We start from the raw sequence: 112,892 nt of genomic DNA on the forward strand, positions 1-112,892 counted from the left end.
CGGTTTTGGTCCACGGCATGGTGTCCTCCCTCGAATCTTTGCAAATCCGAAGGAATCACAAGCCGGCCAAAACCGCTCACCCTTTTTCGGTCAGGCTCTCAGGATGAGGCCACGTTGGCGCTCGTTGAAACTTTTGCCGCACACTCCGCCCTCATCCTGAGGGCCCGCCGAAGGCGGGCGTCTCGAAGGATGGCCGCAGGGGAGGAGTGTTGCGATCGCCCTGCCATCGCAAACAGAGCCTCGAAAAACGACGGCGAGGGGCTAGCGCTCGTGGTTCAATGGATCTCACCTCGCCAAATGCCGCGTGAAGATCCGCACCACGTGCCCCTTCACCCGTGGCGCTTCGTCGTAGAGGTCTGACGCGATCCGCTCGATGGTCTCGCGCAGCGACAGGAATTGCGCCTGGCGCGCGCTGCTTTCGGTGCCCTGCATGCCCGCGAGCTCGTCCATCGCGGCGTCGCTGATCTGGCACTGCACCACATCGCCATCGTTCAGCATGGTGAAGCGAAAGGCCAGCCGTTCGAGATCATGGCCAATGATCTTGTCGCGCATGAGTGGCATCAAGTCGTCCCGGTCGAACCCCCGCGCCGGACAATGCTGAAAATTTCTTTGCTTGTCACCATGTCTAGGGGTGGGTTAGCCCAAGGCGTAACCCACCTATTGTCGCGATAGTGGATTACGCCGAGCGGACTGCGCTTCGTACAGCGGCGGGCCTGACCCGCCTGCGTTCTCAGTAAACGAGGGCCGCGCCTGTGGGTTTCTCCAGCGCAGTCGCCAGGGACTTGTACTCCTCGCAATCACGCCCGCAGATCGCAGCGATGCGGTCCAGGTGAAACATTGCCTGCTCGCGGTTGCCCTGCTCGAGCTGCCAAAGCCCAAAATACTGCCAGGTCAGCACGTGATTCGGATCGGCCTTCAGCGCGCGCTCGTACCAAATCTGCGACTGCTTGTAGTCGCCGAGCTTGCGATATGAGTAACCGATGAGATTGGCGACGGTCGGATGATCGTCGTGGCCGAGCGCCTTCAATTGCTCGATCGCGACCGCATAATCGTTGCGCTCGTAGATCGTGTCATAGGCCGCGCGGTAGCTGGCCGCGAATGCGGGATCCCCGATGCTGGACTGGTTGTTCGGCTTCTTGCCTTTCTGGGTTGCCCTTGGCTTGGAGCGTTTCGGGTAGGTGGGCTGCGCTTTCTGATCCGAATAGGCGCCCGCATAGGGGTCCATGGAGCTGATGCCACCACCTCCACCGCCTCCTCCGCCGCCCGCGGCCAATACCGGCGAAGCGAACAGCGCCGCTGCGACCGTTCCCAGCACGACGATTCTGATCATCGCTGTGATCATTCCTGTCTCCTGCTTCTGCGGCCCCGGATGACGTGATAACCCTGTCATGGCGGCGATATTCCGGGATGATTGCGCTCTCACTGAGACGCCAGCGTCGGGCGTGCGACAGTCTTGCTGCCAGATCCTGCCGGCAAGCGGGAGGGACGCGCTACTGAAACGCGACCTCGGCGAAACTCCTCAGCTTTCGCGAATGCAGCCGCTCCGATTCCTGCTGCTTGAGCCGCTCCAGGGCCTTCAGGCCGATCTCGAGATGCTGGCCGACGCGACGGCGATAGAACTCGCTGGCCATGCCCGCTAGCTTGATCTCGCCGTGCAGCGGCTTGTCGGAGACGCAGAGCAGTGTGCCGTAGGGGACGCGGAAGCGGTAGCCGTTGGCGGCGATCGCGGCCGATTCCATGTCGAGCGCGACCGCACGTGATTGCGACAGGCGGCGGATCACCGCCGGCCCGGAAATCTCCCAGTTGCGGTTGTCGACGCTCGCGACGGTGCCGGTGCGCATCAGCCGCTTGAGCTCGAAGCCTTCCAGCCCGGTGACGTCCTCGACCGCCTCCTCGAGCGCAACCTGCATCTCGGCCAGCGCCGGGATCGGCACCCACAGCGGTAGCTCACGATCGAGCACATGATCCTCGCGCACATAACCATGCGCGAGCACGTAGTCGCCAAGCCGCTGCGTGTTGCGCAGGCCTGCGCAATGGCCGAGCATTAGCCAGGCATGCGGGCGCAACACGGCGACATGATCGGTGACATTGCGCGCATTGGATGGTCCCGTGCCGATATTGATCAGGCTGATGCCGCGATAGCCGGGCGCGACCAGATGGAAGGCCGGCATCTGCGGCACGCGCAATGGCGGCGTGCCGCTGATCGAGCCAGCATTGCGCGTGATGACGTTGCCCGGCGCGACAAAGGCTTCGAGGCCGGCCTCGCCGGACTGAAGCCGCTGCTGGCAGAGCTGCGCGAAGGCATCGACATAGAATTGGTAATTGGTGAAGATGACGAAGTTCTGGAAGTATTCGGGATCCGTGCCGGTGTAGTGATAGAGCCGTCGCAGCGAGTAATCGACGCGCGCAGCGCGGAACAGGGATAGCGGCTCGGGCGCGCCGGGCTGGAGCTCGAAGGTACCGTCGGCGATCGAATCGTCCATCGTGGCAAGATCAGGCACGTCGAACGCATCGCGCAGCGATCGCGTGATGGCCGAGTTCTCGCCGGTGGTGATGGCGGCTTCGATGTTGATGTCGCGGCGATAGGCGAAGTGGATCGGGATCGGCTCGGCGGATTCCCCGATCTCGACGGGAACACCGTGGTTCTGGACCAGCAGTCCGATCTGCTCGGTGAGATAGGCACGGAACAGATCCGGCCGCGTCACGCTGGTCTCGTGCACGCCGGGGCCGGCGACGAAACCGTAGGACAGGCGCGAATCCAGCCGCGCATGCGTCGCGGTGGTGACGCGGACGAAGGGATAATAGGCCCGGACCCGCGTCGTGACCGCTTCGCCGCCAACATAGGCCTCGAACCGGTCGCGCAGGAATTTCGTGTTGCGCTCGTAGATCTCTTCGAGACGGGCGACGGCAAGGTCAGCGTCAGAGAAGGATTCGGTGGCGATGGGGGGTGGAGATTGCATGGTCGACCGCTGGGTTGCTGTTTGCAATCGCAGTATAACAAAGTGACAGCCAAGTCGTGGAGATGACGCGCTTTCGGGCGTCACTTCTCCCGGAACGCCCGCATCAGCTGGTCGTGCAGCGGCTTCATCAGATATGACAGCATGGTGCGGTCGCCGGTCTGGACGAAGGCTTCCACGGGCATGCCCGGGATCATCTTGACGTCGCCGAGACGGGCGATCTCTTGCGCCGGCATCGAGACGCGGATGGTGTAATAGCTCTGGCCGGTGCGCTGGTCGCTGGTGACGTCGGGTGATACGCGGCTAACGACGCCATTGAGCTCAGGCGTGGTGCGCTGGTTGAAGGCGGACAGGCGCAACAGCGTCTTCTGGCCGATCTGGAGCTTGTCGATGTCGACCGGGTTGACCTTGGCCTCGACCTGGAGGTCGTCGGCTTGCGGCACGATCAGCATCAGGGCATCGCCGGCGGTGACGACGCCGCCGACGGTGTGCACCGTCGATTGCAGCACCATGCCGTCCTGCGGCGCGCGGATGTCGATGCGGCGGAGCTGGTCTTCGGCGGCGACCTTGCGCTCGATCAGCTCGCCGATCTTGTCGTTGGTCTCGCGCAGGTCCTTGGAGACCTCGCTGACCACGTCCTTGTCGATCTGGATGATCTGGAGCTCGGTCTCCGTGATCTTGCCCTTGGCCTGGGCGCGCGAAGCGATGTACTGCGCGCGCTCGCCGTTGAGGCGCGCCGAGTCGCGTTCGAGCTGGGTCAGGCGCGAGATCTGCACCAGGCGCTTGTCATAGAGCTCGCGCACGCCGGTGAGTTCGTTCTGCACCAGCGCGATCTCCTGGTCCTTGGCCTTCTCCTGCGCACTGAGGCCGGAAATTTCCTCGTTGAGCTGCGTGATGCGTTCGCGCAGCTGGGCCTTCTGCCCGGTGCGGCCGTTGACACGGACGTCGAACAGCTTGGTTTCGGCGGAGAGCAGCACCCTGACGTCGGGATCGTTGGCGCGCTCGAGGAGGGCTTGCGGGAATTCGATCTTGTCGAGACCGCGCTGCTCGGCCTGCAGTCGCGCCGCGCGCGCTTGCGCCGCATCGAGATTTTTGGTGACGATGGCGAGGTTGGCCTTGGTGACGGTGTCGTCGAGCCGCACCACGATATCGCCGGCCTTGACCACGTCGCCATCGCGGGCGCGCACCTCGCCGACCACGCCACCGGTCGGATGCTGCACCTTTTTGACATTGGACTCGACTACGATCTGCCCTGGCGCGATCAGCGCGCCCGAGATCAGCACTGTTGAAGCCCAACCGCCGAGGCCGACGACGAGGACCATCACGATGGCGAGGCCGAGCATCAGGTGGAACTTGATCGAATCGCGCACGGTCTTTTTCGCGGCAGGCTTCGTGCCGCCGATCGCCAACGTGCTCATGACTTTGGCACTCCACCTTCGCTGACGATCTTGATCGGCGCCGGCGGCGATACGCGCGGCTGCAGCACCTGGGCCAGGACCTGCTCCTTCGGGCCGAAGGCCTGCATGCGGCCGTCGCGCAGCACCAGGATCTGGTCGACCGCCTCGACGCCGATCGGGCGGTGCGCCACCACGACGACAATGGCGCCGCGCTCGCGCGCCGAGCGGATGGCGCGGGTCAGCGCCTCGTCGCCTTCGGTGTCCAAGTTTGAGTTGGGCTCGTCGAGCACGACCAGGAACGGATTGCTGTAGAGCGCGCGCGCCAGCGCCACACGCTGCGCCTGACCTGCGGACAGCGCGGCGCCCTGCTCGCCGACCTGCGTGTTGTAGCCCTCGCGCATCTTGATGATCATCTCGTGCACGCCGGCCTCCTTGGCCGCGGCGATGATCGCGTCGGAGGTGGCCTCGGGATCGAACCGGCTGATGTTCTGCGCGATGGTGCCGCCGAACAATTCGACGTCCTGCGGCAAATAGCCGATGTGGCGACCGAGCGTGTCGGAGGACCATTGGTCGAGCGCGGCGCCGTCGAGACGCACCTTGCCGCGCACCGGCTGCCAGACGCCGACCAGCGCGCGGATCAGCGACGACTTGCCGGAGCCGCTTGGCCCGATCACGCCGAGGCCGTTGCCGGCGGCGAGCGCGAAGGTGACGTCCTGCACGATGAGGCGCTGGTCGCCGGGAGCCACCATGGCGACGCCTTCGACCGAGAGCCGGCTGGTGGGCGCCTGCAATTGGGTCGGCATCGCCTGCGCCGGCATCTGTTCGAGGAGCCGCGTGAGACGCTGCCAGCTCTGGCGGGCCGCGACGAAGGATTTCCAGTGCGCAATCGCAAGATCGACCGGCGCCAGCGCGCGGGCGGAGAGGATCGAGCCGGCGATGATGATGCCGGCCGTCGCCTCCTGATGGATCACGAGATAGGCGCCGACCGCGAGCACGGCCGATTGCAGCATCATGCGCAGCACCTTTGCGACCGCGCCGAGGCCGCCGGCGACGTCGCTCGCCCGCTGATTGCCGGCGAGATATTTTTCGTTGGCCTCGCTCCAGCGCTGGTTCATCCGGCCGGCCATGCCCATCGACACCATGACTTCGGCATTGCGGCGGCTGGCCTGGGCGAGATCGTTGCGCTGGGCGGCAAGCCCCATCGCTTCGCGCGCCGGCTGGCGGGACATGAACTCGGTGACGAGCGTCAGTCCCACCAAGATGATGGCACCGGCAAGCGCGGTGACGCCGATCAGGACGTGGAAGGCGAAGCAGATGGCGAGATAGAGCGGCAGCCAGGGCAGGTCGAAAAATGCGCTTGGCCCCATGCCGCCGAGGAAGGAGCGGACGTTATCGAGGTCGCGCAGCGGCTGCAGGCCCTCGTTGCGGCTGCCGACGATGAGCGGCAGGCGCACGATGGTGTCGAACACGCGCTTGTTGAGGGCCTCGTCCAGCGCGGTTCCGATCCGCCCCAAGATCCGGTTGCGGATCATGTCGAGCACGCCCTGCGCCATGTAGAGGAAGCTGGCGAGGATGATGAGGCCGACCAGGGTCGGAATGCTGCGGCTCGGCAGCACCCGGTCGTAGACCTCCAGCATGAAGATCGATCCGGTCAGATAGAGCAGGTTGATCATGCAGCTCATCAAGCCGACGCCGACGAACGCCGAGCGACAAGCTCGCAAGGCGTCACCGAGCTCTGAACGGCGGACGCCAGGGATGGCTGCCATCAGTCTGATCTCTTTCGGGTGAGGGGCAAAGCCCCCTGATTTCAAAGGCGAATTGAGGGTACTTGACCCGGATTAACAACGCGTTTTCCGCGCGTCCAACGCAGTCGACCTAATCCGGGCCCGATGAGCCACATCTACCCCTGGCAGCCTTCCGCGCAAGTCCGGAATTTCACAGGCTTGCGGCTTTTTCTTGCAGGCTTTCAGGCTCTTCCCGGAAAAGGCTGAAAGTTCCAATCGGCGAACGCCGGGCTAAAACCGGCCCCCGCCGCGCACCAGTCGCACCACGAGAAGCAGAATGACCGCGCCGATGGCGGAATAGACGATCTCGGACACGAGCCCGGTGCCGAGACGAATACCGAGCTTTGGAAACAGGAAGCTTGCGATCAGGGCGCCGGCGATGCCGACCACGATGTCGCCGATAATGCCGAATCCGGTCCCGCGCACCACCTTGCCGGCAAGCCAGCCAGCAACCAGGCCGACGAACAGGATGACGAGCAGCCCTTCGTTGGAAATGTGCATCGGTTACGTCCCTCTCCGTGAATGGCCTATGGAACCGAAGCCGGATGAATGGCGTCTGAATGGGTGTTCGCCGCGCCCGACGGTAGACGCTGCGAGATGAATGCTACCGCCTACGACGCGACCACCGGCTCCGCCAGCACGCATCTGGCCGCCCGGCCCGGCGCGACCTCCACATTCGCAGGCAACTGCTCCAGGCAGCGCGGCTCGGCTAGCTTGCAGCGCGAGGCGAAGGAGCAATTGTGGGGTTTTTCCGCCAGCGACGGCGGCGTGCCGGGGATGGTTTCGAGCCGCTGCCCGCGCTTGGCGCCGTGGATGGTGGAGGCGAGCAGGCCCTTGGCGTAGGGATGCACCGGCGAGCGGACGATGTCACGCAGGCTCCCCTGCTCCACGATCTGGCCGGCATACATCACCGCGACGCGATCGCAGATCTCGATGGCCACGCCGATGTCGTGGGTGACGAAGATGACGGACATGCCGAACTCGCGCTGCAGCTCGCGCAGCAGCAAGAGTATCTGGATCTGCACGGTGGCATCGAGCGCAGTGGTCGGCTCGTCCGCGAGCAGAATCTTCGGCCGGCAGGCGAGCGCCAGCGCGATCATCGCGCGCTGGCGCATGCCGCCGGACATCTCATGCGGATAGGCATCCAGCCGCCGCTTGGCCGAGGGGATGCGCACGACCTCGAGCATTTCGAGCGCTCGCGCCCGCCCTTCCGCAAAGCTCTTGCCTTCATGGCGCACGACGCTTTCGGCGATCTGCGCGCCAATGGTGTAGACCGGATCGAGCGCGAGCGCGGGCTCCTGGAAGATCATCGAGACGGTCTGGCCGCGGAAGGACGAAAGCTCTTCGTCGTTCATGGCGAGCACGTCGCGGCCCATCACGTTGACCGTGCCCGCAATCTGCGTGCGCTTCTTCGGCAACAGCCGCATCAGCGCACGCAATGTCACGCTCTTGCCCGAGCCGGATTCGCCGAGCAGGCCCAGCACCTCACTGTTTCCGAGCGAGAGGCTGAGATCGTTCACGGCATAGACCGTGCGCTCCCCGGTGAAGCGGATGTTGAGGCGTGAGATCTCGACGAGTTTTGTCATGACGGAAGTTTCGGCAATCGATCGTGATAGTCGGTGACGCGCTGGAACGCGGCGCCGATGGTGAGCAAGGTGGCCTCATCGAACGAGCGGCCGATCAGCTGCATGCCGATCGGCAGGCCGCTTTTGCTGAAGCCGGACGGCACCGTGAGCGACGGCAGGCCGAGGAAGTTCACCGGGCGGGTGAACAACGTCAGCCGCTGCAACAGCGCCGGCGCGTTCGGGCCGCCGCCGACGTCGCTCTCCTCGATTGTCGGCGCCGGCACAGGGGATGCCGGCGCGATCACCGCGTCGACGGCCGCGGTGGCCGCGTTGTGGGCAGCAAGTGCTGGGCCGCGCCAGCGCATCGCCTCGAGATAAGTGATGGCGGGAACCGCGAGCCCGTTCTGAAGCCGCATCAGGACCTGCGCGCCGTAATCTTGCGGACGCTCGATCATCCAGCGCTTGTGGAACGCGGCGGCTTCGGCCGCAAGCACGAGCTGGCTCGCCGAGGACAGTTGCCGCTGGTCCGGCAGCTCGACCGTGACGATGTCGGCGCCCTCGCGTTTGAGCACGGCAATAGTCTCGTCCAGCACGCGCGCGACCTCGCTGTCGAGATCGTCGACATAGAAGGACGCGGGTACCCCTAATTTCAGACCCTTCAGAGAGCCCTTGGTCGCAGCCACGTAATCCGACAACGGCTCGTGGCTACAGGTCGAATCCAAGGGGTCCGCACCGGCGAGCAGGGCCAGCAGCAGCGCGCAATCCTCGGCGGTGCGGGCGAGCGGACCGACCGTGTCGAGCGATTGCGACAGCGGCATCGCACCGGCACGGCTGACGCGCCCGACGGTGGTCTTGAGGCCTGTGACGCCGCAGAAATGCGCGGGCATGCGGATCGAGCCGCCGGTGTCCGAGCCGAGCGCCGCATAAGTCAAACGCGCAGCAACCGCCGAACCGGAACCGGATGAGGACCCGCCGGTGATGTGGGCCACGTTCCAGGGATTGCGCACCGGGCCGTAATGGGCGTTGTGCCCGGTCGGGCCGTAGGCGAATTCGGCGAGGTGCAGCGTGCCCAGCCGGACCTGGCCCGCATCCTTCAGCCGCTGCAAGGCGGTGGAGGTCACGGTCGGAACGAAGTCGCGGCGGATCAGCGAGCCGCAGGTCGAAACCTTGCCGGCGTCGTAATACATGTCCTTGTGCGCGAGCGGCACGCCGTGCAGCGGACCACGAACGTTATTCTTGGCGAGCTCGGCGTCGGCGGCCTCGGCCGCCTTCAGCGCGGCTTCCGCCTCGATGGACATGAAGGCATTGAGATGCGGCTGCCACTGCGCGATGCGTTGCAGCAACGCGCGTGTGACCTCATGCGAGGAGACCTGCTTCATCGCGATCGCACGCGCGACCTCGGTGAGCGTCATCAAGGCAGGATCGGTGCTCATTTCGACACCTTCTGCGTCTGCGCGAGCACATGCCCGGCGGGCTCGAGATCGAACGGCAGTGTGCCGGCAATGGCCGCAAAGCCCTCGAAGGCAGGCCCGATGGAGTTGGAGATGCGGGTTGCGATCTCGTCATCCACGGGAACGCCGGCGATCCGTGCGATCGGCTTGATCTCTTTCGGTGTCGGTCTCGTCATGCGGTCTTCTCCCTCGGCGCGCTGCTATGGCCTGAATCTGGGATCGCCATGTAGCACGCAGCCTCGTGGCCCATATTATCGAGCGCAGTGAGCTTTGGCGTCGCATTTGCGCAGAGCGGCTCCGCAAACGGACATCGGGTGTGGAAGCGGCAGCCCGAGGGCGGGTCGATCGGATTGGGCGGATCGCCCGTGATTGGCGGCGTCTCGGTGCGGCTATCAGGGTCGGAAGACGGCATCGCCGCCAGCAGCGCGCGCGTATAGGGATGCGCCGGCTGGTCCCAGACCTGGTCGACCGGGCCGAGCTCGACGACTTCCCCGAGATACATCACCAGCACACGGTCGCTGATGTAGCGAACGACATTGAGGTCGTGGCTGATGAACAGATAGGTCAGGCCGAACTCGCGCTTGAGATCGGCCAGCAGATTGAGCACCTGCGCCTCGACGGACTTGTCGAGCGCGGAGACGGCTTCGTCCAGGATCACCAGTCGCGGCGACAGCGCCAGGGCGCGCGCGATGTTGACGCGCTGGCGTTGGCCGCCGGAGATTTCGTGCGGATAACGGCTGGCGAAGTTTTCGGGGCGCAGGCCAACCTTACCGAGCAACTCGCGCGCCAGCGTGCGCGCTGCGTTATCGGCCATGCCGTGGACCTTGGGGCCGAAGGCAATGGATTCCTCGATCGTCAGCCGCGGATTAAGTGAGGCGTAGGAATCCTGGAAAACCATCTGCATGCCGCGGCGAAGCTCGCGCAAGCTCAGCGACTGACCGACGATCATGCCATCATAGATGATGTCGCCGGTGTCGCGCGGCATCAGATGCATCAAGAGGCGCGCGGTGGTCGATTTGCCGCAGCCGGACTCCCCGACGATGCCGACGGTCTCGCCCTTAGCGACGGCGAAGGAGACGTTGTCGACGGCACGCACGGTGCGCTTGGTGGCGAACAGGCCGCCGCGCACGGGGAAGTGTTTTGTCAGGCCATTGACCTGAAGCAGCGGCTGCGCGACGCCGCCGCGGTCCTCGACCGGTTCAAGCATTTCGATTGGCTGATCCGTCGTCATTGCCGCACGCTCCCACCTCTCGCCATCGGGGAGAGGTCGCGCCGAAGGCGTAGGTGAGGGGGCGCGGCAAACTCGATAGAGCGGAGCCCCTCACCCGGATTGTGTCTGACGATACAACATAGCTGAACCTTCGCTTCGGGGTTCTTAAGAACGGCCCCAGAAGGCGGCCTATGTCTCTCCCTACGGGAGAGGTGTGGCACCATCAACGCCGCGAAAGTCTGCGTCTCTCTCATCATCGTTAGTTCCTGATGTCCATGGCGCTGCGCAGGCCGTCCGAGAGCAGATTGAAGCAAATCGAGACCGCGAAGATCATCGCGCCCGGGAGCGCTGCGACCCAGGGATTGACGTAGATCGCCGTGCGCAAGGTGTTCAACATCAGGCCCCATTCCGGCTCCGGCGGCTTGGTGCCGAGGCCGAGGAAGGACAGACCTGCCGCCAAGATCATCGAGACCGAGATCAGGCTGGTGGCATAGACGAAGATCGCGCCGAGCACATTGCCAAGGATGTGCACGCGCATGATGGTGAAGGCGCCGGCGCCGGACGCGCGTGCGGCCTCGACGAAATCCATGTTGCGCACGCCGGTGGTGACGCTTTCGGCGACGCGGGTGATCTGCGGCACGAACACGACGGTCAACGACACGATGGAATTGAGGATGCCCGCCCCCAGCGCGCCGGAGATGGCGATGGCGAGCAGCACGGAGGGGAAGGCATAGAACACGTCGACCGTGCGCATGATCGCGGTGTTGAGCCTGCCGCCGACATAGCCGGCGACGAGGCCGAGCGAGGTGCCGATGCAGAAGGCGAGGATCACGGGCAAAATGCCGATGACCAACGACAGCCGCCCGCCATAAATCAACCGCGCCAGCATGTCGCGCCCGAGCTCGTCGGTGCCGAGCGGATAGCCTGTCGTTCCGATGTGGCGGAGGCGGCGGATCATCGAGCCCTTGTAGGGATCTGCGAGACCCAGCCATGGCGCGAGGATCGCCGACAGGAAGATCAGCAGCAGCACCAGCGCGCAGGCCATGCTGACCTTGTCGCGCATGATGCGGCGTCCGACAGTCGCCCAATAGCCGCGCGCCTTGGTCACGGGTGCGGCCTGAAGTGCGGCGTCACTGGTGGCGGACAACGGAAGCTCGCTCATCCCGCTAGCCCCGCTTGATGCGTGGGTCGATCGCGGCTTGCGCGATGTCGACCAGCAGATTGAGGAACACGAAAAACAGCGCCAGGATCAGGATCGTACCTTGCAGCAGCGGCAGATCGCGCTGGAAGATCGCGGAGTTGAGCAGGAAACCGGAGCCCGGCCAGGAGAACACGGTCTCGATCAGGATCGAGCCGCCCAGCATGTAGCCGAGCTGAAGCCCCATCACCGCGAGCGCGGTCGGCGCTGCATTCTTGATGACGTGGCGGAATACGCCGGTTTCACGCAGACCTTTGGCGCGCAATGCTTCGACAAAATCCTGGCTGAGAATGTCGCCGGTGAGCGCACGCACGGTGCGGGTGACGATGCCCATCGGGATCACCGAGGTCGTGATCGCAGGCAGCACGAGATATTTCAGGTGCGCCCAATCCCAGGCCCACGAGTTGGAGCCGTTGGGCCCGGCGCCGATCGCGGGCAGCCAATTCAACTGCACCGAGAAGATGATGACGAGCAGCATGCCGAGCCAGTAATGCGGCACCGAGACACCGGCGATCGCAAAGGAGGTCGCGACTTTGTCGATCCAGCTCTCGCGAAAATAGCCGGCGATCAAGCCGAGCAGGATGCCCATGGTGAAGCCGATGATGGCCGCGGCAATCGCTAGCGTGACGGTGTTGCCGACCGCGCGCATGACCTCGGCCAGCACGGGACGCCCGGTGGCGATGGAATTGCCGAGATCGCCGTGGAGCGCACGCAGCAGCCAAAGCCCGAACTGCACCGGTAACGGTCGGTCGAAGCCATAGGCGGCGCGCAGCTGCGCTGCGAGCTCCTGCGAGGCATCGGCTGGCAGCACGGCGACCAGGGGATCGCCAGGCGTGATGTGCACGAGCAGAAAGCACACCAGCGCCACGCTGATGACGATCGGGACGACATAGACGATGCGTCTGGCGATGTAGGCGAGCACGTTGAGTTCTTTCTTTCTTCTTCCCTTGCGGGAGAAGGTGGCGCGCGCAGCGCGCCGGATGAGGGGTTTTATCCGCGAGTACAATCATTCCGAATGCAAGAGAGGCTCCCGCGGAGAGAACCCCTCACCCGTCTCGCCGCTGCGCGGCGAGACACCCTCTCCCCAGAAGGGGAGAGGGTGCACCGAGCAAGTCGCGAGCACTACTGCGCGATCGACACCGGCGAGAAGTCGATGAACCAGCTCTTCGGCTGCACGACGCCTGTCACCTTCGGGCTCATGGCGCGCGGGCCGACGTCGTGGGCGACGTAGAGGAAGGCGGCGTCGTCGACGGAGGCTGCGTGCAGCTCGGCGAGCGCGGCGTCGCGCGCGGCAGGATCGAAGGTCTGGCGTGCCTTCTTCACCAGCTCGTCGAATTTGGGGTTGTTGATGAAGCCCCAATTGTTCGACACCGGCGGCGCCATGCCCGATTGCAGGAAGCGCACCAGCGCGAAGAACGGGTCCATCGCCGCATAGGTGACGTTGGTCGCGTTCGCGCCGTTGGCGCTAGCGTCCTTGGCGCCGCGGCGCCAGTTGGTGAACAGCGTGTTCCATTCGATGACGTCGAGCTGCACGTCGAAATAGCATTCGGCCAGCGCCTGCTGGAGATATTCGTTCATCGGCAGCGGCTGCATCTGGCCCGAGCCGGAGGCTGATGTCTGGGTCTTCACCGTCAGCTTCTTGTTCGGGCCGAAGCCGGCCTCCTGCATCAGCTTTTGCGCAGCCGCCTTGTCATACTTGATCTCGAAGCTCGGTTTGCCGCGCCAGGGATGGCCGGGCTCGAAGGTGCCAGTCGCCGGCACCATCAGGCCGGCAAGCAAGCCGTCCCTGAGGCCCTCGCGATCGACGCAGAGGTTCGCGGCCTTGCGCACGCGGATGTCGTTCCAGGGCGAGCCCTCGACGCGCGAGAACTGCCAGGGCCAGACATGCGGCTGCTCGTTGGCGTAGAGCTTGAAGCCGCGCTGCTTGAGCTCGGGCAGCGCATCCGGCGCCGGAGCCTCGACCCAATCGACCTGGCCGGAGAGCAGCGCGGCGGTGCGCGCATTGGCTTCGGGCATCGGCAACAGCACCATCTTGTCGATCTTCGGCACGCGCGCCTTGTCCCAATAGTTCGCGTTCTTGACCAGCTCGAGCCGCTCGCGCGGCGTGAAGCTCGCCATCTTCCACGGGCCGGTGCCCGAGGCGTCCCTGGCAAACGCCGTCCAGGCGGCTTGCGACTTCGCCTTGGCGTCAGGGCCTTCCGCCTTGTCGTAGAAGGCCTGCCACTTCGTCGGACTCGCCATGAACAGGTTGGTGAGGTTGATCGGCAGGAAGCTGTCGGGTTCCTTGGTGGTGAGTTCGACCGTCATGTCGTCGATCTTCTTCGCCGACGCCAGCGTCGGCATGCGCGAAGCCGTAACGCCGACCTGGCTGGCGTCGAATTGCGGCGCGTCCTGCTTCAAGACCTTCTCGACGTTCCACACCACGGCGTCCGCATTGAACGGCGAGCCGTCATGGAAGGTGACGCCGGGGCGCAGCTTGAACACCCACTTGGTCTTGTCGGCATCGTCGACTTTCCACTCGATGGCAAGGCCGGGGATTACCACGCTCGCCTTGTCGGCCGAGGACAGGTCCCAGCCGGTGAGCCCGTCATACATGGTAAGGCCGGTGAAGCGATTGCCTTCAAAACCCTGGTCAGGCTGGCCCAGGGTGCGCGGAATATCGGCGGCGGTCATGCCAATGCGCAGCACGGTTTCGGCACTGGCCATGCGCGGCCATGCGGCGGCGGTCGTTAGAGCGAGCACCGCGATCAATGCCGCGCGTGTGGTCTTCTTGATAAGCATCGCCTCAATCCTTTTCCGGCTTGGATGACTATTTTTGATGCAATCGTATGCAATGGCTATGCCAGAGAGAAACTTATTCTGCCATTTGTCACTGCGACGACAAGTCCTTGTGGGTCGCGCGAGGGTGAACGCGTGGCATTGCCTATTCTGGCATCAAGATTGCAAGTTCGGCCCCGACGTCTCCTGGGAGCTTTGGGCCAATGCGTATTCGATTGTCGACCTGTCTCGCCGTGCTTGCGCTAGCGTTGTCCGCGATGGCGGCGCGCGCCGAAACGGTGGTGCGCTATGGCATCTCGATGGCGGACATTCCGCTGACGACGGGTCAGCCCGATCGCGGCGCCGGTGCTTATCAGTTCACCGCCTACACGATCTACGATCCCTTGGTGGCCTGGGAGATGGACGTCGCCGACCGCCCCGGCAGGCTGGTGCCGGGGCTCGCCACCGAATGGAAGGTCGATGATACCGACAAGACCAAATGGCGCTTTACTTTGCGCAAAGGCGTGACGTTTCACGACGGCAGCGAGTTCAATGCCGATGCAGTAATCTGGAATCTGGACAAAGTGCTCAACGACAAGGCGCCGCAATTCGACAAGCGGCAGAGCGCGCAGGTGAAGACCCGCCTTCCCTCGGTCGCGAGCTACGCCAAAATCGACGACTTCGCGGTGGAGATCACCACCAAGACGATCGACTCCTTCTTTCCCTACCAGATGCTGTGGTTCCTGGTATCGAGCCCGGCGCAATACGAAAAGCTCGGAAAGGACTGGGACAGGTTCGCAAGCCAACCCTCCGGGACCGGTCCGTTCAAATTGACAAAACTGGTGCCGCGCGAGCTCGCCGAGCTCACCAAGAACTCGGACTATTGGAACAAGAAGCGCATTCCGAAGGCCGATAAGATCGTGCTGGTGCCGATGCCGGAGGCGCTGACGCGCACCAACGCTCTGCTTGCCGGCCAAGTAGATTTGATCGAGACGCCGGCGCCAGACGCCGTGCCGCAGCTGAAAGCGGCCGGCATGAAGCTCGTCGACAACGTCACGCCGCATGTCTGGAACTATCATCTGAGCGTGCTGCCGGGCTCGCCCTGGACCGACATCCGCCTGCGCAAAGCACTGAACCTCGCGATCGATCGCGAGGGGGTGGTCGCCCTGATGAACGGCTTGGCAAAACCTGCCAAGGGTCAGGTTGATCCCTCCAGCCCGTGGTTCGGCAAGCCGAGCTTCGAGCTGAGATATGATCTCGCCGCGGCCAAGAAGCTGGTCGAAGAGGCCGGCTACTCCAAGGCGAAGCCACTGAAGACCACCTTCATCATTGCGCAGGGCGGCACCGGCCAGATGCTGTCGCTGCCGATGAATGAATTCCTGCAGCAGAGCTTCAAGGAGATCGGCATCGAGATCGACTTCAAGGTGGTCGAGCTCGAGACGTTATATACACACTGGCGCAAAGGCGCGGCCGACGAGATGAACGCCGGCATCACCGCCAACAACATCGCCTATGTCACCTCCGACCCGCTCTACGCCATCGTCCGCTTCTTCCATTCCGGGCAGATCGCGCCGGTCGGCGTCAACTGGGGTGGCTACAAGAACCCTGAGGTCGATGCACTGATCGACAAGGCCAAGCAGACGTTCGATTCCGCCAAACAGGACGCTCTGCTGGCGCAGGCGCATGCGCTGATCGTGAACGATGCCACGCTGGTCTGGGTGGTCCACGACACCAATCCGCACGCGCTCTCGCCGAAGATCAAGCAGTTCGTGCAGGCGCAGCACTGGTTCCAGGATTTGACGACGATCGGGGTGGAGTGAGGCGCGACAAGCCCCGCTGTCGTAGGGTGGACAAAGCGAGCGTGCCCACCTCTTCAAGCGGACCCAAGGAGAGGTGCTGGGCACGGCGCTTCGCGCCCTTGCCCACCCTACGGGAGCGGTGACGCGAGCTACTACTTCGTCAGCAGCGCATAAGCCCCGGTCCACCCTTCCGGTGGCGGCGTGAGCTGGAAATCCCTGATCCGCGCTTCATAGAGCCTGAACAGCTTCTCCAGCGTGTCGGCGTCTTCGCTCTTGCGCCCGCGCTCGATCGCGTCCAGTGCGCCCTGCCAGTCGCGATTGCGATAGCAGCCGAGCATTTCGATGGTGATGTTGCGCAGGCGCTGGAAAGCGCCCGAATGCATCACGTCCTCACGGCCGGCGATGGCATAGATCACCTCCGGCTCGGTCTTGCCCTTGACCATGATGAAGTCGAGCTCGAGGATCGCGAACTTGTCCTTGGCCGCGAGCGCCGTCCTTGAGCCGACGATGATCGGGAAGCCGTATGCCTTGGTCTGCCCCTCAAGGCGCGAGGCGAGGTTCACGCTGTCGCCGAGCACGGAGTAGTTCTTCTTCAGATCGGAGCCCATGTTGCCGACCACGCCGATGCCGGTGTTGAGGCCGATTCCGACATTGAGCGGAATGTAGACGTGGCCGCCGTCGGCGGCTTCCTGCTCGCGCTCCTTGTTGACCGCGTCGATCTGCTCCAGCATCTGGATCGCGGCCTCGCAGGCGTTGACCTCGTGCTCGGCATCGTCGAGCGGCGCGTTCCAGAACGCCATGATGGCGTCGCCCATGTATTTGTCGATGTAGCCCTTGCGCTCGATGATGACGTCGGTCAGCGGCGTCAGAAAACGGTTCATCAGCGCGATCAGCCCCTGCGGGTCGTGCTTGTAGCTCTCCGAGATGGTGGTGAAGCCGCGCACGTCGGAGAACATGATCGTCATCTCGCGCTCCTCGCCGCCGAGCACGAGCTTCTCCGGCGACTGTACGAGTTGCTCGACCAGAACCGGCGACATGTATTGCGCGAATTGTCCGCGGATCTGCACGCGCTGCCGCTGCTCGCGCACGAAACTGGCAAAAATCAGCGTCAGATAGATCGCCGTGGTCGACAGCAGGGGATAGGTAAAATCGATGAGGTAGCGGTACTTCGCGTAGAAGAACCAGGACACGCCGACCAGAATGGCGGCGAAGGTCGCGCCCACGAGCACCAGGCGCACCGGTCCGAGATTCGGCGCGAAGATGATGACCAGGAGGCCGATGATTAGCGCCGCTATCAGCTCAACCCCGAGCGCATAGTTCGGCTGGGAGACCACGGCGCCGCTCAGCACGCTCTCGAGCACCTGGGCATGGATCTCGACCCCCGGCATGGTCGAGGACACCGGCGTGGTCTTGATGTCGTTGAGCCCGACCGCGGAAGTGCCGACCAGCACCAGCTTGCCGGCGAGCTTGGCGGGCGGCGCGGTGTTGTCGAGCACGTCGGCCGCCGAGACGTAGATCGAGGGATCCTGCCGCGCATAATGTACCCAGAGCTGACCGTTCTTGTCGGTCGGGATCTCGAGGCCCTTGAGGCGCACGGCCCTGATGCCGGTCTTGTCGGTCCGGATCAGCAGCGTCGGCGTGCCCGTGGCGACGCGCAGAATCTCAAGGCTGAGCGAAGGCATGATGTTGCCCTGGGCGCGCATCACCATCGGCACGCGGCGGATCAGGCCGTCTCGCTCGGTCTTGATCGTGAACAGGCCGCGGCCGGCGGCGATCTTTTCGATGGCCGGCACGTTGCGCAAGAGGCCGGGGAATTCGAACAGGAAGCGCTCGGCGCCCTCTTCGCCGACCGTGGCGACGCCGGTGAAGGGCAGGGACTTGTCGAGTTCGGAGGAGATCGCCGGCTGCCCGGTCTCGCCCAGCACGACGCGGGAGCCCTTGATCGCCTCAGCGAGGATCTGGTCGTTGGTCGGCAGCTCGCGAAGCTTGGCACGGGTGGCGTCGTCGAGATAGCGCATCTGGTTCGCGACCAGATCCGGATTGAGCCGATCGGCCTCCGAGAACACCACGTCGAAGCCGATCGCCACCGCGCCATTACTGGTGAGGTTCTGGATCAAATCGGCAATTCGCGTGCGCGGCCACGGCCATTGCCCGAGCTTGGCGAGGCTCTTGTCGTCGATGTCGACGATGGTAACAGGCCGCGCCGTCTTGTGGCGCGGATCGATCAGCTGGAACATATCGAACGTGCGCAGCCGCAATTCCTCAATCGGCGGCGGATCCCAGAGACGAGCGCCGGCAAACAGGACCAGCAGCGCGAGGCACATCAGCCGCGCAAAGCCGAACTTGCGCGCAAACCACCGCCGCAGGATTTTTAGACGTTTCATGCCGGTCGGGCTTCCTGTCCCGCCTCCTGCCGTGCGCACTGATCATGAAGCGTCCGCGCGCGATTTACTATGCCCTGGCGGCCGAGGATCATGGATTTTTTGACGCGGCCAGGCCGCGAGCCGGCTGGCGGGAGCTCCCGGGCGGCGATCAGGTCATGTGGAAGATGAAATCGCCGGCCTTGAGATTTGCCGCGATCACGTTCTTCAGCAGCAGCGACTCGTTCTCCGTGACCGGCGCGCCCTCAGGCTGCGTGAACTGCTGATGCCAGTTGACCAGCGAGTCGCCGGAGCCCTGCTGCTGGACGATAGTGAGATTGCCGACGGAGTTGACGTCCGAGAACTGCCGCAGGTCGATCTTGTCCAGCCCGCTCGTGAAATCGATGATGGTGTGCGTGAAATCCGTATTGGAGTTTTCGGGGCCATAACCAATCGAACCCGGCGAGAACACGAACTGATCCTTGCCGGCCCCTCCGATCAGCGTGTCGCCGGTGTCGGTCGCGAAGATGACGTCCTTGCCGCCGGTGCCCTCCAGGGTGATGCCCTGGCTGGTATCCCCCGCCTCGTTGAAGATGAACTGGACGGTATCGAACAGGCCGGTGGTTTTGTCCTTCAGCGTCAGCGTGATCTGATCGTTGTCCGGCGGCGTTTGGCCCGGATCATCAATGACCCCATCCGCGAGGGCCAAGTTGATGTCATCGAGAGAGCCGCACGCCGCCCCCGGGGCGACACTGCTGTCCGGATCATGTGCAGTTACGGTCGTGATCTGGAACTCATCCGTCGCAGCGTCGGCATCGGTGTCGATGAACGAGAGACCGGTGATGAAGTCGGTGTTGCTCTCGTCGTCGTGCCAAACGTAGAAGCTCGTGGTGTCGATGACCGGGCCGCTGGCGTCGTCGGCGCCGGTCACGTCTACCGTGAGCGTTGCCGTGCCGGTGGCACCATGCGCGTCCGTGGTCTGGACCATGAAAATATCCGCATAGGACCCGTCCGACAGCGCGTTGATGGCCCCTGCATTGGGAACGTAGCTGTAGCTGCCGTCCGGGTTGACCGTGAGCGAACCGTACAGTCCCGCAACCGTCGTCGTGGCATGGTGATCCGCGTTCAGGACGGCAAAGGTCAGCGTCGCCGTCTCGCCGCTATCGGAGTCGGTGCCGGCCAGTTGCCCGGTGAGGTTGGAGAAGGTGTCGTCCTCGGCGGTGTCCGTGAGCGGGCCGATGTGAAGATCGGACAGCGTCGGCGCATCGTTGCTGCCGGCAATGTTGACAGTGACGATTGCGCCTGTGCCAGCGCCCTCGGCATCCGACGGAACGATCGTGTATTGCAGCGACAGCGTCTGGCCGGCGGCGAGAAAGTTGAAGGCCTGGCTGCCCGAATTAAAACACCAGGAGAACTGGGCATAGGTGGCCGTGCCATCGAGGATGTCGCCGGACGGCACGGTGAGATAGTTCAAAAGATCTGCATGCGACAGCCCGCCGACGCAGCCGGTTTGCGGCACGCCATCGAGAGAGACCTGCACCTGGCTGACCGACACCGTGACGTGGTCGCTCGCGTCGACCTCGGAGACCGTCAGCACGCCATGCGAGAGCTGGCCGGCATTGGTTTCCATCAGACCGGCAACGGCGCCGCCCGGCCCGGAGGTCCCGCTGGCCCAGTCCGCAGTACCCTCGATCGCGAGGCTGTGGGCGGAGTTGACCGTATTGGCGGCCGTGGTCCCGTTGCCGTCGCCGAGCTGATAATACGCGGCAAGATTCGCCTCGTTGCCGGTGAGGCCGGTGAAATCGATCGACTGGATCTGCGTCTGCGTGAGCGCGGTGGTCCAGACGCTGACATCGGCGATCGAGCCGGTGAAGCCCTCCCCCTTATAGCCGGGCCCCCATTCATGACTAGCCGCACCGATCATCATGTAGGACGCCGACGGATTCGACGGGCTGCCGTCGATCGGATTGAACGCCCATGACTGCGAATATTCGAGCTTTCCGTCCAGATAGAGCGTGAAGGTGCCGTTGTCGCGGGTCAGCGCGATGTTGTGCCACTGCGACGCCGTGAGCGCCACGCCGGTATCTTCGATATCGACGCCGCCTGCGAGAATCTGCAGCTCCAGGGTACCATCGGCGTTGACCGTACCGAGGAGACCGAAACCGGTGGTCGAGGTGTTACCGTTGTAGAACAGGATCTGGCCGTCGCCGGGATCGGCGGCCCCGCTCCAATTCACCCAACCGTCCAGCGTGACGTCATCAGTGGCGACCGTCGGCACGTCGCCAACCGCGATCGTCTCGCCGTCGAAATTCATGTAGTCCGACGTCACATAGGAAACGGCCGGCGCATCGTTGGTGCCGGTAATCGTGACGGTGACGTCCTGGCTGACGGTGCCGCCGTGATGATCGTCGAACGTGACGGTGTAGACCTGGGTGACGGTCTGTCCCTCCGCCAGCGACTGCAGCACGGGATCGCTGTTGTCCAAGGTGAAGTGCCAGCCCAGCGTCGCAGCGTTGCTGGCGTCGCTACCGGATTCAGCCACCGACGAATCGATCGAGAAAGTGCCGATATGCGAACCGGTCCCGAAGCCCGCCAGAGCCGAGCTGACGGACGACGATTTGAACGACCACTGTGCCGTATGGGTGTCGATCAGGTCGACGTCCTGGATTGCCAGCGTGCCGCATGCCGACAGCGACGAGCCCTCATCCTCGGTGACCGCGCCCGTTGCCGCGGCGGCATCGCTGGTGATTGTCGGTGCGTCATTGCCGCCGTTGATCGTGACGGTCACGTCCTGCGAGACTTGCGCGCCGTGATCGTCGGTGAAGGTGACGGTGTAGACCTGGGTGATGGTCTGGCCCTGCGCCAGCGACTGGAGCACCGCATCGTTGTTGTCGAGGCTGAAGTGCCAGCCCAGCGTCGCGCCATTATCGGTGTCGGTGTTGAACTCCGCGAGCGCGGAATCGATCGTGAAGGTCCCGAGTGGCGTACCGTCGTCGAAGCCCGGCAGATGAACGCTCGACGTTGACGACTTCAACACGGTCTGCGCGGTGTGAACGTCGATCAGGTCGAGATCCTGGATCGCGAGCGTGCCGTCGATCGACAGCGTCGCGCAAGTATCCTCGGTCACAGCTCCGGCGGCGTCCGCGGCACTGCTGGTCATCGTCGGCGCGTCATTGGTGCCGGTGATGGTGACCGTAACGTCCTGAGAAACCTGTGCACCGTGATCGTCGGTGAAAGTGACGGTATAGACTTGAGTGATGGTCTGCCCTTTGGCCAGCGACTGGAGCACCGGGTCGTTGTCGTTGAGCACGAAATGCCAGCCCAGCGTGGCACCGTTATCGGTGTCGCTGCTGGATTCGGCCACCGACGGATCGATCGTGAAGGTCCCGAGAGGCGTGTTGTCGTCGAAGCCTGGCAATTGCGCGCTCGACGTCGACGACCTGAACACCGCCGTCGCGGTGTGAGTGTCGATCAGATCGAGATCTTTGATCGCCAGCGTGCCGCAGGTTGACAGCGTCGTGCTGGCATCCTCGGTGACGCTCCCCCTTGCCGCGTCGGCATCGCTCGTAACGGTCGGCGCATCGTTGGTCCCGGTAATGGTCACCGTGACGTCCTGGGTGACCGTCCCGCCGTGATGATCGTCGACCGTAACGGTGTAGACCTGCTTGATGGTCTGGCCTTCGGCCAGCGACTGGAGCACCGGATCGTTATCGTGGAGCGTAAAGGTCCAGCCCACGGACCCTCGCGTGCTGACGCCGGGACTTTCGCTCACCGCCGCAAGCGCGAAAGTGCCGATATGCGAGGTGCCGTCGCTGAAGCCGGGTAAATGCGAGCTCGACGTCGTCGACTTCAGCGCGAAACTCGCGGTGTGCGTGTCCGTGAGATCGGGGTCGTTGAAGGTAATCGTGCCGCTCGCCGCGAGCGTCCCCGCCGTGTCCTCGATCACCGCGCCGGTTGGGATCGTGGAGTCTTCGACGATCGTCGGCAGGTCGTTTGTGCCCTCGACATTGACGTCCGCACCGTTGATGGACACGGTGATCGGCGTGCTGACCACACCGCCGTGCCCGTCATCGACCTGCACCACGTAGTTGAGGATCAGCTTTTCGCCTTCGGCGAGGAAATCGAAGAGATGGTCGGGAGCGCTGTAGGTCCAGGTGGCCGAACCGTTGTTACTGTTTCCCGCGCCCTGCACCACGGTCAGCGGCACCTCGACGGCGGCGATCGCGGCGCGCTGCTCCGCCGTCAGCGTCGCGCTGATATCGTTGCCTTCGGCATCGAGATATTTGAACGGCTGGGTCGACGAGAGCGCCGCGCTCACGATCGGCCGGTCCGTCAGATCGACGTCGGTGAAGCTGACCGTGCCCGTGATGGTGTCCAGAGCCTGGTTGCCGGTCCCGACCTTCTCGATGACGGTGCCACCCGATGTCGCCACGGTGGGCTTGTCGTTCGTTCCCGTGATCGTGATGGTGATCGGGATGAACTTGGACTCCGGGCTCACTGCGAAATTGGTATCGACGCGAACCATGTAGGTCAGCGTCAGCGTTTCACCGGCCGCGAGGAAGTCGAAGACGTTGTCGGGGATCGTGTAGGTCCAGACCGCCGAGCCGTTGTTGGTGTTGCCGCCATCGGCGACGACACTGATCTGGATCTGCGTCGCCGCGATGTCCTGCTTCTGGAGCGCGGTGAGCGAGCCGGTGACGTCCTGCTGGCCGGCGTTCTTGTAGACGTAGTTCGGCGCCTCGGCGAGGCTCACCGACACCGACGGCCGGTCGCCAAGGTTTTGGTCGACGAAGGTGATCCGGCCTGAGACAGTGTCGGCATGCGTTGTGTCGCCCGTGGCGTCCGCGCGCTCGGTGAGCGCGAACGCGGTCTTCACATTGCCGCTGGAATCGAGGCTTTGCACCAGCGGCTGGCCGGGAACACGGGTGGCCGTGGGCGTAGAGTTGCTAGGGGCTTCCTGTCCCTGCGGATTGAAGTTCGTGAAGACCGCGGTCACGATGTAGCCGGCCGGGGTCTTGATCAAGATCCCGTCGCTGGTCTGCGTGATCGTGTCGGTGAAGTTCGTGGTCAGCTTAGTGTTGCTGTTGTTATCGGTGAACTTCAGCGTGAACACGTCCGTGATCAGCTTCTGCACGTCCGGCGACATCAGCGCATTGGTGATCGAGATGTTGCCGCCGCTGATCTGGATCATCTGGCCGGCCTGGTTGACCGTCGCGATCGGCAGCAGCGTGATCTTGTCGAACAGAATGTACGAGCCCGTGGTGCCGTTCGGCTCGACCAGCACCTGGAAGCTCGCCTGCGGCTGCGGATCGCCGCCACCGGCAGGGACGACGAAGTTGATCTGGGTCAGCACCGCAGTGCCGCGGATGCCCATGGTGGCGACCGGCGTGTCGACCTTCATGTCACCGTGCTTAGCGGTCTCGCCGGCGACGAAGGTGATGGTGCCCGCGACCAGGCTCAGCAGCGAGGAATTGCTCGACCCGTTGGGGTCGTAGACCATCTCGTTCAGCACCATCCGCGCATTGGAGGACAGGCCGAACACGGTGCCGTCGATGAAGGTGATGCCGAGTGTCGAATCGGCGCCGGTCGAGACCACGTCGCCCTTCTCGACATTGTCGCCATTGTTCAGGATGACCGACACGCCGTTACGGATCGCGGACGCGCTGCCGGAGAGTTTTGTGACGTGACCGATGACCTGGGCCGCTGCGGTGCCGGGCGCAGCCTGCGCATATTGTACATGGCCCGTGAGGGTATTGACGATGTCGCCGGTGAGATGGGCGCCGTCCGGCGAGGCGATCGCTGCCCGCTTGTCGCCCCTGAAATAATCGTGAACGACGAACTCGCGACCCTCATGGGACAGCACGAGGTCGAGACCTGCGCGCTTGAACTCGCCGTTGAAGATCAGGCTAGGGTCAGGAACAACGAACGCGCCATCGGGCACATTGCCATGTGCCTTTGCGACAAAGGGCTTGGCAGAGAAATCGACATGGACATCGGCGGGTAAACGGGAACCCGGGCCGTCCAAAGAGATCGTGGCGTCAAATTTGCCAGCGTAATTCAACCGGGCACCGTAAAAAGGGTTAAAATCTAAGTAAGTATCGACTGCCTAAGCTTGCATAGCATTACCAAGTCCTTAGCGAAACCATCTATTGCTTGTGTGATTCGGCGTCACCGAGCCGCACAGGCCCCCGTTGAACCAAGTCTCCTGGAGGATGCGCGGCAATACCGCAAACATTTGGAAGTATAATTTTCCCATGTTGGAGCTAATTTCGTCGATCCTCACGTATTCTAAAGTATAGAGTAGGCAACGAATACTTGTGTCATCTTCTATTCCAATACCCGGCAGCACACTGGGGCAAACATGGAACCAAATCTGTGATCCAGTTAACAGAACGCGTGAAATAGCGGGTCGTTAGGCATAGGGCGTGAAATTACGAGCGCACGATCAGCACCTGCAATTAGTTCCATTCTCGCGTGGGTGGCGTCCCCCTTGCCTGCGTAAAATTTTACGCAATATGAGCAGGCGCGTTTCAGCCTGTTCCCCGGTTTTGTGACCCCTGCCGGGCGCGTTAAGCAGAACAAAACGGCCCATCTCGCACTATCTGCCCGAAAGCAACAAAGCCGGCACGTCGAGATCGAGAGGGATCTCGCGAAGCCCGGAAGGGGATGTCAGATGGAGACCGCTGGTCGCTGGCGCGCTTGGCGCGCAATCCTTGTTATGTGCGGATTGGTCCTGCTCGGATCGGCCGCCGAGCTTCGCGCCGGCACGCTGCTGTCGCCCGGCGCCGGCGTCCTTGTGCGCAAATCCGCCGAGCCCTTCGGCGTGTTCGCCTTCGCCATCTCGTCGGGCGGCCTGCAACGGAAATGGCTCGCGCTGAAGGACAAGCTCGACGACGACATGGTGCAGCTCGCGCTGTGCGATGGCGATCGGGACAATTGCGCATCGCCTGCGGCCCTGAAGCTGCTCGCCATCGTCGACCAGGCTCGTGATCGCGACGGCCGTGCGCGGCTGGGCGAGGCCAACCGCGCCGTCAACTTCGCCATCCGGGCCGTCAATGACGGCACCAATGACGTCTGGAGCTCGCCGCTTGCGACCTTCCAGCGCGGCGCCGGCGATTGCGAAGACTACGCTATTGCCAAGCTCGCCGCACTGCGGCTCGCCGGCATTGCCGCTGAAGACCTCCGCATCGTCGTGGTGCGCGACACCCGCGCCGGCGAGGCGCATGCCGTGGCCGCCGCGCGGCTCGACGGCCACTGGCTGATGCTCGACAACCGCCGCATGGCGATGGTCGAGGACGACGCTGCGCGGAGCTACCAGCCGCTGTTCGTGCTCTACCAGTCGGCCGTGATGAAATATGTCGACGAACCCGCGCGGTTCTCGATCGCAGCCACCGAGCCGCGGTGATCCACTTTGTAGCGCGCATGAAGACAACGGGCCGGCGCAAGGCGCTGCCCGACGGCTGGCGTTGCCGGGAGGACGAACTGGCCCCGGTGAATTCGGGGACGGCGGGTGGGGGATCGTAGCCGGTCGCGCTTTCTTCCTTCTCTCCTGCGGCAGAAGGTGGCGCGAAGCGCCGGGTCTGTCTGCGCTCGCAAGACTGTTCGTGAGAATAGAACCCCTCACCCGGCTTCGCATTCGCGAAGCGACCCTCTCCGACGAGGGGAGAGGGTGCACCGTTCGCGCGGCAAGAGCGAGCGCATCAAAACATCAGATTGTCCTTCACCAGCACCCAACGGCCGCCCTTGACCTGCTGTACCTGGGTGATCGTGTTGGCGAGGTGATCGGTCTTGGAGAACTTGGTCGGGGGCGAGTTGAAGATGTCGAGGAATTTCTCGCCCGACTCGAGCGCGTCCAGCATCTTCTGACCTGTGAGATCCTTGCCCGCTTTCTCCGCGTAGAACGCAAACGTCATCACCGCGTTGTAGCCGATGATCGCCTGCGTGTTGGCGTCGGTGCCAAACATCTTCTTGTAGTTCACCAGCCAGTCCTTGACCTTGCCCTTGGCGGTGTCCTCGTAGGGAATCTCGAAGCCGCTGGCGGCGTAGAGACCTTCGACGGCTTCCTTGCCGAGCATCGGCACCTCCATCACGTTGGTCGGCGTGGCACCGAGGAAGGTGACGTCCCAGCGGAGTTTCTTGGCTTCGGTCATCGCTCCTATGGTCTCGCGGAGCACGGTGCCGAGCACGACGAGGTCGCAGCCGTCGGACTTCATCTTGGCGATCTGCGCGCTGAAGTCGGAGGCGCCGCGCTTGTAGCTCGTGATCGAAGCCGGCTGAGCCTTCATCGCGGTGAGCTGCTGGTTGAAGCCGTCGAGCACGTTCTTACCGTACTCGTCATCCTGATGCATGATGCAGGGCTTCTTGAAGCCCTTCCACTCCATCATGTATTTCAGCGCGGCCCGCGTGCTCTCGACGTAAGGCAACAGGTTGTTGAACTTCAGTCGCTCCTGCGGCTTGGCCGGATCGAACTTGAAGGTGAACTCGGCCGCCGTCAGCGGGAAGAGCTGCAGTACGCCGGCGTCGAAGAGGATGTCCTGCGCGGCGAGGACCGTCGGTGATCCCATAGGTCCCACCATCGCGAAGATCTTGTCGCGCTCGATCAGTTTTTGCGACGCCAGCACGGCCTTTTTCGGATCATAGCCGCTGTCCTCGATGACCAGTCGAATCTTGCGGCCGTTGATCCCGCCGGACGCATTGATCTCCTCGGTCGCCATCTTCATGCCGTTTGCAACCGGGACGCCCCAACCCTTGATCGGTCCCGACAGGTCCTGGTGAGTGCCGATAACGATCTCGGATGCCGAGATGCCTTCGTTGGTGACCTTGGTTTGCGCCGCGGCCGGCAGACAGGTGAGCACCACGGCACTCACAGCAAGGCCGAACGCGCTGAACGATTTCGACATTGACGTCTCCTCTCCTAAAGGCCCGTGTTGGACGAAGGGCGAGGGCCATCGCTCCTCCGCTTGCTTGAATGGGCTCGCTTTTCTTTTCTGCACATGCCCCGTCGGGAAACCGACTCCCACTCTTCCGGGGGCATGTGAGTCACGCCACCGCACGCTGGCGATACATCGCCTCGATCTCGGCAGCGTAGCGCTTGTTCACGAAGCCGCGCTTCAGCTTCATGGTCGGCGTCAGTTCCTCGTCTTCCGGAGTGAGCTGGCGCTCGATCAGGTAGAACTTCTTGATGGTCTCGACGCGGGCAAAATTGCCATTGACCTGTTCGATCTCGCGCCAGATCAGGTCCTGAATCTCCGTCGCCCGGCACAGGCTGGCATAATTGGTGAACGGGATGTCGTGGTCCTGCGCGAATTTCTCGACATTCTCCTGGTCGATCATGACGAGGCAGGTGAGATAGGGCCGCTTGTCGCCGATCACCACGGCGTCCGAGATGTAGGGCGAGAATTTGAGCTGGTTCTCGATCTCGGACGGCGTGATGTTCTTGCCGCCCGAGGTGATGATGATGTCCTTCATCCGGTCGGTGATGCGGACGAAGCCTTCATTGTCGATGGTGCCGACGTCGCCGGTGTGCAGCCAGCCGCGGGAATCGATGGTTTCGGCGGTCTTCTCCGGCTGGTTCAGGTAGCCCATGAACAGGAAGTCGCCTTTGATCAGGATCTCGCCGTCGGGCGACAGCACGACCTCACCCCAGGGGACGGCCGTGCCGACCGAGCCGAGCTTGATCCGCTCCGCCGGCATCATGGTGGCAACCCCGCAATTCTCGGTCTGGCCATAGACTTCGTGCATGTCGATGCCGAGCGCGAGATACCAGCGGATCAGTTCGGGGGCGATCGGCGCGGCGCCGGTGAAGGCGATGCGGCAGCGGTCGAGCCCAATCATGCGGCGAATGTTGCGGAAAGCGACGCGATAGGCGAGACGGTTGGCGAGGCGCAGCATCAGCGGCGGCCTCCTGCCCTCGAGCCGGCAATCGACCATGCGGTAGCCGATGCCGATGGCGCGGCGATAGACCCATTGCTGGAGCGGCGTCGCATCCTTCAGCGCGATGGTGATCGCGGAATAGAATTTTTCCCAGATCCGTGGCACTGCGAGGAAAACGGTCGGCTGCACCTCGCGCAAATTATCGGGCACGGTCTCCGGGCTCTCGGCAAAGTTCATCACCGAGCCGAGCGCGACCGAGATGTAATAGCCGCCGACGCGCTCGGCAACGTGACAGAGCGGCAGAAAGATCAGCCGGTCCTCGTCCTCTTGCGCGGGAATGAAGTCGCTGGCGTGCCGCATCTGATGCGTCACGCTGCGGTTGGCATGCATCGCGCCTTTCGGCGGACCTGTCGTGCCCGACGTGTAGACGAGGATCGCGAGATCGCCGGCGCCGCGGCTGTCGATCATCTCCTGCCACAGCGCCTCGCGGCCGACCATGTGGTTGCGGCCGAGCGCGCGGAACTCGTCGAGCGACATCACCATGTCGTCGGAGAAACCGCCGAGGCCCTCCATGTCGAACACGATGATCTTCTGCAAGGTAGGACAGCGCGCCCGGCAGGCGAGGACCTTGTCGAGTTGCTCCTCGTCCTCGACGAAGATCACCTTTGTTCTGGAGTCGTTGACGAGATATTCGACCTGGGACGATGCGTCGGTGGGATAGATGCCGGAGGAGACGCCCCCGGCGCACAGGATGCCCATGTCGGCATGGACCCATTCGGGCACGGCATTGGCGATGATGGAGGCGACGTCGCCGGGCATGAAGCCGATCGCGCGAAGCGCATAGGCGACCTCTTTTGAGATATCCAGCCATTGGCGCCAGCTCGTCGGCTGCCAGATGCCGAACTTCTTCTCGCGGATCGCCGGCCTGTCGCCCCGCGTCTCGACGGCGCACAGGAAGCTCTTCGCGATCGTATCAGCGACCGTCAGCACCGCCGGTCGGGCCATGCACCTCTCCTCCTTGTCGCGATCCCCTCCGTCGCCTGCCTTGCCGGCGGTCTATGTCTTGCGGAGGGGCTCGTCCATCTAACGCCACGTTTTCTTCTTTTTCCAGCGCCGTTCGCCTCTAGCGCCCACTTCCTTGGCGCCAAGGTAAAATTCCTGGATGTCCTGGGAATGCATCAAGCGGTCGCAGGTGTCGTTCATCACGATCCGGCCGATCTCCAGGACATAGCCGTAATGCGCGGTCTCCAGCGCCACCTTGGCGTTCTGCTCGACCAGCAGGATCGACATGCGCTGCTCCTCGTTGACGCGGCGGATGATGGTGAAGATCTCCTTCACCATCAGCGGCGACAGACCGAGCGAGGGTTCGTCGAGCAGGAGCAGCGTCGGCCGGTTCATCAGGGCGCGGCCGATCGCCAACATCTGCTGCTCGCCGCCGGAGAGCTGACCGGCCGGCTGGTTGATGCGCTCCTTCAGGCGCGGGAAATAGCCGTAGACGCGCTCCAGATCTTCCGCGACGCCGTCACGGTCCCGGCGCGGATAGGCGCCCATCATCAGGTTCTCGCGCACCGAGAGGAACGGGAAGACTTCGCGCCCCTCCGGCACGTGACTGAGGCCGAGCCGCACGATCCTGTCGGCTTCCATGCGCTGGATCGGCTTGCCCATGAACTCGATCGCGCCCTTCTGCGGATCGAGGATGCCGGAGATGGTCTTGAGCACTGTGGTCTTGCCGGCGCCATTGGCGCCGAGCAGCGTGACGATGCGGCCGCGCGGTACCTCCAGCGAGATGCCGCGGATCGCCATGATCGGCCCGTAATAGCTCTCGATGTTCGAGAGTTTCAAGATGGTCTCGGGTGTCGCGGTCGCATCCATCGACTCAGGCTCCCAGATACGCGGCGACGACATCGGGGTGCTGCTGCACCTCGGCCGGAGAGCCCATCGCCAGCACCCGGCCATAGTTGAGAGCAATGACGCGGTCGGAAACGCGGTTCACCAGCGACATGTCGTGCTCGACCATAAGCACGGTGACGCCGAGTTCGTTTTTCATGTCGCGGATCCAGAACGACATGTCGTCGGTCTCCTCGACATTGAGGCCGGAGGACGGCTCATCCAGCAGGATCAGCTTCGGCTCCGAGCACAGCGCGCGCGCCAGCTCGATCACCTTGCGCACGCCATAGGGAAGGCCCGAGATCAGCTTGTCGCGATAGGGTTCGAGATCGAGGAATTCGATCACCTGCTCGACCCGGCGGCGGTGCACCTTCTCGTTGGCCCGTACGCTCGGCAGGAACAGCAGCTCCTGCCAGAGTTGGGTGGTGGAATGGCGGTGGCGTCCAACCAGCAGATTGGAGAGCACGGTCGCGTTCTCGAACAGCTCGATGTTCTGGAAGGTGCGGGCAATACCGAGCTTGGCGATGTCGTAGGGCGGCTGTTCGGTGATGTCCTGGTCCTCGAAGAAGATGCGGCCCGACGTCGGCCGGTAGATGCGCGAGATCAGGTTGAAGATCGAACTCTTGCCGGCGCCGTTGGGACCGATGATCGAGAGGATCTCGCCCTTCTCGATCGCGAACGAGACCGTATCGACGGCCTTGAGACCGCCGAAGTGCAGCGACAGGTTCTCGGCGCGGAAATAGCTCATCGGTTGCGCTCCGATTTCACGTAGATCTTCTGCCGCTTGAAGGTGGCGCGCTTGTAGAGCGGGAACAGTTGGAAGAAGAGCTTGATCTTGAGCCAGCGGCCGTAGAGGCCGAGCGGCTCGAACAGCACGAACAGCACGATGATGACGCCGTAGATCGCGCCTTTCAGGCCGTTGAGCGAGGCGAAGGCTGCGACCTTGGACTGAATGTTGCCCGCAGTCGCCGAGCTCGCACCAAATGTCGCGGCGATGCCGGCGATAATGCCGGGCATGTCGTCCTTGAGGTAAGTCAGGAACGGATCGATCATCACGATAAAGATCGCGCCCAGAACCGCGCCGTGCAGGCTGAAGGCGCCGCCGATCAGGATCACGATGATGAACTCGATCGAGAGCTGCAGCGTGAACATCTCCGGCGAGATGAACGAGAGCTTGTGCGCGAACAGCACCCCGGCAAAACCGGTGATCGCCGCCGAGATCGCAAAGGACTTCACCTTGTAGAGCGCAACATTGACGCCCATGCTGCGCGCCGCGGTCTCGGAGTCGCGGATCGCAACAAAGGCGCGGCCCGTCGGCGAGCGCAGCAGATTGAGCGTGCCGACGATGGTCAGCACCAGCACGGCAAGGCAGAGGTAATAGAAGGTCGGGCTGTCGCGCGGGACCGTGACGCCGAGCAGCGATAGCGTCTTGACCCGCATGCCTTCATTGCCGTTGGTGACGCTCTCCCAGCGCGCCAGGATCTCCTCGACGATCAAGGCAAAGGAGATGGTGGCGATGACGAGATAGATGCCTGTCAGGCGCAGGGCGGGAAAGCCGACCATCGCGCCGATGATCCCGGTCAAAACTCCGGCAGCGAGGAAGTAGACCGGGAACGGCACGTTGTATTTCTGCAAATACGCCGCTGTATAGGCCCCGATCGCGAGGAACGCTGCGTGCCCGAGCGAAGCCTGGCCGGTAAACCCGGTCAGGATCAGCAGCGCCACGCCGACGGTCGCATAGATGCAGACGAAGACGAGCTGGCTCATCAGGTAGCTGGAGAGCAGATAGGGCGCGATCAGCAGCAGTGCGAGCAGGACGCCATAGGTGGCGACGTAGCCCGAATGCGGAAACAGCTTGATGTCGTCCTCATAATCGGTCTTGAACAGGAAGCGCATGGCGTTCAGACCTTCTTGCGGACGTGGAGGCCGAACAGGCCTTCAGGTTTCAAGAGCAGCACGGCGAGCAGCACGATGTAGGGTGCGACGTCCTTCCAACCTTCGGCCAAATAAAAGCCGGCCATGCTCTCGATCACGCCGATCAGCACGCCGCCGACGACCGCGCCCGGGATCGAGCCGAAGCCGCCGAGCACGGCGGCCGGAAAGGCCTTCAGGCCGAGCACGAGGCCGACATTGGAATGGATGAAGGTGATCGGCGCCAGCAGCACGCCGGCGCAGGTGGCGACCGCCGCGCTAATGGCCCAGACGATCGACACCACGCGCTTGACCGGAATACCCATGTAATAGGCCGCCAGCATGTTCTCGGAACTGGCGCGCATCGCAGTGCCAAGCGTGGTCTTGTTGAAGAACAGCCACAGCAGCGCGCACAGGATCATTGTTGCTGCGATCACCGAGAGCTTGTCGTAGGCAAGGACCAGAGAGCCCATGCGCAGCACCCCCTGGCTGAAGGGGGTCTCGATTTTCAAATCGTCGGTGCCCCAGATCATGCCGGCGATCGAGCGCAGGAAATAGCCGAGGCCGATCGTCGCCATGATGATGGAGAATTGTGGATAGCCGAGGATCGGCCGCACCACCACGCGCTCCGCCAGCATGCCGAACAGCGCCATGGCGGCCACGGCACCGGCAAAGCCGATCCAGTAGTTCAGACCCATCATGCCGATGAAGGTGAAGGCGAAGAAGCCGCCGAGCATCATCAGATCGCCCTGGGCGAAATTGACGACCTCGGTGGCCTTGTAGACGAGCACGAAGCCGAGCGCGATCAGGCCGTAGACGCAGCCGAGCGCAACACCGCTGACCAGCTGCTGAACGAAATCCAGCATCGCCGCGCATCCTCCCGACGCAACCAACGGTTCTTCCTGACCGCCTTGTTGCATCTTGTGTCCAGTCGCTACGCAGTCGTTTCGCTGCGTCAGCGCCATTTGTCCGAGGCCAATTCAGCCTGAACCGCCAAGCGCTGTCAACAAACGGACACTTGCCTTTAGGATAACGGAATTTGTCGGCCGTAGATTCACGGTGCCGAAACATCTTAAAGTCATGGTCGCGGACGATGCAAAACCGGATGGTGTGGCCGTCATGAAGCCGGACAGCTCGGCGCTGGAAGTCCTGGGGTTAACGAAGCGTTTTGACCGTTTGGCGGTCGATGGCCTCGATCTCACCATTCATGCCGGCGAATTCTATGCCCTGGTCGGCCCTAACGGCGCCGGCAAAACCACCACCCTGCGCATGGTCGCAGGCCTGCTGCGGCCCGATGCCGGACGCGTCTCGATCTTCGGCATCGATGCGCTCCAAAATCCGGTCGCCGCCAAGCAGATGATGGCATGGGTGTCCGACGAGCCGATGATCTACGACAAGCTGACGCCGCTTGAATATCTCGAGTTCGTCGCCGGTCTCTGGGGTATCGCGCCGTCCAGCTCGGAACCGGTTGCGCAGGAGCTTCTCGGCTCGCTGGGCCTCGAGTCGCATCGGCACGAACGCTGCGAAGGCTTTTCCAAAGGCATGCGCCAGAAGGTGGCGCTGGCCGGCGCGCTGGTGCACGATCCCCGCCTCATCATCCTCGACGAGCCGCTGACGGGGCTCGATGCCGTTTCCGCCCGCCATGTGAAGGGCCTCCTCAGCGAGCGCGTCCGCGCCGGCTGCACCGTCATCATGACCACGCATATTCTCGAGGTCGCCGAGCGCATGGCCGACCGCATCGGCGTGATCGCATCGGGCCATCTGGTCGCCGAAGGCACGCTTGACGAACTGCGCCGGCAGAACGGCCATGACAATACCAGCCTGGAAGACCTTTTCATCGCGCTGGTGACGTTTCCGGACGCCGCATGAGCTCGGCGACCGCGTTCTCCTGGTTCGCTCGTCACGAGCTCCGGCTCGCCTGGCGCGAATGGTTTGCCATGATGACCGGCGGCCAGCGCAAGCGAGCGCGCGCCGCCGTCATCGGCCTGTTGTTCTTCGCAGCACTCCTGCACGTGCCGGCCTGGGCGGTGATCGGCCGCTTCGCCGATCTGCAACTGCCGCTCGATAAGGCCTCGCTGATCGTGATCTCGGCGACGATCTTTCTGGCCTGGAGCTTGATGCTGTCGCAGGCGATCGAATCGGTGACACGGGTGTTTTACGCCCGTGCCGATCTCGACCTCATCATGTCCTCGCCGGCGAGGCTGGCCAACCTGTTCTCGGTCCGCATTGCCGCGATCGCGCTGACCGTCACGGTGATGGCGCTGCTGTTCTCGACGCCCTTCATCGACGTGCTGGTGATCGGCGGCGGTGCGCGATGGCTCAGCGCGTTGGGCGTCGTGGTCGCGATGGGCCTGTCGGCGGCGGCGATCGCGATTGCCGTCACCATTCTCCTGTTTCGGCTGATCGGGCCGGCGCGGACGCGCTTGATCGCCCAGATCCTCGCCGCGGTCATCGGCGCTGGCTTCGTGATCGCGCTTCAGGTCGCCGCGATCATGTCCTACGGCACGCTGTCGCGCTTCACCATCCTGACCTCGGGTAGCCTCGCCGCCTACGCGCCTGATGTCGACAGCATCTGGTGGTGGCCGGCGCGGGCGACCATGGGCGACTGCGAGGCGCTGTTGCTGCTTCTCGCGCTCGGGCTCGTGCTGCTCGGAAGCGTCATGGCGATCTTTTCGGGCCGCTTTGCCGATACCGCCATCGATGCGGCGGCGTATGGCGCATCCGGCCGCGTGCGCGCGAAGGAGCGCCCATTCCGCGGCGGATCGCGGCAGCAGGCGCTGCGGCGCAAGGAATTTTCGCTGCTCTGGCGCGATCCCTGGCTGATCTCGCAGACCCTGATGCAGTTGCTCTATCTGGTGCCGCCGGCGCTGCTGCTCTGGCGAAATTTTGCCGACAGCTCGGCAGCGCTGACGCTGATCACGCCTGTCATCGTGATGGCGGCCGGACAGCTTGCCGGCGGGCTTGCCTGGCTGACCATCTCGGGCGAGGACGCGCCCGACCTGGTCGCGACCGCGCCGCTGACGCCATCCAGCGTCATCCGTGCCAAGATCGAGGTGGTGCTGATCGCGACCGCCGTGATCTTCTGCCCTCTGGTGGCGGCGCTGGCCTTCGCCTCGCCAATCCAGGCGGCAATTAGCGCCGGCGCAATCATTATCAGTGCGGCCTCCGCCACCGCGATCCAGCTCTGGTTCCGGGTGCAGGCCCGGCGCAGCCAATTCCGCCGCCGCCAGACCTCCTCGCGGCTTGCGACTTTTGCCGAAGCCTTCTCCTCGATCGGTTGGGCCGCGACTGCGGCGCTGCTGCTCGCTCTCCCCATCGCCGGCCTTATCAGCGGCCTGATCACGGCTAGCCTCATTGCCATCACCTGGAAGTTCAGCCCGCGGCGTGAATAAGCCACGCTAGCGAAAGGTGCGACACTGACGCGCTGTTGATCGCAGCCCATTGGCCACGCGCCGCATTGCACGCTAGACTTTCTCGTGAAGTCATCGGAGACGGATGCATGTGGCGACTGGTTTCGGCGGCTTTGGCGCTGTTCGGCGTATCCCTCGCACCTGCCCTCGCCCAACAGCCACCTCAACGCAGCGAATGCCTGGCGATGGCCAACGCGACGCCGCGCGCGCTGCCGGTCGCGTTCCGGCAGGCCGCCGGCTCAGCCGAGGTCGAGATCACCTATGCCGGCCACTCCACCTATTTCATCGATACGCCCGGGGGCCTGCGCATCGCCACCGACTATAGCGGCGCCTATCAGGTGGGACCGCTGCCCGATGTGGTCACCATGAACCGTGCGCACAGCACGCACTACACCCTATTCCCGGACAAGCGCATTCCCCATGTGCTGCACGGCTGGGGCGTGGACGGCCAGCCGGCGATCGTATCGGAGCGCATCGGCGATACCTTCATCCGCAACGTCACCACCGACATCCGCCGTTATTTCGGCGACGATACTGGCGCCGACATGATCCGCGACGGCAACTCGATCTTCATCTTCGAGGTCGCCGGCCTCTGCATCGGTCATCTGGGTCATCTTCATCACAAGCTCGACGACAGCCATTTCGCCCAGATCGGGCGGCTCGACATCGTGATGGTGCCGATCGACGGCACCTATACCATGTCGCTGGACGGCATCTCCGAGATCACGAAACGGCTGCGCGCCTCGGTGGTGCTGCCGATGCACCGCTTCGCCACCCCGCTCGACACTTTCATGCGCCGGATCGGCCAGCAGTTCGAGATCGACCAGCGCATCGAGCGGTCGTTCCGGATCTCGCGGGATGCTCTGCCGTCGAAGCCGACCGTGATCATCCTCGACGGGGTCTGACGCGCGAAGCCGGAACACATGAACGTCCTCTGACTTGGTTTGCTTCAAGATCATCCTTGGTCGGAGCAATCATGAGCAGACGATTTTCTATCCTCGGCTCATTCGCCGCGATATATTTGCTGTGGGGTTCCACCTACTTTGCCATCACATTGGGCCTAGAATCGATCCCGCCATTTTTGCTGATGGCGCTCCGCTCGTTCTGCGGCGGCATTGCGCTATTGGCGATGAGCGGTGGGCAGGTCGCAAACGTATCCTCGCAGGCGTGGGCGCGGGCGAGCCTTTGCGGACTGCTCTTCTTCGTCGGCTGCCACGGCGTGCTCGCTTATGCCCAGCAATCGATTCCTTCGGGCGCGGCAGCGATCGTTCTTGCTACCATCCCGTTCTGGATCTTGCTGATCGATGTCTTGTTCCCCGGCGATCAGCGACCAAAACCCCTCGCCCTGCTTGCGCTCGTGCCCGGCTTCTTCGGCGTTGGTCTCGTGGCGTGGCAGAACGTCGAGCAGGCGGGCATCAGCATTCTTCCCGTCGTCCTTCTCCTGGCTGCGGCCTTGTCATGGTCGGTCGGGACCGTCCTGTCCCGGAGCATGTCGCACCAGGCGTCCGCCGTCCTGCTGTCGGGCATGCAGCTTACGATCGGCGGTGCCGTGTTGTTCGCAATCAGTTGGCTGACGGGCGAGATCCCAAGCTTCAGGCCGAGCGACGTCTCGCCGACTTCGCTTGCCGCGGCGCTTTGGCTGATCATCTCAGGCAGCGTGATCGGATTCGTCGCCTACAATTGGCTACTGGAGAACGTCTCGACCTCGTTGGTATCGACCTACACTTTCGTCAACCCGGTGATCGCAGTGCTGCTCGGTACCGTCATTCTGGGCGAGCCGTTTTCACGTCTGATGCTGCTTGGCGCGGTCCTCGTCATTGTCTCCATCATCGTCATCTGGCTGGCGGAACGTTCAGCGAGCCGGCGAACGAACGATGCGACCGATCGCGGCATGAGGCATCTGTCGCCACGCAAGACCTGACGACCGCGGACGGCAATTTTCTCCAAGTCGCTAAGGCACGTTCATGCTGATCTCCTCGCAAGAGGAGATCGACATGACAGATTTTGCGAGATTGTTGCATGCGGACGGACCGAACCCAGAGCACGCGGAGGCGCTGCAGCTTTACGGTCGTTTTGTCGGCGACTGGGACGCCGAAATCACCGCCCACGGGCTCGATGGAACCAAACACACAGCGTCAGGCGAAATCCATTTCGGCTGGGTACTGGAGGGGCGCGCCGTGCAGGACGTCTGGATGATTCCTCGTCCCGCCGGCAGCCCGGCCTTTCCGATCGCCGGCAATTGGTACGGCACGACGCTGCGTATCTATGACCCAACCATTGCCGCGTGGCGGATTTCCTGGTTCGATCCAGGCCGCAGCGTGTTCCGCCAGCAGATCGGCCGTCCGCGCGGCGACGCCATCGTACAGGAAGGCACGACCGAAGCCGGCGAGCTGACGCGCTGGAGCTTTACGGAGATTACCGACAATTCCTTTCACTGGCTCGGGGAGGTCAGGCCGACCGCCGTAGCGGACTGGCGGCTGATGGTCGATGTGAAAGCAAAGCGGCGCGAGGGCTGACGACTGTGCCGCTGTGCTAGCGATGACGGGTGCGGTTGCATGACGCGCGCTGCCGCGTGACGAGATGAGGTGCTAGGCTCCCAGCACAAACACAGAGGGAGCGAACGCCGATGACCGCAAGTGGATTGCCTGCCAATACGAGCGGACTGCTTGTCGAGCCGCGCGAGGACTGGCTTGCGCAGCACCAGGAGGAGATCATCGATGCGCCCCGGCCGATCGTCGATCCTCACCACCATCTCTGGAATCGCGGGCACCGCTATCTGATCGAGGAGATGGCGGCCGACATCGCCTCTGGCCACAACATCGTCGCAACCGTCTATGTCGATTGCCGCTCGATGTATCGTGCGCATGGGCCAGAGGCGTTCCGGCCCGTCGGCGAGGTCGAGTTCGCCAACGGCGTCGCGGCGATGAGCGCGAGCGGTGGTTACGGCAAGGCGGCGATCTGTGCGGGCATCGTCAGCCACGCCAATCTGCTGCTGGGCGACGCGGCCAAGCCGGTGCTGGAAGCGGAGATCGCGGCGGGCCACGGCCGCTTCCGCGGCATCAGGCATTCCTCGGCCTGGGACGAAGACCCCGTGGTCGCCGGCATGTATGCGAACCGGCCGAAGGGCCTTTTGCAGGATCCGACCTTCCGCAAGGGATTTGCCTGCCTCGCGCCGCTGAACCTCAGCTTCGATGCCTGGCTGTTTCATCCGCAGATCGGCGAACTGACCGAGCTTGCGCGCGCCTTCCCCGACACCCGGATCGTGCTCGACCATTGCGGCGGCCCCGCCGGCGTCGGCCGCTTTGCGGGACGGCGCGAGGAGGTGTTTTCGCAGTGGCGCGCCTCGATCCGCGAGATCGCGAAATGCGAGAACGTGGTGGTTAAGCTCGGCGGGCTCGCGATGTGCCTGCTCGGCTATGACTTCCATCGGCGCGAGAAGCCGCCGTCATCCGAGGAGCTTGCCGCAGCCTGGCGGCCTTATGTCGAGACCTGCATCGAGGCATTTGGCCCAAGGCGCGCGATGTTCGAGAGCAATTTCCCGCCGGACAAGGGCCAGTGCAGCTATCAGGTGATCTTCAACGCCTTCAAGCGCATCGCGGCGGCCCTGAGCGAGGCCGAAAAGACGGCGCTGTTCTCGCAGACCGCCATCGATTTCTATCAGCTCGAACTGCCGTCGTGACGAGAAGAGGGGCCGGGATGTTGATCCCGGCCCCTCTTCCGTCGTGGCCGCTGGGAAGCGTCCTTGAAACGTTATTGTTCGGGCTCTAGCCGGCACCCATCAAGGAGGCCGGACGGCGCTCGCCGCTGGAGGTGAACATCTTCTTGAGCTTGTTGACCACACGGATCAGAAAGCCGATCATCACGGGATTGGTCTTGCGGCAGAAGGCGATCTTCTTGACGTGCCCTTCGACATGCCATTTGGCATGCGCGCCGTCGCGGAAGAAAATGACGTCGCCGGGGCCGTAGCGCTTCGGCGGCATGCCGTCGCTTTCGAGCACGATCGATCCTTCCATGATCATGATCGTCTCGTCGATATCGTAGTACCAGTTGAAGCGCCCTTCGGTGCAGGCCCAGATGATGGTTTGGGCCGTGCCGTCGGCACTGGTGGACAGGACGCGCGAGCGCGACACCGGGTTACCCTCGATGATCCAGGACGGCTCGATCGGCCGCAGCTCCAGATCCACATTGCAACTGCCGATCTCAATCATTGCGCGCGACATCTGTTTCCTCGGGGAATGAAATAAGTTTGACCGGGTCGGAGCCCGGACTGTTTCAATGATCCTCGCGACGCTAGTGATCGGCTTTTAATTCTTCCTTACGCAGGCCTCGACAATCGGCCGTAGTTGAAGCCGCGAAGCGCGTTAACGCAGTGATTTCCTGCCAATTGGACTATGTGAACCCATCTTTGCCGGGGGGTGCGACAAAATGCGCGAGGGAGTCATCGATGCTCCTCGCGCTCGAGGTTCTGACAGCCAATCGCGGTGCTCACCTCTCCTACAGGAGAGGTGAGCAGGTTACTTCGCCCACTCGCCCTTGCGGAACACCGGCACCTTGCTGCCGTCGGCGAGAATGCCGTCGATGTCGGTCTCGGCCGAGCCGATCATCCAGTCGATATGGATCAGGCTCTGGTTGCCGCCCTGCGCGGCGATCTGCTGCGGCGTGAGCTGCGCGCCGTTGACGAAGCATTTCGAGTAGCACTGGCCGAGCGCGATGTGGGACGCCGCGTTCTCGTCGAACAGCGTGTTGTAGAACAACAGTCCGCTCTGCGAGATCGGCGAGGAATGCGGCACCAGCGCCACCTCGCCGAGGCGGCGCGCGCCCTCGTCGGTGTCGAGCACCTTGTTCAGCACCTCCGCGCCGCGCGAGGCCTTTGCGTCGACGATCTTGCCGTCCTCGAAGCGCACCGAGATGTTATCGATCAGGGTGCCCTGGTAAGACAGCGGCTTCGAGCTCACGACGTGGCCGTAGACGCGGCGGCAATGCGGCGTGGTGAAGACCTCTTCGGTCGGAATGTTGGCGTTGCAGCTGATGCCGTTCTTGGAGAGCGAGGCGCCGCCTTCCCATTCATGGCCATCGGCAAGTCCGATGGTGAGGTCGGTGCCCGGCCCCGAATATTGCAGCGCGCGGAAACGCTGGCCATTGAGCCAGTTGGTGCGCTCGCGCAGGACCGCATTGTGGCTCGCCCAATTGCTAATCGCGTCCTCACGGTCGACGCGGGACGCCGCAAAGATTGCATCCGCGAGCTTGCCGATTGCGGCGTCCTCAGGGTCGTCAGGAAACACCTGCCTGGCCCAGGAAGGGCTCGGATAAGCGATGATGTTCCAGTTGGTATCGAAATTGACGATTTTTTCCAGCGCCGGTTGATAGGCCATGGAATTGGCCTTGCTGGCGCGCGCCACCTTGGAGGGATCCTCGCCCGACAGCAGCATCGGATTGTCGCCGACGATGGCGAGCCGTGCGGTGTTGTCCGAGAATGCCTTGGCCATGCCCTCATACAGCCAGCCGGCAGCACGATCGAAACTATCGTCGTGGCCGTGGCGGTAGCGCGCCAGCGTCATCTCCTCATCCGACAGGATCGGCGTTACGATGCCGGCGCCGGCCTTGTAGGCGTGCACGGCGATCCGCCGCACCAGCGGCAGTGCGACCGCAGGCGCCGTCAGAAGAAGATCCTGCCCCGGCCGCAAACCCAGCCCCACCTTCACCGCCACCTCGGCCAGCCGGTCGAGTTTCGCGGGATTGATGGGAGTAGCGGAATTGCGGTGATCAGTCATACGGGGCCCTCTGCCGAAAGTCTCTCGTTCAATCTAAGCCCAGGATCGCGAGGCGCAAGTGCGCGAGCACCTTGCGGCAGGGAGAGATACGCAGTTTCACGCATATTGGTTTTCAACGCGTTGCCGATTTCAGCACCCGGTCAACCATGGCGGGCGCAAGGCCGAGGTAATTTCTTGGCGAGGTGAGTGCCTCGATTGTGGCACGGTCGATGCAGTTCAAGACGCGGGAGTCGGATGAAAGCGCATCCGCCAGCGAGAGACTTTTCTCATTGGCGAGCCGGCAGGCGTCATAGACCATGTCATGCGCCTCCTGCCGCCCGATTTGCGGCGCGAGCCCCATCATGACCGCTTCGGCCACGATCAGGCCGCGGCTGATGGCGAGATTGTCATTCATCTTCGCCTCGTCCACGATGAGGCCTGCGAGCGCAAACTTCGCCTGGTGCAGCGCGCCGGCGGTCAGCACGAAGCTTTCTGGGATTGCCATCCATTCGGCGTGCCAGGGGCCGGTGGCGCGCTCGAAATCCTGCACCATCGCATCCAGCATCAGGCCTGCATGCTGGCGCACCGCCTTGGACGCCGCAAGCATCAGTTCGGAGGAGATCGGGTTGCGCTTCTGCGGCATGGTGGAGGAGGCGCCGCGCCCCTTGACGAAGGGTTCGTAGAGCTCGGCAAACTCGGTCGAAGCCATGATCATGATGTCGAGCGCTATCTTGCCGAGCGAGCCGGTGACGAGCGCCAGGAAGTTCACGGCCTCGGCAAAGCCGTCGCGCGCGACGTGCCAGGTCGAGGCGGGAACGCCGAGCTTCAGCTCGGCGCAAAGCGCCTCCTGCACCTCGAATCCCTTGTCGCCGAGCGAAGCCAGCGTGCCGGCAGCGCCGGCAAACTGGCCGACCAGGACGCGCGGCCTCAACTGCGTCAGACGCCCGGCATGACGGTCGAACATCGCGAGCCAGATCGCGGTCTTGTAGCCAAACGTCACTGGCAGCGCCTGCTGCAGATGGGTGCGGCCCGCCATCGGCGTATCGCGATATCGCTTGGACAGGTCTGCAAGAATGCGGCGCAGTTCGGCAATGTCCCTTTCGACGATTTCGAGCGCGGCACGCAGTTGCAGGACCACCGCGGTGTCCATGATGTCCTGCGTGGTCGCGCCCCAATGCACGTAGCGGCCAGACTCGCCGCACTGCTTCACCATCTGATGCACCAACGGCAGGATCGGATAGCCGACGATGTCGGTCTCCTGCCGCAACAGATCGAAATCGAGCGCGGCAACATTGGTCCGGGCCGCGATCTGATCGGCGGCGTCCTGCGGTATCACGCCGCATCTGGCCTCTGCCTTCGCCAACGCGACCTCGACCTCGGCATAGCGCGCCACCAGCGCGATATCGGAGAACACCTCCCGCATCTCGGGCGTGCCGAAGGCGTCCCGGAACAGCATGGAGTCGAGCACGGTGGTCCCAGTGGGAAAAGCGGGCATGGGCATTTCTTCGTGGTTGGAGTGTTCTGTGTGAAGGCAGCTTACGCGGGCCATGCTATTCGACAATGCCTGCCATACGACCGATGTCGTCCTGGCGGATGCCCGTGGGCATTCGCCGGGCATTCGCCAGACGACGCTGGGGAGATGTCCGACACTGCCGACGTCGCTACGCTTGCGGATTAAGCCAGCGGCAATCCGCGCCAAGCCTCCACATTCTGTCGAGGTCGTGTTCCCATCCGAAAACAGCATAGTTGGCATCACGCGATCGTGGTGAACCTGACAGTCCCTTCGTCGGACTTACAGGTTTCAAGTCGAAATCAATTTTAATTTTTGTATTGCCTGATGTCGTTGTGAGGACTGAGTTTTCGACGTGCAATTTCTGTTCCGGGACCATCTTCTCGATACCGACCGGCGCGAGCTGAGCCGCGAGCAGGTTCCCGTTGCCGTGGAACCTCAGGTTTTTGACCTAGTCGTGCATCTCATGGAGAACCGCGACCGGGTGGTCAGCAAGGGTGAGCTGATCGACAAGATCTGGCACGGCCGCAGCGTCTCCGAATCGACGCTGACCAGCCGGATCAACGCGGCACGCAAGGCGATCGGTGACAATGGCGCGAACCAGGCGCTGATCCGCACCATCGCGCGCAAGGGCTTTCGCTTCGTTGGCGACGTCGAGGCAAAGCGCGGCGCGGCCGTTCAGGAACCCGGCCCCGCGGCGCCGTTGGCGCAGACCACGCTCGCGCTACCCGACCGGCCCGCAATCGCCGTGCTGCCCTTCACCAACATGAGCGGCGACCGCGAGCAGGACTATTTCTCCGACGGCATCAGCGAGGATATCATCACCGCCCTGTCGAAGCTGCGCTGGTTCTTCGTCGTCGCGCGCAACTCGTCCTTTGTCTACAAGGGGCGCGCTGTGCACGTCCACGAGGTCGCACGCGAGCTCGGCGTGCGGTACGTGATCGAAGGCAGCGTGCGGCGTAGCGGCGAGCGCCTGCGTATCTCGGCGCAGCTCAACGATGCCTCGACCGGCAGCCATCTGTGGGCCGAGCGCTACGACCGCGAGCTCGCCGACGTCTTCGCCGTGCAGGACGAGATCACCGAGGCGATCGTCGCGGCGATCGAACCGCAGCTCTACGCCGCCGAGAGCTTTCGCGCCCAGCAGAAGCCGCCGGGCAGCCTGGATGCCTGGGATCTGGTGATGCGCGCATTGTCGCGTTACTGGCGCATCACGCGCGAGGACAATGCCGCTGCGCAGGAGCTGCTGGAAAAGGCAATCGCGATCGATCCCGCCTATGGCAAGGCGCTGGGCCTGCTCGCGACCAGCCGCATCTTCGGTGCGCATATGGGCTGGGCGGAAATGGCTGCAACCGTGCCGGTCGCCGAACGCGCGGCGCTGGCGGCGGTGGAAGCCGATCGCGACGATGCCTGGGCGCATCACGGCCTCGCCTATACTTATCTGTTCCGCCGCCGCTTCGAGGACGCATTGGCGGAGTTCGATCTGGCTCTCAAGCTCAATCCGAATTTCGCGATGGCGTACGCCTTCTACGGTGTGACGCTGTGCTACGCGGGACGATGGCAGGACGGCGACGCCGCCGCGCGCCGTGCGTTGCGGCTGAGCCCGCGCGATCCGCTCGCCGGGATCTATGGTGGAGTTGCGGCCTACGCCCGGTTCATCGGCCGCGACTACGAAGGAGCCGTGCAGATGGCGCGCGAATCGCTGCGGCAACGCAGCGATTTCGTCGGCGCGCATCGTGTGCTGACAGCCGCGGCCGGTATGTCGGGAAACGCGGCCCTTGCCGCGTCCGCCCTGCACGGCCTGCGCCGCGCCCAGCCCGGCATTTCGCTTGCCTGGATCACGCGCGAGCTGCCGATGCTACGCGACGAGGATCGCGCGCATTACCTGGAAGGATTGCGGCGCGCAGGGATGAGGTAGCTCGCCACAGCTTACCCTGCCCTGGGGGCCTCCAGGGGAGGGTCAGAAAAGTCCTACTCCTGCATCATCTCGCCGCTGCCGCCGAACTCGGCAGGAAAGTCCTTCAGCTTGGGCAGGCCATCGCGCATCGGCAGCACCGTCTCGGCATAATTGACGTGGACGCCTGGCGAAAATGCGAGCGTGGGGATGGTGGCGGTGAAGACGTCCACCAGGCCGAGCGGCGGGTGGTTGGTCATGAGATGACCGCCGCACTTCTTGCAATATTTGCGTTGGCTGAGCGGCGTCTTGGCGAAGGTCTCGACGTTCTGGGCGCCTTCGGTGATGCGCACCGCCTCGGGCTTCCACAGGCTGAAGGCATTCACCGGTCCGCCCGACCACGACCTGCAAGAACGGCAATGGCAATAGCCCATCGCCTCCGGCTCGCCCGTGACCTCGATCGTGACTGCGCCACAGAAGCAGTTTCCGAGATGTTTCATTTTGCTCGTCTCCATTGGGATCGATATTGCTGGTCGGGCCAGCCACGCGTCCTCCTTTCGGTGGACGCCTGGCGCGAGGCGAAGACTATACCGATCTGCGCCAGGGAATAAGCATCGACACGCGTTGTTTGTACTGCCGGTACTCGTCCCCGAAGAGAGCGACGAGGTCGCGCTCCTCCAGCGCGATGCCGACGAAGATGTAGAGCGTGGTCACGGCGGCGAACAGCAGATGGCCCGCGGTCATGACCGGCGCCGCCCAGAACGCGATGATGAAGCCGAGATAGATCGGATGACGAACGAACTTATAGAGCAGCGGCGTCTTGAACCGCGCAGGCGCCGCTTCCTTGCCGACGAGATGGTTGGTCACCTGATGCAGGCCGAACAGTTCGAAATGGTTGATCATGTAGGTCGAGGTGAACACCAGCACCCAGCCTGCGAAGGACAGCGTGACCAGCGTCACTGCAAAATCGGGATCCTGGACCTCCCATACGACCGAAGGCAGCGGCCGCCACTGCCAGAACAGGAGCAGCAACGACAGGCTCGCCAGCAGCACATAGGTGCTACGCTCGACTGGCTTCGGGACGAACTGCGTCCACCACGCCTTGAAGCTCTGACGCGCCATCACGCTGTGCTGGATGGCGAACAGGGTCATCAGGAGGAGATTGATGATGACCGCCTCAAGCGGGGGCGTGGCGGTTCCGGTGTCGATGGTCTTCGGCACGACCAGCCCCATCACGAAGCCGATGGCGTAGAGAATGGTGACGAAAAACACGAGATATGCCGCAATTCCGTACAGAAAGGCGGCGAACTTGAACATGCGTGAGCCCGCAACAGCCGGGCTGATCGAATGAACCTGATCAATCTGAGACATGGAAAGCTCCGTTGTGCCAAAACATCGGCACTATGTGGTCGCCCCACCATGCGCTTCGGACGGGCCCGAGACTTTCGCCGACAATTGATTTTCGCCTGAGATGCCATTGATTTTTGCTTGAGACGACACAAAACGTGCGATTTTGCTTTGAAGACAACGTGCTCGACGGCGACCTGCGGGAACTCACCTGCGCCGGTGTCGCCGTGCCGTTGCAGCCGCAGGTGTTCGATCTGTTGCTCTATCTGGTTGCTCAACGCGCGCGTGTGGTCAGCAGGGATGACCTGATCAGCCAGATCTGGAGCGACCGCATCGTCTCCGATTCCGCCCTGAACAGCCGGATCAACGCTGCGCGCAAGGCGATCGGCGACGACGGCGCCACCCAGCGGCTGATCAAGACCATTCCGCGCAAAGGCTTTCGTTTCGTCGGCGAGGTTCAGGAAGAGGTGGCGGCTTCGCCTGCGCCCGCTATATCCGTTCCTGCCCGGCCGCACACCGTCTCGGATCGCCCGGCAGTCGCGGTGCTCGCCTTCGAGAACATGAGCGGCGATCCCGCGCAGGACTATTTCGGCGACGGCATCAGCGAGGACATCCTCACCGCGCTGTCGAAACAGCGCTGGTTCCTGGTGATCGCCCGCAACTCGTCCTTCACCTACAAGGGACGCGCGGTCCACATCAGGCAGATCGCCGAGGAACTCGGCGTCCGCTACATCGTCGAGGGCAGCGTGCGCAAGGCGGACAACCGGGTGCGCATCACCGCACAGCTCAACGATGCCACATCAGGCAGCCATCTCTGGGCCGAGCGCTACGACCGCGAGCTGATCGACGTCTTTGCCGTGCAGGACGAGATCACCAACGCGATCGTGGCGGCGGTCGAGCCGCAGATCCACGCGGCCGAAAATTTTCGCGCTCACCGCAAGCCGCCTGCGAGCCTGGATGCCTGGGATCTGCTGATGCGGGCACTGTCACACTATTGGCGCGTGACGCGGCAGGATCACGAGGCCGCTCGGACGCTGCTGGAGCGCGCGATCGGAATTGATCCGAATTATGGTCAGGCGCTGTCGGTGTTGGCGGCAAATCATATGTTCGGCGTGCATCTCGGCTGGGCCAAGCTTGCTGCGGTGGCGCCAGTGGCGGAAGCCGCCGCGCTCGCTGCCGTGCGCTGCGACCATGAGGACGCCTGGGCGCATGCCGCGCTGGGGAGCGTCCTGTTCTCGACACGCAGGCTGGCCGACGCACTGTCCGAGTTCGAGCAGGCGCTCGCGCTCAATCCGAACTTCTCGCTGGCGCAGGGCTATTACGCGCTGGCACTGTCTTATGCCGGACGCTCGAAGGAATCGTTCGAGGCGGCGCAGACGGCAATCCGGCTCTCGCCGCGCGATCCCTCGCTGGCGATCTATCACGGCATTGCCGGCTATGCGCGCTTTACCGAGCGGCACTATGACGAGGCGATCGCGCTCGCGCGCGAGGCGATCCGCCACCGCGGCGACCTCACCGGCGCCTACCGCGTGCTCGCGGTCTCCGCCGGCATGACCGGGGACGCAAAGCTGGCAGAGATCGCGCTGGGCGAACTCCGCCGCGCCCAGCCCGGCATCTCGCTCCACTGGATCGCGACGCAACTGCCGTGGGCCAATGACGCCGACCGCGAGCACTATCTAGAAGGATTTCGGCGGGCGGGGTTGCGATGACGGGCCTGCCCACGACGCTGTGTCGCTAGCCGCACCGGTCATGTCGGCCAACGACCGACATGACCGGTACACAGCGATATGAGGCAGATAAATCAAAACAGGACGCGCTGTGCATTTTTTGTGCGAACGTTGTCGCGACTTTCATCTTGCGGCGCCGAGCGAGACTATGTGAGCCTCGCTACCGGATGGGGACTGGGATGGGCCGGCCGTCGCTTTGCGCGCGAGGACGTTGCGAAGCGTTAACGGCTGACCTCGCTTGAGAAAGATACGACATGCCGAAACGAGTGTTGCTTGGTCTCCTCCTGGCTTGCGGCCTCACGGCCCCGGCGCTGGCGCAAGAGCCGAAAACAGGGGGCGTGATCAATGCCGTAATCCAGCCCGAGCCGCCCGGCCTGATGCTTGCAATGGTCCAGAACGGTCCGACCCAGATGGTGTCGGGCAACATCTTCGAGGGGCTGCTGCGCTACAGCCCCAAGCTCGAGCCGCAGCCGGAGCTCGCCGAGAGCTGGAGCGTAAGCGAGGACGCGAAAACCTACGCCTTCAGGCTCAGGAAGGGCGTGACCTGGCACGACGGCAAGCCCTTCACCGCCGCAGACGTGCTGTTCTCGGTCGAGATGCTGAGGCAGACCCACGCGCGCGCCCGCAACAACCTCGCCCAGGTCGACAAGGTCGAGGCGCCCGACGACTACACGGTGGTCTTCACGCTGAAGCAGCCGTTCGGCCCGTTCCTCGGCATCTTCGAGGTTGGCTCGATGCCGATGGTGCCGAAGCATCTGTATGAAGGCACCGATTTCAAGACGAATCCCTACAACAACGCGCCCATCGGCACCGGCCCCTTCATGTTCAAGGAGTGGCAGAAGGGCTCGTTCATCCGCCTGGTCAAGAACCCGAACTATTACGAGAAGGGCAAGCCTTATCTCGACGAGATCTACTGGCAGATCATTCCCGACGCCGCGGCCCGCTCGGTGGCGTATGAGACCGGCAAGGTCGACGTGCTGCCCGGCGGCTCGGTCGAGAACTTCGACGTGCCGCGGCTGTCCAAGCTGAAGGACACCTGTGTCACCGGCGCCGGCTGGGAGTTCTTCTCGCCGCTGGCCTGGCTCTGGCTCAACAACCGCCAGGGTCCGCTCGCGGACAAGCGGGTGCGGCAGGCGGTCATGTATGCAATCGACCGCGATTTCGCCAAGGATGTCATCTGGAACGGGCTCGGCAAGGTCGCGACCGGCCCGTCCGCCTCGACCATCAAATATTACACCGACGACGTGAAAAAGTACCCGTACGATCCGGCCAAGGCCAAGGCGCTGCTGAAGGAAGCCGGCTACAAGGGCGAGAAGATCCGCCTGTTGCCGCTGGCCTATGGCGAAACCTGGCAGCGCTGGGGTGAAGCGGTGAAGCAGAACCTCCAGGACGCCGGTATCAACATCGAGACGATTGCCACCGACGTTGCTGGCGGCAACCAGAAGATCGGCGAGTGGGACTATGACATCGCCTTCACCTATCTCTATCAGTACGGCGATCCCGCACTCGGGGTAGGACGCAATTACGTCTCCAGCGCCATCGCCAAGGGCCAGGTTTTCAATAACGTCGAAGGCTACTCCAACCCGGAGATCGACAAGCTGTTCGCCGACGGTGCTGTCGCGACCCCGGACTCCAAGCGCAAGGAGATCTATGAGAAGGCGCAGAAGATCCTGGTCGAAGACGTGCCGGTGGCCTGGATGCTCGAGCTGCAATTCCCGACCATCATGCGCTGCAAGGTCAAGAACCTGATCACCACGGGAATCGGGGTCAATGACGGCTTCAAGGACGCATGGCTCGACAAGTGATGGTGCAGGCCGCACGCTTGTTTCACCTCCCCCGCTTGCGGGGGAGGTCGACGCGCTTGCAGAGCGCGGCGGGAGAGGGCTTTCTCCACCCGGTGTCATCTCTGCGGAAATACCCTCTCCCCTGCCCTCTCCCGCAAGCGGGAGAGGGAGCGCACGGCGATCGCCGCTGCGTTCAACCTGATCTGATCGCCATCTAATTATGCTCTCCTTCGTCGCTCAGCGTGTCCTAAAGGGCGTGATCGTCCTGCTCGCGATCATCGTTCTCAATTTCTTCCTGATCCGACTTGCGCCCGGCGACCCTGCGGTGGTGATGGCGGGCGAAGCCGGCGCCAGCGACCCGATCTTCGTGAAGCAGCTCCGGGAAAAGTTCGGCCTCGACAAGCCAATGCCCGAGCAGCTCTTCATCTACGTCAAGGGCGTCGTCACTCTCGACCTCGGCTTCTCCTTCCGCCAGCAGGCACCGGTCGCAAAGCTGATCGGCGAACGGCTGCCGGCGACGCTACTGCTGACACTGACCGCCTTCACGATCTCGCTCGTGCTCGGCATCCTCTTCGGCACCTTCGCCGCGCGCTTTGCCGGAACCTTCCTCGACACGGCCATTACCGTCTTTGCACTGATTTTCTACGCCATGCCGATCTTCTGGGTGGCGCTGATGGGGATCCTGCTGTTCTCGGTCACCATGGATTGGCTGCCGAGCTTCGGCTACGAGACAGTCGGCGCCAATCTCACCGGCCTTGCCCACGCGATCGACGTCGCAAAGCACCTGATCATGCCGGCGATGACCCTCGGGCTGTTCTTCATGGCGACCTACACCCGCATGACGCGCGCCTCGATGCTCGAGGTGAAGCGGCTCGACTTCATCAAGACCGCGCGCGCCAAGGGCCTGTCCGACGCCGTGATCCAGCGCCGCCACGTGCTGCGCAACGCTCTGCTGCCGGTAGTGACGCTCGCCGGCGTGCATTCCGGCACGCTGATCGGCGGCGCCGTCATCACCGAGACCGTGTTCGCCTGGCCCGGCATCGGTCGGCTGATGTACGACGCGCTACTCCAACGCGACTACAACCTACTGCTCGGCGTCTTCGTGATCTGCTCCGCCATGGTGCTGATCTTCAACCTCATCACCGACCTGGTCTACCGCCTGGTCGACCCGCGCATCGAATTCGCCTCATGAAGCAATTTTGGAAATCGATGTTGAAGAGCCCGAGCGGCGTCATTGGGCTCGTCATCCTGCTGCTTGCGATCTCGGTCGCGGTGTTCGGGCCGATGCTGTTCCCGAACTCGCCCTGGCGCATGGTGCAGCGGCCGTTCCTGCCGCCCTTCACGCTGCAGGCCGTGCCGCTCGGCACCGACGCGCTCGGCCGCGACGTGTTCGCCGGCATGATCTTCGGCGCACGCGTCTCGCTGCTCGTTGGCCTTGTCTCGACGCTGGTAGCCCTGATCGTCGGCGTGCCGATCGGCGCGATGGCCGGCTATTTCGGCGGCAAAGTCGACGATGCCTTGATGCGCTTCACCGAATTCTTTCAGACTATTCCAAGCTTCGCGCTCGCGATCGTGCTGGTCGCAATCCTGCAGCCCTCGATCTATTCCATCGTGGCCTCGATAGCGGTGGTGAGCTGGCCGCCGGTCGCCCGCCTCGTGCGCGGCGAGGTGCTGTCGCTGCGCACGCGCGAATATGTCCAGGCCGCGGTAGTCACGGGACAGAGCAACACCTGGATCATTTTGCGCGAGATCCTGCCGAACGCACTGTCGCCCGTGATCGTGCTGGCCTCGCTGATGGTGGCGACTGCAATCCTCTTGGAATCCTCGCTGTCGTTCCTTGGCCTCGGCGATCCCAATCTGATCTCCTGGGGCTACATGGTCGGCGCCGGCCGGACCGTGATCCGCCAGGCCTGGTGGATCACCGTGTTTCCCGGCGTGGCCATCCTGATCTCGGTGCTCGGCCTCAATTTGATCGGCGAAGGCCTAAACGACGCGCTCAATCCGCGACTGTCGCGGGAGGGGCGCTGACGATGACCGCACCGCCCGCCATCTCCATCAAGAGCCTGAGGATCGCGCTGCCCAAGGGCGCCGAGCGTCCGTTCGCCGTCGACGGCGTCTCGCTCGATTTGCAGCCCGGCAAGATCGTCTGCGTCGTCGGCGAGTCCGGGTCCGGCAAGTCGATGTGCGCGCATGCGCTGATGGGCCTGTTGCCGGACACCGTGTCGGTCACCTCCGGCGAGGTCCAGTTCGAAGGCCGCGACCTGCTCAAGCTGGGCGACGACGGCTGGCGCGATCTGCGCGGCCGCAGGCTCGCGATGATCTTTCAGGAACCGATGACCGCGCTCAATCCGTTGATGCGGATCGGCGACCAGATGGCGGAGATGTTCGAGGCCCATGGCCAGCTCACGCCGAAGGAGCGGCGCGCAAGAGCACTCGCGTTGGCGCGCGAGGTCGGCCTGCCCGACCCCGAGCGGATCGTGCGCGCCTACCCGCACCAGCTCTCCGGCGGCCAGCGCCAGCGCGCCATGATCGCCATGGCGCTCGCGCTTGAGCCCGCGGTGCTGGTCGCCGACGAGCCGACCACTGCGCTCGACGTCACCACGCAGGCACAAATTCTCGATCTGATCCGCAATCTCCAGCGCAACCGCAACATGGCGGTGATGTTCATCACCCACGATTTCGGCGTGGTCGCCGACATCGCCGACCAGGTCGTGGTGCTCCGACACGGCAAGGTGGTCGAGGAAGGTCCCGCTGCGACGGTTTTCCACGATCCGCAGCACGACTACACCAAGGCACTGCTCGCCGCCGTGCCGTCGATGGACCCGCCGGTGCGCAAACTGCTCGACGATCAGGCCCGGGCCGTCGAGGTGATCGGACTGGACAAGACCTACGTCACGTCGGGCGGCTGGTTTCGCGAGGACCGCCGCGTCGAGGCGGCGCGCGAGGTCAATTTCAACATCCTCAAGGGCGAGACGCTCGGCCTCGTCGGCGAATCCGGCTCCGGCAAGTCGTCGGTGGCACGGCTCGTGATGCGGCTGATCGAAGCCGACCGCGGCACGGTGCGGATCGGCGACACCGATCTCACCTCTCTTTCGGGCAGGGCGCTGCGCGCCGAACGGCATCGCATCCAGATGATCTTCCAGGATCCGTTCGCCTCGCTCAATCCGCGGCGCAAGATTGGCCACATCATCGCCGACGGCCCGATCGCGGCCGGCACCGATCCGAAGGTCGCGCTCGACCGCGCTCGCGATCTCCTCAGGATGGTCGGCCTCGACGCCGGCGCCCTCGAGCGCTATCCGCACGAATTCTCCGGCGGCCAGCGCCAGCGTATCGGCATTGCGCGCGCGCTCGCGCTCGAGCCCGAGATCATCGTCGCAGATGAAGCCGTCTCCGCCCTCGACGTCTCCGTGCAGGCGCAGGTGTTGAAGCTGCTCGAAGACCTCAAGGCGCGCCTCGGCCTTTCGATGCTGTTCATCACCCATGATCTGCGCGTCGCGGCGCAAATCTGCGACCGCATCGCGGTGATGCAGCGCGGCGCCATCGTCGAACTCAAGCAGACCGCGCAGCTCTTCGCCGCGCCCGAGCACGCCTATACGCGTGAACTGCTGTCGGCGGTACCGGGGCGAAAGGCGCGCGCGCCGGCGGCATGAGCGATCGTCGTGACGGGTTCGCCGAGCTGCAAGATTGTTCCAAAAACTTGCGGGTGATGCCGGCGAAACATCTTTGGTCGATCGGCATTTGCTTTGCAGAGACTGCCTTGCCGGTGCGGCAAGAGTAAGCTGTCATCGGCGTTCGCTCGCGCGGTAATTGCAGCAGCGCGATAAGAACGGTGAACAGCCCGTACCTGGCGCAGGAACACCCGGACGTTGGGACGCCCGCGCGGTCACGGGCTTTTTATTCCGTCGTGAACGGGGACGTCGTTTCAAAAGCCGAGGGGACGCCATAGATACGATTAGATGATTGTTATCATCTCATGACCTGCTTGCCCCACTGACATTCGGAGCCAACATGGGTGAAGTTATTCGATTTGTCTCAAGATCTGAGCGCGAGCGCGCGCGCCTCATTCAGGAGGCACGCGCAATCTACGACAGCATCTTTCCGCCATCTGATCCGGTCAGCAATGGGCAGGATAAAGCAACGGGCCGCACGATCAGCGGCGGCGATAGGGGTAACCTTTCGTGATCAAGATCATTGCCGTGCTTTGCAGTCTCTCCTCTCCGACCAATTGCCATGAGCAGATTGTCACCAGCTCGGACTTTGCTCAGGTCTCGGTGCAGTCCTGCCTGATGGGCGCCCCGCAGCTTGCGGAATGGATGAACCAGCATCCGGCTGAGCGCCTGGCGGCATGGCGTTGCGTGATTGGGAAGCAGGATCGCAGGGGAATCTAACGAGGAAGATTTTCGTCCTTGGCGAATGATCACCCGGGACGGCTCCATTAAACCACACCGTGACGACAACCCATCGCTGGGCTAACCTCGCCCCCCTTTGTCCATGAGGGGGAAGCCAGATGGAGGTCGCCAGCCTCATTCTTCCCGTGTTCGCGATCATCGTCACCGGCTGGCTGGCAGGCGAGTTCGGCTCTCTCTCCCGCTCGCTTGCCGATGCCCTGGTGCACTTTGCTTACAACGTGGCGATGCCGGCGCTCCTGATCGTCACGATCGCGCGGGAGCCGGCCCGCAACCTGCTGGAATGGCGCTTCCTGCTCGCATTCGGCGGCGGTTCACTGATCTGCTTCGGGATGGTGTTTCTGGCGGTCCGCGCGGGTGGCAAACACGATATCGCCAGCAGCACCATTCATGGGATGGCGGCGGCAATGACCAATACCGGGTTTGTCGCGCTGCCGATCCTGCACGTGATCTACGGCCAGCCCGCCGTCCTGCCCGCCGCGGTAGCGACAGTGTTCGTGGCCGCCGTAATGTTTCCGATCACGGTCATCCTCCTGAAAGGACGCGACCCGCACGAGCCCGCCCATCCCACGGGACTGGCAAAGCAGATCCTGCTCAATCCGATGGTGCTGTCGACGCTCATTGGGCTGGTGTGGGCGATCACGGGCTTGCCGATTCCGGCGCTGGTCGCGACCTATCTGAACATGATCGCTGCAGCGCTCACGCCTTGCGCGCTGTTTGCCATCGGACTTGGTTTGTCCGTTGAGGGCCTGCGATCCAACCTGAAGGCATCGTTTGCGCTCGCGGCGGTGAAACTGGTGGTCATGCCTCTGATCGTCTACGGGCTCTGCGTGATCTTGGGACTCGATCCTCTCTACACGGTCGCCGCTGTCGTCTGCGCGGCCGTGCCGACGGCGAAAACCGTGTACGTCCTCGCGCATGAGCACAAGGTTGACGAGAAGCTGGTTGCGGCCACGGTCTCGATCACGACGATGCTGTCCGTCGCAACGTTGCTGGTCGCGCTGTATCTGCTCTCCGGCCTCGCGATTGGCGTCCGCTGACCGGCATCGGTCTATCTCGTGGTGTTGCTCCAGGTGGGGACCGAGTTGGTCACGCCGACCGAGGGCCAATTGTACGAGCCGACCGACGGCGCCGTGACGGTGCCGACCGTCTGTCCGGACGACCCATAGGACGCGCTCGGCTGCGCTGACGGCGTTCCGGCACCGCCATAGGTCGGCGCCACCACACCGTTGCTGTAATGTCGGCTCGATCGGGCTTTCTTCGCTTCAGCCGCAAAGGGCACGGCAAGCAGCCCGGCAGTGACGAGTGCGGCAATGGCGAGTTTGATGGTTGTCATGGCCTGATCCTTTCGCCCCGTGCCCGGTATGCCAAGTGTTCATTCATCGGAAAATTTCCATAGGTCTGCGTTCATAACTCCGTGCGCGCGCGAACGTGCCGGGCTGCGCTCGCCGCCTTCGGATGAACCCGAATCAGCGCTAGTGCATTGGCTTCAGTGACTTTCCTGGACGCAAGCAGCATGACCGGCGCCGAACTGAAGCAACTCCGCAACGACCTCTCCGACGCCCTTGAGCGCAAGCTCACCGCGGCCGACATGGCCAGGCTGTGCGGGCTGCCGGAGAAAGGCGGCGCCGAGACCATAAGGCGCTGGGAGGTCAGCGGCCCGACACCAGCGGCGACCAAGGTGCTGCGCGTGCTCGCGATGGCAAGCGAGCGCTATCCGATCCTGGAGAAGTTCGACATCTTCGATCGTCACGACGTGCGCGAGGAAGACCGCCCGGCAAAGCGCGCGGCCTTTCGTGCTCAGATGCGCGACGAGGCGCGGCGACGTCTTGGTTAAGAGGAGGCGCCCGCAAGTTACCGGCGACGCGCGAAGTTAAGCCTTCCTTCAGCATTTCTTAAGGCGCCATTAAGCACGAAAATCATTTGCGGCCCAGTAGGTTAGGTTGGGGCCCGCTGTGCCATGCATGTGACAGCATTTTCGTCAAAAGCGAGCTATCTGCAAAACCAACGACGGCGCGAAAGCGCGCCTGCCGGGGACCTTACGTGTTGGAGTTCAAGACGATGAAGAAGATTCTGTTTGCGACCGTTGCGCTGCTCGTGCTGGGCGCGGCCGCGCCGGCCGTCGGCGCCGATCTCGGTAACCGCAACTACTACAAGGCACCCGCGCCGGCCTATGCTGCACCGATCTACAACTGGACCGGTTTTTACATCGGCGGCCATGTCGGCGGTGCGTTCTCCAGCGACAACAATTTCAACGGTCTCTCCACCGGCAACAATGGCAACGGCCGTTTCCTCGGCGGTGTGCAGGTCGGTGCGGACTGGCAGTTCAACCCGAACTTCGTCGTCGGCGTCGAAGGCCAGTATTCCTGGCTCTCCGGCAGCGTCGGCGCGGTGTTCCCGGGCGGCATCGCCTACACCAACGACCAGCGCGGGCTCGGCTCGATCACCGGCCGGGTCGGCTACACCTGGGGTCCGGGCCTCCTCTATGTGAAGGGCGGTTATGCCTATTCGGACAACAACGAGAGAGTGACTGTTGGCGGCGTACCATCCGGCTTCATCATCGATGGCGATCATCGCAACGGCTACACCGTCGGCGCCGGCCTCGAATACATGTTCGCACCGAACTGGTCGGCCAAGGCCGAGTACCAGTACTACAACTTCGGCGATGCGCACTTCACCGCGGGCCCGCTGGTCGGCACCGGCAACTTCACCACCGACGACCATACCTTCAAGGCGGGCCTCAATTACCGCTTCAACTGGGCCAGCCCGGCCGTCGCGCGCTACTGAGCGTTAGCAAAACGTTATCATCACGAAGGGCCGGCGATGTTGCCGGCCCTTCTTTTTTCGCCCTGCGGAACGCGCGCAACCGATTGCACAGATTGCGATTTTTTAACCGGCGTGCCCGATACTCCCGGCCACAAAACAGAAGCAAGGGCGCGGGGGAATTTCGATGGCGATCCGTTTCAGTCTCGGCCGATTCAAGCCGCGTTTCAAACTGCCGAAATGGGGCGTGCGCGGCAGCCTGTTCGCGGCCTTCGCAGTGATCGCCGGCATGGGCCTCGTGATTTCGGCCGGCGCCGGCCTGGCGCTGCAGAAACTCGGCGGGCGCATGACTGAACTGAGCGGACGGGACATTCCGCGCCTTGCGGCGAGCCTGCAATTGTCGGCCTTGAGCGCGAGCCTTGCGGCACAGGGACCTGCCCTGCTTGCGGCTCAAACCGAGGACGCCCTGAACGAGCGCACCAAGAAGCTGAAGGAACTGCAGGAGCAGACGCAGCAGAAGCTCAATTAGATCATCGAGCTCGGCGGCGACAAGGCCGTCGTCTCCGGTCTCGGCGAGACGATGAAGAGCATCAACGAGGCGGCCCAGAGCCTGGCCAAGGCTGCCCGCGAACGGCTGGACATCGCGGCCCTGCATGACAAGCAATATGACGCGCTACGCAACGCGCAGGGCGCGTTCGTCGGCGCGGCCAGTCCGGCGATGCTGGACGCGCAGACCCGGGTCAACGCCATTCTCGGCTCTGCCGACCTGTCCGCTGCAGATGCCACTGACGCCGCGCAGACCGTCGGCCAGCTCGGCAACGTCGTCGCCAGCGGCAATCTCGCAGCCGCCGACATGAGCGCGGCGCTCTCGGCGAACACGAGCGACAAGCTCGATGACATCCAGAAGGAATTCAAGACGGCACAGGGTCGCTTGCGGTCCAACCTCGATCTGTTGCCGGACAATCAGGGCAACAAGATGCTGCGCGAGACCGCAGAAAAGCTGCTCGCGCTCGGGACCGGCAAGTCCGGCGTATTCAATTTGCGCGAGAAGGAGCTCGACTCCGTCGATTACGGCCAGACCATCCTGGACGAGACCCGCAAGCTCAATGTCGGCCTCGGCATCAGCGTGCAGCAGCTCGTCGACGCCGTGCAGAAAGAGACCAACACGTCGACCTTCCAGGCGCGGCAGGAGATTTCGCTCGCCACGACGGCGATGCTGGCGCTGGGCGCCATGATGTTGGTCGGCTCGGCGCTGTTCGTCTGGCTCTATGTCGGCCGCAACATCCTCCGCCGCATCAGCGGCCTCCAGCGCGCCATGCAGCTGCTCTCGGCCGGCGATCTCGACACCGAGATCGCACGCGCGAAGCACAACGACGAGATCGGCGCGATGACCGATACGCTTCACGTGTTCCGCGACAGCATGATCGAAGCCCGGTCGCTGGCCAGCGAGCAGGACAAGGATCGTGCAGCGAAAGCCGAACGTGCCGCGCGGATGGAGGCGAAGATCGCCGAGTTTGAAAGCACTGTCCGCTCCGCGCTCGACAATCTCGCGCAATCAGCCAATTCGATGCAATCGACGGCGCAGAGCATGTCGAATACCGCGGACCAGTCCAACGCGCTGGTGAACGCGGTCGCCTCCGCCGCGGAGGAAACCTCCGTCAACGTGCAGACGGTCTCGGCCGGCACCGAGCAGCTGTCGTCCTCGATCGCCGAGATCAGCCGTCAGGTGGTGACCTCGGCGGAGATCGCCAAGAAGGCGGTCGACGAGGCCGGCGCCACTGACGCGACGGTGCAGAGCCTCGCCGACAGCGCGAGCCGCATCAATGTCGTCGTCGATCTGATCCAGACCATCGCCTCGCAGACCAACCTGCTCGCCCTCAACGCCACCATCGAGGCGGCACGCGCGGGCGAGGCTGGCCGCGGCTTCGCAGTGGTCGCGTCCGAGGTGAAGAGCCTTGCGAGCCAGACCGCCAAGGCGACGGAAGAAATCCGCACCCAGATCGCCAGCATGCAGGAGATAACGACCTCGGCGGTCGGTGCCATCCAGGGCATCGGCCGGATCATCGGCGAGATCAACGACGTCACCACGACGATTGCGGCTGCGGTCGAGCAACAGGGCGCCGCTACCCGCGAGATCGCCCGCAACATCCAGCACGCCGCCGGCGGCACCAGCGAGGTCTCCAGCAACATCGTCGGCGTCTCCACGGCGTCTGCCGAGGCCGGCGCTGCGGCAGGCGAAGTGCTGAACGCCTCCGATGCACTGCGCCGCGAGGCCGACATGCTGCGCGGGGAGATCGACGCGTTCCTCAACAACATGCGCGCGGCCTGATCGTCATTCCGGGACGCCTCGAAGAGGCGGGCCCGGAATCTCGCACCACAATCTCCGGATTCCGGGTTCGCGCTTGCGCGCGCCCCGGAAGGACAGCGTTTTTTTGCCGGCTTCAACCGAGACGCGGAAAAACCGCTGCCGGTATGACGGCCATGCGACGGTCGACTCCCATCCTTTTCGGCTGGCGCCCCGCGCGCCGCGGGTTTAAGCCGGTAGCATGAATTCGAAAACCGACACCGCGCAGTCCTCGGCCGAGGCCTTGCGCTACCCTTGGGAACAGCATCCCGGCCCCGAAGAGGTGGTTGAGGTGCGGCCCGGTGTGCTGTGGGCGCGGCTGAAACTGCCGTTCCGCCTCAATCACGTGAACATCTACCTGCTCGCCGACGGCGACGGCTATGCCATGATCGATGCCGGCTTCGGCAACCAGGAGACGATCGAGGCCTGGACAAAGCTGTTCAAGGGCCCGCTGAAAGGCGTCAACATCACGCGGCTGATCGTCACCCACTCGCACCCCGATCATGTCGGTCTCGCCGGGTGGATCGTCGAACGGTTCAACTGCCCGCTGGTGATGTCGCAGGTCGAATATCTGCAATCGGTCTATCACCAGAACCGCGGCACCGAGGAGCGGCGCGAGGCGCAGCGGCTGTTCTTCCGCCGCCATGGCATGGACGAATCGCTCACCGAAAAGCTGCTCGGTCGCGGTCAGGATTATCTCAAGCGCGTCTCCGTGCTGCCGCCGTCTTACCGCCGCATCTCCCATGGCGACGACGTCGTGATCGGTTCACGCCGCTTCAAGGTGATCACCGGCGGCGGGCACGCGCTCGACCAGGTGATGCTGTATTGCGCCGACGACAAGCTGTTCCTCTCCGCCGACCAGGTGCTGAGCAAGATCTCGCCGAATGTCAGCGTCTGGGCGGTCGAGCCCGACCAGAACTCGCTCGGCGAATATCTGGCCTCGCTCGCCAGCCTCACCACGACGCTCCCCTACGACGTGCTGGTGCTGCCTGGCCACGGCGTGCCGTTTTACGGCTTGACGACCCGGATCAAGCAGCTCGCCGACCACCACGAGGAGCGCTGCCGCCTGATCGCGGAAGCCTGCCGCGAGGTGCCGCAGACCTCGCGCGCCTTGGTGCCCGTCGTATTCAACAAGCATGTGTTGGACGAGCATCAGATGGGCTTTGCCGCCGGCGAACTGGTTGCCCATGTCAACTATATGATCGTCGAGGGCCGGTTGAGGGCGGAGACGCAGGACGGCGTGTTGCAGTTCAGGACGACCTGAGTTTGCCTTCGCCTCTCCCCGCTTGCGGGCAGAGGCCGGAATTCAAGCGCCGCTTGAGGCGATGGCGTCGGCCGGCTCCGCAATGATAGACGGAGCGGGCGCCGTGGACAAAATGTCCACGGCAGCCCCACCTTCCCGGCAACTCCGGTCCGGGCCGCAAGTGCGCGCTAGGCACTTGATCCAAATCAACAATCGTGGCCGGGCCGGCGTTATCAATTGGCACGCTCGCCTTGCCGCAAATGTGAGCAGGTGCATGGACATCGGAGCTGGAAAAGCTCTAAAAATTGAACGGCCGCCTTGGGCCGGGTTCCGCTGCAGGTTTGCCGATGGATTACAACGAGTTCTTCAGTTCCGCCCTCGACCGTCTTCACACCGAGCGGAGGTACCGCGTGTTCGCCGATCTGGAGCGCACGGCCGGCCGGTTCCCACACGCGGTCTGGCATTCGCCGAACGGCAAACGCGACGTCGTGATCTGGTGCTCCAACGATTATCTCGGCATGGGTCAGCACCCGAAGGTGGTCGGCGCCATGGTCGAGACCGCAACCCGCGTCGGCACCGGGGCCGGCGGCACCCGCAACATCGCCGGCACGCATCATCCGCTGGTCCAGCTCGAGGCCGAGCTGGCCGATCTCCATGGCAAGGAAGCCGCACTGCTGTTCACCTCGGGTTACGTCTCGAACCAGACCGGCATCGCCACCATCGCAAAACTCATTCCGAACTGCCTGATCCTGTCGGACGAGCTCAACCACAATTCGATGATTGAGGGCATCCGACAGTCCGGCTGTGAGCGGGTTGTGTTCCGCCACAACGATCTTGCCCATCTTGAAGAGCTGCTGAAAGTGGCCGGCCCGAACCGGCCGAAACTGATCGCCTCCGAGAGCCTTTATTCGATGGATGGCGACATCGCGCCGCTCGCCAAGATCTGCGACCTCGCTGAAAAGTATGGCGCGATGACCTATGTCGACGAGGTCCACGCGGTCGGCATGTACGGCCCGCGCGGCGGCGGCATTGCCGAGCGTGACGGGGTCATGCATCGCATCGACATCCTCGAAGGCACGCTGGCGAAAGCTTTCGGCTGCCTTGGCGGCTACATCGCCGCCAACGGTCAGATCATCGACGCCGTGCGCTCCTATGCGCCGGGCTTCATCTTCACCACCGCGCTACCGCCGGCGATCTGCTCGGCCGCGACCGCCGCGATCAAGCACCTGAAGACCTCGAACTGGGAGCGTGAGCGCCACCAGGACCGCGCCGCCCGCGTCAAGGCGATCCTCAATGCCGCCGGCCTGCCGGTGATGTCGAGCGACACCCATATCGTGCCGCTGTTCGTCGGCGATCCCGAGAAGTGCAAGCAGGCCTCCGACCTTCTGCTCGAGGAGCACGGCATCTACATCCAGCCGATCAACTATCCGACCGTCGCCAAAGGCACCGAACGACTGCGCATCACGCCCTCGCCCTATCACGACGACGGTCTGATCGATCAGCTCGCCGAAGCCCTGCTGCAAGTGTGGGACCGCCTGGGCCTGCCGCTGCGCCAGAAGTCGCTGGCGGCGGAGTAGGGTTCGCTTCCACCCTCCCCTGGAGGGGGAGCGTCGGCTCACATTGAGCGCAGCGAAATGGAGCCGGGGTGGGGTGACAGTCTCTCCACCTCGAACGCTGCCCGTATCGAGAGATCACCCCACTCGGCTCGCGCTGCGCGCGATCGACCCTCCCCCTCCAGGGGAGGATAGGCGCCCTGCCGCAAGCGAGCAGCTTAACGACAACTCCAGTTCCCGGCTCCGCCGGGCATTTCGCTGTCGCTTGCGACCGCGCAACGCGCTAGATTTGTTAAGAAAATGAGATCGGGCGCTGCCAGCGCCCAGGGAGAAGCGCGCTCGCCATGCTGCACGACTGGGGCGTGATCGCCGCCGCCTTCGGCTACATCGGCTTTCTGTTCCTGGTGGCGAGCCACGGCGACCGTCGCTCGCCGACCGGGCCCGGCCGCGCCTCCGGGCTGATCTACCCGCTGTCGATGGCGATCTACTGCACCTCCTGGACCTTCTTCGGCTCGGTCGGCTTCGCCACCCGGACCTCGACCGACTTCCTGGCGATCTATGTCGGCCCGATCCTGATGATCGGACTGGGCGCCGGCGTGCTCCGGCGCGTCATCCAGCTCGCCAAAGCCCACAACATCACCTCGATCGCCGACTTCATCGGCGCGCGCTACGGCAAGAGCCAGGCGGTGGCAGCCACCGTGGCGCTGATTGCCATCATCGGCTCGGTGCCCTACATCGCGCTGCAGCTCAAGGCGGTCGCCTCATCGCTCGGCACGATCCTGAGCGAGGACCAGGCCTTCTCCCACATCCCGATCCTCGGCGACATGGCGCTGATGGTGACGCTGGCGATGGCGGCCTTCGCCGTGCTGTTCGGCACCCGCCAGACCGACGCCACCGAGCATCAGCACGGCCTGATGCTGGCGGTCGCGACCGAATCCATCATCAAGCTGGTCGCCTTCCTCGCCGCCGGCATCTTCGTCACCTTCTGGATGTTCTCGCCGCAGGAACTGATCGAGCGCGCCATGAAGACGCCGGAGGCGGTGCGCGCAATCAACTACTCGCCGTCGATCGGCAACTTCCTGACTATGACGCTGCTGTCGCTGTGCGCGATCATGCTGCTGCCGCGCCAGTTCCACGTCAGCGTCGTCGAGAATTCGTCCGACGCCGAAGTCGGCCGCGCGCGCTGGCTATTCCCGCTCTATCTCGTCGCCATCAATCTGTTCGTGATCCCGATCGCGATTGCCGGCCTCGTGACCTTCCCGTTCGGCACCGCCGACCCCGACATGTACGTGCTGGCCCTGCCGATGGAGGGCGGCGCGGATCTGCTCAGCGTCGTCGTCTTCGTCGGGGGCCTGTCGGCCGCGACCGCGATGGTGATCGTCGAATGCGTCGCGCTCTCCATCATGGTCTCGAACGACCTCGTGGTGCCCTTGGTGCTGCAACGACGGCCGGAGGGCCGCACCGGCGGCGCCGATTTCAGCGATTTCCTGCTGCGGTCGCGGCGACTTGCGATCTTCGCCATCATGGTGATGGCCTATTTCTACTATCGCGCGCTCGGCAACACCCAGCTCGCAGCGATCGGCCTGTTGTCCTTTGCCGCCATCGCCCAGCTTGCACCAAGCTTCTTCGGCGGGCTGCTGTGGCGGCGGGCGACGGCGCGCGGTGCGATCGGCGGGATGCTGGTCGGCTTCGTGGTGTGGCTCTACACGCTGTTCGTCCCGAGCTTCATGGATTCCTCGACGACGGGAATCCTGCTGCTCCAGCACGGCCCGTTCGGAATCGAGGCGCTGCGGCCACAGGCGCTGTTCGGCGCCGACCTGCCGCCGCTGATGCATGGCGTCATCTGGTCGCTGTCGCTCAATATTCTCACCTATGTGCTGCTCTCGCTGGCGCGCCGGCCATCTTCGATCGAGCTGGTGCAGGCCGATCTGTTTGTCCCCAACACGCTCGCGCCGATCTCCCCAAGCTTCCGCCGCTGGCGCACCACCGTCACCGTGCAGGACATCCAGACCACGGTCGCGCAATATCTCGGGCCCGACCGCGCCCGCCATTCGTTTGAGGCTTTCTCGGCGCGGCGCAATGTCCGGCTCGAACCCGGAGCGCCCGCCGATTTCGAGCTGTTGCAGCATGCCGAGCACCTGATCGCCTCGTCGATCGGAGCCGCGTCCTCGCGGCTCGTGATGTCGCTGCTGCTGCGCAAGCGGACGGTCTCGGCAAAGGCCGCGCTGAAACTGCTCGACGATTCCCATGCGGCGCTGCACTTCAACCGCGAGATCCTTCAGACCGCGCTCAACCATGTACGCCAGGGTATCGCGGTCTTCGACGCCGATTTGCAACTGATCTGCTCCAACCGGCAGTTCGGCGATCTCCTCAACGTTCCTCCGCATTTCATTCAGTTCGGCACGCCGCTTCGCGAAATCCTGGAGTTCATCGGCATCAGCGATCCGGACGACCCGGTCGAGCGCGAGGCCATGCTGGAGCGGCGGCTGGCCGCCTACACCACCGACAGCGAGCCCTATCTCGAACGCCTGCCGGAACGCCACATGGTGATCGAGGTGCTCACCAACCGCATGCCGGGCGGCGGCTTCGTCATCACCTTCACCGACGTCACGCCCACCTTCGAGGCGGCGGAAGCGCTGGAGCGCGCCAATGCGACGTTGGAAAAGCGCGTCCGCGACCGCACCGAGGAGCTGACGCGGCTGAACTCGGAGCTGGCGCTGGCCAAGAGCACGGCGGAGGACGCCAGCATCTCCAAGACGCGCTTCCTCGCCGCCGCCAGCCACGATATTCTCCAGCCGTTGAACGCGGCGCGGCTCTACGTCACCAGCCTTGTCGAGCGCCAGCACAATGGCGAGGAGACCCGGCTGGTCGAGAACATCGACGAGTCGCTTCAGGCCATCGAGGAGATCCTCGGCGCGCTGCTCGACATTTCCAGGCTCGACGCCGGCGCAATGACGACTTCGATCACGAGCTTCAAGATGGCCGATCTGATGCGCTCGCTGGAGATCGAGTTCGCGCCGATCGCGCGCGCCAAGGGCCTGGAGCTTGCCTTCGTGCCCTGCTCGTTGCCTGTCGAGTCGGATCGGCTGCTGCTGCGGCGCCTGCTCCAGAATCTGATCTCCAACGCGATCAAGTACACCCCCCGAGGCCGCGTGCTGGTCGGCTGTCGTCGGCGCGGCGCCTCGCTCAAGATCTGCGTCTACGATACCGGCGTCGGCATCCCGCCGGTCAAGCGCGGCGAGATCTTCAAAGAATTCCATCGCCTCGAGCAGGGGGCGCGAATCGCACGCGGCCTCGGCCTGGGGCTCTCGATCGTCGAGCGGCTGGCCCGCGTGCTCAAGCACAGCATCGCCATCGACGGTAATGCAAGCGGCGGCTCGGTATTCTCCGTGACGGTGCCGACGGCGAAGGCGATCACCCACACCGCGGCCGTGACCAGCGCGACGCCGCTGGCACGCACGCCGATCTCGGGCGCACTGATCGTCTGCATCGAGAACGATGCGGCGATCCTCGACGGCATGCGCACGCTGCTGAAAGCGTGGGATGCCGAGGTTATCGCGGTCGCCGATCCCGAGGGCGCGATGGCGGCGATCGAAGCCGCCGGGCGGCGCGTCACCGGCCTGCTCGTCGACTATCATCTCGATCGCGGTAACGGCATCGCCGCCATCCGCGACATCCGCCGCCGCTTCGGCGACAGCATCCCCGCGATCCTGATCACCGCCGACCGCAGCCCCGCCGTGCAGGTCGCCGCGCGGGATGAAAAGGTCGCGGTGCTCAACAAGCCGGTCAAGCCGGCCTCGCTGCGCGCCCTGCTCGGTCAGTGGCGCACGCAGCAGATGGTCGCGGCGGAATGAATGCGGGGCCGGTCAGTAGTCGGTCGACACACTGAGCGCGCGCCATTTCTCTAGCTCTTCGAGCCGAAGCCTGTCCGTCGCCGCGATCGCGTTCACCGCGTCGCTTCCGAGGGCGATCCGCAGAGGTGGACGCTTCATGTCGACGAGCTTCAGCACAAGTGCTGCAGCCTTGGCCGGGTCACCGGGCTGGCGGCCATCGTAATTGCGCTGCATCCTGACGGCTGCGCCGACAACCAGGTCGTACTCCGCTCGCCCCTCGCCGGTCGCATGCGCGGTCTGGGCAAAGCCGGTCCGGAAGCCGCCGGGCTCGACGATTGTCACCTGCACACCGATCAGCGCCATCTCTCGCGAAGGACTCCGAAAAGCCCTCGATTCCCCATTTCGCGGCCAAATAGGCCGCGCGAGCCGGAGCACCAATGCGCCCGCCAACGGATGAGACTTGCACGATGTGCCCGCGGCCTTGCCGGCGCAGAACGGGGATCGCCGCCTTGGTAACGATGATGGTGCCGATCAGGTTGACCTCGATCTGCTGACGAAACGAGTCCAGGCTCGTGTCCTCGACCGATCCGAGATCGCCGTAACCGGCGTTGTTCACGACAACATCGACGCCACCGAAGGCTTCCACGGCCAGGCCGAGCGCCGCTTGCGCTGCCGCGGTCACGTCGAGGGTTGCAAGCCGAAGCCTTTCGCCGAAGCGCTCAAGCAACGGTTCGAGCGGCTTTGGGTCCCGGGCCGAAGCGACGACGCGATCTCCCGCCGCGAGCGTCGCCTCCACGATGGAGCGGCCGAGCCCGCGCGAGCCGCCGCTGATGAACCAGATCTTGGACATTCAGGGTGCCAGCCGCGTGAAGACGTAGTCTCGGCTCTTGGCGCGGGCTTCGTGGCAGGAGAAGCAGGTGCGGTGCTGGGCCTCATCGACCGCCTTGCCGTCGACGAAGCGACCAAAACCCCAGCCGCCGGTTGAGGCGTATTTCTTGGAGTCTTTGACCATCACCTGAACCGTAGTTGCGGCGCCGGGAATCGTCGCGGACGCAAATTCAGGGGACTGTTTCCGCTTCCAGGCGCGCTTGACCAGAACGGTGCCGTCCGGGAACGGAAGCTTTCCCGTGTGGTAAGCGTCAATCGCGATCTGGTTGCCGACGACAGCGCGAAGCTCGTCGAGCGGCGCCGCCTCTTCGGCCGGCGCGATCAGCTCCCACTGCTTGTAGCCCGGCCGAACCGTGACCCCGAAGATCGGCGAGGCGTCCGCCGCGCTGCGGTCCGCCGGACCTTCCGCGAAGGCGACCGTGACGAGATACGGCACGCAGGTCAGGAGCACGACGAGGAGGACCACCGCCAGAACGACCATCGTGGGGTAGGAAGACTTCTTCTTTTCAGGTTCGGTTGTTGTCATGACGTTTCATCAAGCTGGAATGAGGGGCGAACCTTGGTCCAGCCTGGCTGGACCGAGGTGCTTACAATGTTCAGGCGCGGTCGGCGTCGATGACGGCCTTGGCAAAGGCTTGCGGTGCTTCCTGCGGCAAATTGTGGCCGATGCCGCCGGTGATCAGGCGAAACTCATATTGGCCTGAGAACTTCTTGGCATAGGCGCTCGGGTCGGGATGCGGCGCGCCGTTGGCGTCGCCTTCCATCGTGATCGTTGGCACGTCGATGACGGGAGCTGCCGCGAGCTTCCTTTCGAGATGCTCGTATTTCGTCTCGCCCTGGGCAAGCCCGAGCCGCCAGCGGTAATTGTGGATCGTGATCGCGACATGATCCTTGTTGTCGAGCGCTGCTGCGCTTCGATTGAAGGTGGCGTCGTCGAACTTCCATTGCGGCGAGGCGAGCTTCCAGATCAGCTTGGCAAAATCATGCGTGTACTTCTCGTATCCGGCGCGGCCGCGCTCGGTCGCGAAATAGAACTGGTACCACCATTGCAGTTCGGCCTGCGGCGGCAGCGGCGCGTTGCCCGCGGCTTGGCTGGAGATCAGATAGCCGCTGACCGACACCAATGCCCGGCAGCGGTCCGGCCACAGCGCGGCGATGACGTCCGCGGTGCGCGCGCCCCAGTCGAAGCCGGCGACGACGGCCGTCTTAATATCGAGCTTGTTCATCAGCGCAATGATGTCGGCAGCCATTGCCGCCGGCTCGCCGTTGCGCGGCGTCTCGCTGGAGAGGAAATGCGTCGTGCCATAGCCGCGCAGGTAAGGGATGATCACACGATAGCCGGCCTTTGCCAGGATCGGCGCGACATCGACGAAGGCGTGAATGTCGTAGGGCCAGCCGTGCAGCAGGATCGCCACGGGCCCGTTGGAGGGACCCGCCTCCACATAGCCGACATTGAGAACGCCGGCATCGGTCTGCTTGACCGTACCGAAGGACGCGTTCGATGCTTGGGATCGCGACGCTTCCGTCGCGGCGCGGGCGAGTTCGATCACGCAGAGACCGGCGGCAACGGTTCCCGCGGCGACGCCGAGAAACTGGCGGCGATGTTGGTCGATGATCTGCTTCATGGTGGCTACCTTGCTGATGGTGGGTGATGATGCGTCAGATCAGCGCGACCGTGACGTCTATGTTGCCACGGACGGCGTTGGAATAGGGGCAGGTTTGATGCGCTTCATCGATGATGCCGCGTGCGATCTCGCGATCGAGACCCGGCAGACGAATATTGAGGCGCGCCCTCAACGAGTAAGCGCCCTCGTCGAGCACGAGGTCGATCTCCGCATCGATCGCGCATTTCCTGGGGAGATCGATTTTCCGCTTGCGCGCCGCGATCTCCATCGCGCCTTCGAAACAGGCCGACCAGCCGGCCGCGAACAATTGCTCGGGATTGGTGCCGATGCCTGCGCTACCCGGCGGCGACAGCTTGACGTCAAGCCGACCGTCGGAACTGCGCGACATGCCATCGTGTCGACCGCCGCTGGTGTGTGTCTTGGCCGTGTAAAGCAGTTTTGCCGCTTGCGTCATCAAGGTCTCCTTGCCGTTGCGCAGCTGACTAGCAGCGGCTGCCGCAGGACACCCGTTTGGAGTTGTGAGAAGTTGTGAGGTCTCAGCTCGCTCGTCTCACAAGGGCTGCATCCACCGTCTGATGCCGATGCAGGCAGGCGCTTGCTGGATCGCAGCCATCTGCTATCGGGTCCATTGGAAAGCATCAGGATTCGTCATGACTGAACCGGCCGGGTCTGTGGCAAAAACCCTATCGTTCGGGCCATTCACCGTGACGCCGCATGAAAGGCTGATGACGCGCGACGGCATCCCGCTGCCGCTCGGCGCGAAAGCCTTCGACCTGCTCATCGCGCTGATGTCGCGGCCGAACGAGGTCGTCAGCAAGTGGGATCTGATGGCGCTGGTGTGGCCCGGCCTGACTGTGGAAGAAGCCAGTTTGCGCTTTCACATCGCAGCCCTTCGCAAGGCGCTCGGCGACGGCAGCGACGGCGCACGCTACATCACCACGCTCTCCGGCCGCGGTTATTGCTTCGTGGCGCCGATCTCGCGAGCGGCCATCCCGGCAGAGCGGTGCGCGGCACCGCGGGGCGGCCTGTCGCCGGTGAAGCTGCCGAACCGGCTGCAACGGATGGTCGGACGCGACGATGCGATCGCCGCCGTCTCGGACAAGCTCATCGCCTCGCGCTTCGTCACGATCGCCGGTCCCGGCGGCGTCGGCAAGACGGCCGTGGCGGTCGCAATCGCTCATGACCTGCTCGAGACCTTCGCCGATGCCGCACACTTCGTCGATCTTGCCGCGCTCAGCGATCCCGATCTCGTGATCACCTCGATCCTGCTGATGCTGGGCTTGCCGGCGCAAACCGACGATCCTCTGCCCGCGCTGCTCGCGCATCTCCGTGACAAGAGGATGCTGCTGATCCTCGACAATTGCGAGCACGTCATCGCTGCTGTGGCCCCGCTGGCTGCGGAGATCTTCCACGCCGCACCGCATGTCCATATCATGGCCACGAGCCGCGAAGCCCTACGCGTCGAGGGCGAGCAAGTCTATCGATTGGCGCCACTCGCTGTTCCGCCAGACCGCTCGAGACTAACAGTCGCTGCGGCGCGGACCTATCCTGCACTTCAACTCTTCCTCGAACGTGCCACGGCCAGCGGCGCGCAGATCGCGCTCGACGATGCCAATGCCGCGATCATCGCAAGGATTTGTCGCAAGCTCGACGGCATGGCCCTGGCGATCGAACTCGCCGCCGGCCGGGTCGAGGCCTATGGCCTGGAGCAGACGGCCACGCTGCTCGACGAACGCCTCAATCTGCTCTGGCAGGGCCAGCGCACCGCGCCGCCGCGGCAGAAGACGTTGCAGGCGACCCTGGACTGGAGCTACGGGCTCCTGACCCACACCGAGCGCCTGGTGCTGCGCCGGCTTGCGGTGTTCGCCGGGCACTTCACCATCGACGCCGCGCTCGAGGTCGTCCCGGACAAACGCGTCGATCGCTCCCACCTGTTCGACGCCATCGACAGCCTCGTCGCCAAGTCCATGGTGGCGCCCCGACCGATCGGCGCCATGATGCGCTACCGGCTGCTCGACACCACGCGCGCCTATTTGCTCGAGATCGAGCCGAACGACGCGGGGCTCGCCGGACGCCACGCCACCTACTACCGGCAATGGCTGGAGCAGGCGGGCTCGACCTGGGCCACCGTGCCGAGCGCCGACGAACGGGCGATCCACTTCTCCGCACTTCACAACGTGCGCGCCGCGCTGGATTGGTGCTTCGGCACGGACGGCAATGTCGGCATCGGCATGGCGCTCGCCGCTGCGGCGGCACCGATCTTCCTCGCGATGTCGCTCTTGATCGAATGCCGGCGCTGGTCGGAGCGGGCGCTGCTTGCGATCGATCCTTCCTCGCGCGGTAGCGCCGAGGAAATGCACATCCAGGCTGCCCTCGGCCTCACCTTGATGTTCACGCGGGGCGGCAGCGAAGCGGCGCGCGCCGCCTTGAGCCGGAGCCTTGCGATCGCCCAGGGCCGTTGCGACGAGATCAACCAGCTCCAACTGCTCGGCCGCATGCATATCTTCCACGAGCGGATGGGAGAGTTCGATGCCGCACTCCGTTACGCCCAGCAGAGCCTCACCGTTGCCGAGGCGCTCGGCGATGCGGCTTCGACCGCACTTGCCCATTCGCTCCTGGGCGTCTCGCTGCATCTGGCCGGCGAGCATCACGATGCGCTGACGATGCTGGAGGCTGCCTGGCTGGGGCCAGGCACGGAACGGATCAGCACGGTCTACGGCTTCGATCATCGCAACCGGGCCGGCATTTCGCTTGCACGAGAGCTTTGGTTGCAGGGCCGGCCCGCGCAGGCGCAGCAGCTGGCGCGACAGACGGTCACCGAAGCCGCGCAGATGGATCATCCGATCACGCTCTGCATCGCGCTGATCTGGGCGGTTTCGATCGACCTCTGGAACGGAGACCTCAACGACGCGGAAGCGAACATCGACCGCTTCATCGCACACGCCGAATCGCGCTCGATGAGCCCGTATCTCGCGGTCGGCCGCGGCGTCAAAGGCGAGCTGGCAATCCGGCGGGGAAACGCCGCTGACGGCCTCGAGACGATCAGGGCTTGTCTGCACGAGCTCCACGATGCCGGCTACGAGCTGCTCACTACGACCTTCAACATCGCGATGGTTCAGGGCTTCTTGGCAATCGGACAGATCGAGCAGAGTGCACGCCTGGTCGACGAGGCGATCCGCCTCGTCGAGCAAGGCGGCGACCACCTCTACATGCCCGAGCTGCTGCGCATGAAGGGCAGAATCCTGTTGTCGCTGCCAGAGCCCAACGCTGAGCAAGCAGAAGCCCACTTCATGCAGTCGCTGGATTTGAGCCGCCACAGAGGTGCAAAAGCCTGGGAGCTGCGAGCGGCAATCGATCTCGCCGAGCTCCTTGCGGAACGGGGCCGGCGAGAGCACGCGAAACGCCTGCTTCAATCAGCGCTCGATGGCTTCGCCACGGGCTCCGAGACGACGGATATCACCGCCGCTAACAGGCTGCTGGCGATGATCTAGGTCGGACTGTGCGCACCCCGGGACGCTTCACCCCGTCGGCGTGCCCTGCTTCCACTGGCCACCGGCGATCTTCGCGGCGGCAATGACGGCTTGAGTGCGGCTCTCGACCCCGAGCTTTTGCAGGATGGCCGAGACGTGCGCCTTGATGGTGGCCTCGGAGACGCCGAGCTCATAGGCGATCTGCTTGTTGAGGAGGCCCTCCGATAGCATCATCAGGACCCGGACCTGCTGCGGCGTCAGCGTCACCAGACGGTCGCGCAGGCGCGTCATGTCGGGGTCGGCGGCGGCCGACAGATCGGTGTCCGCGGGAACCCAGACGTCGCCCTCCATAACCTTGAGGATGGCGTCGCGCAGCGTCTCGACGCCGAAACGCTTGGGGATGAAGCCGGAGGCGCCAAAATCGAGCGAGCGGCGAATCGTGGCGCTGTCGTCGGACGCCGAGACGATCACGACCGGTATCGCCGGATATTGCGCCCGTAGATAGATGAGGCCGGAAAAGCCGGAGATCCCAGGCATCGAGAGGTCGAGCAGGACCAGATCCACGTCGGAGGCCTGTTCCAGCAGCTTGGTCAGATCCTCGAACGATCCGGCCTCGTCGATCCTGGCCGAGGTCAGGACGCCCGCCACCGCCTGCCGCAGCGCGTCGCGGAACAGCGGATGATCATCGGCAATGACGAGATGGGTTGAGGGAGCGTTCATCGTTCTCTTGCTGTCGTTCGCGCCGGGAGGCGTGTCAACGCGGCGGCGGTCAATTCTTCCCCGAGCGGCCATGGCATGCAAGTGCACATTATCCCTTTGTCGCAAAGGGGTTAATCCCAGCCTTTACGGTTGCGCACCGGCGCCCCAGACCGGAGCGTCAGGCGCGCGTCAGTGCGCAAAGCCGAAAGTCGTATTGGGGCGGGTTTCACGCCGATGTTACCTTGCAAGCAAGACCTGGATTGATCCGGCCCGTCCGGGCATCTGGGGCGCGAGGAAACGCATTTCGGGGAGCGACTCAACATGTCGACAATGGCAGTGTCTCAGACGGGCGCGGGAGGTATGACGAAGGACGAACGGTTCGTCATTCTCGCCTCCTCGCTCGGTACCGTCTTCGAATGGTACGACTTCTACCTCTACGGTTCGCTGGCGAGCATCATCGGCGCCCAGTTCTTCTCGGCCTATCCGCCCGCAACCCGCGACATCTTCGCGCTGCTGGCCTTCGCCGCCGGCTTCCTGGTGCGCCCGTTCGGCGCGATCGTGTTCGGCCGCATCGGCGACATCGTCGGCCGCAAATACACCTTCCTTGTCACCATCCTGATCATGGGTCTTTCGACCTTCATCGTCGGCCTGCTGCCCAACGCGGCGACCATCGGCATCGCGGCTCCGATCATCCTGATCGCGCTGCGCCTCGCCCAGGGTCTGGCGCTCGGCGGCGAGTATGGCGGTGCGGCGACTTATGTCGCGGAGCACGCCCCGAACGGCAAGCGCGGCTACTACACCTCCTTCATCCAGACCACGGCGACGCTTGGCCTGTTCCTGTCGCTGCTGGTGATCCTGTTCACCCGTACCGCGACCGGCGAAGCCGATTTCGCGGCCTGGGGCTGGCGCATCCCGTTCCTGGTCTCGGTGCTGCTGCTTGGCATCTCGGTCTGGATCCGGCTGCGTCTCAACGAATCGCCGATCTTCCAGAAGATGAAGGACGAGGGGAAGAGCTCGAAGGCGCCGCTGACGGAGGCCTTCGGGAACTGGCAGAACGGCAAGCTCGTGCTGCTCGCCCTGCTCGGCGGCGTGATGGGCCAGGGCGTGGTCTGGTACACCGGCCAGTTCTATGCGCTGTTCTTCCTGCAATCGATCCTGAAGGTCGACGGCTACACCGCCAACCTCCTGATCGCCTGGTCGCTGCTGCTCGGCACCGGCTTCTTCATCGTGTTCGGCATCCTCTCCGACAAGATCGGCCGCAAGCCGATCATCCTCGGTGGCTGCCTGATCGCGGCGCTGACCTTCTTCCCCATCTTCAAGATGATCACCACCAACGCCAATCCGGCGCTGGAAAAGGCCATCGAGCAGACCAAGGTCGAGGTGGTGGCAGATCCAAAAGGCTGCGGCGACCTGTTCAACCCGGTCGGCACCCGCGTCTTCACCGCGCCTTGCGACACCGCACGCGCCTTCCTGTCGCAGTCGTCGGTCAAGTACTCGACCACACCAGGCCCGGCCGGCTCCGGCGTGAAGGTCATGGTGAACGGCAAGGAGGTTCCGTACACGAACGCCAAGGACAGCAACCCGGCCGTCCTCGCCGCCGTGCAGGCCGCCGGTTATCCGAAGGCGGGCGATGCGGGTATCGTGAAGATGGCGCACCCGTTCGACATCTTCCGCCCGCAGGTTGCGGCAGTCGTCGGGCTGCTGTTCATTCTGGTGGTGTTCGTCACCATGGTGTACGGCCCGATCGCGGCCATGCTGGTCGAACTATTCCCGACCCGCATCCGCTACACCTCGATGTCGCTGCCCTACCACATCGGCAACGGCTGGTTCGGCGGCCTCCTGCCCGCGACCGCCTTCGCCATCGTGGCCTCGACAGGCGATATCTATGCAGGTCTCTGGTATCCGGTCATCTTCGCATCCATCACCGTGGTGATCGGCTTCCTGTTCCTGCCCGAGACCAAGGACGTCGACATCAAGGCGACCTGATCGAAAGCACAGTCGACAACACGAACCGGCCGCGGTCTCCGCGGCCGGTTTTGTTTTGTCCCTACTGATTGCTGCCGACGAATTGCAGCACGATCTCGCGCCGATGCGGCCGGCTGCGATGTTCGATCAGGTAGATCGCCTGCCAGGTGCCGAGCGCGAGCTTGCCTTTCAGGATTGGCACCTGAAGCGAGGTCCCCGTCAGCATCGTCTTGACGTGCGCCGGCATGTCGTCCGGCCCCTCAGTGTCATGCGTCCATCCGGCATTCTCCGGCGCAAGCCGGGACAGCGCCGTGGTGAGATCGACGAGGACGGACGGATCGGCGTTCTCCTGAATCGTCAGCGAGGCCGAGGTGTGGCGGATGAACAATGTCAGCGCGCCCTCGCGCGCGTGCGCTTCGGCGATGAACTTGGCTGCCTCGCTGGTCAGATCGGTGAAGCCGCGGCCGGGCGTCTGCACGGTGAGCAGCGACGATGCGAGCGTGGTGGTTTGCACGAATGATGGCGCCGAACGCGTTACGGATTTACCTGATGTCATCAAGAGCCTCTCGTCGTCCTGGCGAAAGCCAGGACCCACTACCCCGAATGCTCGTGATGGCGAAAGGTGGCAACTCGTGTCGAAAAAACAGAGAGGCTGCGGTACATGGGCCTGGCTTCCGCGAGGACGACCTCGAAGGGGCCGAATCAAATCTTCCCCGACACGTCCTTCTGCACGCGGTTGGCCATGTCGATCAGCCGGCGCCAGGCCCTTTCCAGGAAAGACATCACGCGGTCGACGTCTTGGTCACTCGGCAGCGGGATCTCGATCTTGCGCTCGCCCTCGGCGGCCTTCGGCTCCGCCTTCTTGAGCGGATCGGATTTCGGCAGCGGCTCGTCGATCTTGCCCGATACCGTCGGCCCAGCCGCGAGCTGGCCCTTCAGCTTCTCGACTTCGGCCTGAAGCCGGCCGATTTCGGTATCGAGCGCGGCCCGTTCGTCGGGTAAGGCGTAGCAGGCCCAGCCGGCGCCGTTCTTGGTGCAAGTCGACATGGTGCCGGTGCGGGTGTCGAGCCGCAACACGCCTTCCGGGATCGGCGTCATGCTGTAGCGGCCGTTTTCGCTGTCAGGAGCGGATTGCGCGGCGACGAAGCCGCCGCTGACGACCATCACCACGGCGAACGTCGCTACCGCAAACCATGATGTTGTGGATGACGTCACAGGTCTCATCTTGCGCTCCGCCACGACGTGCAGGTGGCACTTTCGCAATTCTACCCCCGCCGAGGCAATCCGCCGCCCAAAACGCACCACCGATATCAACGACCGCGACCGTCCCTTTGATCCCGGCGGCGCGGCGAAATGGCGGCTGCATTCGTTGATCATGCGGAGAGCTGCTGCGGTGCGGCGTCACGCTGTGTGCAGCACTGCTGTGCGCGCCAATATCAGCAAAGAAATCAGATACATAACGGAAAGCGACGCAATCGTGACTTGGCTTGACTTGATAATAGGCCATCAGTATGGTCCGCGCGGCTTTTGAGGGTGGCGGGCGTAATTTCCATTCAGCCGCGGCGATTCGGGTCTTCGTTGCATGACACAGGGCACGGAGCACGGCGGGAATGGAGATCGCGATAGATCGTCCGAGGAAGCTGCGCTTTCCGAACGGCTCGGAAATCTTGATCAACGCTTGTCCGAACTTCGGGACCGGCGGAGCAAGACCGAGCAACCCGCAGGTGACGGTGAGGACGGAGCGGCCAGAGCCTCGGCGATGGCGCTTGGTTTCCGGTTATCCTCGGAGTTGATCGCCGGCGTCGTTGTCGGAGCGGGGATTGGCTGGGGGTTCGACCGCTTGCTGTCGACGTCGCCTTTCGGATTTATCGTGTTCCTGCTGCTGGGCTTCGTCGCCGGCGTGGTGAATGTGGTGAGAACGGCGGGCGCGGGTCAAAACAGGCGCGGTGGTTCTTAAGCGATCCGCCCAGCAGAGGAATGATCGTGCCGGCTTTGCCGGTACGGGCCGGCCCGGCCGGCAGACCGAGACCCGCCGGCATTGCCGGCAGACCAAGAGATGCCGCGCTGATGAAAATCGACCCGATCCACCAGTTCAACATCGAGCCTCTCTTCACCCTGGGCCATATCGGCAATCATACGATCGCCTTCACCAATTCGTCGCTTTACATGCTGGTGGCGGTCGCGATCATCTCGATCCTGATGCTCGCCAGCGGCACGCAGCTGGTTCCCGGACGCCTCCAGTCCGTCGCTGAAATCTCCTACGAATTCGTCGCCTCGACCATCCGTTCGACGGCCGGCGCGGAAGGCATGAAGTTCTTCCCGCTGATCTTCTCGCTGTTCATGTTCATCTGCGTCTCGAATCTGGTGGGCATCATCCCCTATACCTTCACGGTGTCGAGCCACCTGATCGTCACCGCGGCGCTCGCGCTCTTGGTGTTCTTCACCGTCCTGATCTACGGCCTCTACAAGAACGGCCTGAAATTCTTCAAGATTTTCGTTCCCCACGGCGTCCCCATCTACATTCTGCCGCTGGTCATGTTCATCGAGATCCTGTCGTTCTTCCTGCGGCCGGTCTCCCACAGCGTCCGTCTCTTCGCCAACATGTTGGCCGGCCACATCGCGCTGAAGGTGTTCGCCGGCTTCGTCGCCATGCTCGGCTTCTCGCTCGGCGCCCTCGGCTGGGTCGGCGGCGTGCTGCCGCTGGCGCTCACGGTCGCGCTGACCTCGCTCGAGATCCTGGTCGCATTCCTTCAGGCCTATGTGTTCGCGATCCTGACCTGCATCTACCTCAACGACGCCATTCATCCGGGACACTGAGTTGTCCGGGGAATTTCCACCCAAAACCCAATCTTTCTTCCAAGGAGACTAAAATGGATCCGGCAGCAGCAAAACTTATCGGCGCGGGCATCGCGTGCATCGGCATGGGCGGTGCGGGCGTCGGCGTGGGCGTGATCTTCGGCAACTACCTCGCCGCAGCCGTTCGCAACCCGTCGGCCGCTCAGGGCCAGTTCGGCAACCTGATCTTCGGCTTCGCCGTGACCGAAGCGCTCGGCATCTTCTCGCTGCTGATCGCGCTGCTGCTGCTGTTCGTTCCGCTCTGAGAACGACGTTTTTTCGCGCCGTTCCAGGCTCTGGGACGGCGCGCGTGACAGCAACAGGAGAACTCCATGGCTGAGAGTCATGGCGGCGCGAAAGGTCCGGCGGGCGCTCACACCGAGGCTGACGGTGGTCACCATGGTGGCGGTTTTCCGCCGTTCGAGAGCAGCAGCTTTGCTTCACAGCTGGTGTCGCTCGCGATCTTCTTCGTCCTGCTTTACGTGATCGTGTCCAAGCTCGCTCTGCCGCGCATCGGCGGTGTGATCGAGGCGCGGCAGAACAAAATCGAGGGCGACCTCGCCGAAGCGCAGAAGCTGAGGGACCAGTCCGACGCAGCGCTGAAGGCCTATGAAAGCGAGCTCGCTTCGGCGCGCATGCGGGCGCAGGCGATCGGCAACGAATCCCGCGACAAGGCGAATGCGCAGGCGGACGCCGAGCGCAAGGCGCTGGAAGAGCAATTGGCGGCCAAGCTGGCCGGGGCGGAGAAGACCATCGCCTCGACCCGCGCCGCCGCCATGAGCAACGTCCGCGGCATCGCGGCGGATGCGGCAGGCCAGATCGTGCAGCAGCTCACGGGCGTCGTTCCCGACGCAGCGTCGGTCAATGCCGCGGTCGACGCGTCCTTGAAGGGTTAGTTGAGATGTTCTTCGAACCTGAATTTTGGGTCGCCGTCGCCTTCGTGATCCTGATGGTCGTGTTCGGCTATCTCGGGATCTTCAAGACGGCGATGGCCGCGCTTGACCATCGCGCCGATCGCATCAAGGCCGAGCTCGATGACGCGGCGCGTCTCAAGCAGGAGGCGGCCAAGGTGCTCGCCGACTACAAGGCGCGCCGTGCCATGGCCGAGCGCGAGGCTGCCGACATCATCGCCAATGCCAGAGCCGAAGCCGAGCGAATCGCAGCCGACGCCAAGGCGAAGATGGAAGACTTCGTCGCCCGCAGAACCAAGACCGCCGAGAGCAAGATCGCGCTCGCCGAGGCCCAGGCGCTGGCCGACGTCCGTGCCGCAGCCGCGGAAGCCGCCGTTCAGGCCGCTTCCACGATCCTGTCGCAGTCGGTCAAGGGCCAGGTCGCCGACGACCTGCTCGCCAGGGGCATCAACGAAGTCCGGCAGAAGCTGAACTGAGAACTCTGCCCTCACCACTCAAAAGCCGGCGCGATGAGCGCCGGCTTTTTGTTGGCCGATCTATAGCTACAAGTCCAGTGTCATGCCCCGCGCAGTCGGGGCATCCAGTACGCCGCGACCTCTCGATAGATCACTCACCTCTCTGGAATACTGGATCACCCGCCTTCGCGGTGATGACAGCCGTAATTGTAGTGACAGCCGAGCTTGAACCCTACTTCTTCTTCCGTCCCTTCGGCTCGGGCGCGAGCGCCTGCGGGTCGAAGCCGACATAGAAGATGTAGGTATCGGCGACCGCGGCCGAGGGCATCGGATAGGCCAGATCTTCGGCCACGAACGTGAACGGCACGCTGCCGCCCTCCGACATCGCGACCGTGGTCCGGTAGGCCTTCGAGGCGATCACCTTCTCGCCGACGCCGCCCTGCACCACGGCAACACGCAAGGGGACCTCGACGGTCGCAGGCGCGCCGGCGGGACCGGCGATGACACGGCCCTGGATTCCGATCCGCGCGGTGATATCACCGCCGCTCCGGGCGCATTCGCGCGCCATCTTGGTGATTGTGGCTTGGAAGCGGATGTCGTTGCCGACGGCCTGCTTGCCACCCGCGCCGACCGCGTAAGTCGAGGCGCCGGCGCGCACCGTGACCTGCGGGCAATCAACGTCGTCATCGGCCGGCTGGCCGGGCGCGGGCGCCGGCTTGGGCTGGGCCGGTTCGTCGGACTTGCCGCCGAACAGGCTCTTGAAGCGGTCGCTCAAGGACTGGGCCGCCACCGGCGAGACAGACGCGAGCGCAACCGACAACGTCAAAGCTGCCACCGTCCTCCGCCGCAACGCATTTCGCGACGACCGAAGCTCCTTCACCATCAACACCCATACTCCATGACAGCACAGCGCCGATCGCTGGCCGGCCCGCGCCGTTATATCGCCAAAATCGGCGAACCCAAGGCAGGCAGATTACGGCAGCAAACAAGGCGGGACGATCAAGACTTTGGCCGCAGGAGGTGGCAGCTCAACCGCGAAAATCCTCATGCAGCAGGCCGAACAGCAGGTGATCCTGCCAGATCCCGTTGATGCAGAGATAGCGGCGCGCCAGCCCCTCGCGCGAGAAGCCGCACTTCTCCAGCACCCGGATCGATGGTGCATTGGTGGGGATGCAAGCGGCCTCGACGCGGTGCAGATTGAGCTCGCCGAACAGCGTCGGCAGCAGCACCCGCAGCGCGGCGGTCATGTAGCCGCGATGGGCGTAGGGCTGCCCAACCCAATACCCGATGGTGCCGGCCTGCACGATGCCGCGCCGGACATTGGCCAGCGTGATGCCGCCGACCATGGCGCCGTCGAGCTCGCGGAAGATCAGAAAGGGATAGGAACGGTCCGCGGCAATGTCCTCGGAATAGCGGCGCAAGCGGCGGCGAAAGCCGGACCGGGTGAGATCGTCCGACGGCCAGATCGGCTCCCAGGGGGTGAGATAATCGCGGCTGCTTTCGCGCAAGTGAGCCCATTGCAGGAAGTCCGACATCTGCGGGGCGCGCAGCAACAGCCCGTTGCCGCGCGGCGCGAGGGCGGCGGGTCCACTGGATGGCAGGCGGAACAGGGCCATGGTGATGCTTCCCGGAGCGGGCGCCCCTTGCGCGGCGGCTCTTAATGCAGCCGCGCCTTGGCACGCGCCCGCGTCAATCCTTCCGCAAAAGATACCGCCGTGTCCAGACCCCTGCCACTGCCCAATGCAACAACCGCAGGGCGGCTGCGCGAAAGCAGCGCACGCGCGGCATCCCGGGTCGATTCGACGCTGACGGCGTCGATCCGGGCCACCAGCTCCTGCACCGTCTGCGGCCGGCCATAAGCCAGCACATGCCGGGCGAGCTGTTCGGCGCGGGAGGAGCAGCTCTCCAATGCCATCAGCAGGCCCGCCTTCATCTGCGCCTTGGCACGCGCGATCTCGGCCTCGGTCAGGGTCTCCACCGAATCATTCATGACATCGACCACGACCTCCATCATCTCCGGCGCGTCGGCGGGATCGGTGCCGGTGTAGAGGCCGAAGAAGCCGGTGTCGGTGTAGGGCGCGTGGAAGCTGTAGATGGAGTAGCAGAGGCCGCGCTTCTCGCGCACCTCCTGGAACAGCCGCGACGACATCCCGCCGCCGAGAATGTTGGTGAAGACCTGGAGCGAGAACAGCGACAGGTCGGTCTGCGGCACCCCTTCGAGCGCCAGCGTCAGATGCGCCTGCTCGAGTTCGCGGTGGACCACCTTGGCGCCGCCCTTGCCGAACTGGGCGGATTGCGGCTTCGGTCCCGGCGTCGCCTCAAAGCTCGCGAAGCGCTGCTCGACCTCGGCGACCACCTGCTTGTGATCGACCGCGCCGGCGGCGGCCACCACCATGTCGGGCCCGCGATAATGCGTCGACAGATAGCCGCGGAGCATGTCGCGGTTGAAGCCGCGCAGCGTCTTGGCGGTGCCGAGCAGCGAGCGGCCCATCGGCTGGTCGGGATAGCAGAGCTCGTTGAGATGCTCGAACACGACGTCGTCGGGTGTGTCCTGCGCAGCCCCGATCTCCTGCACGATGACGTTCTTCTCGCGCTCCAGCTCGTCCGGCTCGAAGGCAGGATTGGCGAGGATGTCGGCGAGCACGTCGAGCGCGAGCGGCACGTCGGCCTTCAGCACCCGCGCGTAATAGGACGTGGTCTCGGTCGAGGTGCCGGCATTGAGATCGCCGCCGACCGCCTCGATCTCCTCGACGATCTCGCGCGAGGAGCGCTTGGTCGTACCCTTGAACGCCATGTGCTCCAGGAGATGCGAGATGCCGTGCTCGTTCGGCTTCTCGTCGCGCCCGCCGACGCCGGCCCAGACGCCGAGCGCCGCAGTCTCGAGATGGGGCATTTTGTCGGTGACGACGGTCAGGCCGGAGGCAAGCTTGGAAATCTCGACGCTCATCCGGCAACTCCTTGCTTTGCGGCGCGGCTGACCGACAGCACGAACCGCTCGACCTCGGCCTGATCGTTCTTCATCACCTTCATGTGTTCGGATTTGGTCATCAATCCGTCGAGCCAGGCGGGCAGTTGCGGCCGCTGGCCGCAGGCCGCCTCGACGGCGTCGGGGAATTTGGCCGGATGGGCGGTAGAGAGCACGATGCTCGGGACCGTCGTGTCGGTGGTGTCGCGGTCGGCGACCGCGAGCGCCACCGCGGTATGGGGATCGACCAGCTCGCCCGCCTCGCGCCAAGCGGCGCGGATCGCGGCCGCGGTTTCGGTCTCGTCGGCACGGCCTGCGTCGAACGCCTCGCGGATCGCGGCCAGCGTCGCATCGGGCAGCACGAAACGCCCGGACTGCTTCAGTGAATCCATCAGACGGCGCACGCCGGCCGCATCGCGCCGGCCAGCCTCGAACAGCAGCCGCTCGAAATTCGACGAGATCTGGATGTCCATCGACGGCGACGCCGTGGCGTGCACTTCGCGCACCTCGTAGATCCCGGTCTTGAGCGTGCGGGCCAGGATGTCGTTGACGTTGGCGGCGATGTGCAGCGTACGCACCGGCAGCCCCATGCGCTTGGCGACGTAGCCGGCAAAGATGTCGCCGAAATTGCCGGTCGGCACGACGAAATCCACCGCGCGCGCCGGTGCACCGACGGCAACGGCCGACGTGAAATAGTAGACCACCTGGGCGACGATACGCGCCCAGTTGATCGAGTTGACGCCGGACAGGGACGTCGCATCGCGAAAGCGATGGTTGTTGAACATCCCCTTCACGAGCGCCTGGCAGTCGTCGAAGGTGCCTTCGACGGCGAGCGCGTGCACATTGGCCGCACCGGTCGTCGTCATCATCCGCTGCTGCACCTCGGAGATGCGGCCATGCGGAAACAGCACGATGAGGTCAACATTCTCCAGACCCGCAAAGGCTTCGACCGCGGCGCCGCCGGTATCGCCGGAGGTTGCGACCACGATGGTGGTGCGCTGGCCGCGCTTGGCGAGCACATGGTCCATCAGCCGCGAGATCAGCTGCATCGCCACGTCCTTGAAGGCGAGCGTCGGGCCGTGGAACAGCTCGAGCACGAACTGATGCGGCGACATCTGGCGCAGCGGCACCACCGCGGGATGGCGGAAGGTGGCATAGGCCTCGTTGGCCATGCGGCCAAGCTCGGCGTCCGTGATCTCGCCGCCGGCGAAGGGACGAATCACGTCGACCGCGACCTCCCAATAGGCGCGGCCGAAGAAGCCGGCGATGGTCTGCGCCGAAAGCTGCGGCCAAACGGCCGGCACGTACAGCCCGCCATCGCGGGCTAGCCCGGTCAGCATCACGTCGCAGAAGCCGAGTTCGGGGGCTTCGCCCCGGGTCGAGATATAACGAGTCAAACTGCCCTCCAAAGGCCAACCGAGTCTGAGCTCGCTCGTTAAGCCTTTGATTTTACGAAATTACTTGTTAACAGCCAGAGGCTTTGAGCCACCATAAAGTGTTTTGCGGCATCGGGAAACCGCTTCCGCTCGCCCCGTGGCCCAATGAAAAAGGGCTGCGGCATTGCCGCAGCCCTTCTCTTGGAAGGTCTGTCGTTGTGTGCAGACCGGTTGCCTCGTCGGGTCGTTCGACCCGCTAAAACTGTTCACCCAAGCTTTCGTCAGCTGTCGTCAAATCGTCAAGAGCCAAAACGGCGGGCGGGGGAAGATGTTCCAGTTTTTCCCGGCGTGCTCCAGGCCTTCTTTCGCGGATATGAGCAATGACTTGCGTGATATTGCCGTCTTTTCCCTAACCCATGGCCTGCCTGAGGAACGAATGCCGTGGCGGCCGATTGGGTCGGCGGACGGTGCCGGCCATCGCCCATGCATTGCCCGGCCGATGGCGACGCCGATCCGTCGACCGAACCGCTGCCTCCTGGAGCAGCCGGTTCGGTCGTTGGCGGGAGGTCAATTCATCCCGATTTCCACTGCGATCCGGATCAGGTCGGAATGGTTCTTGGCCCCTAACTTCTGCTTGAGCAGGGACGTCGTGTTCGCGACAGTCTTGTAGGAGATGCCGAGCGCCTCGGCGACCTCGACGATTTTGTCGCCGCGTCCGAGCAGACGAAGAATCTCGAGCTCCCGCGGCGTCATCTGCGAGGCTGGATTGGCCTTGATTGCGGCACCGGAAAACGTCACGGCTTCCGCAAGCTGCGGAGAGATGAAATTATCGCCCGCGACCACTTTGCGCACCGCTTTCAGCAGGATCCTGGGATCGTCACCCTTGGAGACATAGCCTTGGGCCCCAAGCTCGACCGCCCGCACCACGAAGGCCGGATCATCGTTCATGCTGAACATGATGATCTTGGCGTCCGGATCGTCCTTCCGAATGCGTCGCATCAGCTCGAAGCCGGAGACATCAGGCAGGCTGATGTCGATCACGGTAACGTCGGGCCGCTTGCTGACATAGGCGCGGTGCCCGGATTTCGCATCGTTCGCCTCGTCGATACGGATCGACTGGTCGGACGCGAACAGGGTGCGGCAACCGGACAGCACCACAGGGTGGTCGTCGACGATCAGGACCTTGGTTGCCGGCTTGGCGGTATCTTGCATCGCAGGCTCACTTGCTTTCTCGACTCATAGACCGGCGGGAACAAATGGAAAGAGAGAATTCCGCCAAAACACGTTAGAATTGACCTAATGTGGCAACAACTCTCGTTCAGGACGCAACTGTTTCTTCCGCTCGGCGCGAGCCTTCTCGCGGCACTGATCCTCGGCGGCGTGCTGCTTCAGACCTTCGCAGGGGGCCAGCTCGTTGAGGAGAATGAGCCAGGCCGGCGTTCGACCCGGGCCATCGCCACCGCGCTCAACAACACGCTGCGCGCTTCGGACAATCCACGACGGACGCTCGATGCGTTTGTCCAATCGTTGGACACCTCCTCTGATATCCAATTCCGTTCCGTGGAAGCGGGTCCCGCGCGCTCCCCGAAGGACGACCCGCGCACGCCGCATAGCGTGCCGCAATGGTTCATCGACCTGATCACCATCCCCGAAATGGACGCGGCATCCCCGGTGACAATCGACGGCGAGCGTGTCGGCGATGTCGTCTTCGTGCCCGACCTATCCGCCGAGCTGTTCGAGAAATGGATCGGCTTCCTCGCGCTCACCGGCCTGATCGCCGGGCTAATGGCGCTTACCGGCACCATCGCCTACGTCCTGGCGGAGTCGGCGCTACGCCCCCTGCAACAGCTCGGCGAAGGACTCACGCGGATGCGACGCGGCGACTACACAAAACCGATCCCCGTGGCAGGGCCGCCGGAGATCCGGCAGAGCTGCGAGGTGGCGAACGCGCTGGCGGGCACGTTGGCGCAATTGAGCCAGGACAATCGCGACCTGTTGCATCGGCTGGTGTCGCTTCAGGACGATGAGCGGCGCGACCTCGCCCGCGAATTGCACGACGAACTCGGCCCGCTTCTGTTCGGCATCCGCGCCGGCGCGGTCGCGCTGATCGAGGCCGCGCCTGCCGTGGGAAATCTCGGCAATTCGGCGCAAGAGGTGCTGCAATCGGTCGAGGCGCTCCAGCAGGCCAACCGCCGTATTCTCGACCGGCTACGGCCGCTCTATGTTGAGGAACTGGGCCTCGCGACCAGCGTGCAGACACTGCTTCAAAACTTTCGCAAGCAGGCACCGCATATCGGTTTGACGGACACGATTGACCCCCGTCTCAACGGATTAGACGGGCCGCTGGCGCGGACCGTCTATCGGTTGATCCAGGAGGCGCTGACCAACGTGCTGCGCCATGCCAAAGCGAGCAACGCCCATGTGCAGACGACCATCACCGGCGAGACGCTCGTCATCGAGATCTCCGACGATGGCGGCGGCTTTCCCGCCGACAACGTCTTCGGCCGGGGCCTGACCGGCATGCATGAGCGCGTTCGCGCGCTCAGCGGATCGCTGTCACTGCTGCGCGCGAATGAACGAACCTATGTCCGATGCCGTCTTCCGGCTGCGCCGACCCGGGAGGCGCCGGTTTAGCTGAGCATGATCTTTTCGGAAAACCGCTACACACTTTTCCGGATCATGCCCTAGCTAGCACGCGCAGCCAACATGCGCGTTCTGTCGCGCCGGCTCGCACAGCGTGCTGCGGATCTTGCCTTCCGTGCTGAAGCGAAACGAGGCGTGAATACGCAGCGCGCCAGCGATGGAATATTCGAGATCGACGCCGTCGGACCCTGGATCGATCTCTTCCAGCCTGAAGCCCGCCAACGACAGGGTGCCAAGTCGCGGTCTCCAATAGCTTTCGAGCTCGCTTCGGCCGCGATGGCGCTGCGTTCCGTTGCAGATGCATTCAAGCTCGGCGTCGTCCGCATATAGATCGAGCAGCGCCGCGAGGTCGCCCTTGCGGCAGGCATCTACCCAGTCAATGACAATTCCCATCTGGTCGAAATCGCTCACGCTGCAATCCTGTCCTGCCGCGGACACTAGTGGCGGCTTAGAACCACACTCGTGAATGTGCGCTGAACGGTAAAGCCCGGACGATACCGGGTTCCCTCGGTTGATCTACGGATGAGTTCGGTCTTGCCGCCCCCTCGCCCACACCGCGAAGGCGATCAGCAGGGCGCCTGCGAGCGTGAACCAGGTGATCGCGTATTGCAGGTGATCGTCTTTCAGATGCACGTCGAGCGGACCGGGACGTGGAACGCTGTTCTCGGGCACCGGCTGCTCGAGGTCGACATAGAACGGCGCAACCGTCCCCCAGCCGAGCGCGCTCGCGATTGCCAGATGATCGCGCACGAACCAGAGCCGCTTCTCGCGGTTCTCCGCAGGTGTCAGCCAGCCCGGTGCTTCCGGGAACCTGAGATAGCCGGTGAGCACGACCGGCTCGCCCGTGACGAGCTTCTTCACCGCGCGATCCTCGATGGCGCGATCCTGCATCGTGTTCTCGACGAAACCGGCATCGATCACGACCATCTCGCCGCTCGGAAGCCGCGCCGGCAGGAATGCCCAGGTGCCGGGACCGGAGGCGTCCTTGCGCACGGCCGAGCCGGAGGAATAAACCATCGCATCGGGCAGCGGGACGTAGGTTGCGGAGAAGCTGACGCGGCGGAATTCATCGCGCGCGGGATTGAGCGCCGCCCATTGCGCGGGCGCCGGAAGCGCGACCGGCGCGGCCGCAAGCCGTTCAGTGAGAGCAGCGATCAGCTCGTGCTTGGCTGTCCGGCGCTGCAATTGCCAGATGCCAAGTGCGACGAACACAGCCGTCAGGAGCAGCGTGAACAGCCCAAAGCCGGCCACGCGAGGCTTGCGCACGGTCCGGTTCATTTCGCGCGGTCGATGAGTCGGCCCGGCGCCGCCTTGTGGTGGAATTGCAGCGCGATCAGCAGCGACTTCATCGCGCGCAGCGGCAAAAGCGTGGTGGCGAGAATCAGCGGCAGCCAGAGCACCGCGTGCAGCCAGAACGGCGGCTGATACTTGACCTCGACGACGAGCGCGCAGCCGACCACGATCGCGCCGGCCAGCATGATGATGAAGATCGCCGGACCGTCACCGGTATCGATGAAAGCATAGTCGAGACCGCAGCGCTCGCAGCGAGGCGCGAGTGTCAGGAAGCCCGCATAGAGCTTGCCCTCGCCGCAGCGCGGACATTTGCAGGCGAGCCCGCGCAGCGCGCTTTGCAGGACCGTGGTTTCGGACTCGGATGGGCCGGCGGTGTCGTCCATGATGGCAATCTCTATCACAATTTCCGCCAAGTCTTCAGGCGGCCGGAAAGCGAAAGGGCGGCCCTGCGGCCGCCCTTTCTGAATCATCTGCCTCGCAGCTCAGTGCGCGCCGTGAGCCATGGTCTCGGCGCCGTGTCCCCAGACATAGATGCAAAGGAACAGGAACAGCCAAACCACGTCGACGAAGTGCCAGTACCAGGCGGCGAACTCGAAGCCGAGATGCTGGGTCGGCGTGAAGTGGCCGGCATAGGCGCGGAACAGGCAGACCAGCAGGAAGATGGTGCCGACCAGCACGTGGAAGCCATGGAAGCCGGTCGCCATGAAGAAGGTCGCGCCATAGACGTTGCCGCCGAACGAGAATGCCGCGTGGCTGTACTCATAGGCCTGCACGCAGGTGAAGAGCGCACCCAGCACGACGGTGAGGATCAGGCCGTATTTCAGGCCCTGACGGTCGTTCTCGAGCAGCGCATGGTGCGCCCAGGTCACTGTGGTGCCGGAGGTGAGCAGGATCAACGTGTTCAGGAGCGGCAGATGCCAGGGATCGAAGGTCTCGATGCCCTTCGGCGGCCAGGTGCCGGGAACGGAGCAGGCGCCGGCCTGGGTGCCAAGGCCGCAGCCGAACACCGCATCACGCGTGGCATGGACGGCGTCAGCCGGGAACAGCGCGGCGTTGAAATAGGCCCAGAACCAGGCCACGAAGAACATCACCTCGGAGGCGATGAACAGGATCATGCCGTAGCGGTGATGGAGCTGCACGACGCGGGTGTGGTCGCCCTTGTACTGGGCTTCCTTGATCACGTCGCCCCACCAGCTCGCCATGGTGTAGAGCACGCCGACGGTGCCCACACCGAACACGATCGGCGCAGCCGAGAACATGTGGTGCATCCAGGCGATCGCGCCAACCGCCATAATGAAGGCCGACAGCGAACCGACGGCCGGCCAGGGAGAGGGATCGACCAGATGGTAGTCGTGATGCTTGGTGTGCGCCGTTGCCATTTTGCGGTCTCTCTCCTCAATCCCGTGCCTGTCAGGCACTTATCCCCTTGCGTCCAATCCCCCGAGCGTGCGCCCGGCGATCAGAGATTTCCCTTGCGTTTGTCGTCATCACCCGATGCCAGCGGCTTCACCACAGGATCCTTCACCGAATAGAACGTGTAGGACAGCGTGATCGTGTTCAGCCCATCGTTCTCGCGATCCTCGGCGATCGACGGATCGACATAGAACACGACCGGCATTTCCCGCTTCTCGCCGGGCGCCATGGTCTGCTCGGTGAAGCAGAAGCAGTTGATCTTCTGGAAATATGACCCGACCGTCAGCGGCGCGACGTTATAGGCGGCCTGGCCCGCGGTGGTGCGCGCGGCCTGGTTCGTCACGGTGTAGTAGACCGTCGTCACCTGACCGATATTGACCTCGATCTCGCTCTGCTCGGGCTCGAACTTCCAGGGCAGGCCCGGCGCGACGTTGGAATCGAACCGCACCGAGATTTTTCGCGCGATCGGGCCGGTGGCCGGCGCGGAGGTCGCGACTTGGGTCGTGCCGTTGAAGCCGGTGGCGCGGCAGAACCAGTTGTAGAACGGCACCGCCGCGTAGGATGCCCCCACCATCAGCGCCACCACGCCGCCGCAGATCGAGGCGACCAGCGCATCGCGGCCAAGACCACCGATGCGGCCCTTGCCCGCCGTCCGGCTCTGATCCTGCGGTATGGTCGGCTCGTGATCCATGTTTCCTACATCGGCCGCACTAGAACGGCCGGCCCCTTGACCATGGTGACGGCGAAGAACAGCACCACGAGCACGCCGAGCGCCAAAGCAATGGCAATGGAGCGCTGACGACGGCTCTTCTTCTGCGCCTCGGTGAGGACGATTCCATCTGGCTCGGATTTGTCGGCCATCCCTGCCTCATGCGCCCCATGCCATCGGAGCAAGCGCCCGGAATACAACCTGCGCCAGCAGGGTGGCGAACAGCGCAAACAGATAAAGGATGGAGAATGCAAACAGCTTGCGGGTGGCACGCAGCGACTGGCTGCGCTCGCGACGCATGTAGACATTGATGGCGAGCACCAGCATGCCGGCGCCGAGGATCAGCGAGACGATGCCGTAGACGGCGTCGAAATAGCCGAGCGCCCAGGGTGCGGCGGCGACCGCGATCAGCACGATCGTGTAGAGCAGGATCTGGAGCCGCGTCGCATCGGGACCGGCGACGTTGGGCAGCATCGGAATGCCGGCGCGCGCATAATCGTCGGAGCGGAACAACGCCAGCGCCCAGAAGTGCGGCGGCGTCCAGAAGAAGATGATGGCAAACAGCAGCAGTGGCTCGACGTCGACCGTGCCCGTCACGGCGGCCCAGGCCACCACCGGCGGCAGCGCGCCGGCGGCGCCGCCGATCACGATGTTCTGCGCGGTCCGACGCTTCAGGACCATCGTGTAGATCACGACGTAGAAGAAGATGGTGAAGGCGAGCAGCGCGCCCGCGACCCAGTTGACGAGGATGCCGAGCGTCATCACCGAGAAGAAGGCGAGCGTCATGCCGAACGCCATCGCCTCGGGGCGGGTGACGCGGCCGCGCGGGATTGGCCGGTTCGCCGTACGCGACATCTTGGCGTCGATGTCGCCCTCGAGCGCCATGTTGAGCGCGCCGGAGGCGCCCGCACCAACGGCGATGCAGAGGAGCGAGGTGATCGCCAGCACGGGGTGGAAATGCCCGGGTGCCATCGCCATCCCGACCAGCGCGGTGAAGATCACCAGCGACATCACGCGCGGCTTGAGCAGCGCGATGTAATCGCCGACCTCCGCTTCGGAGATGCGAGGATTGATGTCGACGGCATTGTGGTCGAGGACGGACACTTAATTCAGCTCGCTTCCTGATAGAGCCGCGGCGCCCGTCACGGGCGCCGCGTGCGATGGCTTACTGCACCCGAGGCAGCACTTCGAACTGGTGGAACGGCGGCGGCGAGGGCAGCGTCCACTCCAGCGTGGTTGCGCCCGCACCCCAGGGATTGTTACCGGCAGGCACCTTCTTCATGTAGGCGTCGAGGACGCAGTAGAGGAAGATCAGCACGCCGAATCCGGAGATGTAGGAGCCGAGGGACGAGATCAGGTTCCAGCCCGCGAACGCGTCGGGATAGTCGACGTAGCGGCGCGGCATCCCCGACAGGCCGAGGAAGTGCTGCGGGAAGAACACCAGGTTGACGCCGATGAAGGTCACCCAGAAGTGCAGCTTGGCCAGCCACTCATTGTACATGTAACCCGACATTTTCGGGAACCAGTAGTACCAGCCCGCAAAGATCGCGAACACGGCGCCGAGCGACAGCACGTAATGGAAGTGCGCGACGACGTAATAGGTCTCCTGGAGCACGCGGTCGACGCCCGCGTTCGCCAGCACGACGCCGGTGACGCCACCGACCGTGAACAGGAAGATGAAGCCGACCGCCCAGATCATCGGCGCGCGGAATTCGATCGACCCGCCCCACATCGTGGCGATCCAGGAGAAGATCTTCACGCCGGTCGGAACCGCAATGACCATGGTGGCGGCGACGAAATAGGCCTGCGTCGCCGAGGACATGCCGACCGTGTACATGTGGTGCGCCCACACCACGAAGCCGATGCCGCCGATCGCAACCATGGCGTAGGCCATGCCGAGATAGCCGAACACGGGCTTGCGCGAGAAGGTCGAGACGATCTGGCTGATCATACCGAAGCCGGGCAGGATCAGGATGTACACTTCGGGGTGACCGAAGAACCAGAACAGGTGCTGGAACAGCACGGGATCGCCGCCGCCCTCGGGCGCGAAGAACGTCGTATGGAAATTGCGGTCGGTGAGCAGCATGGTGATCGCACCGGCGAGCACCGGCAGCGACAACAGCAGCAGGAACACCGTCACCAGGATCGACCACACGAACAGCGGCATCTTGTGCAGGGTCATGCCCGGTGCGCGCATGTTGAAGATCGTGGTGATGAAATTGATGGCGCCGAGAATCGACGAGGCGCCCGCCAGATGCAGCGACAGGATCGCGAAATCGACGGCCGGGCCGGGGTGACCGGAGCTCGATAGCGGCGCATACATGGTCCAGCCGGCGCCGACGCCGTTGGCGCCCGGCTCGCCCTCGACGAAGGTCGACATCAGCAGCAGCGCGAAGGAGGCCGGCAGCAGCCAGAACGAGATGTTGTTCATGCGCGGGAACGCCATGTCGGGCGCGCCGATCATCAGCGGCACGAACCAATTGCCGAACCCGCCGATCATCGCGGGCATGACCATGAAGAAGATCATAATCAGGCCGTGAGAGGTCACGAAGACGTTATAGGTGTGCGTCTCGTGGAAGATCTGCACACCCGGATACATCAGCTCGGCCCGGATCGCGATCGACATCGCGGCGCCGATGACGCCGGCGACGACCGCGAAGATCAGGTACATCGTGCCGATGTCCTTGTGGTTGGTCGAATAGACGTAGCGCCGCCATCCGGTCGGATGGGCGTGCTCGTCATGATGCGCGTGATCGCTATGTGCCGCTGCGCTCGTTGCCATATTCAAATCCTGCCTTGCGTCCCATTCGGACCGTATGCGGTCCCGCCCTTCATATCGCTTTCAGTCCCTCGAGCTTCCGCCCGGCGCTTACTGCGTCGGGCCGGCCGCGGAGGCGTAGGTGCTGGTGCCGCCGCTCGCGAATTTCTTCTTTGCCGTCTCGACCCAGGAGGCGAACTCCTGGTCGTCGACCACGCGGATCGCGATCGGCATGAAGGCGTGATCCTTGCCGCACAGCTCCGAGCACTGGCCGTAGAACGTGCCGGTCTTTGCCGCCTTGAACCAGGTCTCGTTCAGCCGGCCTGGAATGGCGTCGATCTTGACGCCGAAAGCCGGCAGCGCGAAGGCGTGGATGACGTCCGCGCCGGTGACCTGGACCCGAACCACCTTGTTGACGGGCACCACCATCTCGTTGTCCACGCCGAGCAAGCGGGGCTGCTTGTCCTGGGCCATCAACGAGTCGAACTCGAACTTGCCGTTATCAGGATAGGCATACGACCAGTACCACTGCTTGCCGGTCGCCTTGATCGTCAGGTCCGCCTTCGGCACGTCGAGCTCGAGGAACAGCAGCCGGAACGACGGCACCGAGATGCCGACCAGGATCAGCACCGGAACGAGCGTCCAGGCCACCTCGATCAGCGTGTTGTGGGTGGTCCGCGACGGCACCGGGTTGGCCCTCGCGTTGAACTTGACGACCACCACCACGAGCAGCGCCAGGACGAACAGCGTGATCAGGGTGATCAGCACGAACAGGAAGTTGTGGAACCAAACGATGTTGTCCATCACCGGCGAGCCGGATTGCTGGAGCGTCCACTCCCACGGTGCCGGTTGCCCGAGCTCGGCGAATGCCACACCGCCCGTCGCCAGCGTCAGACCCGCCACGGCCAATCCCAGCAACTGCCGGCCCATCCGGCCCATCGACATCCTCATGCCGTTCGCGCTCCCCTTACGAAATCACCCCACGTGCATTTCCCTATTTCCAGGAAACGCTTATTCCATCCGCCCGTCTGACAAACCGCCGCGCAAGAATACCTCTAAGAGGAATTGGGGCCAGATCGCTAGAACGCCGAAATCAAGCCTCTCAAACCATAATTCTTGATCTATCGCAATGCAGTCTTGGGCCTCAGCTGCCAGGCATCACCCGCAAGATATTTCCTAGTAACATCAGACAAAAATACCGTTTCCCGGCATGGTGCGGCTTGACAGCGAGATTGCCCGCGGTAGGCACTGACAGACGGCCGCGCAGGAACCTGATTCGTGCGGGCGATGGTGGCGCGCGGCGGCGCGATATTTGCTTGGGAATTGCCTTCAAGACGCCGTCATTCCCGTATCAGTCCGCCAGGTGCGAGCGAACCAGGCGAGCAGAGGGACCGACCCGATGGGGCTTTCGAGAAGCATGGCAAGGCAGGCTGGCGGGCCCACGATGCTGGCCACCCTGCTGGTGGCGCTCGCCGTCCTGGCGCTGCCTGGCCTGGCCCATGCGCAGGGCGCGGTGCGCTCCGTCCATGGCGACTGGCAGATCCGCTGCGACACCCCGCCCGGTGCCCAGACCGAGCAATGCGCCCTGATCCAGAGCGTGGTGGCGGAAGACCGCTCCAATGCCGGCCTGACCGTGATCGTGCTCAAGACCGCCGACCAGAAGAGCCGCCTGATGCGGGTGGTCGCTCCGCTCGGCGTGCTCTTGCCTTCCGGCCTCGGCCTCAAGCTCGACAACCAGGACGTCGGCCGCGCCGGTTTTGTCAGATGCCTGCCCAATGGCTGCGTGGCGGAGGTGGTGATGGACGACAAGCTGCTGGGTCAGCTCCGCGGCGCCAAGACCGCCACCTTCATCATCTTCGAGACCCCGGAAGAGGGCATCGGTTTCCCGCTCAGCCTGAATGGGCTGGGTGAGGGATACGACAAGCTGCCGTAGGGTGTGAGATCGAGGGCGATCCTATTGTTTCCGTAATGTGAGGCTTCGTGCCCTCGCGGAACCGTTCCGAAATCATTATCTTGCCCCACACCTCCCGATAATGGACGGACGCATGACCAACCCTGCCACAACCTCCCTGCTCGACCGCGCCAATCTCGACCGCGACCAGGTTCGCAACGAGGTTGCGCGCGGGCTGGCCGGTGCCGACGACGGCGAATTGTTCCTGGAATACAGCCAGACCGAAGCGCTGATGTTCGACAATGGGCGGCTGAAGCAGGCGACCTATGACACCTCGCAAGGCTTTGGCCTGCGCGCCGTCAAGGACGACGCGGTCGGCTATGCGCATTCCTCCGACGTGTCGCTGCCGGCGCTGATTCGCGCCGCGGATGCGGTCGCGGCCGTGCGCGGCGGCTATTCCGGCAGTTTTGCGGCTCCGCCCCCGCACACCAATGTGCGGCTCTATGGCGACGACAATCCGCTGGATGCTCCGGGCTTCGAGACCAAGGTCAAGCTGCTCGCCGAGATCGATGCCTACTTGCGCGACAAGGATCCGCGGGTGCGGCAGGTCAGCGTCAGCCTGGGCGCGACCTGGCAGGTGGTCGAGATCCTGCGCCCCGATGGCGAGAGCTATCGCGATGTCCGCCCGCTCGTGCGCGTCAACATCTCCGTCGTCGCCGGCCAGGGCGATCGTCAGGAGAGCGGCAGCAAGGGCTATGGCGGCCGCGCCGGCTATGGCGAATTCATCGAGAGCAGGTCCTGGCGCGAAGCCGCCGAGGGCGCGCTGCGCGAGGCGCTGGTCAATCTGGAATCGATTCCGGCTCCCGCCGGCGAGATGGATGTGGTGCTGGGCGCCGGCTGGCCCGGCGTGATGCTGCATGAAGCGGTCGGCCACGGCCTCGAGGGCGACTTCAACCGCAAGAAGACCTCGGCCTTTGCCGGCCTGATGGGCCAGCAGGTCGCGGCCAAGGGCGTCACCGTGGTCGACGACGGCACCATCGCCTCGCGCCGCGGCTCGCTCTCCATTGACGACGAGGGCACGCCGACCAATCGCACCGTGCTGATCGAGGACGGCATCCTGGTCGGCTACATGCAGGACCGCCAGAACGCGCGCCTGATGAACATGAAGCCGACCGGCAACGGCCGCCGCCAGGGCTACGCCCATGTGCCGATGCCGCGCATGACCAACACTTACATGCTCGCGGGCGACCGCGATCCCGCCGAGATCCTCGCCTCCGTGAAGAACGGCGTGTTCGCCGCGAATTTCGGCGGTGGCCAGGTCGACATCACCTCGGGCAAATACGTGTTCCAGTGCACCGAGGCCTATAAGATCGAAAACGGCAAGCTGGGGGCGCCCCTGAAGGGCGCCATGCTGATCGGCAACGGGCCGACCGACCTGCACCGCATCCGCATGATCGGCAACGACCTCGCGCTCGACACCGGCATCGGTACTTGCGGCAAGAACGGCCAGGGCGTGCCTGTTGGGGTCGGCCAGCCGTCGCTTCTGATGGAACGCATCACGGTGGGTGGAACGGGCGCATGAGCGTTGAAGAAAAGGTCACTGTCACCACCAAGCGGAAGAGCAGTGGCTGGGGCGGACAGCTGATGCAACTCGCCGGCATCGTCGCCGCCGTGTTCATTGCCAAGGGCGCGCTCGCCGAACCGTTCTACGTGCCGTCGGGCTCGATGGAGCCGACGCTGCTGATCGGCGATGCGCTGCTCGCCTCGAAATTTCCCTATGGCTACGGCACCTCGTCGCTGCCGATTCAGATCAACCTGCCGGAGACTGGCCGCGTGTTCGCGGAGACGCCGAAACTCGGCGACGTCGTCGTGTTCCGCTGGCCAGGTGATCGCTCGCAGGCCTGGGTCAAACGCGTCGTCGGCTTGCCTGGCGACCGCATCCAGATGCGGCAGGGGCAGCTCTTCATCAACGACCGTCCCGCCGAGCTGAAGCCCGATGGCGTTGGCGCTGCCGAGGACGACAAGGGCGGCAGCGAGCCAGCCTACCGCTATGTCGAGACGTTGCCGAACGGCGTGTCGCACCTGATCTTCAAGATGCGCGACAACGGCCCCCTCGACAACACGCCTGAGGTGACGGTGCCAGCAGGCCATCTGTTCGTGCTCGGCGACAACCGTGACAATTCCGCCGACAGCCGCGTACCTTTGCGCTCCGGCGGCGTCGGCCTGTTGCCGATCGACAACCTGGTCGGCCGCGCGGACGCGGTGCTCGGCTCCTGGGATCTCGGCATCCGCGGCCAGCCGGTGTGGACCTGGCTCTCCGGCTTCAGGCTCGCACGGTTCTTCACCGCTGTGCATTGAGTAGAGTGTAGATCGTAGGGTGGGCAAAGTGCCCACCGCTTCTATCGTAAGTGATGGTGGTCACGACGCGCGAAGGAGCGCGCGCCTTTGACCACCCTACGATTCCTACGGTTTGCCATGAGCAAAGAAGAATTCCTCGCTCTCGCTCTGCAAAACCATGTCAACGCCGCGATCGTCGATGAACTCGGCCGACTCGCGCTGCCGGATGCGTGGCTGGTCGCAGGCTGCCTAGTGCAATCGGTGTGGAACGCGGTCACGAGCCGCCCGATCGATCACGGTATCGCCGATTACGACGTGTTCTATTTCGATTCCGATACCTCCTGGGAGGCGGAGGATGCGGTGATCCGCACGCTGCATGCGCGGCTCGCGCATCTCGCCGCCAAGGTCGAGGTTCGTAACCAGGCGCGCGTGCATCTGTGGTACCCCGACAAGCACGGTCTGCCCTATCCACCGCTGACATGCTCGACCGACGGCATCGACCGCTTCCTGACGCAGAACACGCAAATCGGAGTGAGACGCGCGGGCGACGGTTTCGATGTCTATGCGCCGCACGGGTTCGACGACGTCGCGAGGCTGATCGTACGGCCCAATCGGGCGCTGAGTTTTTCCGCCGCCAATTACGAGGCAAAATCCGCGCGATGGAAGGCGCTGTGGCCGGAGCTTACCGTGATTGCGGCGGGCGCGTAACCTCTCGTGTCCGGACAAGACACATCGCCAGCGATGTGTCTTGTCCGGGACACAGGCTTATCTCACAACGCCGGACGTGAACCCGGCCTTCCGCCGCGGCGGCTTGATTTCCTTCTTCAGGAAACAGCGCGCCTCGCGCCCGGTGTAGCCGGGACGGGCATAGGTGAAGGCGCGGCATTTGTTGTCGGCGGTGCAGGCGGCCTTGCAGGTCTCCTCGCCCTCGCCGACCTTGAGCTCGAAATTGCGCAGGTCGCCGCCCGGGCGATCGATCGACGTTTCCACACCCTCGATGCGCGGCTCGATCACGCCAGCGCCGCGCACCCCGGAGATGCAGCAATTGCCCGGCACCCGCGTCGGCACCGTATTCTTGAGCCAGCACACCGCCGAGCCGCCTTCGACGTCGGGATAGTTGAAACTCCAGGAGCGGCAACGGCGGTCACGCTCGCACAGCAGCGCGCAATCCTCAGGGTCGCCCGAAGTGACCGGCGTGTTGAAATAGTCGCCGCCTGGGCGGTCGAACGCCGTCTGCGCCGGCGCCGGCGCGCTCGCAAACAGGAGCGAAAGCAGCGCGACGCAAGCCAAGACGCGGGCCATAACGACCCCAGGCAGGCGGCCCTTTCCCATCGGAACAGCTTTCGAGTTATTGACGATGCACAGGTTTTTCCAGCCGATCATTTGATCGCCGCAAACCTGTACGGGCGATGAACGGCTCAATTGCCTGCTATTAGCCTAATCTAGAAAGCGTATTCCGCGTAGGCAGGTTCCACCGAGCCCTTCCAGGGACCATTAAACTTGTCCAGCATCTCCTCAGCCGGCGTCCGGCCGAACTCGATGATGCGATCGAGCGGCTCCAAATGCCTCGTCTCATCGCGGCCGAGCTGGTCGAGCCGGCCACGCCGGCGCAGGCCGGCATGTGCGAGAACCAGGCACTCCTTGGCGACCTCGAAGAGATAACGATCCCTGATCCGCGACTTGAAGCCGAAGCGCGGCACGTCGTCGCGCAAGGCCTGACGTTCAGGCGCGCTCCAGTGCTTCACGATTTCCCAAGCGGCGTCGAGCGAGACATCGTCGTAGAGCAGCCCGACCCAGAACGCCGGCAGCGCCGGCAACCGGCCCCACGGACCACCGTCGGAGCCGCGCATCTCGAGATAGCGCTTGAGCCGGACTTCCGGGAAGATCGTCGAGAGGTGATTGGCCCAGTCCGACAGCGTCGGTCGCTCGCCCGGAAGATTGTTGTTGCGGCCGTCGAAGAAGGCACGGAACGAGGAGCCCGATACGTCGATGTACTGCTCGCCGCGCTTGACGAAATACATGGGCACGTCGAGCGCGTAGTCGACATAGCGCTCGAAGCCCATGCCGTCCTCGAACGCCCACGGCATCATGCCCGAACGCGCGTTGTCGGTGTCGCGCCAGATCTCGGAGCGGAAGGAGAGAAAGCCGTTCGGCTTGCCTTCGGTAAACGGCGAATTGGCGAACAGCGCGGTCGCGACCGGTTGAAGCGCGAGCGAGACGCGCAGCTTCTTGACCATGTCGGCTTCCGAGGAGAAGTCGAGATTGGTCTGCACGGTGCAAGTCCGGTACATCATGTCGAGGCCATATTGACCGACCTTCGGCATGTAATTGGTCATGATCTTGTAGCGGCCCTTGGGCATCACCGGGATGTCCGCGCGCGACCAGGACGGCGTCATGCCGAGCCCGAGGAAGCCGATGCCGAGCGGGGTTGCGATCTCGCGCACTTGCGCCAGATGCGCCATCAGCTCGCTCTGGGTCTGGTGCACGTTCTCGACCGGCGCGCCGGAGAGCTCGAACTGTCCGCCGGGCTCGAGGGAGATGGCACCGCCGCCGGTGACGTCGTAGAGGCCGATGATATTGCCCTGCTCCATGATCGGCTCCCAGCCGAGCAGGAGCTTCATGCCCTCGAGCAGCGCGCCGATGCCGCGCGCCCCCTCGTAAGGCACCGGTCGGTGGCCTTCGAGCGTGAACGGCGTCTTCTCGTGCTCGGTCCCCATGCGGAATTCGGACGGATCCTTGCAGCCGGCCTCGAACCACGCGACGAGCTCGTCGCGCGATTGCAGTGGCGTCATGTCGATCTGGTCTCGCGCCATATCAAACTCTAATCAAAAAGCGCTTCGACCGAACGCGCGGGTGACGGGGAGCGTCCGCGAACCCGCCGGGCGCGCGGACGTGCTGGTTTGCCGCGCGATCATCGCGACGGTGTGCTTTCGTTGGCGTTTGCGGCGGGCGGCAGTTTCATTTCGCCGCACGAGCAGCCGAGGCGATCGAGCAGACCGCTGAGCTTGACGGCGTCGGCATCCGATAGTTTCGAACCGACATATTTCTCGATCGCGGCCGAATAGGCGCCCCACATCCGCTTCTGCAACTCGCGGCCGGCTTCCGTGATCTCGACGAACTGGCCACGCTTGTCGATCTTGCATTCGCGCCGCAAGGCGAGACCTTCGTCGACCAGGCGGTCGATCAGCCGCGAGGTCGAGTATTGCGGGATCAACATCTGGCGTTCGAGCTCCACCGGCCGCAACTCGCCAGAGGGGGCGCGGGACAGTTCGAGCAGCGCGTCATACCAGGCGAGCGGCGGGAACCCGGCCTTTTTCAGATCCTGCTCGACGCAATCGAGCACGCGGCTCTGCACCCGCATCAGGCGGATCCAGGCCGAAGTTGCCTCGGTCGATGGTTTGCGTTTCATGGTCCCGCTCAAGCTCGTCGCCCGCTCTTTACCTCATTCGATGCACCTGCATCAATCTTGACTATTTCATGCAAGCGCATGTAGTCGTTCTTTCGCTCCAACCAAAGCGTCATGAGGAGGAAATTCCATGAAACTGTATTATTCGCCCGGCGCCTGCTCCCTGTCCCCCCACATCGCGCTTCTGGAGGCCGGCCTGCCCTATGAGCTGGTCAAGGTCGATATCCGGGCCAAGAAGCTCGAAAATGGTGAGGATTACCTGAAGCTGAACCCCAAGGGCCAGGTCCCTGCGCTACGCCTCGACAGCGGTGAGATCGTGACCGAAGGCCCGGTGATTGTCCAGATGATCGCCGATCAGGCATCAAGCAAGGCGCTGGCCCCCGCCCGCGACAGTTCCGAGCGCTACAAGCTGCTCGAATGGCTCAACTTCCTCACCTCGGAGGTGCACAAGAGCTTTGGCCCCCTGTTCGCCCCGGCGCTGAACGACGAGGCCAAGGCCTTCTTCAAGGACCGCGTCATGGGCAAGCTGAAATATATCGACAGCCAGCTCGCCGGCCGCGACTACCTCATGGGCAAGCAGTTCACGGTCGTCGACGGCTATCTGTTCACGATGCTGACCTGGGCCGACCGCATGAAGTTCGACCTCTCGGCGATGCCTAACCTGACCGCCTACAAGGCCCGCGTCGCCGCGCGGCCGCAGGTGCAGGAAGCGCTGAGGAAGGAAGGGCTGCTTCAGGCGAAGTGATTGTTCTTCGTCATTCCGGGGCGCCGCGACGCGGCGGACCCGGTAGCTCGCAGTTGTTGCATGACCGAGCAAAGCCGATCGAGATTCCGGATCAGTCCGCGTTGCGGACTGTCCGGAATGACGGGTTCCGTCAGGCCGCCGCCTTCTTCGGCGCGAAGCGGCCGTAGAAGGTTTCGCCCTTTGCGGCCATCTCCTCGAGCAATTTCGGCGGCGTGAAGCGTGAGCCGTATTTGGCCTCGAGCTTGTGGCAGAGTTCGACGAACTTCTTCGTACCCATGAAATCGATGTAGGACAGCGTACCGCCGGTGAACGGCGCGAAGCCGAAGCCGAGGATCGAGCCGACATCGGCCTCGCGCGGATCGGTGATGACGTGATCCTCGACCGTGCGCGCGGCTTCCACCGCCTGCACCACCAGGAAGCGCTGCTTCAGCTCCTCGATGTCGAGCGTGTCAGGGTCAAGCTGCTTCGGCTGCAAGGCCGAGAGACCCGGCCACAGGCTCTTCTGGCCTTTGCCCTTCTCGGGATAGTCGTAGAAGCCCTTGCTGTTCTTGCGGCCAAGCCGGCCCTGCTTCTCGACCATCTCGACCATCAGCTTCTTCTGCTCGGGATTGATGGCGTTGGGGCCGAGATCGGCTTCCGTCGCCTTCATGATCTTGAGACCGAGGTCGAGCGCGACTTCATCCGACAGCGAGAGCGGGCCGACCGGCATGCCGGCCATCTTGGCGCAGTTCTCGATCATTGCCGGCGGCACGCCTTCCAGGAACATCTCGTTGCCTTCGGCGACGTAGCGGCCGACGCAGCGGTTAGCGAAGAAGCCGCGGCTGTCGTTGACGACGATTGGCGTCTTGCCGATCTGCCGGACGTAATCCAGCGCGGTCGCAAGCGCGACATCGCCGGTGTTCTTGCCCAGGATGATCTCGACCAGCATCATCTTCTCGACCGGAGAGAAGAAGTGGATGCCGATGAACTTGCCCTGGTCCTTAAAGCTCTCGGCCAACGAGGTGATCGGCAGCGTCGAGGTGTTGGAGGCGAAGATCACGTCGGACTTCAGGTACTCCTGCGCCCTGGCAAAGGTCTCCGCCTTGACGTTGCGGTCCTCGAACACAGCCTCGATGACGAGGTCGACATCCTTCAGCGCGGCGTAGTCCGCCGTCGCGGTGATGCGGGCGAGCAGCGCCTCGGCATCGCCAGGCTTGGCGCGGCCTTTCTTGATCTGCTCCTCGATCACCTTCTGCGCATGCGCCTTGCCCTTTTCGGCGCTCTCCTGGTCGCGATCGATCAGGACGACGTCGAGACCGGCACGAGCCGAGACGTAGCCGACGCTCGCGCCCATGAAGCCGGCGCCGATCACGGCAATCTTCTTCACCTTGGTCGGCGGCACGTGCTTCGGACGGCGTGCGCCCTTATTGAGCTCTTGCATCGACAGGAACAGGCTGCGGATCATCGCGGCCGCCTCCTTTGAGCGCAGCACCGAGGTGAAATAGCGCGACTCGACGCGCAAGGCGGCGTCGATCGGCAGCTGCAGGCCTTCATAGACGCAGCTCATGATCGCGCGCGCGGCCGGATAATTGTCGTAGGTCTCGCGCCGATAGATTGCGTTGCCGGCCGGGAACATCATCATGCCGGCCTTTGAGAACACCGGACCGCCGGGCAGCTTGAAACCCTTCTCGTCCCAGGGTGCGACCGCCTTGCCACCGCCCTTGATCCAGTCCTTGGCCGCCTTGATGAGGTCGGCAGCGGGAACGATGGCGTGGATCAGGTTCAGCGCCTTCGCCTTCTCGATCGTGACGGGATCGCCCTTGAGCAGGATCGTCATCGCGTCCTGCGGCGGCACCAGACGCGGCACGCGCTGCGTGCCGCCAGCGCCGGGGAACAGGCCAACCTTGACCTCGGGCAGGCCGAGACGAGTCTTGGGATTCTCGGCGGCAACGCGATAATGGCAGCACAGCGTGATCTCGAAACCGCCACCGAGCGCGAGGCCGTTGATCGCCGCCGCCCAGGGCTTGCCGGAGGTCTCGATCGAACGCAGGACCTGCGAGAAGCGCCGGCTCTGCTCGAACAGCATCTGGTTCGCCGCGGTCTCGCCCTGCTCCTTCAAGACCTTCGCGTAGGCCTGGTTCATGCCTTCGAGCATCGAGAGATCTGCGCCGGCGCAGAATGCTTCTTTCGCTGAGGTGATGACGACGCCCTTCACCGCGGCATCAGCCGTGGTCGCCTTGACGATCGCGTCGAGCTCATTGGTCGAGGTCTCGTCGAGCACGTTCATCGAACGGCCCGGGATGTCCCAGGTGACGAGCACGATGCCGTCGGAATCGGTCTCAAGCTTGAAGTTCTTGTACGACATGTTGGTTGCTCCTCGGTGCCGGCCGCCGATCTCAGGCGCTGGCGGTTGACTTGAGATCTCGTAGGGCGGGCAAAGGCGCTCCTGCGCCGTGCCCACCATCATTTTCGAAGACCGCAGTGGTGGGCACGCTTCGCTTTGCCCACCCTACAGCAGCGCGTTACACGCGCTCGATGATGGTTGCGGTGCCCATGCCGCCGCCAATGCACAGCGTCACCAGCGCGGTGGACTTGTTGGTGCGCTCGAGCTCGTCGAGCACGGTGCCGAGGATCATCGCGCCGGTCGCACCAAGCGGATGGCCGAGCGCGATCGCACCGCCATTGACGTTGATCTTGGCATTGTCGATGTCGAAGGCCTGGATGTAGCGCAGCACGACGGAGGCGAAGGCCTCGTTGAGCTCGAACAGGTCGATGTCGGACTTCTTCATGCCGGAGCGCGCGAACAGTTTTTCGGTGACGTCGACTGGACCGGTCAGCATCATCGCCGGCTCGGAGCCGATATTGGCGAAGGCACGGATCTTGGCACGCGGCTTCAGGCCGTATTTCGCGCCTGCCTCTTTGCTGCCGAGCAGAACGGCGCCGGCGCCGTCGACGATACCCGAGGAGTTGCCAGCGTGGTGCACGTAGTTGACGCGCTCGATCTCCGGATGCGACTGCACCGCGACGCCGTCGAAGCCGCCCATCTGCGCCACCATCGTGAAGGACGGCTGCAGCTGGGCCAGCGACTGCATCGTCGTCGAGGGCCGCATGTGCTCGTCCTTGGCGAGGATGGTGAGGCCATTGATGTCCTTCACCGGCACCACCGACTTATCGAAGCGGCCCTCGTCCCACGCCTTGGCCGCGCGCTGCTGGCTTTGCACCGCGTAGGCATCGACGTCGTCGCGCGAGAAACCATATTTGGTGGCGATCAAATCGGCCGAGACCCCCTGCGGCATGAAATAGGCCGGCACCGCCATTGAGGGATCCATCGGCCAGGCGCCACCGGAGGCGCCGATGCCAACGCGGCTCATGGATTCAGCGCCGCCGCCGATCACCAGTTCATGCTGGCCGCTCATCACCTGGGCGGCGGCAAAGTTCACGGCGTCGAGACCTGATGCACAGAAGCGGCTGATCTGCACACCGGGCACGGCTTGGCCGAGACCCGCCTTCAGCGCTGCGAAGCGCGCGATGTCGCTGCCCGCTTCGCCCACCGGATCGACCACGCCGAGCACGACGTCATCGACCGAGTCCTCGGACAGGTTGTTGCGGTCCTTCAGCGCCTTCAGTGGCACGGTCGCGAGCGCCAGCGCCGTGACTTCGTGCAGCGCGCCGTCCGCCTTGCCGCGGCCGCGCGGGGTGCGAACGTGGTCGTAGATGAATGCCTCAGGCATGACGCCCTCCTGATGTGATGTTCAACGATTGGGAGCAGGCGGCGGAAGCAGGTCAGAACGCTTCCGCCGGCAGTTCCATGATGGTGGCGCAGCCGGCCTGGATGCGCGCGAGATTGGCCGCGGTCTCCGGCAGCATCCGCTCCATGAAGAAGCGGCCGGTGACGAGCTTGGTCGAGAGATAGGGCGTGGCCCCGCTCTCGGCAATCTTCCCTAGCGTCACCTTCGCCATCTTCGCCCACATGTAGCCGAGCGCGACGAAGCCGAAGAGATGCAGGTAATCGGTTGCGGCGGCGCCGGCATTGTCCGGCTTCGCCATCGCGTTCTGCATCAGCCAGGTGGTGGCCTGCTGGAGATGGCCGAGTGAGGTCGAGAGCGGAGCGATGAACGGTTTTAGCGCCTCGTCGCCGCCGTTCTCCTTGGCGAAGGCCATGACCTCGCCGAAGAAGGCCATAATGGCGCGGCCGCCGTCCCGCGGCAGCTTGCGGCCGACGAGGTCGAGCGCCTGGATGCCGTTGGCGCCTTCATAAATCATCGCGATGCGGGCATCGCGCACGAACTGCTCCATGCCCTGCTCGGCGATGTAGCCGTGGCCGCCATACATCTGCTGCGCCTGCACCGCATTGGCAAAGCCGTAATCGGTAAGGAAGCCCTTCAGCACCGGCGTCATCAGGCCCATGTGGTCGTCGGCGGCCTGGCGATCCCTGGGATCCTCCGAGCGATGCGCGACGTCGCTCTTCAGCGCGGTCCAGATCACAAAGGCGCGCGCGGCTTCGTTGAAGGCGCGGATCGAGAGCAACGTGCGGCGCACGTCGGGATGAACGATGATCGGATCGGCCGGCTTGTCCGGGGCCTTGGCGCCTGTCAGCGCGCGGCCCTGGATACGCTCGCGGGCATAGGCAACCGCGTTCTGATAGGCGACCTCGGATTGCGCGAGGCCCTGCACGGCGACGCCGAGGCGAGCCTCGTTCATCATCACGAACATGCCCTGCATACCCTTGTTCTCTTCGCCGATCAGCCAGCCGGTGGCGTTGTCGTAGTTCATCACGCAGGTGGAATTGCCGTGGATGCCCATCTTGTGCTCGATCGAGCCGCAGACGACGCCATTGCGCTGCCCGACCGAACCATCGGCGTTGACCAGGAATTTCGGCACCACGAACAGCGACACGCCCTTGATGCCGGCGGGCGCGCCCTCGATGCGGGCGAGCACGAGGTGGATGATGTTGGAGGCGAGGTCATGCTCGCCGGCCGAGATGAAGATCTTGGTGCCGGTGATCTTGAAGCTGCCGTCGGCCTGGCGCACCGCCTTGGTGCGGAGCATGCCGAGATCGGTGCCACAATGCGGCTCGGTCAGGTTCATGGTGCCGGTCCATTCGCCGGCGACCATCTTCGGCACGTAGGTCTGCTTCTGCTCGGGCGTGCCGTGCACCAGCAATGCCGCGGTCGCGCCCATGGTGAGGCCGCCATACATCGAGAACGCCATGTTGGCGGAGATCTGGAATTCATTGACCGCCTGGGAGAGCGTCACCGGCAGCCCCTGCCCGCCATATTCGGTCGGCGCCGACAGACCAAGCCAGCCGCCCTCGGCGACCTGCTTGAACGCCTCCTTGAACCCCTTCGGCGTGGTGACGCTGCCGTCATCGGCACGCTTGCACCCTTCGAGATCGCCGATACGGTTGAGCGGCTGGAGCACCTCTTCAGCGAGCTTGGCGGCCTCGCCGAGGATCGCCTCGCGCACGTCGCTGGACGCATCCGAGAAGCCCGGCAGATTGTCGTAGCGATCGATCTGGAAGACGTCGTTGAGCAGGAAGTTCACATCGTCGACGGGGGCTTTATAGATCGGCATGGCGTTCTCCCGGCACGGGCCTCGACTTGGTTGAGCCTTGAAGTGGTGGAATTCTCGTGAAGTCCCTGCGGCGCAGTCGCGAGCTTAGCGGCTTCCGCAACCTCAGGGCAGTGTCATGATTGGGCGGCCAACTGCTCCGCCATCAGGCGGTGCAGCATGTTGATCGCCTTGAGCGGACGCACCATCACCTTGAAATGGGTAATGCGTCCGTCGCTGTCGAAACTGATGATGTCGACACCGTTGATCTCGATGCCATCGATGACGTTCTTGAATTCGAGCACGGCGCCAGTGTCGCTGCGCCATTCACCGACATAGGTGAAGCCCGGGCCGCCGAGCACCTTCTCGGCGCTGGAGAGGTATTTGAAGGTGATGTCGCGCCCGCGCTGCGGCGAATGCACGACGGGGCTTTCGAACACGGCATCCGGGTGCAGAAGGTCCCAGAGCGCGGCGCGGTCGTGAGACTTCATGTAGGCGTACCAGGAATCGAGACCGGTCATTCTCGGGTGCCTCCCTAAGGGCAAGGGCAAAACGTGCAAAAACAACCCCATGCACAGTAGCGAGGAGGTTGATTCCGCTGGATTTTCCGTCGGGGTCTTCGGCCCCGTGCGCAAGCTGCCTCATATGCACATTGACGCATATGCGCCGATGCGCATAAAGTCAAGTAAGTCGGTCAAATTCGCGAAGGGAGGCCGGTCATGGCATTAGGCGACGCAATCCTCGCTTGCCTGACGGAACGTCCGATGACGGGCTACGAACTCGCCAAGACGTTCGATTCATCGATCGGCTTCTTCTGGAAGGCCGACCACCAGCAGATCTACCGCGAACTCTCCAAGCTGCGCGACCGCGGCTACATCCAGGGCCGCGAGGTCGTGCAGTCAGGCAAGCCCAATAAACTGATCTATACCCTTACTCCCGAGGGCCGAACAGCACTGCGGCACTGGGCCGCGCGGCCCAGCACGCCGCCCTCGATCAAGGACGACCTCCTGGTGCGGCTGCATGCGCTCGACAGCATCGACATCGAGCCCATGCGCACTGATCTGATGGCCCGCCTGGAGCATCACCGCGACCGCCACGCCAATTACGAGCGCATCCTGAAGAAGCGTTTTCCGGAGGGAACGGCGGAAGGCCGGCTCGACCTCGGCAATCTGCTCCTGCTTCAGCTCGGCGCCCGGCACGAGCAGATGGTGGCCGATTTCTGCGAGGAGGCGCTTGAGGCGCTCTCGGCGATGAGCGGCAAGACCAGTGTGGTGCCGCTGGAAGACGGCAAACGCGAGGGGAAGGGGTGAGCGGCTGGCCCGACGCGAGGGTGAACCGTCGCGTCTTGCTCGCTGCCATCGCCCGCGAAGCGGGCGATCCAGTACGCCGCGGCCGCTCGATTCCAGCCGCTGCTTCGGAGTACTGGATGTCCCGCCTTCACGGGGGTGACACCTGTTGCTTGACGACCGAGGGGCGCGACGACCATCATCTCCCGGTTCCCTCCGCCCAACTTTAGGACATCACGCCAGCGTTCCTTAACCCGTTATTTACCGTAACAGGAAAAAGTCGGTTTTCGAGGCAGACGACCCGCGCCAAATTCGGTTGTGTTTGCAACCGGCACGCGAGGGGAGGCTGGAGGCGCCGGGTGGGGCGCCGGAGTCGGAACCGGACAGAGTCATGAATTCGCGCGTATCGTGGAGTGTTGACGGCATCGATCCATCCGTCCGGGAGCGGGCCGAAGCTGCTGCGCGCAGAGCCGGCATGTCACTCAACGATTGGCTGAACTCCACGCTCGGCGAGACTGCCGCGCCGAACTTTCGCGCACCTTACGACCAGCGTTCGCAGCACATTCCGCAAGGACCGAGCCAGGCGCACGGACCGAGCCAGGAAAGCCGCGAAGTCGCCGACATCCACCAGCGGCTCGACGCGATCACCCAGCAGATCGAACGGATTTCAAAGCCCGCCCAGCGCCAGGACCCTTCGCGGCAGGAGATCTCGCGCGAGCAGGGCGTCGCGCGCCAGCTCAATGATGCGATCTCGCGGCTCGATGCACGGCTGTCGCAAATCTCGAAGCCGCAGCAGCAGCCTCAGACCCAGCGGCCGCCACCGTCACCGGTCGAGACGCGCCAGCGCCAGGCCGATGCGGTCGAGCGCGCGGCAGCCCAGGTCTATCGCAGCTCGCCTCCCCTGAGCCCGGCGTCGTTCGACGTCGCGGTCGCCGAGATCACGGCGCGGCAGAGCGAGCTCGACGGCTTTGCATCGCGGCCGATGCCGCCGCGCGCCGCGCCGCCGATCGCGCCGATGGCGGCGCCACCCGCCCCCGCCTACGCGCCGCCGCCCCAACCGTCGGGGCCGGATTTCTCCTCGCTCGAGCGCCATCTGCTCAAGATCACGAGCCAGATCGAGTCGCTCCAGCGCCCTGACAATACCGAGCAGGCGATCACCGCCTTCCGCAGCGAGCTTGCCGAGATCCGTCACGCCATCACCGAGGCGATGCCGCGGCGCGCGATCGAATCGATCGAGAACGAGATCCGCTCGCTGCACCGTCGCATCGACGAGACCCGCTCCAACGGCACCGACGGCCAGGTCCTATCAGGCATCGAGCGCGCGCTGTCCGACATCAAGCAGGTGCTGCGCACGCTGACGCCGGCCGAGCAACTCACCGGCTATGACGAGGCGATCCGCAATCTCGGCGCCAAGCTCGATCTGATCCTGCGCGCCAATGACGATCCCTCGACAGTGCGCCAGCTCGAAGACGCGATCTCGGCGCTGCGCAGCATCGTCTCCAACGTCGCCTCGAACGAAGCGCTGGCGCGTCTGTCCGAAGACGTGCAGCTGCTGTCGTCCAAGGTCGACCAGATCACCCGCGCCACCGGCCCGAGCGACAGCTTTGCGGTGCTGGAGCAGCGCATCGCGGCGCTCACGGCGGCGCTGGAAACCCGCGAGCGGCCCCAGCCGTCCGAGAGCACCGAGCATCTGGAAGCTGCGATCCGCGCGCTGTCGGATCGCTTCGATCGCATGCAGGTCGGCAGCGATTCGGCCTCGACCTTCGCCCATCTCGAGCAGCGTGTCTCCTATCTGCTGGAGCGGATCGAGGCCGCCTCCGATCCACGCAGCGGCAATCTGAGCCGCGTCGAGGACGGGCTGCACGACATCCTGAGGCACCTGGAGCGGCAGCAGGCGACCTATTCCGCGCTGGCCGAGAGCCGCAATTCGCCGCCGCCGCCCGATTCCGGCGTGGTCGATCTCGTCAAGCGCGAGCTCTCCGACATCCGCTTCAGCCAGGCCGAGACCAACCGGAATACGCAGGATTCGCTCGAAGCCGTTCACAACACGCTCGGTCATGTCGTCGACCGCCTCTCCATGATCGAGGGCGATCTGCGCGCCGTGCGCACCGCGCCGCCGGCACCGCTGATGCCCATGGCCGCTCCGATGGAGGCCGCTCCGATGGAGCCCGCGCCGATGGCGCGCGAGCCGCGGCCGCCGCAGCAGCAGCCGAAATACGATCCGAAGCCGGAGCTGCCGAACCCGGCCGCCGCGCAGGCAGCGCAGGCCGCCTTCGCCGCCGCGCCGCGCGAATTCCATGCCGCGCCGCCGCCGGTGCCGCCGGCACCACCCGTTCCGCCGCGTGCGATCAGCGAAATCCTGGAGCCGCACACCGCGCCCGCGCGCGCTGCACTCGCGCCGGAATTGCCGCCGGATCATCCGCTCGAGCCGGGCACACGGCCGGGTGGACGCGTCGCCACGCCGTCGGAGCGCATCGCCGCCTCCGAGAGCGCAATCAGCGGAATTCCCACCGCTCCGAAAGAGCCGGTGTCGTCGTCCAGCTTCATCGCCGCCGCGCGCCGCGCCGCCCAGGCCGCCGCCGCGCAGCCGGAAAAGACCGGCCGCGCCGCCAAGGCGGGGGCCGATCGCTCCAAGGACAAGGGCAAGGACGGCGGTTCGACCATCACGTCGAAGATCCGCTCGCTGCTGGTCGGCGCGAGCGTTGTCGTGATCGTGCTCGGCACCTTCAAGATGGCGATGGGCCTGCTCGAAGGCGGCAGCCCGCCGCCGGCGCCGCAAACGATGGAGAATTCGTCGAGCCAGCCCACACCGCTGGCCCCGCCGCCCCCGGTCGAGACCAAGCCCGCGACGCCCGAACAGGTCACACCCTCGATGACCTCGCCGACGCCGATCGGACGACAATCCCAGAACAATGCCGCGCCGGCTCCCGCCGCCAATCCGGGCAGCTCGGCCTCGGTCGAAATCCCGCCGGTCCCTCCCGCGGCCCCGCCTGTCTCCAACGACGTCACCGGCGCGCTGTCGGGCACGAGCCGGGGCAAGCTCGGCCTCATCCAGGTGCCGCCGAGCGAGAAGCTGCCCGACGGCATCGGCGGCCCGGGCCTGCGCACCGCCGCGATGAAGGGCGATGCGACCGCGGCCTATGAGATCGGCGTGCGCTTTGCGGAAGGAAAGGGCGTCGCTGCGAACTACGACGAAGCCGCCAAATGGTACGACCGCGCGGCGCAGGCCGGCGTGGTGCCCGCGACCTTCCGCCTCGGCACGCTCTACGAGAAGGGCCTTGGCGTGAAGAAGGACGCCGATATCGCCCGCCGCTACTACACGCAGGCCGCCGAGCGCGGCAACGCGAAGGCGATGCACAATCTCGCCGTGCTCGATGCCGATGGCGGCGGACGTGGCGCCAATTACAAGAGCGCGGCGCTGTGGTTCCGCAAAGCGGCCGACCGCGGCGTTGCCGACAGCCAGTTCAACCTCGGCATTCTCTATGCCCGCGGCATCGGCGTCGAACAGAACCTCGCCGAATCCTACAAATGGTTCAGCCTGGCCGCCGCTCAGGGCGACGCAGATGCGGCCGGCAAGCGCGACGACGTCGCCAAACGTCTCGACCCGCAATCGCTCGCCGCCGCCAAGCTCGCAATCCAGACCTTCAGCGCCGAACCGCAGCCCGACGATGCCGTCAATGTCGCGACGCCCGCCGGCGGCTGGGATAGCGCGCCGCAGGCGAGCGCCAAGCCGGCGCCGAAGCCGGTCGCGACCAAGAAGTCGGCGTCGGCGGCGCATTAAGCTCTTTCCCCTCATGGTGAGGAGCGCGCTCTTGCGCGCGTCTCGAACCATGCAGGCCCGGCTCTAAATCCGGACCTCGCCCTTCGAGACGCCTGCTGCGCAGGCTCCTCAGGGTGAGGAGAAAGAGCTTGGATGCCGCTGTCGCGCGCATTCACCACGCGCAAATTTCCCGATCCCTCCCGACAGCGAATTCCGCTATGGAGGGGCGGGGCAATCGTTCCGACCTTCCCGCGAGCATTCCGCGGCAATCGATCTGTCCCGCCGGCGCGTGGTTCAATGCAGCTCTACCTTCCGATCGCCGATCTTCCGGTCAACGTCTTCCTGGTGCTCGCCATGGGCGCCGCGGTCGGCTTCGTGTCCGGCATGTTCGGGATCGGTGGCGGCTTCCTGATGACGCCGCTGCTGATCTTCATCGGCATCACGCCGGCGGTCGCGGTCGCCTCGGTCGCGAGCCACATCGCGGCCTCCTCCTTTTCCGGCGCACTGTCCTATTGGCGGCGGCGCGCGATTGATCCGGCACTTGCGAGCGTCCTGCTCTGCGGCGGCGTGACCGGAACGGCGCTCGGCGTGTGGACCTTCACCCGGCTCCGTGCGCTCGGCCAGCTCGACTTGATGATCGCGCTCTCTTACGTCGTGCTGCTCAGCACCGTCGGCAGCCTGATGTTCTCCGAGGGCCTGCGCGCCCTTATGCGGACCCGGCGCGGCGCGGTGCCGCCGCGCCGCGCGCACAACTGGATCCACGGCCTGCCGCTGAAGATGCGGTTCAAGCGCTCGAAGATCTACCTCTCGGTGATTCCCGTCGTGGTCGTCGGCATCATGATCGGCTTCATCGGCGCCATCATGGGCATCGGCGGCGGCTTCATCCTGGTGCCGATCATGATCTATCTGTTGCGGGTGCCGACCTCGACCGTGATCGGCACCTCGATGGTCCTCACCCTGGTCACGATGCTGTTCGCGACCATGCTGCACGCGGTGACCAATCACCTCGTCGACGCCGTGCTGGCGCTGATCCTGATGGTCGGCGGCGTCACAGGCGCGCAGTTCGGCGCCCGCGCCGGCCAAAAGATCCGCGGCGAGCAGCTGCGGCTGCTGCTCGGCCTTTTGATCCTCTCGGTCGGCATCCGCTTCGCGATCGAGCTGGTGATCCAACCTGCGGACCTCTTCACCATCCGTGAGCTGGGAGTGAGCGGATGACGCGCGCGCTTGTCGCAGTGCTTCTCGTCCTGCTGCTCGTCGGCGGCGCGCGCGCCGAGCGGCTGATCGTGTCGGTCTCCAACCACCGCGTCACCGTGACGCCGAATTATTCAGGCGAGGAGCTGGTGCTGTTCGGCTCGATCGAAAAGGATGCGACGACCCCGGCCGATCGCACGAGTTACGATCTCGTCGTCACCGTGCTGGGCCCGCGCGCCGACATGGTGACGCGGCGCAAGGAGCGCACCTTCGGCATCTGGATCAACACCGACTACCGGCAATTCCTGGAGGTGCCGAGCTATCTGGCGCTGTTCGCCAACCGTCCCTTCGATGTGATCACCTCGCCCGAGATCGCGCGGCGGCAGCAGATCGGGCTCAACAACGTGCTGCTGACCCAGCGGGTCAGCGGCGACTATGCCGACGTGGTGCCGAACGATGCGTTCCGCTCCGCCTTCATCCGCCTGCGCACCCAGGACGGGCTCTATCGGGAGGATGCGAGCGCGGTGACGTTCCTGACGCCGACGCTGTTCCGCACCGGCATTCCGCTGCCGGCAGAGGTGCCGATCGGCACTTATGAGGTGGAGATCAAGCTGTTTGCGAGCGGTGCGTTCATCGGCAAGACCGAGACCGCGTTCGAGATCGTCAAGGTCGGCTTGGAGCAGTTCGTCGCCACCAGCGCGCGACAACATGGGCTTCTCTATGGCCTCGCCACCGCAGCGATGGCGCTGATGACGGGCTGGATGGCGTCGATCGTGTTTCGGAAGGATTGAGCCACACACTCCGTCATTGCGAGCGAAGCGAAGCAATCCAGATTGCCGTCGCGGAGGGATTCTGGATTGCTTCGTCGCAAGGGCTCCTCGCAATTGTCGATGTTCAATAATTCGCTGATTGGATCGCGGTGGTCTTGGTAGCGGCGAAGGCCTTGGGAGTTTGTCCTGCCAAGGCCTGATGGGGTCTGTGGTTGTTGTAGTATACGAGATAGTCGAACAGTTCGTTGGCGAAGTGGTCGAG

94 protein-coding genes and 2 pseudogenes are annotated in these 112,892 nt (G+C 64.1%); 40 read left to right on the plus strand and 56 right to left on the minus strand.

Annotated elements, in window-relative coordinates:
- Positions 1-285 precede the first annotated feature (285 nt).
- The 13 genes from IVA96_RS32375 to IVA96_RS32435 all read right to left on the minus strand — a co-directional run bounded on the left by IVA96_RS32375 (position 286) and on the right by IVA96_RS32435 (position 14,343).
- Positions 286-561, minus strand: a complete 276-nt coding sequence (locus tag IVA96_RS32375; protein ID WP_247281690.1) for a DUF1488 family protein — start codon at positions 559-561, stop codon at positions 286-288.
- 169 nt (positions 562-730) lie between these two features.
- Positions 731-1,342, minus strand: coding sequence for a tetratricopeptide repeat protein (locus IVA96_RS32380; protein ID WP_247421633.1), 612 nt, complete (start codon positions 1,340-1,342; stop codon positions 731-733).
- A 148-nt stretch (positions 1,343-1,490) separates the two neighbouring features.
- Positions 1,491-2,960 (minus strand): AMP nucleosidase, encoded by a 1,470-nt coding sequence (locus IVA96_RS32385; RefSeq protein ID WP_247281692.1) that lies wholly within the window; start codon positions 2,958-2,960, stop codon positions 1,491-1,493.
- 80 nt (positions 2,961-3,040) lie between these two features.
- Positions 3,041-4,375 (minus strand): HlyD family type I secretion periplasmic adaptor subunit, encoded by a 1,335-nt coding sequence (locus IVA96_RS32390; RefSeq protein WP_247281693.1) that lies wholly within the window; start codon positions 4,373-4,375, stop codon positions 3,041-3,043.
- Complete coding sequence (locus IVA96_RS32395) at positions 4,372-6,120, minus strand: type I secretion system permease/ATPase (RefSeq protein ID WP_247421637.1); 1,749 nt, start codon at positions 6,118-6,120, stop codon at positions 4,372-4,374. Before IVA96_RS32395 ends, IVA96_RS32390 begins: the two co-directional genes overlap by 4 nt.
- 249 nt (positions 6,121-6,369) lie before the next feature.
- Positions 6,370-6,639 (minus strand): GlsB/YeaQ/YmgE family stress response membrane protein, encoded by a 270-nt coding sequence (locus IVA96_RS32400; protein ID WP_247281695.1) that lies wholly within the window; start codon positions 6,637-6,639, stop codon positions 6,370-6,372.
- Between the two features lie 110 nt (positions 6,640-6,749).
- Entirely contained in the window at positions 6,750-7,724 is a 975-nt protein-coding gene (locus tag IVA96_RS32405; protein ID WP_247281696.1) for an ABC transporter ATP-binding protein, read from the minus strand.
- Positions 7,721-9,136, minus strand: a complete 1,416-nt coding sequence (locus IVA96_RS32410; RefSeq protein ID WP_247281697.1) for an amidase — start codon at positions 9,134-9,136, stop codon at positions 7,721-7,723. Before IVA96_RS32410 ends, IVA96_RS32405 begins: the two co-directional genes overlap by 4 nt.
- A complete protein-coding gene (locus IVA96_RS32415; protein WP_247281698.1) occupies positions 9,133-9,330 on the minus strand; it encodes a hypothetical protein in 198 nt (65 codons plus the stop codon). The genes IVA96_RS32410 and IVA96_RS32415 overlap by 4 nt, the downstream gene beginning before the upstream one ends.
- Positions 9,327-10,385 carry an oligopeptide/dipeptide ABC transporter ATP-binding protein gene (locus IVA96_RS32420; protein WP_247421640.1) on the minus strand — a complete coding sequence of 353 codons (1,059 nt, stop codon included), beginning with the start codon at positions 10,383-10,385 and terminating at the stop codon, positions 9,327-9,329. Before IVA96_RS32420 ends, IVA96_RS32415 begins: the two co-directional genes overlap by 4 nt.
- A gap of 238 nt (positions 10,386-10,623) precedes the next feature.
- Positions 10,624-11,526 carry an ABC transporter permease gene (locus tag IVA96_RS32425; protein ID WP_247281700.1) on the minus strand — a complete coding sequence of 301 codons (903 nt, stop codon included), beginning with the start codon at positions 11,524-11,526 and terminating at the stop codon, positions 10,624-10,626.
- A 4-nt stretch (positions 11,527-11,530) separates the two neighbouring features.
- Complete coding sequence (locus tag IVA96_RS32430; RefSeq protein WP_247421641.1) at positions 11,531-12,484, minus strand: ABC transporter permease; 954 nt, start codon at positions 12,482-12,484, stop codon at positions 11,531-11,533.
- Between the two features lie 200 nt (positions 12,485-12,684).
- Positions 12,685-14,343, minus strand: a complete 1,659-nt coding sequence (locus IVA96_RS32435; protein ID WP_247421643.1) for an ABC transporter substrate-binding protein — start codon at positions 14,341-14,343, stop codon at positions 12,685-12,687.
- A 200-nt stretch (positions 14,344-14,543) separates the two neighbouring features.
- Between IVA96_RS32435 and IVA96_RS32440 the strand changes: the two genes are divergently transcribed.
- A complete protein-coding gene (locus IVA96_RS32440) occupies positions 14,544-16,139 on the plus strand; it encodes an ABC transporter substrate-binding protein (protein WP_247421645.1) in 1,596 nt (531 codons plus the stop codon).
- A 131-nt stretch (positions 16,140-16,270) separates the two neighbouring features.
- On the opposite strand, the gene IVA96_RS32445 is transcribed toward IVA96_RS32440, so the two are convergent.
- Complete coding sequence (locus IVA96_RS32445; protein WP_247421647.1) at positions 16,271-18,502, minus strand: adenylate/guanylate cyclase domain-containing protein; 2,232 nt, start codon at positions 18,500-18,502, stop codon at positions 16,271-16,273.
- 148 nt (positions 18,503-18,650) lie between these two features.
- Complete coding sequence (locus IVA96_RS32450) at positions 18,651-24,419, minus strand: VCBS domain-containing protein (protein WP_247421649.1); 5,769 nt, start codon at positions 24,417-24,419, stop codon at positions 18,651-18,653.
- 732 nt (positions 24,420-25,151) lie between these two features.
- Between IVA96_RS32450 and IVA96_RS32455 the strand changes: the two genes are divergently transcribed.
- Positions 25,152-25,883, plus strand: coding sequence for a transglutaminase-like cysteine peptidase (locus IVA96_RS32455; RefSeq protein WP_247421652.1), 732 nt, complete (start codon positions 25,152-25,154; stop codon positions 25,881-25,883).
- 295 nt (positions 25,884-26,178) lie between these two features.
- On the opposite strand, the gene IVA96_RS32460 is transcribed toward IVA96_RS32455, so the two are convergent.
- The 6 genes from IVA96_RS32460 to IVA96_RS32485 form a co-directional block, all read right to left on the minus strand.
- Positions 26,179-27,378, minus strand: a complete 1,200-nt coding sequence (locus IVA96_RS32460) for an ABC transporter substrate-binding protein (RefSeq protein ID WP_247281707.1) — start codon at positions 27,376-27,378, stop codon at positions 26,179-26,181.
- Positions 27,379-27,517: 139 nt separating this feature from the next.
- Entirely contained in the window at positions 27,518-29,356 is a 1,839-nt protein-coding gene (locus IVA96_RS32465; protein WP_247281708.1) for an AMP-dependent synthetase/ligase, read from the minus strand.
- Positions 29,357-29,434: 78 nt separating this feature from the next.
- Complete coding sequence (locus IVA96_RS32470; RefSeq protein ID WP_247281709.1) at positions 29,435-30,223, minus strand: ABC transporter ATP-binding protein; 789 nt, start codon at positions 30,221-30,223, stop codon at positions 29,435-29,437.
- A 4-nt stretch (positions 30,224-30,227) separates the two neighbouring features.
- The gene (locus tag IVA96_RS32475) at positions 30,228-30,986 is read right to left on the minus strand and encodes an ABC transporter ATP-binding protein (protein WP_247281710.1); all 759 of its coding nucleotides are present in this window, start codon (positions 30,984-30,986) and stop codon (positions 30,228-30,230) included.
- Entirely contained in the window at positions 30,983-32,134 is a 1,152-nt protein-coding gene (locus IVA96_RS32480) for a branched-chain amino acid ABC transporter permease (protein WP_247281711.1), read from the minus strand. Before IVA96_RS32480 ends, IVA96_RS32475 begins: the two co-directional genes overlap by 4 nt.
- 5 nt (positions 32,135-32,139) lie before the next feature.
- Entirely contained in the window at positions 32,140-33,015 is an 876-nt protein-coding gene (locus tag IVA96_RS32485; RefSeq protein ID WP_247281712.1) for a branched-chain amino acid ABC transporter permease, read from the minus strand.
- Positions 33,016-33,268: 253 nt separating this feature from the next.
- Here IVA96_RS32485 and IVA96_RS32490 point away from each other — a divergent pair, with 253 nt between their 5' ends.
- From IVA96_RS32490 to IVA96_RS32515, 6 genes are all read left to right on the plus strand, one after another.
- Positions 33,269-34,018 carry an ABC transporter ATP-binding protein gene (locus IVA96_RS32490; protein ID WP_247282043.1) on the plus strand — a complete coding sequence of 250 codons (750 nt, stop codon included), beginning with the start codon at positions 33,269-33,271 and terminating at the stop codon, positions 34,016-34,018.
- Positions 34,015-35,541, plus strand: coding sequence for a permease (locus IVA96_RS32495; RefSeq protein WP_247281713.1), 1,527 nt, complete (start codon positions 34,015-34,017; stop codon positions 35,539-35,541). The genes IVA96_RS32490 and IVA96_RS32495 overlap by 4 nt, the downstream gene beginning before the upstream one ends.
- Positions 35,542-35,648: 107 nt before the next feature.
- Entirely contained in the window at positions 35,649-36,464 is an 816-nt protein-coding gene (locus tag IVA96_RS32500; RefSeq protein WP_247281714.1) for an MBL fold metallo-hydrolase, read from the plus strand.
- Between the two features lie 71 nt (positions 36,465-36,535).
- Positions 36,536-37,480 carry an EamA family transporter gene (locus IVA96_RS32505; protein ID WP_247281715.1) on the plus strand — a complete coding sequence of 315 codons (945 nt, stop codon included), beginning with the start codon at positions 36,536-36,538 and terminating at the stop codon, positions 37,478-37,480.
- Positions 37,481-37,553: 73 nt separating this feature from the next.
- Positions 37,554-38,075: a hypothetical protein gene (locus IVA96_RS32510; RefSeq protein ID WP_247282044.1), complete on the plus strand. Its 522-nt coding sequence runs from the start codon at positions 37,554-37,556 to the stop codon at positions 38,073-38,075.
- Between the two features lie 110 nt (positions 38,076-38,185).
- Entirely contained in the window at positions 38,186-39,238 is a 1,053-nt protein-coding gene (locus tag IVA96_RS32515) for an amidohydrolase family protein (RefSeq protein ID WP_247421661.1), read from the plus strand.
- An 85-nt stretch (positions 39,239-39,323) separates the two neighbouring features.
- Here IVA96_RS32515 and IVA96_RS32520 read toward each other — a convergent pair whose 3' ends face one another.
- The 3 genes from IVA96_RS32520 to pcaB all read right to left on the minus strand — a co-directional run bounded on the left by IVA96_RS32520 (position 39,324) and on the right by pcaB (position 42,804).
- Entirely contained in the window at positions 39,324-39,779 is a 456-nt protein-coding gene (locus tag IVA96_RS32520) for a cupin domain-containing protein (protein ID WP_247281717.1), read from the minus strand.
- A gap of 294 nt (positions 39,780-40,073) precedes the next feature.
- A complete protein-coding gene (locus IVA96_RS32525; RefSeq protein ID WP_247281718.1) occupies positions 40,074-41,330 on the minus strand; it encodes an aminopeptidase in 1,257 nt (418 codons plus the stop codon).
- Between the two features lie 112 nt (positions 41,331-41,442).
- A complete protein-coding gene (gene pcaB, locus IVA96_RS32530) occupies positions 41,443-42,804 on the minus strand; it encodes a 3-carboxy-cis,cis-muconate cycloisomerase (protein WP_247281719.1) in 1,362 nt (453 codons plus the stop codon).
- 370 nt (positions 42,805-43,174) lie between these two features.
- Between pcaB and IVA96_RS32535 the strand changes: the two genes are divergently transcribed.
- On the plus strand, positions 43,175-44,734 hold the full coding sequence (locus IVA96_RS32535; protein WP_247281720.1) for a winged helix-turn-helix domain-containing protein: 1,560 nt from the start codon (positions 43,175-43,177) through the stop codon (positions 44,732-44,734).
- 53 nt (positions 44,735-44,787) lie between these two features.
- Here IVA96_RS32535 and IVA96_RS32540 read toward each other — a convergent pair whose 3' ends face one another.
- Together IVA96_RS32540 and mddA are read right to left on the minus strand one after the other, a co-directional pair.
- Complete coding sequence (locus IVA96_RS32540; protein ID WP_247281721.1) at positions 44,788-45,210, minus strand: GFA family protein; 423 nt, start codon at positions 45,208-45,210, stop codon at positions 44,788-44,790.
- An 85-nt stretch (positions 45,211-45,295) separates the two neighbouring features.
- Positions 45,296-46,081: a methanethiol S-methyltransferase gene (gene mddA / locus IVA96_RS32545; protein ID WP_247281722.1), complete on the minus strand. Its 786-nt coding sequence runs from the start codon at positions 46,079-46,081 to the stop codon at positions 45,296-45,298.
- Between the two features lie 134 nt (positions 46,082-46,215).
- Here mddA and IVA96_RS32550 point away from each other — a divergent pair, with 134 nt between their 5' ends.
- The 8 genes from IVA96_RS32550 (at position 46,216) to IVA96_RS32585 (ending at position 55,014) form a co-directional block, all read left to right on the plus strand.
- Complete coding sequence (locus IVA96_RS32550; RefSeq protein WP_247281723.1) at positions 46,216-47,766, plus strand: winged helix-turn-helix domain-containing tetratricopeptide repeat protein; 1,551 nt, start codon at positions 46,216-46,218, stop codon at positions 47,764-47,766.
- A 272-nt stretch (positions 47,767-48,038) separates the two neighbouring features.
- Positions 48,039-49,589, plus strand: coding sequence for an ABC transporter substrate-binding protein (locus IVA96_RS32555; RefSeq protein ID WP_247281724.1), 1,551 nt, complete (start codon positions 48,039-48,041; stop codon positions 49,587-49,589).
- Positions 49,590-49,788: 199 nt separating this feature from the next.
- Positions 49,789-50,760: an ABC transporter permease gene (locus tag IVA96_RS32560; RefSeq protein WP_247421666.1), complete on the plus strand. Its 972-nt coding sequence runs from the start codon at positions 49,789-49,791 to the stop codon at positions 50,758-50,760.
- Positions 50,757-51,596, plus strand: a complete 840-nt coding sequence (locus IVA96_RS32565; RefSeq protein ID WP_247281726.1) for an ABC transporter permease — start codon at positions 50,757-50,759, stop codon at positions 51,594-51,596. Before IVA96_RS32560 ends, IVA96_RS32565 begins: the two co-directional genes overlap by 4 nt.
- Positions 51,597-51,598: 2 nt before the next feature.
- Positions 51,599-53,218 (plus strand): ABC transporter ATP-binding protein, encoded by a 1,620-nt coding sequence (locus IVA96_RS32570; RefSeq protein WP_247421668.1) that lies wholly within the window; start codon positions 51,599-51,601, stop codon positions 53,216-53,218.
- A gap of 358 nt (positions 53,219-53,576) precedes the next feature.
- On the plus strand, positions 53,577-53,750 hold the full coding sequence (locus tag IVA96_RS32575) for a hypothetical protein (RefSeq protein ID WP_247281728.1): 174 nt from the start codon (positions 53,577-53,579) through the stop codon (positions 53,748-53,750).
- Positions 53,747-53,956: a hypothetical protein gene (locus IVA96_RS32580; RefSeq protein ID WP_247281729.1), complete on the plus strand. Its 210-nt coding sequence runs from the start codon at positions 53,747-53,749 to the stop codon at positions 53,954-53,956. Before IVA96_RS32575 ends, IVA96_RS32580 begins: the two co-directional genes overlap by 4 nt.
- A gap of 119 nt (positions 53,957-54,075) precedes the next feature.
- Positions 54,076-55,014: an AEC family transporter gene (locus IVA96_RS32585; RefSeq protein WP_247421671.1), complete on the plus strand. Its 939-nt coding sequence runs from the start codon at positions 54,076-54,078 to the stop codon at positions 55,012-55,014.
- Positions 55,015-55,025: 11 nt separating this feature from the next.
- On the opposite strand, the gene IVA96_RS32590 is transcribed toward IVA96_RS32585, so the two are convergent.
- Positions 55,026-55,310 (minus strand): hypothetical protein, encoded by a 285-nt coding sequence (locus IVA96_RS32590; protein WP_247281731.1) that lies wholly within the window; start codon positions 55,308-55,310, stop codon positions 55,026-55,028.
- A gap of 180 nt (positions 55,311-55,490) precedes the next feature.
- Between IVA96_RS32590 and IVA96_RS32595 the strand changes: the two genes are divergently transcribed.
- The 6 genes and pseudogenes from IVA96_RS32595 (at position 55,491) to IVA96_RS32620 (ending at position 65,731) form a co-directional block, all read left to right on the plus strand.
- Positions 55,491-55,811, plus strand: a complete 321-nt coding sequence (locus IVA96_RS32595) for a hypothetical protein (RefSeq protein ID WP_247281732.1) — start codon at positions 55,491-55,493, stop codon at positions 55,809-55,811.
- Between the two features lie 224 nt (positions 55,812-56,035).
- Positions 56,036-56,761 carry an outer membrane protein gene (locus IVA96_RS32600; RefSeq protein WP_247281733.1) on the plus strand — a complete coding sequence of 242 codons (726 nt, stop codon included), beginning with the start codon at positions 56,036-56,038 and terminating at the stop codon, positions 56,759-56,761.
- A 163-nt stretch (positions 56,762-56,924) separates the two neighbouring features.
- Positions 56,925-59,066, plus strand: a pseudogene (locus IVA96_RS32605) (HAMP domain-containing methyl-accepting chemotaxis protein).
- A 217-nt stretch (positions 59,067-59,283) separates the two neighbouring features.
- Positions 59,284-60,345 carry an MBL fold metallo-hydrolase gene (locus IVA96_RS32610; protein WP_247421674.1) on the plus strand — a complete coding sequence of 354 codons (1,062 nt, stop codon included), beginning with the start codon at positions 59,284-59,286 and terminating at the stop codon, positions 60,343-60,345.
- 326 nt (positions 60,346-60,671) lie between these two features.
- On the plus strand, positions 60,672-61,901 hold the full coding sequence (gene hemA / locus IVA96_RS32615) for a 5-aminolevulinate synthase (RefSeq protein ID WP_247421676.1): 1,230 nt from the start codon (positions 60,672-60,674) through the stop codon (positions 61,899-61,901).
- Positions 61,902-62,221: 320 nt separating this feature from the next.
- Positions 62,222-65,731: a PAS domain-containing hybrid sensor histidine kinase/response regulator gene (locus tag IVA96_RS32620; RefSeq protein WP_247421678.1), complete on the plus strand. Its 3,510-nt coding sequence runs from the start codon at positions 62,222-62,224 to the stop codon at positions 65,729-65,731.
- 12 nt (positions 65,732-65,743) lie between these two features.
- Here IVA96_RS32620 and IVA96_RS32625 read toward each other — a convergent pair.
- From IVA96_RS32625 to IVA96_RS32640, 4 genes and pseudogenes are all read right to left on the minus strand, one after another.
- A pseudogene (locus tag IVA96_RS32625) lies at positions 65,744-66,560 on the minus strand (SDR family NAD(P)-dependent oxidoreductase).
- On the minus strand, positions 66,561-67,124 hold the full coding sequence (locus IVA96_RS32630; RefSeq protein ID WP_247421679.1) for a cytochrome P460 family protein: 564 nt from the start codon (positions 67,122-67,124) through the stop codon (positions 66,561-66,563).
- A 70-nt stretch (positions 67,125-67,194) separates the two neighbouring features.
- Complete coding sequence (locus tag IVA96_RS32635) at positions 67,195-68,223, minus strand: alpha/beta hydrolase (RefSeq protein ID WP_247421682.1); 1,029 nt, start codon at positions 68,221-68,223, stop codon at positions 67,195-67,197.
- 34 nt (positions 68,224-68,257) lie between these two features.
- Positions 68,258-68,677, minus strand: a complete 420-nt coding sequence (locus tag IVA96_RS32640; RefSeq protein ID WP_247421684.1) for an organic hydroperoxide resistance protein — start codon at positions 68,675-68,677, stop codon at positions 68,258-68,260.
- A gap of 196 nt (positions 68,678-68,873) precedes the next feature.
- Here IVA96_RS32640 and IVA96_RS32645 point away from each other — a divergent pair, with 196 nt between their 5' ends.
- Positions 68,874-71,714, plus strand: coding sequence for a winged helix-turn-helix domain-containing protein (locus tag IVA96_RS32645; RefSeq protein WP_247281742.1), 2,841 nt, complete (start codon positions 68,874-68,876; stop codon positions 71,712-71,714).
- Between the two features lie 27 nt (positions 71,715-71,741).
- Here the strand turns inward: IVA96_RS32645 and IVA96_RS32650 are convergent, their stop codons facing one another.
- Complete coding sequence (locus tag IVA96_RS32650; RefSeq protein WP_247281743.1) at positions 71,742-72,413, minus strand: response regulator transcription factor; 672 nt, start codon at positions 72,411-72,413, stop codon at positions 71,742-71,744.
- Positions 72,414-72,752: 339 nt separating this feature from the next.
- Between IVA96_RS32650 and IVA96_RS32655 the strand changes: the two genes are divergently transcribed.
- Positions 72,753-74,378: an MFS transporter gene (locus tag IVA96_RS32655; RefSeq protein WP_247281744.1), complete on the plus strand. Its 1,626-nt coding sequence runs from the start codon at positions 72,753-72,755 to the stop codon at positions 74,376-74,378.
- A 61-nt stretch (positions 74,379-74,439) separates the two neighbouring features.
- Here IVA96_RS32655 and IVA96_RS32660 read toward each other — a convergent pair whose 3' ends face one another.
- From IVA96_RS32660 to IVA96_RS32670, 3 genes are all read right to left on the minus strand, one after another.
- Positions 74,440-74,913 carry a secondary thiamine-phosphate synthase enzyme YjbQ gene (locus IVA96_RS32660; protein ID WP_247421688.1) on the minus strand — a complete coding sequence of 158 codons (474 nt, stop codon included), beginning with the start codon at positions 74,911-74,913 and terminating at the stop codon, positions 74,440-74,442.
- Between the two features lie 146 nt (positions 74,914-75,059).
- A complete protein-coding gene (locus IVA96_RS32665; RefSeq protein WP_247281746.1) occupies positions 75,060-75,581 on the minus strand; it encodes a hypothetical protein in 522 nt (173 codons plus the stop codon).
- Positions 75,478-75,864 (minus strand): hypothetical protein, encoded by a 387-nt coding sequence (locus IVA96_RS32670; RefSeq protein ID WP_247421717.1) that lies wholly within the window; start codon positions 75,862-75,864, stop codon positions 75,478-75,480. Before IVA96_RS32670 ends, IVA96_RS32665 begins: the two co-directional genes overlap by 104 nt.
- Before the next feature lie 75 nt (positions 75,865-75,939).
- On the opposite strand from IVA96_RS32670, the gene IVA96_RS32675 reads away from it, so the two are divergent.
- The 5 genes from IVA96_RS32675 (at position 75,940) to IVA96_RS32695 (ending at position 78,579) form a co-directional block, all read left to right on the plus strand.
- Positions 75,940-76,314 (plus strand): AtpZ/AtpI family protein, encoded by a 375-nt coding sequence (locus IVA96_RS32675; protein ID WP_247281747.1) that lies wholly within the window; start codon positions 75,940-75,942, stop codon positions 76,312-76,314.
- A 110-nt stretch (positions 76,315-76,424) separates the two neighbouring features.
- Positions 76,425-77,174: a F0F1 ATP synthase subunit A gene (locus IVA96_RS32680; protein WP_247281748.1), complete on the plus strand. Its 750-nt coding sequence runs from the start codon at positions 76,425-76,427 to the stop codon at positions 77,172-77,174.
- A 53-nt stretch (positions 77,175-77,227) separates the two neighbouring features.
- The gene (locus IVA96_RS32685) at positions 77,228-77,458 is read left to right on the plus strand and encodes a F0F1 ATP synthase subunit C (RefSeq protein WP_007599451.1); all 231 of its coding nucleotides are present in this window, start codon (positions 77,228-77,230) and stop codon (positions 77,456-77,458) included.
- Positions 77,459-77,524: 66 nt separating this feature from the next.
- Positions 77,525-78,088 carry a F0F1 ATP synthase subunit B gene (locus tag IVA96_RS32690; RefSeq protein ID WP_247421692.1) on the plus strand — a complete coding sequence of 188 codons (564 nt, stop codon included), beginning with the start codon at positions 77,525-77,527 and terminating at the stop codon, positions 78,086-78,088.
- A 5-nt stretch (positions 78,089-78,093) separates the two neighbouring features.
- A complete protein-coding gene (locus IVA96_RS32695) occupies positions 78,094-78,579 on the plus strand; it encodes an ATP F0F1 synthase subunit B (RefSeq protein WP_247281750.1) in 486 nt (161 codons plus the stop codon).
- 211 nt (positions 78,580-78,790) lie between these two features.
- On the opposite strand, the gene IVA96_RS32700 is transcribed toward IVA96_RS32695, so the two are convergent.
- From IVA96_RS32700 to IVA96_RS32720, 5 genes are all read right to left on the minus strand, one after another.
- Complete coding sequence (locus IVA96_RS32700) at positions 78,791-79,441, minus strand: hypothetical protein (RefSeq protein ID WP_247421695.1); 651 nt, start codon at positions 79,439-79,441, stop codon at positions 78,791-78,793.
- Positions 79,442-79,586: 145 nt separating this feature from the next.
- The gene (locus IVA96_RS32705) at positions 79,587-80,174 is read right to left on the minus strand and encodes a GNAT family protein (protein WP_247281752.1); all 588 of its coding nucleotides are present in this window, start codon (positions 80,172-80,174) and stop codon (positions 79,587-79,589) included.
- A 41-nt stretch (positions 80,175-80,215) separates the two neighbouring features.
- Positions 80,216-81,505, minus strand: a complete 1,290-nt coding sequence (locus IVA96_RS32710; protein ID WP_247281753.1) for a pitrilysin family protein — start codon at positions 81,503-81,505, stop codon at positions 80,216-80,218.
- Positions 81,502-82,920: a threonine synthase gene (gene thrC / locus IVA96_RS32715; RefSeq protein ID WP_247281754.1), complete on the minus strand. Its 1,419-nt coding sequence runs from the start codon at positions 82,918-82,920 to the stop codon at positions 81,502-81,504. The genes IVA96_RS32710 and thrC overlap by 4 nt, the downstream gene beginning before the upstream one ends.
- A 546-nt stretch (positions 82,921-83,466) precedes the next feature.
- Positions 83,467-84,111 carry a response regulator transcription factor gene (locus IVA96_RS32720; RefSeq protein WP_247421698.1) on the minus strand — a complete coding sequence of 215 codons (645 nt, stop codon included), beginning with the start codon at positions 84,109-84,111 and terminating at the stop codon, positions 83,467-83,469.
- An 87-nt stretch (positions 84,112-84,198) separates the two neighbouring features.
- Here IVA96_RS32720 and IVA96_RS32725 point away from each other — a divergent pair, with 87 nt between their 5' ends.
- On the plus strand, positions 84,199-85,533 hold the full coding sequence (locus IVA96_RS32725) for a histidine kinase (protein ID WP_247421701.1): 1,335 nt from the start codon (positions 84,199-84,201) through the stop codon (positions 85,531-85,533).
- A gap of 54 nt (positions 85,534-85,587) precedes the next feature.
- Here IVA96_RS32725 and IVA96_RS32730 read toward each other — a convergent pair whose 3' ends face one another.
- The 9 genes from IVA96_RS32730 to coxB all read right to left on the minus strand — a co-directional run bounded on the left by IVA96_RS32730 (position 85,588) and on the right by coxB (position 92,666).
- On the minus strand, positions 85,588-85,953 hold the full coding sequence (locus IVA96_RS32730; RefSeq protein ID WP_247281757.1) for a nuclear transport factor 2 family protein: 366 nt from the start codon (positions 85,951-85,953) through the stop codon (positions 85,588-85,590).
- Between the two features lie 105 nt (positions 85,954-86,058).
- Positions 86,059-86,820, minus strand: coding sequence for an SURF1 family cytochrome oxidase biogenesis protein (locus IVA96_RS32735; RefSeq protein ID WP_247421704.1), 762 nt, complete (start codon positions 86,818-86,820; stop codon positions 86,059-86,061).
- Positions 86,817-87,218: a DUF983 domain-containing protein gene (locus IVA96_RS32740; protein ID WP_247281759.1), complete on the minus strand. Its 402-nt coding sequence runs from the start codon at positions 87,216-87,218 to the stop codon at positions 86,817-86,819. Before IVA96_RS32740 ends, IVA96_RS32735 begins: the two co-directional genes overlap by 4 nt.
- 99 nt (positions 87,219-87,317) lie before the next feature.
- A complete protein-coding gene (locus tag IVA96_RS32745) occupies positions 87,318-88,214 on the minus strand; it encodes a cytochrome c oxidase subunit 3 (RefSeq protein ID WP_247281760.1) in 897 nt (298 codons plus the stop codon).
- Between the two features lie 80 nt (positions 88,215-88,294).
- Positions 88,295-88,939, minus strand: a complete 645-nt coding sequence (locus IVA96_RS32750) for a cytochrome c oxidase assembly protein (RefSeq protein ID WP_247281761.1) — start codon at positions 88,937-88,939, stop codon at positions 88,295-88,297.
- A gap of 5 nt (positions 88,940-88,944) precedes the next feature.
- Entirely contained in the window at positions 88,945-89,109 is a 165-nt protein-coding gene (locus IVA96_RS32755) for a CoxF protein (RefSeq protein ID WP_247281762.1), read from the minus strand.
- Positions 89,110-89,116: 7 nt separating this feature from the next.
- Complete coding sequence (locus tag IVA96_RS32760; protein ID WP_247421707.1) at positions 89,117-90,061, minus strand: heme o synthase; 945 nt, start codon at positions 90,059-90,061, stop codon at positions 89,117-89,119.
- A 61-nt stretch (positions 90,062-90,122) separates the two neighbouring features.
- Complete coding sequence (gene ctaD, locus IVA96_RS32765) at positions 90,123-91,739, minus strand: cytochrome c oxidase subunit I (protein ID WP_247281764.1); 1,617 nt, start codon at positions 91,737-91,739, stop codon at positions 90,123-90,125.
- Positions 91,740-91,826: 87 nt separating this feature from the next.
- Entirely contained in the window at positions 91,827-92,666 is an 840-nt protein-coding gene (gene coxB, locus IVA96_RS32770) for a cytochrome c oxidase subunit II (RefSeq protein WP_247281765.1), read from the minus strand.
- 448 nt (positions 92,667-93,114) lie between these two features.
- Here coxB and IVA96_RS32775 point away from each other — a divergent pair, with 448 nt between their 5' ends.
- The 4 genes from IVA96_RS32775 to IVA96_RS32790 all read left to right on the plus strand — a co-directional run bounded on the left by IVA96_RS32775 (position 93,115) and on the right by IVA96_RS32790 (position 96,651).
- Complete coding sequence (locus IVA96_RS32775; protein ID WP_247281766.1) at positions 93,115-93,648, plus strand: invasion associated locus B family protein; 534 nt, start codon at positions 93,115-93,117, stop codon at positions 93,646-93,648.
- A gap of 112 nt (positions 93,649-93,760) precedes the next feature.
- Complete coding sequence (tldD, locus tag IVA96_RS32780) at positions 93,761-95,188, plus strand: metalloprotease TldD (RefSeq protein ID WP_247281767.1); 1,428 nt, start codon at positions 93,761-93,763, stop codon at positions 95,186-95,188.
- Positions 95,185-95,964, plus strand: coding sequence for a signal peptidase I (gene lepB / locus IVA96_RS32785; RefSeq protein ID WP_247281768.1), 780 nt, complete (start codon positions 95,185-95,187; stop codon positions 95,962-95,964). The genes tldD and lepB overlap by 4 nt, the downstream gene beginning before the upstream one ends.
- Positions 95,965-96,081: 117 nt before the next feature.
- Positions 96,082-96,651, plus strand: coding sequence for a nucleotidyltransferase family protein (locus tag IVA96_RS32790; protein ID WP_247421708.1), 570 nt, complete (start codon positions 96,082-96,084; stop codon positions 96,649-96,651).
- Positions 96,652-96,708: 57 nt separating this feature from the next.
- Here the strand turns inward: IVA96_RS32790 and IVA96_RS32795 are convergent, their stop codons facing one another.
- The 3 genes from IVA96_RS32795 to IVA96_RS32805 form a co-directional block, all read right to left on the minus strand.
- Positions 96,709-97,275 (minus strand): PAN domain-containing protein, encoded by a 567-nt coding sequence (locus tag IVA96_RS32795; RefSeq protein WP_247282045.1) that lies wholly within the window; start codon positions 97,273-97,275, stop codon positions 96,709-96,711.
- A gap of 110 nt (positions 97,276-97,385) precedes the next feature.
- Positions 97,386-98,756 carry a glutamate--cysteine ligase gene (locus IVA96_RS32800; RefSeq protein ID WP_247281770.1) on the minus strand — a complete coding sequence of 457 codons (1,371 nt, stop codon included), beginning with the start codon at positions 98,754-98,756 and terminating at the stop codon, positions 97,386-97,388.
- A gap of 98 nt (positions 98,757-98,854) precedes the next feature.
- Positions 98,855-99,352: a MarR family winged helix-turn-helix transcriptional regulator gene (locus IVA96_RS32805; protein ID WP_247281771.1), complete on the minus strand. Its 498-nt coding sequence runs from the start codon at positions 99,350-99,352 to the stop codon at positions 98,855-98,857.
- 127 nt (positions 99,353-99,479) lie between these two features.
- Here IVA96_RS32805 and gstA point away from each other — a divergent pair, with 127 nt between their 5' ends.
- Positions 99,480-100,094: a glutathione transferase GstA gene (gene gstA, locus IVA96_RS32810; RefSeq protein WP_247421709.1), complete on the plus strand. Its 615-nt coding sequence runs from the start codon at positions 99,480-99,482 to the stop codon at positions 100,092-100,094.
- Positions 100,095-100,224: 130 nt separating this feature from the next.
- Here the strand turns inward: gstA and IVA96_RS32815 are convergent, their stop codons facing one another.
- The 4 genes from IVA96_RS32815 to IVA96_RS32830 form a co-directional block, all read right to left on the minus strand.
- Positions 100,225-102,438, minus strand: a complete 2,214-nt coding sequence (locus IVA96_RS32815) for an FAD-dependent oxidoreductase (RefSeq protein WP_247421710.1) — start codon at positions 102,436-102,438, stop codon at positions 100,225-100,227.
- 157 nt (positions 102,439-102,595) lie between these two features.
- The gene (locus tag IVA96_RS32820) at positions 102,596-103,804 is read right to left on the minus strand and encodes an acetyl-CoA C-acetyltransferase (RefSeq protein ID WP_247421711.1); all 1,209 of its coding nucleotides are present in this window, start codon (positions 103,802-103,804) and stop codon (positions 102,596-102,598) included.
- A gap of 52 nt (positions 103,805-103,856) precedes the next feature.
- The gene (locus tag IVA96_RS32825; RefSeq protein WP_247421712.1) at positions 103,857-105,647 is read right to left on the minus strand and encodes an acyl-CoA dehydrogenase C-terminal domain-containing protein; all 1,791 of its coding nucleotides are present in this window, start codon (positions 105,645-105,647) and stop codon (positions 103,857-103,859) included.
- A gap of 113 nt (positions 105,648-105,760) precedes the next feature.
- Positions 105,761-106,144, minus strand: coding sequence for a nuclear transport factor 2 family protein (locus tag IVA96_RS32830; RefSeq protein ID WP_247307861.1), 384 nt, complete (start codon positions 106,142-106,144; stop codon positions 105,761-105,763).
- A gap of 198 nt (positions 106,145-106,342) precedes the next feature.
- Between IVA96_RS32830 and IVA96_RS32835 the strand changes: the two genes are divergently transcribed.
- The 4 genes from IVA96_RS32835 to IVA96_RS32850 all read left to right on the plus strand — a co-directional run bounded on the left by IVA96_RS32835 (position 106,343) and on the right by IVA96_RS32850 (position 112,651).
- Positions 106,343-106,933 carry a PadR family transcriptional regulator gene (locus IVA96_RS32835; RefSeq protein ID WP_247421713.1) on the plus strand — a complete coding sequence of 197 codons (591 nt, stop codon included), beginning with the start codon at positions 106,343-106,345 and terminating at the stop codon, positions 106,931-106,933.
- A 367-nt stretch (positions 106,934-107,300) separates the two neighbouring features.
- Positions 107,301-110,690 (plus strand): tetratricopeptide repeat protein, encoded by a 3,390-nt coding sequence (locus IVA96_RS32840; RefSeq protein ID WP_247421714.1) that lies wholly within the window; start codon positions 107,301-107,303, stop codon positions 110,688-110,690.
- A 276-nt stretch (positions 110,691-110,966) separates the two neighbouring features.
- Entirely contained in the window at positions 110,967-111,884 is a 918-nt protein-coding gene (locus tag IVA96_RS32845; RefSeq protein WP_247281779.1) for a sulfite exporter TauE/SafE family protein, read from the plus strand.
- Complete coding sequence (locus IVA96_RS32850; protein ID WP_247281780.1) at positions 111,881-112,651, plus strand: TIGR02186 family protein; 771 nt, start codon at positions 111,881-111,883, stop codon at positions 112,649-112,651. Before IVA96_RS32845 ends, IVA96_RS32850 begins: the two co-directional genes overlap by 4 nt.
- Positions 112,652-112,892 lie beyond the last annotated feature (241 nt).

It is taken from the genome of Bradyrhizobium sp. 159, from assembly GCF_023073795.1.
Classification (GTDB): Bacteria; Pseudomonadota; Alphaproteobacteria; order Rhizobiales; family Xanthobacteraceae; genus Bradyrhizobium.

Coding starts and splice junctions, on each gene's coding strand:
- IVA96_RS32525 (WP_247281718.1), bottom strand. CDS start 41,330: ATGACTGATCACCGCAATTCCGCTACTCCCATCAATCCCGCGAAACTC.
- IVA96_RS32610 (WP_247421674.1), top strand. CDS start 59,284: ATGAATTCGAAAACCGACACCGCGCAGTCCTCGGCCGAGGCCTTGCGC.
- IVA96_RS32820 (WP_247421711.1), bottom strand. CDS start 103,804: ATGCCTGAGGCATTCATCTACGACCACGTTCGCACCCCGCGCGGCCGC.
- IVA96_RS32825 (WP_247421712.1), bottom strand. CDS start 105,647: ATGCCGATCTATAAAGCCCCCGTCGACGATGTGAACTTCCTGCTCAAC.
- IVA96_RS32805 (WP_247281771.1), bottom strand. CDS start 99,352: ATGAAACGCAAACCATCGACCGAGGCAACTTCGGCCTGGATCCGCCTG.
- IVA96_RS32435 (WP_247421643.1), bottom strand. CDS start 14,343: ATGCTTATCAAGAAGACCACACGCGCGGCATTGATCGCGGTGCTCGCT.
- gstA (WP_247421709.1), top strand. CDS start 99,480: ATGAAACTGTATTATTCGCCCGGCGCCTGCTCCCTGTCCCCCCACATC.
- IVA96_RS32670 (WP_247421717.1), bottom strand. CDS start 75,864: ATGGCCTATTATCAAGTCAAGCCAAGTCACGATTGCGTCGCTTTCCGT.
- IVA96_RS32845 (WP_247281779.1), top strand. CDS start 110,967: ATGCAGCTCTACCTTCCGATCGCCGATCTTCCGGTCAACGTCTTCCTG.
- IVA96_RS32565 (WP_247281726.1), top strand. CDS start 50,757: ATGAAGCAATTTTGGAAATCGATGTTGAAGAGCCCGAGCGGCGTCATT.
- IVA96_RS32720 (WP_247421698.1), bottom strand. CDS start 84,111: ATGCAAGATACCGCCAAGCCGGCAACCAAGGTCCTGATCGTCGACGAC.
- IVA96_RS32710 (WP_247281753.1), bottom strand. CDS start 81,505: ATGAGCGTCGAGATTTCCAAGCTTGCCTCCGGCCTGACCGTCGTCACC.
- IVA96_RS32485 (WP_247281712.1), bottom strand. CDS start 33,015: ATGCTGGATTTCGTTCAGCAGCTGGTCAGCGGTGTTGCGCTCGGCTGC.
- IVA96_RS32660 (WP_247421688.1), bottom strand. CDS start 74,913: ATGACATCAGGTAAATCCGTAACGCGTTCGGCGCCATCATTCGTGCAA.
- IVA96_RS32600 (WP_247281733.1), top strand. CDS start 56,036: ATGAAGAAGATTCTGTTTGCGACCGTTGCGCTGCTCGTGCTGGGCGCG.
- IVA96_RS32505 (WP_247281715.1), top strand. CDS start 36,536: ATGAGCAGACGATTTTCTATCCTCGGCTCATTCGCCGCGATATATTTG.
- mddA (WP_247281722.1), bottom strand. CDS start 46,081: ATGTCTCAGATTGATCAGGTTCATTCGATCAGCCCGGCTGTTGCGGGC.
- IVA96_RS32665 (WP_247281746.1), bottom strand. CDS start 75,581: ATGAGACCTGTGACGTCATCCACAACATCATGGTTTGCGGTAGCGACG.
- coxB (WP_247281765.1), bottom strand. CDS start 92,666: ATGAGGATGTCGATGGGCCGGATGGGCCGGCAGTTGCTGGGATTGGCC.
- IVA96_RS32790 (WP_247421708.1), top strand. CDS start 96,082: ATGAGCAAAGAAGAATTCCTCGCTCTCGCTCTGCAAAACCATGTCAAC.
- IVA96_RS32745 (WP_247281760.1), bottom strand. CDS start 88,214: ATGGCAACGGCGCACACCAAGCATCACGACTACCATCTGGTCGATCCC.
- IVA96_RS32405 (WP_247281696.1), bottom strand. CDS start 7,724: ATGACAAAACTCGTCGAGATCTCACGCCTCAACATCCGCTTCACCGGG.
- IVA96_RS32740 (WP_247281759.1), bottom strand. CDS start 87,218: ATGGACGACACCGCCGGCCCATCCGAGTCCGAAACCACGGTCCTGCAA.
- IVA96_RS32735 (WP_247421704.1), bottom strand. CDS start 86,820: ATGAACCGGACCGTGCGCAAGCCTCGCGTGGCCGGCTTTGGGCTGTTC.
- IVA96_RS32585 (WP_247421671.1), top strand. CDS start 54,076: ATGGAGGTCGCCAGCCTCATTCTTCCCGTGTTCGCGATCATCGTCACC.
- IVA96_RS32685 (WP_007599451.1), top strand. CDS start 77,228: ATGGATCCGGCAGCAGCAAAACTTATCGGCGCGGGCATCGCGTGCATC.
- IVA96_RS32575 (WP_247281728.1), top strand. CDS start 53,577: ATGGGTGAAGTTATTCGATTTGTCTCAAGATCTGAGCGCGAGCGCGCG.
- IVA96_RS32635 (WP_247421682.1), bottom strand. CDS start 68,223: ATGAAGCAGATCATCGACCAACATCGCCGCCAGTTTCTCGGCGTCGCC.
- IVA96_RS32725 (WP_247421701.1), top strand. CDS start 84,199: ATGTGGCAACAACTCTCGTTCAGGACGCAACTGTTTCTTCCGCTCGGC.
- IVA96_RS32655 (WP_247281744.1), top strand. CDS start 72,753: ATGACGAAGGACGAACGGTTCGTCATTCTCGCCTCCTCGCTCGGTACC.
- lepB (WP_247281768.1), top strand. CDS start 95,185: ATGAGCGTTGAAGAAAAGGTCACTGTCACCACCAAGCGGAAGAGCAGT.
- IVA96_RS32775 (WP_247281766.1), top strand. CDS start 93,115: ATGGGGCTTTCGAGAAGCATGGCAAGGCAGGCTGGCGGGCCCACGATG.
- IVA96_RS32680 (WP_247281748.1), top strand. CDS start 76,425: ATGAAAATCGACCCGATCCACCAGTTCAACATCGAGCCTCTCTTCACC.
- IVA96_RS32400 (WP_247281695.1), bottom strand. CDS start 6,639: ATGCACATTTCCAACGAAGGGCTGCTCGTCATCCTGTTCGTCGGCCTG.
- IVA96_RS32830 (WP_247307861.1), bottom strand. CDS start 106,144: ATGACCGGTCTCGATTCCTGGTACGCCTACATGAAGTCTCACGACCGC.
- IVA96_RS32555 (WP_247281724.1), top strand. CDS start 48,039: ATGCCGAAACGAGTGTTGCTTGGTCTCCTCCTGGCTTGCGGCCTCACG.
- IVA96_RS32465 (WP_247281708.1), bottom strand. CDS start 29,356: ATGGCCCGACCGGCGGTGCTGACGGTCGCTGATACGATCGCGAAGAGC.
- IVA96_RS32700 (WP_247421695.1), bottom strand. CDS start 79,441: ATGGTGAAGGAGCTTCGGTCGTCGCGAAATGCGTTGCGGCGGAGGACG.
- IVA96_RS32695 (WP_247281750.1), top strand. CDS start 78,094: ATGTTCTTCGAACCTGAATTTTGGGTCGCCGTCGCCTTCGTGATCCTG.
- IVA96_RS32705 (WP_247281752.1), bottom strand. CDS start 80,174: ATGGCCCTGTTCCGCCTGCCATCCAGTGGACCCGCCGCCCTCGCGCCG.
- IVA96_RS32390 (WP_247281693.1), bottom strand. CDS start 4,375: ATGAGCACGTTGGCGATCGGCGGCACGAAGCCTGCCGCGAAAAAGACC.
- IVA96_RS32445 (WP_247421647.1), bottom strand. CDS start 18,502: ATGAAACGTCTAAAAATCCTGCGGCGGTGGTTTGCGCGCAAGTTCGGC.
- IVA96_RS32595 (WP_247281732.1), top strand. CDS start 55,491: ATGACCGGCGCCGAACTGAAGCAACTCCGCAACGACCTCTCCGACGCC.
- IVA96_RS32645 (WP_247281742.1), top strand. CDS start 68,874: ATGACTGAACCGGCCGGGTCTGTGGCAAAAACCCTATCGTTCGGGCCA.
- IVA96_RS32570 (WP_247421668.1), top strand. CDS start 51,599: ATGACCGCACCGCCCGCCATCTCCATCAAGAGCCTGAGGATCGCGCTG.
- IVA96_RS32500 (WP_247281714.1), top strand. CDS start 35,649: ATGTGGCGACTGGTTTCGGCGGCTTTGGCGCTGTTCGGCGTATCCCTC.
- IVA96_RS32630 (WP_247421679.1), bottom strand. CDS start 67,124: ATGACAACAACCGAACCTGAAAAGAAGAAGTCTTCCTACCCCACGATG.
- IVA96_RS32755 (WP_247281762.1), bottom strand. CDS start 89,109: ATGGCCGACAAATCCGAGCCAGATGGAATCGTCCTCACCGAGGCGCAG.
- IVA96_RS32380 (WP_247421633.1), bottom strand. CDS start 1,342: ATGATCACAGCGATGATCAGAATCGTCGTGCTGGGAACGGTCGCAGCG.
- IVA96_RS32840 (WP_247421714.1), top strand. CDS start 107,301: ATGAATTCGCGCGTATCGTGGAGTGTTGACGGCATCGATCCATCCGTC.
- IVA96_RS32815 (WP_247421710.1), bottom strand. CDS start 102,438: ATGTCGTACAAGAACTTCAAGCTTGAGACCGATTCCGACGGCATCGTG.
- IVA96_RS32835 (WP_247421713.1), top strand. CDS start 106,343: ATGGCATTAGGCGACGCAATCCTCGCTTGCCTGACGGAACGTCCGATG.
- IVA96_RS32800 (WP_247281770.1), bottom strand. CDS start 98,756: ATGGCGCGAGACCAGATCGACATGACGCCACTGCAATCGCGCGACGAG.
- IVA96_RS32520 (WP_247281717.1), bottom strand. CDS start 39,779: ATGTCGCGCGCAATGATTGAGATCGGCAGTTGCAATGTGGATCTGGAG.
- IVA96_RS32415 (WP_247281698.1), bottom strand. CDS start 9,330: ATGACGAGACCGACACCGAAAGAGATCAAGCCGATCGCACGGATCGCC.
- ctaD (WP_247281764.1), bottom strand. CDS start 91,739: ATGGCAACGAGCGCAGCGGCACATAGCGATCACGCGCATCATGACGAG.
- IVA96_RS32420 (WP_247421640.1), bottom strand. CDS start 10,385: ATGACGACGGATCAGCCAATCGAAATGCTTGAACCGGTCGAGGACCGC.
- IVA96_RS32385 (WP_247281692.1), bottom strand. CDS start 2,960: ATGCAATCTCCACCCCCCATCGCCACCGAATCCTTCTCTGACGCTGAC.
- IVA96_RS32795 (WP_247282045.1), bottom strand. CDS start 97,275: ATGGGAAAGGGCCGCCTGCCTGGGGTCGTTATGGCCCGCGTCTTGGCT.
- IVA96_RS32515 (WP_247421661.1), top strand. CDS start 38,186: ATGACCGCAAGTGGATTGCCTGCCAATACGAGCGGACTGCTTGTCGAG.
- IVA96_RS32620 (WP_247421678.1), top strand. CDS start 62,222: ATGCTGCACGACTGGGGCGTGATCGCCGCCGCCTTCGGCTACATCGGC.
- IVA96_RS32475 (WP_247281710.1), bottom strand. CDS start 30,986: ATGAGCTATTTCCGCGCCGAGAACCTGTCGCTGCACTTCGGCGGTCTC.
- IVA96_RS32495 (WP_247281713.1), top strand. CDS start 34,015: ATGAGCTCGGCGACCGCGTTCTCCTGGTTCGCTCGTCACGAGCTCCGG.
- IVA96_RS32540 (WP_247281721.1), bottom strand. CDS start 45,210: ATGAAACATCTCGGAAACTGCTTCTGTGGCGCAGTCACGATCGAGGTC.
- IVA96_RS32560 (WP_247421666.1), top strand. CDS start 49,789: ATGCTCTCCTTCGTCGCTCAGCGTGTCCTAAAGGGCGTGATCGTCCTG.
- tldD (WP_247281767.1), top strand. CDS start 93,761: ATGACCAACCCTGCCACAACCTCCCTGCTCGACCGCGCCAATCTCGAC.
- IVA96_RS32690 (WP_247421692.1), top strand. CDS start 77,525: ATGGCTGAGAGTCATGGCGGCGCGAAAGGTCCGGCGGGCGCTCACACC.
- IVA96_RS32750 (WP_247281761.1), bottom strand. CDS start 88,939: ATGGATCACGAGCCGACCATACCGCAGGATCAGAGCCGGACGGCGGGC.
- IVA96_RS32510 (WP_247282044.1), top strand. CDS start 37,554: ATGACAGATTTTGCGAGATTGTTGCATGCGGACGGACCGAACCCAGAG.
- IVA96_RS32455 (WP_247421652.1), top strand. CDS start 25,152: ATGGAGACCGCTGGTCGCTGGCGCGCTTGGCGCGCAATCCTTGTTATG.
- IVA96_RS32375 (WP_247281690.1), bottom strand. CDS start 561: ATGCCACTCATGCGCGACAAGATCATTGGCCATGATCTCGAACGGCTG.
- hemA (WP_247421676.1), top strand. CDS start 60,672: ATGGATTACAACGAGTTCTTCAGTTCCGCCCTCGACCGTCTTCACACC.
- IVA96_RS32675 (WP_247281747.1), top strand. CDS start 75,940: ATGACACAGGGCACGGAGCACGGCGGGAATGGAGATCGCGATAGATCG.
- pcaB (WP_247281719.1), bottom strand. CDS start 42,804: ATGCCCGCTTTTCCCACTGGGACCACCGTGCTCGACTCCATGCTGTTC.
- IVA96_RS32440 (WP_247421645.1), top strand. CDS start 14,544: ATGCGTATTCGATTGTCGACCTGTCTCGCCGTGCTTGCGCTAGCGTTG.
- IVA96_RS32410 (WP_247281697.1), bottom strand. CDS start 9,136: ATGAGCACCGATCCTGCCTTGATGACGCTCACCGAGGTCGCGCGTGCG.
- IVA96_RS32490 (WP_247282043.1), top strand. CDS start 33,269: ATGAAGCCGGACAGCTCGGCGCTGGAAGTCCTGGGGTTAACGAAGCGT.
- IVA96_RS32460 (WP_247281707.1), bottom strand. CDS start 27,378: ATGTCGAAATCGTTCAGCGCGTTCGGCCTTGCTGTGAGTGCCGTGGTG.
- IVA96_RS32395 (WP_247421637.1), bottom strand. CDS start 6,120: ATGGCAGCCATCCCTGGCGTCCGCCGTTCAGAGCTCGGTGACGCCTTG.
- IVA96_RS32470 (WP_247281709.1), bottom strand. CDS start 30,223: ATGGATGCGACCGCGACACCCGAGACCATCTTGAAACTCTCGAACATC.
- IVA96_RS32480 (WP_247281711.1), bottom strand. CDS start 32,134: ATGCGCTTCCTGTTCAAGACCGATTATGAGGACGACATCAAGCTGTTT.
- IVA96_RS32850 (WP_247281780.1), top strand. CDS start 111,881: ATGACGCGCGCGCTTGTCGCAGTGCTTCTCGTCCTGCTGCTCGTCGGC.
- IVA96_RS32425 (WP_247281700.1), bottom strand. CDS start 11,526: ATGAGCGAGCTTCCGTTGTCCGCCACCAGTGACGCCGCACTTCAGGCC.
- IVA96_RS32640 (WP_247421684.1), bottom strand. CDS start 68,677: ATGACGCAAGCGGCAAAACTGCTTTACACGGCCAAGACACACACCAGC.
- IVA96_RS32590 (WP_247281731.1), bottom strand. CDS start 55,310: ATGACAACCATCAAACTCGCCATTGCCGCACTCGTCACTGCCGGGCTG.
- IVA96_RS32650 (WP_247281743.1), bottom strand. CDS start 72,413: ATGAACGCTCCCTCAACCCATCTCGTCATTGCCGATGATCATCCGCTG.